Annotated in this window: 101 protein-coding genes and 1 pseudogene (2 of these 102 only partly in view); 47 read left to right on the top strand and 55 right to left on the bottom strand. The window is 58.6% G+C overall.

Annotation, left to right across the window (positions count from 1 at the left end; genetic code table 11):
• Positions 1 to 1,194 carry the 5' portion of a glutamate synthase subunit beta gene (locus DOU54_RS25300; protein ID WP_072493316.1) on the bottom strand. Its footprint begins 261 nt before the window's first position, so only the first 1,194 of its 1,455 coding nucleotides appear in the window; it begins with the start codon at positions 1,192 to 1,194; its stop codon lies off the left edge, out of view.
• 179 nt (positions 1,195 to 1,373) lie between these two features.
• Positions 1,374 to 6,119 carry a glutamate synthase large subunit gene (gene gltB, locus DOU54_RS25305; protein WP_006697197.1) on the bottom strand — a complete coding sequence of 1,582 codons (4,746 nt, stop codon included), beginning with the start codon at positions 6,117 to 6,119 and terminating at the stop codon, positions 1,374 to 1,376.
• 370 nt (positions 6,120 to 6,489) lie between these two features.
• Between gltB and DOU54_RS25310 the strand changes: the two genes are divergently transcribed.
• A complete protein-coding gene (locus tag DOU54_RS25310; protein WP_004445845.1) occupies positions 6,490 to 7,542 on the top strand; it encodes a threonine aldolase family protein in 1,053 nt (350 codons plus the stop codon).
• 30 nt (positions 7,543 to 7,572) lie between these two features.
• On the opposite strand, the gene DOU54_RS25315 is transcribed toward DOU54_RS25310, so the two are convergent.
• From DOU54_RS25315 to DOU54_RS25350, 9 genes are all read right to left on the bottom strand, one after another.
• Complete coding sequence (locus DOU54_RS25315; RefSeq protein ID WP_006697199.1) at positions 7,573 to 8,262, bottom strand: response regulator transcription factor; 690 nt, start codon at positions 8,260 to 8,262, stop codon at positions 7,573 to 7,575.
• Positions 8,263 to 8,311: 49 nt separating this feature from the next.
• Positions 8,312 to 11,026 carry a DUF4118 domain-containing protein gene (locus DOU54_RS25320; protein WP_113732033.1) on the bottom strand — a complete coding sequence of 905 codons (2,715 nt, stop codon included), beginning with the start codon at positions 11,024 to 11,026 and terminating at the stop codon, positions 8,312 to 8,314.
• 54 nt (positions 11,027 to 11,080) lie between these two features.
• A complete protein-coding gene (gene kdpC, locus DOU54_RS25325; RefSeq protein ID WP_113732034.1) occupies positions 11,081 to 11,647 on the bottom strand; it encodes a potassium-transporting ATPase subunit KdpC in 567 nt (188 codons plus the stop codon).
• Positions 11,648 to 11,659: 12 nt separating this feature from the next.
• Entirely contained in the window at positions 11,660 to 13,744 is a 2,085-nt protein-coding gene (gene kdpB / locus DOU54_RS25330) for a potassium-transporting ATPase subunit KdpB (protein WP_113732035.1), read from the bottom strand.
• A 43-nt stretch (positions 13,745 to 13,787) separates the two neighbouring features.
• Entirely contained in the window at positions 13,788 to 13,952 is a 165-nt protein-coding gene (locus tag DOU54_RS27615) for a hypothetical protein (RefSeq protein WP_167378233.1), read from the bottom strand.
• A 9-nt stretch (positions 13,953 to 13,961) separates the two neighbouring features.
• Complete coding sequence (kdpA, locus tag DOU54_RS25335) at positions 13,962 to 15,665, bottom strand: potassium-transporting ATPase subunit KdpA (RefSeq protein ID WP_072493321.1); 1,704 nt, start codon at positions 15,663 to 15,665, stop codon at positions 13,962 to 13,964.
• 33 nt (positions 15,666 to 15,698) lie between these two features.
• Positions 15,699 to 15,788: a K(+)-transporting ATPase subunit F gene (gene kdpF / locus DOU54_RS25340; protein WP_003506089.1), complete on the bottom strand. Its 90-nt coding sequence runs from the start codon at positions 15,786 to 15,788 to the stop codon at positions 15,699 to 15,701.
• A 319-nt stretch (positions 15,789 to 16,107) separates the two neighbouring features.
• Positions 16,108 to 17,055, bottom strand: coding sequence for an asparaginase (locus DOU54_RS25345; RefSeq protein ID WP_072493322.1), 948 nt, complete (start codon positions 17,053 to 17,055; stop codon positions 16,108 to 16,110).
• Entirely contained in the window at positions 17,052 to 18,503 is a 1,452-nt protein-coding gene (locus DOU54_RS25350) for an amino acid permease (RefSeq protein ID WP_004445858.1), read from the bottom strand. Before DOU54_RS25350 ends, DOU54_RS25345 begins: the two co-directional genes overlap by 4 nt.
• A gap of 270 nt (positions 18,504 to 18,773) precedes the next feature.
• Between DOU54_RS25350 and DOU54_RS25355 the strand changes: the two genes are divergently transcribed.
• The gene (locus tag DOU54_RS25355; RefSeq protein ID WP_286079958.1) at positions 18,774 to 20,201 is read left to right on the top strand and encodes an aspartate ammonia-lyase; all 1,428 of its coding nucleotides are present in this window, start codon (positions 18,774 to 18,776) and stop codon (positions 20,199 to 20,201) included.
• Here the strand turns inward: DOU54_RS25355 and DOU54_RS25360 are convergent.
• From DOU54_RS25360 to DOU54_RS25380, 4 genes are all read right to left on the bottom strand, one after another.
• Positions 20,170 to 20,886: a FadR/GntR family transcriptional regulator gene (locus tag DOU54_RS25360; protein ID WP_072493324.1), complete on the bottom strand. Its 717-nt coding sequence runs from the start codon at positions 20,884 to 20,886 to the stop codon at positions 20,170 to 20,172. The genes DOU54_RS25355 and DOU54_RS25360 overlap by 32 nt on opposite strands.
• A 188-nt stretch (positions 20,887 to 21,074) precedes the next feature.
• A complete protein-coding gene (locus DOU54_RS25370; protein ID WP_034497346.1) occupies positions 21,075 to 24,146 on the bottom strand; it encodes an efflux RND transporter permease subunit in 3,072 nt (1,023 codons plus the stop codon).
• Positions 24,143 to 25,228 carry an efflux RND transporter periplasmic adaptor subunit gene (locus tag DOU54_RS25375; RefSeq protein ID WP_037092034.1) on the bottom strand — a complete coding sequence of 362 codons (1,086 nt, stop codon included), beginning with the start codon at positions 25,226 to 25,228 and terminating at the stop codon, positions 24,143 to 24,145. Before DOU54_RS25375 ends, DOU54_RS25370 begins: the two co-directional genes overlap by 4 nt.
• The gene (locus tag DOU54_RS25380) at positions 25,228 to 26,304 is read right to left on the bottom strand and encodes an efflux RND transporter periplasmic adaptor subunit (RefSeq protein WP_113732105.1); all 1,077 of its coding nucleotides are present in this window, start codon (positions 26,302 to 26,304) and stop codon (positions 25,228 to 25,230) included. The genes DOU54_RS25375 and DOU54_RS25380 overlap by 1 nt, the downstream gene beginning before the upstream one ends.
• A 298-nt stretch (positions 26,305 to 26,602) precedes the next feature.
• Between DOU54_RS25380 and DOU54_RS25385 the strand changes: the two genes are divergently transcribed.
• Positions 26,603 to 27,217: a TetR/AcrR family transcriptional regulator gene (locus DOU54_RS25385; protein ID WP_100911236.1), complete on the top strand. Its 615-nt coding sequence runs from the start codon at positions 26,603 to 26,605 to the stop codon at positions 27,215 to 27,217.
• A gap of 53 nt (positions 27,218 to 27,270) precedes the next feature.
• Here DOU54_RS25385 and DOU54_RS25390 read toward each other — a convergent pair whose 3' ends face one another.
• A complete protein-coding gene (locus tag DOU54_RS25390) occupies positions 27,271 to 28,305 on the bottom strand; it encodes a LacI family DNA-binding transcriptional regulator (RefSeq protein ID WP_004445871.1) in 1,035 nt (344 codons plus the stop codon).
• A 139-nt stretch (positions 28,306 to 28,444) separates the two neighbouring features.
• Here DOU54_RS25390 and DOU54_RS25395 point away from each other — a divergent pair, with 139 nt between their 5' ends.
• The 6 genes from DOU54_RS25395 (at position 28,445) to DOU54_RS25420 (ending at position 34,605) form a co-directional block, all read left to right on the top strand.
• Entirely contained in the window at positions 28,445 to 29,479 is a 1,035-nt protein-coding gene (locus DOU54_RS25395; RefSeq protein ID WP_113732037.1) for a Gfo/Idh/MocA family protein, read from the top strand.
• A gap of 12 nt (positions 29,480 to 29,491) precedes the next feature.
• Entirely contained in the window at positions 29,492 to 30,394 is a 903-nt protein-coding gene (locus tag DOU54_RS25400; protein ID WP_037092039.1) for a sugar phosphate isomerase/epimerase family protein, read from the top strand.
• Between the two features lie 61 nt (positions 30,395 to 30,455).
• Positions 30,456 to 31,688, top strand: coding sequence for an ABC transporter substrate-binding protein (locus DOU54_RS25405; protein WP_006697214.1), 1,233 nt, complete (start codon positions 30,456 to 30,458; stop codon positions 31,686 to 31,688).
• A gap of 108 nt (positions 31,689 to 31,796) precedes the next feature.
• Positions 31,797 to 32,699: a carbohydrate ABC transporter permease gene (locus tag DOU54_RS25410; protein ID WP_006697215.1), complete on the top strand. Its 903-nt coding sequence runs from the start codon at positions 31,797 to 31,799 to the stop codon at positions 32,697 to 32,699.
• On the top strand, positions 32,696 to 33,523 hold the full coding sequence (locus DOU54_RS25415; RefSeq protein WP_004445880.1) for a carbohydrate ABC transporter permease: 828 nt from the start codon (positions 32,696 to 32,698) through the stop codon (positions 33,521 to 33,523). The genes DOU54_RS25410 and DOU54_RS25415 overlap by 4 nt, the downstream gene beginning before the upstream one ends.
• Positions 33,520 to 34,605, top strand: coding sequence for an ABC transporter ATP-binding protein (locus DOU54_RS25420; protein WP_004445881.1), 1,086 nt, complete (start codon positions 33,520 to 33,522; stop codon positions 34,603 to 34,605). Before DOU54_RS25415 ends, DOU54_RS25420 begins: the two co-directional genes overlap by 4 nt.
• Positions 34,606 to 34,780: 175 nt before the next feature.
• Here DOU54_RS25420 and DOU54_RS25425 read toward each other — a convergent pair whose 3' ends face one another.
• From DOU54_RS25425 to DOU54_RS25440, 4 genes are all read right to left on the bottom strand, one after another.
• Positions 34,781 to 35,557 carry an ABC transporter permease gene (locus DOU54_RS25425; protein WP_004445883.1) on the bottom strand — a complete coding sequence of 259 codons (777 nt, stop codon included), beginning with the start codon at positions 35,555 to 35,557 and terminating at the stop codon, positions 34,781 to 34,783.
• Complete coding sequence (locus tag DOU54_RS25430) at positions 35,544 to 36,311, bottom strand: ABC transporter ATP-binding protein (protein ID WP_034497358.1); 768 nt, start codon at positions 36,309 to 36,311, stop codon at positions 35,544 to 35,546. The genes DOU54_RS25425 and DOU54_RS25430 overlap by 14 nt, the downstream gene beginning before the upstream one ends.
• A 63-nt stretch (positions 36,312 to 36,374) precedes the next feature.
• Positions 36,375 to 37,376 (bottom strand): ABC transporter substrate-binding protein, encoded by a 1,002-nt coding sequence (locus tag DOU54_RS25435; RefSeq protein WP_022563095.1) that lies wholly within the window; start codon positions 37,374 to 37,376, stop codon positions 36,375 to 36,377.
• A 46-nt stretch (positions 37,377 to 37,422) separates the two neighbouring features.
• Positions 37,423 to 38,505: a 4-oxalomesaconate tautomerase gene (locus DOU54_RS25440; RefSeq protein ID WP_006697219.1), complete on the bottom strand. Its 1,083-nt coding sequence runs from the start codon at positions 38,503 to 38,505 to the stop codon at positions 37,423 to 37,425.
• A 105-nt stretch (positions 38,506 to 38,610) separates the two neighbouring features.
• Between DOU54_RS25440 and DOU54_RS25445 the strand changes: the two genes are divergently transcribed.
• A complete protein-coding gene (locus DOU54_RS25445) occupies positions 38,611 to 39,507 on the top strand; it encodes a LysR family transcriptional regulator (RefSeq protein ID WP_113732038.1) in 897 nt (298 codons plus the stop codon).
• Positions 39,508 to 39,590: 83 nt separating this feature from the next.
• On the opposite strand, the gene DOU54_RS25450 is transcribed toward DOU54_RS25445, so the two are convergent.
• Both DOU54_RS25450 and DOU54_RS25455 read right to left on the bottom strand, forming a co-directional pair.
• Positions 39,591 to 40,301, bottom strand: coding sequence for a DUF2161 domain-containing phosphodiesterase (locus DOU54_RS25450; RefSeq protein ID WP_072493329.1), 711 nt, complete (start codon positions 40,299 to 40,301; stop codon positions 39,591 to 39,593).
• Positions 40,302 to 40,386: 85 nt separating this feature from the next.
• Positions 40,387 to 41,670, bottom strand: coding sequence for a cystathionine gamma-synthase family protein (locus DOU54_RS25455; protein WP_004445895.1), 1,284 nt, complete (start codon positions 41,668 to 41,670; stop codon positions 40,387 to 40,389).
• 123 nt (positions 41,671 to 41,793) lie between these two features.
• On the opposite strand from DOU54_RS25455, the gene DOU54_RS25460 reads away from it, so the two are divergent.
• The 5 genes from DOU54_RS25460 to DOU54_RS25480 all read left to right on the top strand — a co-directional run bounded on the left by DOU54_RS25460 (position 41,794) and on the right by DOU54_RS25480 (position 46,785).
• Positions 41,794 to 42,261: an Lrp/AsnC family transcriptional regulator gene (locus DOU54_RS25460; protein ID WP_044459110.1), complete on the top strand. Its 468-nt coding sequence runs from the start codon at positions 41,794 to 41,796 to the stop codon at positions 42,259 to 42,261.
• 159 nt (positions 42,262 to 42,420) lie between these two features.
• Complete coding sequence (locus DOU54_RS25465) at positions 42,421 to 43,386, top strand: MYG1 family protein (protein ID WP_072493330.1); 966 nt, start codon at positions 42,421 to 42,423, stop codon at positions 43,384 to 43,386.
• A 152-nt stretch (positions 43,387 to 43,538) separates the two neighbouring features.
• The gene (locus tag DOU54_RS25470) at positions 43,539 to 44,807 is read left to right on the top strand and encodes a sugar ABC transporter substrate-binding protein (RefSeq protein ID WP_072493331.1); all 1,269 of its coding nucleotides are present in this window, start codon (positions 43,539 to 43,541) and stop codon (positions 44,805 to 44,807) included.
• Positions 44,808 to 44,818: 11 nt separating this feature from the next.
• Positions 44,819 to 45,907, top strand: a complete 1,089-nt coding sequence (locus DOU54_RS25475) for a carbohydrate ABC transporter permease (protein WP_072493332.1) — start codon at positions 44,819 to 44,821, stop codon at positions 45,905 to 45,907.
• On the top strand, positions 45,904 to 46,785 hold the full coding sequence (locus DOU54_RS25480; protein ID WP_080823321.1) for a carbohydrate ABC transporter permease: 882 nt from the start codon (positions 45,904 to 45,906) through the stop codon (positions 46,783 to 46,785). The genes DOU54_RS25475 and DOU54_RS25480 overlap by 4 nt, the downstream gene beginning before the upstream one ends.
• A gap of 84 nt (positions 46,786 to 46,869) precedes the next feature.
• Here the strand turns inward: DOU54_RS25480 and DOU54_RS25485 are convergent, their stop codons facing one another.
• From DOU54_RS25485 to DOU54_RS25510, 6 genes are all read right to left on the bottom strand, one after another.
• Positions 46,870 to 48,168, bottom strand: coding sequence for a hypothetical protein (locus DOU54_RS25485; RefSeq protein ID WP_072493446.1), 1,299 nt, complete (start codon positions 48,166 to 48,168; stop codon positions 46,870 to 46,872).
• Between the two features lie 95 nt (positions 48,169 to 48,263).
• Positions 48,264 to 50,228, bottom strand: coding sequence for a glycosyltransferase family 2 protein (locus tag DOU54_RS25490; protein WP_113732039.1), 1,965 nt, complete (start codon positions 50,226 to 50,228; stop codon positions 48,264 to 48,266).
• Between the two features lie 148 nt (positions 50,229 to 50,376).
• Positions 50,377 to 51,831, bottom strand: coding sequence for an HlyD family secretion protein (locus tag DOU54_RS25495; protein ID WP_072493447.1), 1,455 nt, complete (start codon positions 51,829 to 51,831; stop codon positions 50,377 to 50,379).
• A 499-nt stretch (positions 51,832 to 52,330) separates the two neighbouring features.
• Entirely contained in the window at positions 52,331 to 53,368 is a 1,038-nt protein-coding gene (locus DOU54_RS25500; RefSeq protein ID WP_072493334.1) for a sensor histidine kinase, read from the bottom strand.
• A gap of 4 nt (positions 53,369 to 53,372) precedes the next feature.
• Positions 53,373 to 53,810: a response regulator gene (locus DOU54_RS25505; protein WP_004445914.1), complete on the bottom strand. Its 438-nt coding sequence runs from the start codon at positions 53,808 to 53,810 to the stop codon at positions 53,373 to 53,375.
• Positions 53,807 to 55,261 (bottom strand): sensor histidine kinase, encoded by a 1,455-nt coding sequence (locus DOU54_RS25510; protein ID WP_072493335.1) that lies wholly within the window; start codon positions 55,259 to 55,261, stop codon positions 53,807 to 53,809. The genes DOU54_RS25505 and DOU54_RS25510 overlap by 4 nt, the downstream gene beginning before the upstream one ends.
• A gap of 210 nt (positions 55,262 to 55,471) precedes the next feature.
• Between DOU54_RS25510 and DOU54_RS25515 the strand changes: the two genes are divergently transcribed.
• Entirely contained in the window at positions 55,472 to 55,846 is a 375-nt protein-coding gene (locus tag DOU54_RS25515) for a response regulator (protein ID WP_006699868.1), read from the top strand.
• A gap of 43 nt (positions 55,847 to 55,889) precedes the next feature.
• On the opposite strand, the gene DOU54_RS25520 is transcribed toward DOU54_RS25515, so the two are convergent.
• The 5 genes from DOU54_RS25520 to DOU54_RS25540 all read right to left on the bottom strand — a co-directional run bounded on the left by DOU54_RS25520 (position 55,890) and on the right by DOU54_RS25540 (position 61,499).
• Complete coding sequence (locus DOU54_RS25520) at positions 55,890 to 56,882, bottom strand: sensor histidine kinase (protein ID WP_042936693.1); 993 nt, start codon at positions 56,880 to 56,882, stop codon at positions 55,890 to 55,892.
• Between the two features lie 13 nt (positions 56,883 to 56,895).
• Complete coding sequence (locus DOU54_RS25525) at positions 56,896 to 57,351, bottom strand: response regulator (RefSeq protein WP_037092067.1); 456 nt, start codon at positions 57,349 to 57,351, stop codon at positions 56,896 to 56,898.
• A complete protein-coding gene (locus tag DOU54_RS25530) occupies positions 57,344 to 59,554 on the bottom strand; it encodes an ATP-binding protein (RefSeq protein WP_072493336.1) in 2,211 nt (736 codons plus the stop codon). Before DOU54_RS25530 ends, DOU54_RS25525 begins: the two co-directional genes overlap by 8 nt.
• Positions 59,555 to 59,673: 119 nt before the next feature.
• On the bottom strand, positions 59,674 to 60,714 hold the full coding sequence (locus tag DOU54_RS25535; RefSeq protein ID WP_072493337.1) for an SAM-dependent methyltransferase: 1,041 nt from the start codon (positions 60,712 to 60,714) through the stop codon (positions 59,674 to 59,676).
• A complete protein-coding gene (locus tag DOU54_RS25540) occupies positions 60,711 to 61,499 on the bottom strand; it encodes a DUF1295 domain-containing protein (RefSeq protein WP_072493338.1) in 789 nt (262 codons plus the stop codon). Before DOU54_RS25540 ends, DOU54_RS25535 begins: the two co-directional genes overlap by 4 nt.
• Before the next feature lie 188 nt (positions 61,500 to 61,687).
• On the opposite strand from DOU54_RS25540, the gene DOU54_RS25545 reads away from it, so the two are divergent.
• The 7 genes from DOU54_RS25545 (at position 61,688) to DOU54_RS25575 (ending at position 67,380) form a co-directional block, all read left to right on the top strand.
• Positions 61,688 to 63,061, top strand: coding sequence for an NAD(P)/FAD-dependent oxidoreductase (locus tag DOU54_RS25545; protein ID WP_006699863.1), 1,374 nt, complete (start codon positions 61,688 to 61,690; stop codon positions 63,059 to 63,061).
• Positions 63,058 to 63,876, top strand: coding sequence for a DUF1365 domain-containing protein (locus DOU54_RS25550; RefSeq protein WP_006699862.1), 819 nt, complete (start codon positions 63,058 to 63,060; stop codon positions 63,874 to 63,876). The genes DOU54_RS25545 and DOU54_RS25550 overlap by 4 nt, the downstream gene beginning before the upstream one ends.
• Positions 63,863 to 65,095 carry an SAM-dependent methyltransferase gene (locus DOU54_RS25555; protein WP_072493339.1) on the top strand — a complete coding sequence of 411 codons (1,233 nt, stop codon included), beginning with the start codon at positions 63,863 to 63,865 and terminating at the stop codon, positions 65,093 to 65,095. Before DOU54_RS25550 ends, DOU54_RS25555 begins: the two co-directional genes overlap by 14 nt.
• Positions 65,096 to 65,122: 27 nt before the next feature.
• Complete coding sequence (locus DOU54_RS25560) at positions 65,123 to 65,500, top strand: DUF2147 domain-containing protein (protein WP_072493340.1); 378 nt, start codon at positions 65,123 to 65,125, stop codon at positions 65,498 to 65,500.
• A 73-nt stretch (positions 65,501 to 65,573) separates the two neighbouring features.
• The gene (locus DOU54_RS25565; protein WP_004445929.1) at positions 65,574 to 66,005 is read left to right on the top strand and encodes a DUF2177 family protein; all 432 of its coding nucleotides are present in this window, start codon (positions 65,574 to 65,576) and stop codon (positions 66,003 to 66,005) included.
• A 125-nt stretch (positions 66,006 to 66,130) separates the two neighbouring features.
• Positions 66,131 to 66,673 carry a sigma-70 family RNA polymerase sigma factor gene (locus tag DOU54_RS25570; RefSeq protein WP_072493448.1) on the top strand — a complete coding sequence of 181 codons (543 nt, stop codon included), beginning with the start codon at positions 66,131 to 66,133 and terminating at the stop codon, positions 66,671 to 66,673.
• A complete protein-coding gene (locus tag DOU54_RS25575; protein ID WP_072493341.1) occupies positions 66,670 to 67,380 on the top strand; it encodes an anti-sigma factor in 711 nt (236 codons plus the stop codon). The genes DOU54_RS25570 and DOU54_RS25575 overlap by 4 nt, the downstream gene beginning before the upstream one ends.
• 156 nt (positions 67,381 to 67,536) lie before the next feature.
• Here the strand turns inward: DOU54_RS25575 and DOU54_RS25580 are convergent, their stop codons facing one another.
• Entirely contained in the window at positions 67,537 to 67,953 is a 417-nt protein-coding gene (locus DOU54_RS25580) for a hypothetical protein (RefSeq protein WP_072493342.1), read from the bottom strand.
• Positions 67,954 to 68,387: 434 nt separating this feature from the next.
• Between DOU54_RS25580 and DOU54_RS25585 the strand changes: the two genes are divergently transcribed.
• Positions 68,388 to 69,470, top strand: a complete 1,083-nt coding sequence (locus DOU54_RS25585; RefSeq protein WP_113732040.1) for an ATP synthase subunit B family protein — start codon at positions 68,388 to 68,390, stop codon at positions 69,468 to 69,470.
• Between the two features lie 78 nt (positions 69,471 to 69,548).
• On the opposite strand, the gene DOU54_RS25590 is transcribed toward DOU54_RS25585, so the two are convergent.
• The 4 genes from DOU54_RS25590 to DOU54_RS25610 form a co-directional block, all read right to left on the bottom strand.
• On the bottom strand, positions 69,549 to 71,378 hold the full coding sequence (locus DOU54_RS25590; RefSeq protein ID WP_113732041.1) for a PAS domain-containing HWE histidine kinase family protein: 1,830 nt from the start codon (positions 71,376 to 71,378) through the stop codon (positions 69,549 to 69,551).
• Positions 71,379 to 71,768: 390 nt separating this feature from the next.
• Positions 71,769 to 72,170 carry a DoxX family protein gene (locus DOU54_RS25595; RefSeq protein WP_072493343.1) on the bottom strand — a complete coding sequence of 134 codons (402 nt, stop codon included), beginning with the start codon at positions 72,168 to 72,170 and terminating at the stop codon, positions 71,769 to 71,771.
• A 448-nt stretch (positions 72,171 to 72,618) separates the two neighbouring features.
• Positions 72,619 to 72,888 carry a hypothetical protein gene (locus tag DOU54_RS25605; protein WP_072493344.1) on the bottom strand — a complete coding sequence of 90 codons (270 nt, stop codon included), beginning with the start codon at positions 72,886 to 72,888 and terminating at the stop codon, positions 72,619 to 72,621.
• A 60-nt stretch (positions 72,889 to 72,948) separates the two neighbouring features.
• The gene (locus DOU54_RS25610) at positions 72,949 to 73,722 is read right to left on the bottom strand and encodes an SDR family oxidoreductase (protein WP_113732042.1); all 774 of its coding nucleotides are present in this window, start codon (positions 73,720 to 73,722) and stop codon (positions 72,949 to 72,951) included.
• 134 nt (positions 73,723 to 73,856) lie between these two features.
• On the opposite strand from DOU54_RS25610, the gene DOU54_RS25615 reads away from it, so the two are divergent.
• Together DOU54_RS25615 and ggt are read left to right on the top strand one after the other, a co-directional pair.
• Entirely contained in the window at positions 73,857 to 74,780 is a 924-nt protein-coding gene (locus DOU54_RS25615; RefSeq protein ID WP_113732043.1) for a LysR family transcriptional regulator, read from the top strand.
• Positions 74,781 to 75,142: 362 nt separating this feature from the next.
• Positions 75,143 to 76,900, top strand: a complete 1,758-nt coding sequence (ggt, locus tag DOU54_RS25620; RefSeq protein WP_113732044.1) for a gamma-glutamyltransferase — start codon at positions 75,143 to 75,145, stop codon at positions 76,898 to 76,900.
• Between the two features lie 98 nt (positions 76,901 to 76,998).
• Here the strand turns inward: ggt and DOU54_RS25625 are convergent, their stop codons facing one another.
• Positions 76,999 to 77,580, bottom strand: coding sequence for a TetR/AcrR family transcriptional regulator (locus DOU54_RS25625; RefSeq protein WP_193603460.1), 582 nt, complete (start codon positions 77,578 to 77,580; stop codon positions 76,999 to 77,001).
• A gap of 228 nt (positions 77,581 to 77,808) precedes the next feature.
• Here DOU54_RS25625 and DOU54_RS25630 point away from each other — a divergent pair, with 228 nt between their 5' ends.
• The 4 genes from DOU54_RS25630 to DOU54_RS25645 all read left to right on the top strand — a co-directional run bounded on the left by DOU54_RS25630 (position 77,809) and on the right by DOU54_RS25645 (position 82,736).
• The gene (locus DOU54_RS25630; RefSeq protein ID WP_113732107.1) at positions 77,809 to 78,798 is read left to right on the top strand and encodes an XdhC family protein; all 990 of its coding nucleotides are present in this window, start codon (positions 77,809 to 77,811) and stop codon (positions 78,796 to 78,798) included.
• Between the two features lie 118 nt (positions 78,799 to 78,916).
• Entirely contained in the window at positions 78,917 to 79,450 is a 534-nt protein-coding gene (locus DOU54_RS25635; protein WP_022563126.1) for a 2Fe-2S iron-sulfur cluster-binding protein, read from the top strand.
• Positions 79,447 to 80,436, top strand: a complete 990-nt coding sequence (locus DOU54_RS25640; RefSeq protein ID WP_022563127.1) for an FAD binding domain-containing protein — start codon at positions 79,447 to 79,449, stop codon at positions 80,434 to 80,436. Before DOU54_RS25635 ends, DOU54_RS25640 begins: the two co-directional genes overlap by 4 nt.
• The gene (locus DOU54_RS25645; protein ID WP_113732045.1) at positions 80,433 to 82,736 is read left to right on the top strand and encodes a xanthine dehydrogenase family protein molybdopterin-binding subunit; all 2,304 of its coding nucleotides are present in this window, start codon (positions 80,433 to 80,435) and stop codon (positions 82,734 to 82,736) included. The genes DOU54_RS25640 and DOU54_RS25645 overlap by 4 nt, the downstream gene beginning before the upstream one ends.
• A 341-nt stretch (positions 82,737 to 83,077) precedes the next feature.
• On the opposite strand, the gene leuA is transcribed toward DOU54_RS25645, so the two are convergent.
• Complete coding sequence (leuA, locus tag DOU54_RS25650) at positions 83,078 to 84,748, bottom strand: 2-isopropylmalate synthase (RefSeq protein WP_113732046.1); 1,671 nt, start codon at positions 84,746 to 84,748, stop codon at positions 83,078 to 83,080.
• A 308-nt stretch (positions 84,749 to 85,056) separates the two neighbouring features.
• Between leuA and DOU54_RS25655 the strand changes: the two genes are divergently transcribed.
• Together DOU54_RS25655 and DOU54_RS25660 are read left to right on the top strand one after the other, a co-directional pair.
• Positions 85,057 to 85,800 carry an AraC family transcriptional regulator gene (locus DOU54_RS25655; protein WP_113732047.1) on the top strand — a complete coding sequence of 248 codons (744 nt, stop codon included), beginning with the start codon at positions 85,057 to 85,059 and terminating at the stop codon, positions 85,798 to 85,800.
• Positions 85,801 to 86,166: 366 nt separating this feature from the next.
• Positions 86,167 to 86,823: a nucleotidyltransferase family protein gene (locus tag DOU54_RS25660; RefSeq protein WP_113732048.1), complete on the top strand. Its 657-nt coding sequence runs from the start codon at positions 86,167 to 86,169 to the stop codon at positions 86,821 to 86,823.
• A gap of 71 nt (positions 86,824 to 86,894) precedes the next feature.
• On the opposite strand, the gene DOU54_RS25665 is transcribed toward DOU54_RS25660, so the two are convergent.
• Positions 86,895 to 87,821, bottom strand: coding sequence for a LysR family transcriptional regulator (locus tag DOU54_RS25665; RefSeq protein ID WP_113732049.1), 927 nt, complete (start codon positions 87,819 to 87,821; stop codon positions 86,895 to 86,897).
• A 156-nt stretch (positions 87,822 to 87,977) separates the two neighbouring features.
• On the opposite strand from DOU54_RS25665, the gene DOU54_RS25670 reads away from it, so the two are divergent.
• The 6 genes and pseudogenes from DOU54_RS25670 to DOU54_RS25700 all read left to right on the top strand — a co-directional run bounded on the left by DOU54_RS25670 (position 87,978) and on the right by DOU54_RS25700 (position 94,885).
• A complete protein-coding gene (locus DOU54_RS25670) occupies positions 87,978 to 88,970 on the top strand; it encodes an MBL fold metallo-hydrolase (RefSeq protein ID WP_113732108.1) in 993 nt (330 codons plus the stop codon).
• Positions 88,971 to 89,000: 30 nt separating this feature from the next.
• Positions 89,001 to 89,789: pseudogene (locus DOU54_RS25675) on the top strand (aldo/keto reductase); the annotation flags it as partial.
• A 46-nt stretch (positions 89,790 to 89,835) separates the two neighbouring features.
• On the top strand, positions 89,836 to 90,690 hold the full coding sequence (locus DOU54_RS25680) for a bifunctional aspartate transaminase/aspartate 4-decarboxylase (RefSeq protein WP_286079965.1): 855 nt from the start codon (positions 89,836 to 89,838) through the stop codon (positions 90,688 to 90,690).
• A gap of 418 nt (positions 90,691 to 91,108) precedes the next feature.
• Positions 91,109 to 92,206 (top strand): DNA polymerase IV, encoded by a 1,098-nt coding sequence (gene dinB / locus DOU54_RS25685; RefSeq protein WP_072493353.1) that lies wholly within the window; start codon positions 91,109 to 91,111, stop codon positions 92,204 to 92,206.
• A 350-nt stretch (positions 92,207 to 92,556) separates the two neighbouring features.
• Complete coding sequence (locus DOU54_RS25695) at positions 92,557 to 93,546, top strand: phosphotransferase enzyme family protein (protein WP_004445964.1); 990 nt, start codon at positions 92,557 to 92,559, stop codon at positions 93,544 to 93,546.
• A gap of 10 nt (positions 93,547 to 93,556) precedes the next feature.
• Positions 93,557 to 94,885, top strand: a complete 1,329-nt coding sequence (locus DOU54_RS25700) for an aspartate aminotransferase family protein (protein WP_072493355.1) — start codon at positions 93,557 to 93,559, stop codon at positions 94,883 to 94,885.
• A gap of 58 nt (positions 94,886 to 94,943) precedes the next feature.
• Here the strand turns inward: DOU54_RS25700 and fabG are convergent, their stop codons facing one another.
• Positions 94,944 to 95,717 carry a 3-oxoacyl-ACP reductase FabG gene (gene fabG / locus DOU54_RS25705; protein ID WP_004445966.1) on the bottom strand — a complete coding sequence of 258 codons (774 nt, stop codon included), beginning with the start codon at positions 95,715 to 95,717 and terminating at the stop codon, positions 94,944 to 94,946.
• Positions 95,718 to 96,022: 305 nt separating this feature from the next.
• On the opposite strand from fabG, the gene DOU54_RS25710 reads away from it, so the two are divergent.
• The 7 genes from DOU54_RS25710 to DOU54_RS25740 all read left to right on the top strand — a co-directional run bounded on the left by DOU54_RS25710 (position 96,023) and on the right by DOU54_RS25740 (position 102,844).
• Positions 96,023 to 97,162 (top strand): ABC transporter substrate-binding protein, encoded by a 1,140-nt coding sequence (locus DOU54_RS25710; RefSeq protein WP_072493357.1) that lies wholly within the window; start codon positions 96,023 to 96,025, stop codon positions 97,160 to 97,162.
• A gap of 29 nt (positions 97,163 to 97,191) precedes the next feature.
• Positions 97,192 to 98,322, top strand: coding sequence for an ABC transporter ATP-binding protein (locus DOU54_RS25715; RefSeq protein ID WP_080823315.1), 1,131 nt, complete (start codon positions 97,192 to 97,194; stop codon positions 98,320 to 98,322).
• Between the two features lies 1 nt (position 98,323).
• A complete protein-coding gene (locus DOU54_RS25720; protein ID WP_113732050.1) occupies positions 98,324 to 99,220 on the top strand; it encodes an ABC transporter permease in 897 nt (298 codons plus the stop codon).
• Positions 99,221 to 99,223: 3 nt separating this feature from the next.
• Positions 99,224 to 100,030, top strand: a complete 807-nt coding sequence (locus tag DOU54_RS25725) for an ABC transporter permease (RefSeq protein ID WP_004445974.1) — start codon at positions 99,224 to 99,226, stop codon at positions 100,028 to 100,030.
• Between the two features lie 10 nt (positions 100,031 to 100,040).
• Complete coding sequence (locus tag DOU54_RS25730) at positions 100,041 to 100,793, top strand: cysteine hydrolase family protein (protein ID WP_113732051.1); 753 nt, start codon at positions 100,041 to 100,043, stop codon at positions 100,791 to 100,793.
• Between the two features lie 141 nt (positions 100,794 to 100,934).
• The gene (locus DOU54_RS25735) at positions 100,935 to 101,696 is read left to right on the top strand and encodes a DeoR/GlpR family DNA-binding transcription regulator (protein WP_004445980.1); all 762 of its coding nucleotides are present in this window, start codon (positions 100,935 to 100,937) and stop codon (positions 101,694 to 101,696) included.
• Positions 101,697 to 101,722: 26 nt separating this feature from the next.
• Positions 101,723 to 102,844: a DmpA family aminopeptidase gene (locus DOU54_RS25740; RefSeq protein ID WP_113732052.1), complete on the top strand. Its 1,122-nt coding sequence runs from the start codon at positions 101,723 to 101,725 to the stop codon at positions 102,842 to 102,844.
• A 77-nt stretch (positions 102,845 to 102,921) separates the two neighbouring features.
• On the opposite strand, the gene DOU54_RS27765 is transcribed toward DOU54_RS25740, so the two are convergent.
• From DOU54_RS27765 to coxB, 3 genes are read right to left on the bottom strand one after another with little or no spacing between them, the layout of a single operon-like run.
• Entirely contained in the window at positions 102,922 to 103,245 is a 324-nt protein-coding gene (locus DOU54_RS27765; protein WP_072493361.1) for a hypothetical protein, read from the bottom strand.
• 1 nt (position 103,246) lies between these two features.
• Complete coding sequence (gene ctaD / locus DOU54_RS25750; RefSeq protein WP_072493362.1) at positions 103,247 to 105,745, bottom strand: cytochrome c oxidase subunit I; 2,499 nt, start codon at positions 105,743 to 105,745, stop codon at positions 103,247 to 103,249.
• Positions 105,745 to 106,413, bottom strand: coding sequence for a cytochrome c oxidase subunit II (gene coxB, locus DOU54_RS25755; protein ID WP_072493363.1), 669 nt, complete (start codon positions 106,411 to 106,413; stop codon positions 105,745 to 105,747). The genes ctaD and coxB overlap by 1 nt, the downstream gene beginning before the upstream one ends.
• Before the next feature lie 51 nt (positions 106,414 to 106,464).
• On the opposite strand from coxB, the gene DOU54_RS25760 reads away from it, so the two are divergent.
• On the top strand, positions 106,465 to 106,962 hold the full coding sequence (locus DOU54_RS25760; RefSeq protein WP_072493364.1) for a DUF2231 domain-containing protein: 498 nt from the start codon (positions 106,465 to 106,467) through the stop codon (positions 106,960 to 106,962).
• Here the strand turns inward: DOU54_RS25760 and DOU54_RS25765 are convergent.
• A complete protein-coding gene (locus DOU54_RS25765; protein WP_072493455.1) occupies positions 106,940 to 107,440 on the bottom strand; it encodes a CopD family protein in 501 nt (166 codons plus the stop codon). The genes DOU54_RS25760 and DOU54_RS25765 overlap by 23 nt on opposite strands.
• A complete protein-coding gene (locus DOU54_RS25770; RefSeq protein ID WP_072493365.1) occupies positions 107,437 to 108,186 on the bottom strand; it encodes a cytochrome c oxidase assembly protein in 750 nt (249 codons plus the stop codon). The genes DOU54_RS25765 and DOU54_RS25770 overlap by 4 nt, the downstream gene beginning before the upstream one ends.
• A gap of 165 nt (positions 108,187 to 108,351) precedes the next feature.
• Here DOU54_RS25770 and DOU54_RS25775 point away from each other — a divergent pair, with 165 nt between their 5' ends.
• Positions 108,352 to 108,615, top strand: coding sequence for a hypothetical protein (locus DOU54_RS25775; protein WP_004445997.1), 264 nt, complete (start codon positions 108,352 to 108,354; stop codon positions 108,613 to 108,615).
• A 24-nt stretch (positions 108,616 to 108,639) separates the two neighbouring features.
• Here the strand turns inward: DOU54_RS25775 and DOU54_RS25780 are convergent, their stop codons facing one another.
• The 8 genes in view from DOU54_RS25780 to DOU54_RS25815 are tightly spaced (at most 53 nt apart) and all read right to left on the bottom strand, a layout consistent with a single transcriptional unit that may run on beyond the window.
• A complete protein-coding gene (locus DOU54_RS25780) occupies positions 108,640 to 109,977 on the bottom strand; it encodes an MATE family efflux transporter (RefSeq protein WP_072493366.1) in 1,338 nt (445 codons plus the stop codon).
• Entirely contained in the window at positions 109,978 to 110,556 is a 579-nt protein-coding gene (locus DOU54_RS25785; protein ID WP_004445999.1) for a peroxidase-related enzyme, read from the bottom strand. It lies immediately after the preceding gene.
• A 1-nt stretch (position 110,557) separates the two neighbouring features.
• Positions 110,558 to 111,064: a CMD domain-containing protein gene (locus DOU54_RS25790; RefSeq protein ID WP_072493367.1), complete on the bottom strand. Its 507-nt coding sequence runs from the start codon at positions 111,062 to 111,064 to the stop codon at positions 110,558 to 110,560.
• 7 nt (positions 111,065 to 111,071) lie between these two features.
• Positions 111,072 to 111,665 (bottom strand): 2-hydroxychromene-2-carboxylate isomerase, encoded by a 594-nt coding sequence (locus DOU54_RS25795; RefSeq protein ID WP_022563159.1) that lies wholly within the window; start codon positions 111,663 to 111,665, stop codon positions 111,072 to 111,074.
• Positions 111,666 to 111,675: 10 nt separating this feature from the next.
• Entirely contained in the window at positions 111,676 to 113,157 is a 1,482-nt protein-coding gene (locus DOU54_RS25800; protein WP_072493368.1) for an NAD(P)-binding domain-containing protein, read from the bottom strand.
• 53 nt (positions 113,158 to 113,210) lie between these two features.
• A complete protein-coding gene (locus tag DOU54_RS25805) occupies positions 113,211 to 114,281 on the bottom strand; it encodes an ABC transporter ATP-binding protein (RefSeq protein ID WP_072493369.1) in 1,071 nt (356 codons plus the stop codon).
• Between the two features lie 3 nt (positions 114,282 to 114,284).
• Positions 114,285 to 115,076 carry an ABC transporter permease gene (locus DOU54_RS25810; RefSeq protein ID WP_072493370.1) on the bottom strand — a complete coding sequence of 264 codons (792 nt, stop codon included), beginning with the start codon at positions 115,074 to 115,076 and terminating at the stop codon, positions 114,285 to 114,287.
• A 9-nt stretch (positions 115,077 to 115,085) separates the two neighbouring features.
• On the bottom strand, positions 115,086 to 115,343 hold the 3' end of the coding sequence (locus DOU54_RS25815) for an ABC transporter permease (RefSeq protein WP_080823312.1). The gene runs 726 nt beyond the window's last position; 258 of the gene's 984 nt are visible here — the last part of the coding sequence; the start codon falls outside the window, past its right edge — the gene reads right to left on this strand; the stop codon is at positions 115,086 to 115,088.

The raw sequence follows: 115,343 nt of genomic DNA on the forward strand, positions 1-115,343 counted from the left end.
GAAGGCGAGATCGGCCTTGATGATGAACTCCGTGCCGGCAATGGGCTTGCGTCGGTCATCCACCTGGCAGCACTTCACACCTGTCAGCACGCCGTCTTCGCCAACGAATTCGAGGGTCGCCACCTGGAACTCGCGGATGGCGCCTTCGGCCTGCGAAGACGAGGTGCGCATTTTGGTTGCCCAGAAAGGCCAAACCGCCAGCTTGTCTTCCTTTTCCGGCGGCATCGGGCGTATGTCGAGCTGGGTGACTTTAACAGCACCCTGGCGGAACGCCGTGCCAACGCAGTCGGATGCAGTATCGCCACCGCCCACAACGACGACATGCTTGCCGCCCGCGAGGATCGGATCGGCCGGCCAGCCAACGCTGTCAATGTTTTCACGACCGACGCGCCGGTTCTGCTGCACTAGATAGGGCATGGCATCATAAACGCCATGCAGATCCGCACCGCCGATGCCGGCCGGGCGTGGGGTTTCCGAGCCGCCGCAATAAAGCACGGCATCGTGGTCGGCGAGAAGCGCCTCCACCGTCACATCGACGCCGACATTGACGCCACAATGGAAGGTAACACCTTCGCCCTTGATCTGCTCGACACGGCGGTCGATGAAGTTCTTTTCCATCTTGAAATCGGGGATGCCGTAACGCAGCAGGCCGCCGGGCTTGGATTCACGCTCATAGACGTGAACCTCGTGGCCGGCGCGGCCAAGCTGTTGCGCCGCCGCCATACCCGAAGGACCGGAACCGATGATGGCGACCTTCTTGCCGGTGTGGACCGTCGCCGGCTTCGGCACGATGAAGCCCAGCTCATAGGCCTTGTCGGCAATAGCCTGTTCGACGGTCTTGATCGCGACCGGCGCATCCTCAAGATTCAGCGTGCAGGCCTCCTCGCAGGGGGCGGGACAGACGCGACCGGTGAATTCGGGGAAGTTGTTGGTGGAATGGAGGTTGCGGATCGCCTCCTCCCAGTTGTTATTGTAGACCAGATCGTTCCAGTCGGGGATCTGGTTGTGCACGGGACAGCCTGTCGGGCCGTGGCAATAGGGAATGCCGCAGTCCATGCAGCGCGCCGCCTGCTTCTGCACCTCGGCATCCGACATCGGAATGGTGAATTCGCGGAAGTGGCGGATACGATCCGATGCGGGCTGATACTTGCCCACCTGCCGGTCGATCTCCAGAAAACCTGTAACCTTGCCCACGTTTATGTCCTCACATCAAAGCGGAGCGCCTGTCGGGCCCCAGTACCAGGTGGCGAAACCCAAAGCCGCCCCAGCACGATGAACTCAAATCCGGTCTCGCCGCCCGTCCAAGTGGTCGCCACGAATGGCGACCGCTGTTATCAGCGAGATCAGGTGGTGTAGTGTCCTCACGCGGCGGATTACTCCGCCGCCACGCCCATGCGCATGCGCTCCATTTCCTCAAGCGCACGACGGTATTCAACCGGCATGACCTTGCGGAACTTCGGACGGAACTCGCTCCAGCGATCGAGTATATCCTTGGCACGCGACGAGTTCGTGTAATGGAAGTGGTTGGAGATCAGCTGGTAAAGACGCTCCTCGTCGTGGCGAGTCATGTCTTCGGAAACGTCGACACGTCCCTTGTGCATGAGGTCGCCGCCGTGATGGTGCAGCTTTTCCAGCATGTCGTCTTCTTCCGGAACCGGCTCCAGCTCAACCATGGCCATGTTGCAACGCGTGGCGAAATCGCCCTTCTCGTCGAGAACATAAGCCACGCCGCCGGACATGCCGGCCGCGAAGTTGCGGCCGGTCTCGCCAAGAACGACCACAATGCCGCCGGTCATATATTCGCAGCCGTGGTCGCCGACACCTTCGACAACCGCAACCGCGCCGGAGTTACGCACCGCGAAACGCTCGCCAGCCACGCCACGGAAATAGCACTCGCCGGTTATGGCGCCGTACAGCACGGTGTTGCCGACGATGATCGAGTTTTCCGCGACGATACGGGCGTTTTCCGGCGGGCGCACAATGATGCGGCCACCCGAAAGACCCTTGCCGACATAGTCGTTACCGTCACCCACCAGATCGAAGGTGATGCCTCGAGCGAGGAACGCGCCGAAGGACTGGCCCGCCGTGCCGCGCAGCGTCACATGGATCGTGTCATCCTTCAGACCCTTATGGCCCCAGCGCTTGGCGAGCGCGCCGGAGAGCATCGCACCGGCGGAGCGGTCTACGTTTCTGATCGGCACTTCGAAGACCACGGGTTCGCGGTTTTCCAGCGACGGCAGCGACTTTTCGATCAGCTTGCGGTCGAGAATGTCATCGATCGGATGCTTCTGGCGTTCGGTCCAGAACGTCGCCTCCTTGGGTGCCTCGACCTTATGGAAGATGCGGCTGAAATCCAGACCCTTCGCCTTCCAATGCGCCAGCATCTCATCCTTCTCGAGCAGTTCGGAAGCGCCGATGATCTCGTCCAGCCTGGTCACGCCAAGCGAGGCAAGGATTTCGCGCACTTCTTCGGCCACGAAGAAGAAGTAGTTGATGACATGTTCCGGCGTGCCCTTGAAGCGCTTGCGCAGAACCGGGTCCTGCGTGGCAACGCCGACAGGGCAGGTGTTGAGATGGCACTTGCGCATCATGATGCATCCCGCCGCAATCAGCGGCGCGGTGGCGAAGCCGAATTCATCCGCACCGAGCAGCGCGCCGATGATGACGTCGCGGCCGGTCTTCAGACCGCCATCCACCTGCAGGGCAACGCGCGAGCGGAGACCGTTCAGCACAAGCGTCTGCTGGGTTTCGGCAAGGCCGATTTCCCAGGGCGAACCCGCGTGCTTGAGCGACGTCAGTGGTGACGCGCCCGTGCCGCCATCAAAACCGGCGACGGTGATATGGTCTGCACGCGCCTTGGCGACACCGGCCGCAACCGTTCCGACGCCGACTTCCGACACCAGCTTCACCGACACATCGGCTTCCGGATTGACGTTTTTCAGGTCGTAGATCAGCTGCGCCAGATCTTCGATGGAATAGATATCATGATGCGGCGGCGGCGAAATGAGGCCGACGCCCGGGGTGGAGTGACGGGTCTTTGCAACCGTCGCATCCACCTTGTGGCCGGGCAGCTGGCCGCCTTCGCCGGGCTTTGCGCCCTGCGCTACCTTGATTTGCAGCATGTCGGCATTGACAAGGTATTCCGTCGTCACACCGAAGCGACCGGATGCGATCTGCTTGATGGCGGAGCGTTCCGGGTTCGGCTGGCCGTTCAACAGCGGCATGTAGCGGTCGGATTCTTCTCCGCCCTCACCCGTGTTGGACTTGCCGCCGATGCGGTTCATGGCAATCGCGAGCGTCGTATGCGCCTCGCGGCTGATTGAGCCGAAGGACATGGCCCCGGTCGAGAACCGCTTGACGATATCGGCTGCCGGTTCGACCTCATCGATGGAGACTGGCTTGCGACCGAGTGCTTCCGCCGACTTGACCTTGAACAGGCCGCGAATGGTGTTCATGCGCAGCGCCGTTTCGTTCACCATGCCGGCGAATTCGCGGTAGCGATCCTGGCTGTTGCCACGCACGGCGTGTTGCAGCGAGGCGACGGCGTCCGGCGTCCAGGCATGGCTTTCGCCTCGCATGCGATAGGCGTATTCGCCGCCGATATCGAGCGTGTTGGCAAGGATCGGGTCCTTGCCAAAGGCCGCTGTGTGGCGCGCCACGGTTTCTTCGGCGATTTCGGTCAGGCCGACACCTTCGATGGAGGTAGCGGTGCCGAAGAAATATTTCTCGACGAATTCCGAAGACAGGCCGATGGCGTCGAAAATCTGCGCGCCGCAATAGGACTGGTAGGTGGAGATGCCCATCTTGGACATGACCTTGAGGATGCCCTTACCCACCGCCTTGATATAGCGATAAACGACTTCATCATCAGACACTTCCTTCGGGAAGGCGCCGTGCTTGTGCATGTCGAGCAGGGTATCGAAAGCGAGATAGGGGTTGATCGCCTCCGCACCATAACCGGCCAGAAGGCAGAAATGGTGGATTTCGCGCGGCTCACCGGTTTCGACGACGAGACCGACCGAGGTACGCAGGCCCTTGCGGATCAGGTGGTGGTGCACGGCGGCTGTCGCCAGAAGTGCGGGGATCGCGATGCGATCCGGGCCAAGCTGGCGGTCGGACAGAACGATGATGTTGTAACCGCCGCGGACGGCGGATTCGGCCCGCTCGCAGAGGCGGTCGAGCATTTCGGGCATGCCTTCGGCACCGCGCTCCACATCATAGGTGAAGTCGAGCGTCTTGGTGTCGAAACGGTCTTCCGTGTGACCGATGGAACGAATCTTCTCCAGATCGCCATTGGTCAGGATCGGCTGGCGCACTTCCAGACGCTTGGCGCGGGCAGCACCTTCGTGGTCGAGAATATTCGGACGCGGGCCGATGAACGACACGAGGCTCATGACCAGCTCTTCGCGGATCGGATCGATCGGCGGGTTCGTGACCTGCGCGAAATTCTGCTTGAAATAGGTGTAGAGCAGCTTCGACTTGTCGGACATGGCCGAAATCGGCGTATCCGTGCCCATGGAGCCGATGGCTTCCTGGCCCGTCGTCGCCATCGGCGACATCAGGAGCTTGGTGTCTTCGCTGGTGTAACCGAAGGCCTGCTGGCGGTCGAGCAGCGACACGTCGCGGCGCAGCGCGCGTGGTTCGACAGGCTTCAGCTCTTCAAGGATGAGCTGCGTGCGATCAAGCCAGCTGCGATAGGGATGCTTGGCGGCAAGCTCGTGCTTCACTTCCTCGTCGGAAATGATCGCACCCTTTTCCATGTCGATCAGCAGCATCTTGCCAGGCTGCAGACGCCACTTCTTGACGATGCGCTCTTCCGGCACTGGCAGCGTGCCGGCCTCGGAGGCCATGATGATGCGGTCGTCATCAGTGACGAGGTAACGGGCCGGGCGCAGGCCGTTGCGGTCGAGCGTCGCGCCAATCTGCTTGCCGTCGGTGAAGGCAACGGCGGCGGGACCGTCCCACGGCTCCATCAGGGCTGCGTGATATTCGTAGAATGCCTTGCGTTCGGCAGACATGGACTGGTTACCGGCCCAGGCTTCCGGGATCAGCATCATCACGGCATGGGCCATGGAATAACCGCCGCGGACGAGGAACTCGAGCGCGTTGTCGAAACAGGCCGTGTCCGACTGGCCTTCATAAGAAATCGGCCAGAGCTTGGAGATGTCGTCACCGAACAGCGCGGACGAAACCGATGCCTGACGCGCCGCCATCCAGTTGACATTACCGCGCAGCGTGTTGATTTCGCCGTTATGGGCGACCATGCGATAGGGGTGCGCCAGCTTCCACGACGGGAAGGTGTTGGTGGAGAAACGCTGATGCACGAGCGCGACAGCCGATTCGAAACGCGGGTCCGAAAGGTCCTTGTAATATGCGCCCACCTGATAGGCGAGGAACATGCCCTTATAGACGATGGTCGAGGAAGAAAGGGAAACGGGATAGAAATCCTGCGTTTCCTTGCCGCCGCCTTCGTCATAGATGCGGTTGGAGAGAACCTTGCGGATGAGGAACAGCTTGCGCTCGAAATCGGCATTGCTCGCGGCATCGCGGCCGGCGCCGATGAAGACCTGCACGTGGTGCGGCTCTGTCGCTGCGATATCCGGCGCCTTGGAAAGCGAGGAGTTGTCGACCGGGACATCACGGAAGCCAAGGAACTGCTGGCCCTCTTCGCCGATGACGTCGACGATGACCTTCTTGTAGTGCTCGATGCGGGAGGGATCGCGCGGCATGAAGATATGACCGACGGCGTATTCGCCAGCCTTCGGCAATGTCACGCCCTGCGCGGCCATTTCCTCGCGGAAGAAGCGGTCGGGAATCTGCACGAGAATGCCCGCACCATCGCCCATCAGCGGATCTGCGCCGACGGCGCCGCGATGGGTCAGGTTTTCAAGGATGAACAGGCCGTCCTTGACGATCTGGTGCGACTTGACGCCTTTCATATGGGCGACAAAGCCGACGCCGCAGGCATCATGTTCATTGGCGGGATCGTAAAGACCCTGCCTTTCCGGCAAGCCGCCCGCGAAACGCGCTTTCGCAGAAACGGGTGCAGCCGCAGCCGCGGTGGGACAGTCAGTGGTCAGGGTTGCGGCGGCGATATCCGCCTGCGGCTTGTTCGTCATTTTTGTCCCTCCTGCAAATTACTTGCACGGTTTCATGCGAAGGTCCGGCGCGACGCAAATTTCGCTCTTTGGCAAAATCCGCATTCTCGCCGGCTGGATCAAATTTAGGACAGTAAGACTGTCTCAATTCCCGAGGATTTTGGCAGAAACCGGCGGAATTGGCAAGGGCGCGAATCCAATTAGTGAGACCGTCGTTTTATAGCGAAGTTTCGATACTGACCTATTGTGCGAAACTTTCTGTCGCAAATCCCGCCTCCCCATTGCTTTCATTGCCGGATTTGCCAATCGCGGAGTTAGGTCCTAGAACTTTGCCAGTCGTCGCTCCATGCATTTCCCAATCAGAACCCCAGCTATCGGAAAGCCTTCAGAGATGTTTTTTGCTTCAGACAATTGGGCTGGCGCCCACCCGGCCGTCAATGAACGGCTTTCGCGGGAATCCACCCGGTTTGCCTCCGCCTATGGCACCAGCGAACTCGATCTCTCCATCGAAAAGCGCTTCAACGAGATATTCGAGCGCGAGGTTGCGGTGTTTTTCGTCGCCACCGGCACGGCGGCCAATTCGCTTTCGCTGGCCAGCATCGCTCGCGCCGGCGGCCTCACCTTCTGCCATTCGGAAGCCCATGTGATCGAGGACGAATGCGGCGCGCCGGATTTCTTTTCCGGCATGCGCATGGTCGCAGTCGAAGGGCCGAACGGCAAGATGCTGCCGGAAAACCTGATCGAGCGCATTGCCCGCTATCCGCAGGATGCCGTTCACCACGGCCGTGCCGCCGCCATCACCATGACGCAGGCGACCGAAGCCGGCACCGTCTACACACTCGACGAAATTGAAGCCATCTCCAAAATCGCCAAGGAAAACGGCCTGCCGCTGCATATGGACGGCGCGCGTTTTGCCAATGCGCTGGCCGCGCTTGACACCACGCCGGCTGAAATGACCTGGAAACGCGGCGTTGACGTGCTGTCTTTCGGCGGCACGAAAAATGGCTGCTGGTGCGCGGAAGCGATCGTTTTCTTCGATCCTTCGCTCGCTCGGGATTTCTCGTTCCTGCGCAAACGCACAGCGCAACTGTTTTCGAAGTCACGTTTCATAGCAGCGCAGTTTGAAGCCTATCTGCAGGATGATCTTTGGCTCGGTCTCGCCAGCCATGCCAATGCCATGGCTAACCGGCTGCGCGCGGGCTTCGGCTCGCTGAACAGCGCGCGCCTCGCCTGGCCGACCCAGGCCAACGAAGTTTTCGCCATTTTGCCAAAGGCAGCCGCGCAAGCAGCGACGGAAAAAGGCGCAAGGTTCTATGACTGGCTGGAACCGCGCGACATGCCGGAAAAAGTCGGCAAGGACGAAGTACTGATCCGCATGGTCACCAGCTTTGCGACGACCGAGGCCGATGTAGATGAATTCCTGTCCATCTGCGCTGCCGTCTGAGATATCGGAGGGCGTCGCCTTGCGGCGCCCTCAAACCTCCTGCAACCGGTAACCCACCCCGGTTTCTGTCAGGATGTAACGGGGCTGGTCGGGGATTTTTTCGATCTTCTGGCGCAATTGGCGCACATAGACCCGCAAATATTGCACGTCGGTCAGTTCATCCCATACGTGCTCCAGCAGGAAGCGGTGCGTCAGCACCTTGCCTGCGTGCTGAACCAGCACCCGCAGAATATCGTATTCCTTCGGGGAGAGCTTCACCTCCCGGTCCTCCACCCTGACGATACGCCGGACAAGATCGACCGAAAGATCGCCGGTCTGAAAGACAGGCCGTTCACCCTGGCTCTGGAGCCGGTGGCGCAGCGCGACACGGATGCGGGCGACGAGTTCGTTCATGCCGAAGGGCTTTGTAATGTAGTCGTCGGCTCCCAGTTCGAGTGCCTTGACGATACCTGCTTCATCGGTTCGGCTGGACAGGATGATGACCGGCAACGCCACCCCCTCGCTGCGCCATTTCGCCAGAAGATCGTGTCCCGACATATCCGGCAGGCCGAGATCGAGAATGACGAGATCGGGCTTGTCCTGCTCGACCAGCTCCATCGCCACCTTCGCATTCATCGCCTCGCTTACCGTATAATCCTGCGTCGACAACCCCACCCGCAAAAGCTTGCGGATCGGCGGTTCATCGTCAACGATCAGAATGTTAACGGCGGAATTGGTCATTCCAGGGTCTCCTTTGGCGGCGTAGTGGGAGCGGGGTCGCCATTTCGGCTCAGGCGGCGCCCTTTTCATGATCTAGCACAGGCGCGTTGGCGGGAACGGGCAAAGTTACCGTGAATTGCGCACCTCCCCGACCCTGCCTGTTCTCCGCACGAATCGAACCACCCATGGCCTCGATGAAACCCTTGCAGATGGATAGCCCCAGTCCGGTTCCCGCCTGCACCTGATCGGTCTTGCGCACCCGGTAGAAGCTGTCGAACACCCGCTCCGCATCTTCGGGAGGAAAGCCCGGCCCCTCATCGGCCACGGACAGGAAGACGTGCCTTCCCTGCCGCCAGCCACGAAGTTCGATGACCGTGTGTCCGGGAGCATATTTGGCCGCGTTGTCTATGAGGTTGAACAGGACCTGTTCGAATAGCACGGGATCGACCCTAAGCATCGGCAGATCAGGCGGAATATCCAGGACAACCTCATGCCGCACAATGATTTTCGCGGCACGCGAAAGCGCTGTCCCGACCATGTCGCCAAGGAAATGCAGCCCGTAATTCGGCTCCATTGCACCCGATCCGATCCGCGTCATATCGAGAAGATTGGAGATGAAGCGGTTCAGCCGTTCGGATTCCTCAACGATCGTCGAAAGCAGATCGGCGCGCGCATCGGGCGGGATGTCCTCGGCAAAGTCCTTCAGCGTTCCGGCCGAACCCAGAATAGCCGCGAGCGGGGTTTTGAGGTCGTGGGAAATGCAGGTGAGGAGTGCTGTGCGCAGTCGGTCGGTTTCCGCGGCCAGCCTTGCCTTGTCGACATCCGAGGCAAGCTGGATACGTTCGATCGCGAGTGCAGCCTGGTCGGCCAGCGCATCAAACAGGCGCTGTTGTTCAGGTGTCAAAAGCGGCCCGCTTCGGTCATCATCCAACCCGACGACGCCGACGGCACCGCTGCCGGTGCGGAGCGGCAGATAAAGCCGCCGGGCGCCCGGCAATGTGTCTGCGCCGCGACCAGCCGCCTTGTCGTGTTCCCATGCCCATTGCGCGGCCGCGATATCGGCATCCACCAGCGTGTCATCGGGCGGATAACCGGCCTTGACGGCAATGGCGTTGTTCTCAGGCAGAAGCAGCACCACCCTCACCTTCAACATCGAAGCCATCTGGTAAGCGGTAGCCCACAACACATCATCCAGAGTGGCCGTTCCGGCAAGCTTTTTGGAAAACAGATAGAGATCTTCCGTCGTGCGCGCCCTTACCCGCGCCGAGGCCGCCTGCCGTTGCACCGCAACCGTGAGGTTGGAGGCAACAAGCGCCACTCCGAGATAAAAAAGCAACGCCAGAACGCTGTCCGGCGCGCTGACCGTCAGCGTGTATCGTGGTTCCAGAAAGAAAAAATTGAATGCGACGGCGCCAAGCAGCGAGGCATATAACGCAGGTCCAAGTCCTCCGCGAACAGCGGCCGCCAGCACGGCCATGAGAAAAACGAGCGCCAGATTCTGAACGTCGAGCGTCCGGTCAAGCACGATGCCGACAACGATGGCGAGCGCTACGAACAGCGTGCTGTTGAGATAGGAGCCTATCGACCAGCGCGAGCGGGACGGTGCGGCCTTCACGGATTGCGCCGGCTTCTCTTCATTCTTGTCGCCGGAAATGACGTGCACACTGATATCGCCGGCATGGTCGATCAGATCATGCGTCAGCGAGCGCTGAAAAATTCGCTGCCACCAGGATTTTCGCGGGCGACCGATGATGATGTGGGTGAAATTGTTTGTATTGGCGTAGGAGATGATCTCCCGCGTCAGGTCTAGCGCCGGCAGGGTTACCGTCTCGCCGCCAAGCTGCTGGGCAAGCCGCATGGTGCCGGCCAGCCGGTCCTTCTCCGCCTCCGACAATTGCTGCGACCGCGGCGTGTCGAGATGCAGTGCGGTCCATGTTGCGCGCAGCCGGTCCGCCTGCCTTCGGGCATAACGCACAAGACCGGGGCCGTTGCCGCCATGATCAAGACAGACCAGAACCCTGTCTCCGGCCGCCCAGGGGCCAGAGATGGCATGGGATTGCATGTGATTGAGCAATTGCTCATCCACCCGCTGCGCGGTGCGCCGGAGCGCCAGCTCGCGCAATGCCGTCAGGTTACCGCGCGAAAAATAATTCTCGATGGCGCGCCGTGCCGTACGGGGCAGGTAAACCTTGCCATCCTGCAGCCGCTTGATGAGGTCGTCAGGCGTAATATCGATGATTTCGACATCATCGGCCCGGTCGATGATGCTGTCGGGCACGGTTTCACGAACACGGATGCGGGTGATCTGCGCCACCACATCATTCAGGCTTTCAACATGCTGGATGTTCAGCGTTGTATAGACGTCGATGCCCTGCCCGAGGATTTCCTGAACATCCATATAACGCTTGGGGTGGCGGCTGCCTGCAGCATTGGTGTGAGCAAGTTCATCGACCAGAACCAGGGCGGGACGACGCGCGAGGATCGCGTCGATATCCATCTCCTCCAGCATCTGGCCGCGATAATCGATACGTTTGCGAGGGACGACCTCCAGCCCCTCGACCAATGCCTCGGTCTCCCTGCGGCCATGCGTTTCCACGACGCCGATAATGGTGTCGACGCCATCCGCAAGCTTCGCCCGGCCTGACATCAACATTTCATAGGTCTTGCCGACACCGGGTGCGGCGCCCAAAAAAATCTTCAACCGGCCCCGCGCCTCGCGCCTGGCGTTTTCCAGAAGCGCATCGGGCGACGGCCGGCCGGGCATGTTGCTGATATCGTCAGGCATTTAACCACCAGTGGTCGAGGCTATGGCTTGCGAACAAGCCATAGCCATTTCAATTCATGAGCCGGCCGCGTCAAGAGCCATGTTGAGCGCAAGAACGTTTACAACGGGCTCGCCCATGAAGCCGAGTTCCGGAGCTTCGACGTGACGCTCAACGATGGCACGCAATGCCGCTTCATCCATGCCCCTCGCTTTGGCGACACGCGGAACCTGGAAATAGGCGGCTTCCGGCGAAACATGCGGATCGAGGCCGCTGCCCGAGGCCGTCACCAGATCGGCCGGCACCGACGAGGCCGGATTTTCAGCTTTCGCGGCCTCGTAATCCTGTTTCACCCGGTCGATAAGCTTGGCGCTCGTCGGCCCGAGATTGGAGCCGGAGGACGAGGCCGCATTATAGCCATCGCCGGCGGCGGAAGGACGACCATGAAAATAAGTCTCGCCAGTGAAGGCCTGCCCGATCAATTGCGATCCGACCACCGTGCCATTTTTTTCGATCAGGCTGCCATTGGCCTGCGCGGGAAAAAGCGCCTGCGCCAGGCCCGTCATGCCGAGCGGATAGGCAAGGCCGGTGATGGCCGTGATAGCGAGGATCAGCACCAGTGCGGGACGAAGCTGTCTAAACATTGTCTTTACTCCTCAGGCGAGACCGAGCGCCGTGATGGCGAGGTCGATGGCCTTGATGCCGATAAAGGGAACGATGATGCCGCCGAAGCCATAGATGACCAGATTGCGCGATAGCAGCGCACCTGCACCGATCGGGCGATATTTGACGCCCTTCAGCGAGAGCGGGATCAGCGCGATGATGATAAGCGCGTTGAATATGATGGCCGAGAGGATGGCGCTCTGCGGCGTCGAAAGTCCCATGACATTCAGGACGCCAAGCTGCGGATAGAGCGCCAGGAACATTGCCGGAATGATGGCAAAATATTTGGCGATGTCGTTGGCAATCGAGAAGGTGGTCAGTGCACCGCGCGTCATCAGCAACTGCTTGCCGATTTCGACGATCTCGATGAGCTTGGTCGGATCGCTGTCGAGATCGACCATGTTGCCCGCCTCGCGGGCGGCCACGGTACCGGTGTTCATGGCAACGCCGACATCGGCCTGCGCCAGCGCGGGAGCATCATTGGTGCCGTCACCGCACATGGCGACGAGCTTGCCCTTCGCCTGCTCCTCGCGGATAAGCTCCAGCTTGTTTTCCGGTGTCGCCTGGGCGAGGAAATCATCGACACCCGCTTCCGCAGCAATTGCGGCGGCGGTCATCGGATTGTCGCCAGTGATCATGACAGTGCGGATGCCCATGCGGCGAAGCTCCGCAAAACGCTCGCGAATGCCGCCCTTGACGATATCCTTCAGCTGCACGACGCCGAGAAGCTTGCCATCCCGAACAACGGCGAGCGGCGTGCCCCCGGTCTTGGCAATTTCTTCGGCAATTGTCCTTATGCCGCGCATGGCATCCGTTTCGGTTTTGACGGCAAGCCCCACATTGCCCTGTTGCGAAGCGCCGCCGTCAACATAGGAAAGAACGGCGTCGACCGCCCCCTTGCGAATGGAGGAGCCGTCGAAATCGACACCGCTCATGCGGGTTTGGGCGGTGAAGGGGACGAAATTGGCATGCAGCTTCTGCATGTCACGGGCGCGAATGCCATATTTCTCCTTCGCCAGAACCACAATGGAGCGACCTTCAGGTGTTTCGTCAGCAAGGGACGCAAGCTGGGCCGCATCGGCCAGTTCCTGCTCGGAAACGCCGGGGACGGGGCGGAACTCGGTCGCCTGCCGGTTCCCGAGCGTGATCGTGCCGGTCTTGTCGAGCAACAGCGTGTCCACGTCGCCAGCAGCCTCGACGGCGCGGCCGGACATGGCAAGCACGTTGAAACGCACCAGCCTGTCCATGCCGGCGATGCCGATGGCCGACAGAAGCGCGCCGATGGTGGTGGGGATAAGCGTGACGAACAGCGCCACCAGCACGATGATCGGGATCGAACCGCCAGCATAGGCCGCGAAACTCGGTATGGTCGCGGTGGCCAGAACGAAGATCAGCGTCATGCCTGCGAGAAGAATGTTGAGCGCAATCTCGTTCGGCGTTTTCTGGCGTTCAGCACCTTCGACCAGGGAAATCATCCGGTCGAGGAAGGTGGAGCCGGCAGCAGCGGTGATGCGGACCCTTATCCAGTCCGACAGCACCTGCGTGCCGCCGGTGACGGCAGAGCGGTCGCCACCGGATTCGCGGATAACCGGGGCGGATTCGCCTGTTATCGCCGCCTCGTTTACCGAAGCAACACCTTCGATGACCTCACCATCGGAAGGGATGATATCGCCTGCCTCTACAAGAACGACATCGTTCACCTTCAGGCTGGTGCCCGCCACCATACTGTATTGGCTACGGTCATCGCCGGTGAGCAGTTTCGCCTGGGTTTCTGTGCGGGTCCGGCGCAGCGAATCCGCCTGCGCCTTGCCGCGCCCTTCGGCGACGGCTTCGGCGAAATTGGCGAACAGCACGGTGAACCAAAGCCAGAGATTGATCTGGAAGGAGAACCCCAGATTGGCGCCGCCCGTGATGAGATCACGGATGAACAGCACCGTGGTCAGCACTGACACCGTCGCGACAACGAACATGACCGGATTGCGCGCAAGAGTGCGCGGGTTGAGCTTTTTGAATGCGGCGGCGATGGCCGGCACGAGAATGCGAGAATCTAGGATGCTCACTTGTTTGGACTGGCTCATGAAGAGGCTCCAGCGTTTGAACAGGGCGACCGATGAGGGTCGATCAGCCCGTGATAACTTCGAGAGCGACAACGGCGGCGAACAGAGCCGCCATCATCGCGAGAATGAGATTGGAGGCGCACCAGCCGCCGGGCGTGGCGCCGCCTCTGACGGGAGCGCCGTTGCGGGCGGGAACGATGCGGCGATGTGCGGATTTGCCTTCGTTCATGACATCACCTCAAAAAAGCTGACCTGCCGCCATGACAAGATGTTCGGCAACCGGGCCGAGCGCCAGCGCAGGCAGGAAGGTAAGGCCGCCGACGATCAGGATCGTGCCGACCAGCAGGCCAACGAAAAGCGGGCCATCCGTCGGGAAGGTGCCCGCAGAGGCCGGAACGGTCTTCTTGGTGACCAGCGAACCCGCAATGGCGAGTGCGGGAATGATGACCAGAAAGCGGCCCATCAACATGCCGAGACCAAGCGTGATGTTGTACCAGGTCGTGTTCCCGGTCAGGCCGCCGAAGGCCGAACCGTTATTGGCGGCCGCCGAGGTGTAGGCATAGAGGATTTCGGAAAAGCCGTGCGGGCCCGCCGTCCCAATCGATGCCACAGCCGAGGGCAGGATGGTGGCCGTGGCGGTGAAGACCAGCATGGCGAGCGGGAGGCAGAGAATGGCCAGAACCGCCATCTTCATTTCCTTGGCCTCGATCTTCTTGCCGAGATATTCCGGCGTGCGCCCGACCATCAGCCCTGCCACGAAGATGGCGATGACGATGAAGAGCAGAATGCCGTAAAAGCCCGCGCCGACCCCGCCGACGATCACCTCGCCCAGCTGCATGTTGATGAGCGGGATGAGACCACCCAAGGCCGTGAAGCTGCCGTGCATGGCATTGACCGCGCCGCAGGACGCAGCCGTTGTGATGACCGCGAAGAGCGACGAGAGCGCCAATCCGAAACGGACTTCCTTGCCTTCCATATTACCGCCTGCAAGACCGAAGCTGTGCATCAGCGGGTTTCCGGCTGCTTCCGCCCAGTAGGTGACGGCAACGCCGGCGATGAACAGCACGCCCATGGCCGCAAGGATAGCCCAGCCCTGGCGCTGGTTGCCGACCATGCGACCGAAGACATTGGTGAAAGCTGCGCCGATGGCGAAGATCGATACCATCTGGATCATGTTGGAAATGGCATCGGGGTTTTCGAAGGGATGCGCCGAATTGGCGTTGAAGAAGCCGCCGCCATTGGTGCCCAGCATCTTGATCGCGAGCTGCGATGCGACGGGGCCGACGGCAATCGTCTGCTGCGCGCCTTCCAGCGTCTGCACGTTCACATAGGCGCCGAGCGTCTGCGGCACGCCGAGCCAGACGTAGACGAGCGTCAGCACGATGCAGAGGGGTAATAGCACGTAGAGCGTGGAGCGGACCATATCCACCCAGAAGTTGCCGATCGCCTTGCCGGAAGCGCGCGAGAATGCGCGGATCAGGCCGATGGCGATTGCCATGCCGGTTGCGGCGGAAACGAAGTTCTGCACGGTGAGACCGGCCATCTGGGTCAGATAGGAAAGCGTGCTTTCGCCGCCATAATTCTGCCAGTTGGTGTTGGTGACGAAGCTGACGGCCGTATTGAAGGACAATTCTGGTCCGACGGCCGCCATTCCCTGCGGATTATAGGGTAGCACGGCCTGAAAGCGCATCAGGGCATAGAGCAGGGCGAAACCGAGAAGATTGAAGAGAAGCATCGAGACCGCATAGGTCGTCCAGTGCTGCTCCTCCCGGTCACTTGTCCCGGCAAGGGCGTAAAGTCCGCGCTCGACCGGCACAAGAACCGGCGACAGCAGCGTGCGCTCGCCATTGAAGACACGCGCCATATAGAAGCCAAGCGGCTTCACCAGCGCAAAAATGATCCCGCAGAAAAGCAGGACCTGGAACCATCCATTGAGGGTCATGGTATCAAACTTTCAACAGCCGCCGCTTCCCGATCAGAAACGTTCGGGGCGAATGAGAGCATAGGTGAGATAGGCAGCGATAAAGACCGTGACGGCGCCGCTCAGGATATAATCAAACGTCATCGCAGCCTCCGTCTAAAGCCGGTCGCAGGCGCGCGTGTAGGCAAAGCAGAGGGCGAAGAACACCGTGGCTGCGCCGATCAGAACAATATCCATCATTGATGGGACTCCTTTTTAATCGAGGAGCCGGACAGGAAGAAAAGCGCCGTCATGTGGGACGTCGCTTTTCATTCTTTCTGGCTGGGAAGAAACACCATCCCTTCCCGCACAGAAGAATGCACCCGAACCGCATAAAGGTTCGAGACGGCCACAGGGGCAATAAAATAGGAATCCTATAGGAATTTCGATGCCCGCTGACCGGACATCGCTTCCGCCAATCAAGTCAGCTGTTGTCACCGAAAGCGGAAACGATGGTTTCCGCAGGACTTTTCTCCGCCAGCAGCGCGGCCAGCAAAATGCGCGCCTGACCCGGACGAAGTGTGGCTGAATGCACGGCGCCCGCTGCGACGAGATCATGTCCACCGCCGCCGCCGCCGTAACTCGCCACGAGCCGCCCTTCCGGCACGCGGCTGGAGACGACGACCGGAAGGCCGCGTTCGGCGCAGCGCTTCACGGCTTCGGCGATACGCGGATTGGCATTCCCGGAACCAAGTCCGGCAAGAACGATGCCTTTCGCGCCCGCCTGAAGGCTTGCATCGATATGGGTGGCATCACAGCCAGGATGAATGGCAACGATATCGACGCGCTGATCGGCCACCGGGGCGGCAAGCAACGGTGTTCGGGCGGCAGCCAGTGGCCGGGTCGAGCGGAATGCGTCTGCCTCGTCCGCGCTCAGCTTGTAGAGCCCCCAGGCCGAGAGACAGCGACCGCCGAAGGAGAGAAGCACACCCTTAGCAGCATTCGCCTGATCGAGCGCTGTTTCTATGGCTCGAGCCAGATTTGCCGGTCCGTCTGCGTCCTTATGGTCTGCCGTAAACTGTGCGCCGGTGAAGACCACCGGCTTCGTGATGGCGTGCTGCAAATGCACGAGTAGCGAGGATTCCTCCATTGCATCGGTTCCGTGCAGAACCACGATACCCGCCACTTCGGGATCGTCGAGTTCGATACGAACGGCATCGCTGATGGTCTGCATGTCGGCAAGCGTCAGGCTGGACGAATCCTTCGCCATGAGGTCCACCGGCTTCAGCCGGGCGCTGATTTCCGGTACCAGCGCAAGCAGATCTTCACCGGAAAGGCTGGGCGTGCTGGCACCATCGGCACCGCGCCGACTGGCGATGGTGCCGCCGGTGGCGATGACCGCCACCAGAGGTATCGCGCCCTGCCCGCTCAATGCGATGCTCCCGCGCGTTCAGCCGCGAGGCGATAGATGCGGTCACGCAGCAGATACCAGCCGATGACGAGCGCCGGGATGATAATCAGCAGCGAAGCGATGGTCCAGGAGCCGACGGGATAGTCGAAGGCCATCAGCACCAGCACGCCGAACAGAAAAACGAGCGTGAGGATGCCGGTATAGGGCGCGCCGAACATGCGGAAATCCGGACGCACCAGTTCACCGCGCTGCGAAAGCTGCCAGAGTTTGAGCTGGCAGAGCACGATGACGGCCCAGGCGCAGATGATGCCAAGCGCTGACAGGTTGAGGGCGATTTCGAACGCGGCGGCGGGGACAACGGCGTTGAGTGCGACGCCGAACACGGTAACGACGGCAGTGACCGCGATGCCACCATAAGGCACGCCATTCTTGTTCATCTTCGCCAGCGCTGCCGGGGCCGAGCCGGAGACAGCCATGGAGTGAAGGATGCGGCCGGTGGAATAGAGCCCGGCATTGAGCGAGGACAGGACGGCGGTCAGAACAACAAGGTTCATAATGACATCGGCACCCTGCACGCCGATGGAGCCGAAGAAGGTAACGAAAGGGCTCTCACCGGCCTTGTAGGCCGTGTAGGGTAAGAGCAGCGTGAACAACAGCACCGAGCCGACGTAAAACACGACGAGACGCAGGACGACGGCGCGGATGGCGCGCGGCATAACCTTGCGCGGGTCCTCGGTTTCGCCTGCTGCCGTACCGATCAACTCGATCGAGGCATAGGCGAATACCACGCCCTGGATGATGACGAAGGCTGGAAGAATGCCATTCGGGAAGAAGCCGCCATTGTCAGTAATGAGGCTGAAGCCGGTAACGTGGCCTTCGATGGGCGTACCGAAAATGACGAAATAAACGCCGACGACGAGGAAGATCGCGAGCGCCAGCACCTTGATCAGGCTGAACCAGAACTCCAGTTCGCCGAAGACCTTCACCGACAGCATGTTCATCGCCAGCACGACCACCAGCGCCGTCATCGCGAATACCCACTGATCGATGCCCGCAAGCCACGGTACGTATTGCTTGAAGAAATTCATATAAAGCGCAACGGCGGTGACATCGGCCACCGAGGTCATGGCCCAGTTGAGCCAATACATCCAGCCGGCCGCAAAGGCCATCTTCTCACCGTAGAACTCGCGGGCATAGGACACGAAAGAACCGGAGCTGGGGCGATGCATGATCAACTCGCCGAGCGCACGCAGCACGAGAAACGCGAAGAAGCCGCAGAGTGCATAAACGAAAACCAGAGCCGGACCGGCCTGTGCGAGACGCCCGCCGGCACCCAGAAAGAGACCCGTGCCGATGGCGCCGCCGATGGCAATCATCTGAATCTGGCGCGGCTTAAGGGCTTTATGGTAACCGAGATCCTCTTCGGCGAAGACCTCACGTTCGGCGGGTGCCGTTTTTCCAGAATGCATGGATTTATCCTCCCGATAAAACGCTTGTAGTCGGCAATTAGCCGGAAATCAAAGTGGAACTGGCGTCGTCCCCAAGGCTGGAAATATGGCCAGCGAATGCGCTCATGCTGTAAAGCTGCATGACAGATTTTTGCCGTCATAAGTCGAGACAATGGCTTTCGTCAAGAGCTGTTCGCCAATATTGACCTTCCTCCCCCGCAGGCATATGGTCATTAAATCTGTAAGACAGCTTTACAGATTTTGCAACGCTTGAAGCCAGTGGAGGAAGAAGTGAGCGTGACGCGCAGTGAGCATGATTTGCTCGGGTCGAAGGAAATTCCGGCGAATGTTTATTGGGGCGTGCACACCGCGCGCGCGGTGGAAAACTTCAAGATCACCGGGGTGACCATTGGCCATAACCCTTACCTGTTAAGGGGTTTGGCCTATGTGAAAGAGGCGGCCGCACGTGCAAATCACGAACTTGGCCTGCTCGACAGGGATCGGATGGAGGCGATTGCGGAAGCCTGCCGCGAAATCCGCGCCGGCGCTCTTCATGAGCAATTCGTTGTGGATGAAATCCAGGGCGGAGCCGGCACATCCACCAACATGAACGCCAATGAGGTCATCGCCAACCGCGCGCTGGAACTGCTTGGGCACGAAAAGGGCGATTATGCCCAGCTTCACCCGAACGATCACGTCAATCTCAGCCAGTCGACCAACGATGCTTATCCGACCGCGGTGAATGTGGGCCTGATCGAAGCGATTGACGACCTGGCCGCCTCGATGGGCGTTCTGAAGGACGCCTTCGACTGCAAGGCGCAGGAATTTGCCGGCTTCATCAAGATCGGGCGCACGCAATTGCAGGATGCGGTACCGATGACGCTCGGCCAGGAGTTCCGCACGTTCGTGGTGATGCTGGGCGAAGACCAGGCGCGTCTGATCGAATCCGCCGCTCTGCTGCATGAGATCAATCTGGGCGCCACCGCCATCGGCACCGGGCTCAACGCACCGCGCGGTTATGCCGAGCTTGCCTGCCGGCATCTGGCGGAACTGACCGGCCGGCCGCTGGTGACGGCCGCAGACCTTATCGAAGCCACACAGGACCCCGGCGCCTTCGTGCACCTCTCCGGCGTGCTGAAACGCGTCGCCGTAAAGCTGTCGAAGACTTGCAACGACCTTCGCCTGCTCTCGTCAGGCCCGCGCGCCGGGATTGGCGAAATTACCCTTCCCTCCGTTCAGGCGGGCTCCAGCATCATGCCGGGCAAGATCAATCCGGTCATTCCCGAAGTGGTCAACCAGGTGGCCTATGCGGTGATCGGCAACGACATCACCATCACCATGGCCGCCGAAGCCGGGCAGCTGCAGTTGAACGCCTTCGAGCCGATCATCGTGCGTGCGCTCTCCCAGAGCATCAGCCAGCTAAGCGCCGCCTGCCGCACACTGGCAGAGCGATGCGTGGACGGCATCGTCGCCAATCCAGCCATCATGGCGCAGCGCGTGGAAGAATCAATCGGTCTCGCCACGGCGCTTAACCCGCTGATCGGTTATTATGCGGCGACGGAAGTCGCCAAGGAAGCGCTTGCCAGCGGGCGTACCGTGCCGCAGGTGGTTCTTGAACGTGGTTACATGACAGAGGCCGAACTGCAGCAAGCGCTCAGTCCACGGCACCTTGCCAATCTGCCAGAGGTCACGGCTGGCGAAGCCGATCTTCGCCAATGATCGTCGTCACTACCTGCTTCACCTGCCCGAGGTGAAGCTCCATTGCCTCACGCGCCTCAGGCGCTGAACCGCGCCGGATCGCCTCGACGATCCGGCGATGCTCCAAATTGGAAGCGACACGGCGACCGGCCATAAGGTTCACCATCTCTGATTGCTGGGCGACGGCCTCGCGGGCGTCCGCCACCACCTTGGCAAAGAGGCGGTTGGCGGAGGCCTCCGCGATGGCGCAATGAAACTGGCCGTCCAGCAATACCCAGGGATGCGGCCTTTCCTCGGTTTCCATGCGATTACAGAGATCGAGCAAAACCTGCAGTTGGGCGTCCGTGCGACGCAAGGCGGCCCACCCTGCAGCCGGCACTTCGATGAAGGGGCGGGCCTCGATTAGGTCGCGTGCGGAATAGGCACCGTAATTCAGTTCCGATGGCGGCGTCGGGGTCATCACATACGTGCCGCTGCCTGTGCGCGTCTGCGTCAGGCCGAGCGTCTGGAGAGACCGCAGGGCCTCGCGAATAATCGGCCGGCTGACGCCGTAACGCGTTGCGAGATGTGCTTCCGAAGGGAGCCGGGTACCAACCGCAAGCTGGCCTGTCGTGATGGCGGAGCGGATATCATCGAACACCGCTTCCGCGGCATTCTTGCGATTGATCGGCTGTCCATCCGCGAGCCAATCCGACAAACCGCCCATTTTTAAATCCTCCGCACTCTCAATATGTCCGCGATATCGACGCAACCGCCCAAATACAAAAGGACGGCTGCCGCTCTCGCGGCTAAGCCGACCTTCCTAACATCATCCTGCACGCGGGAACAACGACGGTGGATATTTTTATTGGAGCGAGGAGGCAGTGCAGCCACCACCTCGCCCGGCATCCGATATCACGCCTGGATTTCTGCGCCCCCCGGCTTCTCATCCTCGCGCGGAATACGAAACCAGGCAACGTAGAGCGCCGGCAGAAAAAGCAGGGTAAGCGCCGTGCCGACCACAATGCCGCCCATCATCGCATAGGCCATCGGCCCCCAGAAGATTTCCCGGGATATGGGGATGAGGGCAAGCGTTGCCGCCGCCGCCGTCAGCATGATCGGCCGCATGCGGTGTTCGGTCGCCTCAATGACGGCACGCCAGGCCGAGACACCTTCGCTTCGCAGATGCTCGATCTGCACGACGAGGATGACCGAGTTGCGGATGAGGATGCCGATCAGCGCCAGCACGCCGAGAATGGCGACGAAGCCCATTGGCGCATTGGAGAAGAGCAGCGCCACCACCACGCCGATCAGGGCCGTGGGCGCCACGGCGAAGACCAGGAACAACCGGCTGAAGCTTTGCAGCTGAACCATCAGGATCGTCGCCATTGCAAACAACATCAGCGGCACCACGGCGACGATCGGCGCTTGCGAATCCGCGCTGGATTCCACCGAACCGCCCGTCTCCACCTTGTAACCCACAGGAAGCGTTTTCTCGAAAGCCTCTATTTTCGGCTTCAGCTGCGTCACGATCGTTGCGGGCTGCGTCGGGCCGATGATGGCAGCCTTGACGGTGACCGTCGGTATCCGGTCGCGACGCCAGATGGTCGGTTGCTCCAGCTCGTAGCGGAAATTGGCAATGGCCGAAAGCGGCACGGCCTTGCCGTTGGTCGCCGGCAATTGCAGATTCTGCAAGGTTTCGATGGACCCGCGCTCCGACAACTGCGCCCGCGCCACCACGTTCACGAGGTAGATGTCGTCCCTGACCTGGGTGACCGTAGATCCCTCGACAATGCTGTTCATGGCGTTGGCGATATCTTCCGAGGAGACGCCGAGCTGGCGGGCCTTGTCCTGCAGCACATCCACCTTCACTACACGTGTCGGTTCGTTCCAGTCCATGACCATGTTGGACAACAGCTGGTGTTCGCCGACAATGCCCGACAATTGCTGCCCGAGCTCACGGACCTTCTGGATATCCGGGCCGCTGAGGCGATATTGCACCGGCTTACCGACCGGCGGGCCGATATCGAGCAGTTTCACGAAGGCGTCAGTGCCGACGAATGTACGGTCCAGATATTCCTGCAATTCGGCGCGCACCTTGTCCCGCACGTCCAGCCCCTTGGTGACGATGACGGTCTGGCCGAAGGTGACATCAGGAGTCTGCACGTCGAAAGAGAGGATGAAGCGCGGCGCGCCTTCACCGACATAGGTCGTCCAGTGGTCAATATCCGGATTCTTGGCGAGCATTTCCTGCTCGAACTGCGCCATCTGCCGGTTGGTTTCGGCAATCGAGCTGTTCTGCGGCAGGTTCCAGTCAACGATGAGCTCCACACGGTCCGAGGACGGGAAGAACTGCTGCTGCACGAGGCTCATGCCACCCACGGACAGGCCGAACAGGGTTATGGTGAGGATGATCGTCACCCAGCGCCAGCGCAGCGCCCGGCCGAGAAGCCAGGAAAAGGCCGAGGCGAACCGGCCCTTCTTCTCGTGGTGAGATTTCATTGTCTTCGGCAGAATCGTCACGCCGAGCAGGGGCGTGAACAAAACCGCGACGATCCAAGACACGATCAGCGAAACTGCAATCACCACGAAGAGTGTGAACGTAAACTCACCCGCTGCGCTGTTGTTCAGGCCGACAGGAATAAAGCCGGCAACGGTGACCAGCGTACCGGTCAGCATCGGGAAGGCAGTGGAGGTGTAGACATAGGTCGCCGCTTTTCTGAGATCGTCTCCGACCTCAAGCCGCGCGACCATCATTTCGACGGCGATCATCGCATCATCCACGAGAAGCCCGAGTGCGATGATGAGAGCACCGAGCGAAATGCGTTGCAGCGAAATGCCTGTGTATTCCATGTAGACGAAGGTTATCGCCAGCACGAGCGGAATGGAAACCGCCACCACCATGCCGGCCCTGAGGCCAAGGCTGATGAAGCTGATGACAAGGACGATGGCGATGGCTTCGAACAGCGCCGAGGTGAAGCCCGACACCGCCTCATCGACGACGGCAGGCTGATCGGACACCCGGTGCACATCGACGCCAACTGGCAGATCCGCCACCACGCGCTTCATCTGCGCATCCAGCGCCTCGCCGAAATGCAGCAGGTTCGCGCCGGTTTTCATGCCGATTGCGAGGCCGATGGCCGGCTGGCCGTTGAAACGGAACAGCGAGGACGGCGGATCGACATAACCGCGCCGGATCGTCGCTACTTCCGTCAACGGGAAAAAGCGGTTGTTGACGCGCAGGTTGATCGCCCGCAGACTGTCTTCAGACGTAAACTGGCCGCTGACGCGCAGCGCCACGCGCTCAGGTCCTGCATTGACGAAGCCGGACTGGGTGACGGCATTCTGCGATTGCAATGTCTTGATGATGGACTGCTGATCAATGCCGAGCGCCGCGATCTGTCGCGTGGAAAATTCCAGATAGATCGTCTCGTCCTGTGCGCCGATGACATCGACCTTGCCGATATTGTCGACGGTCAAGACCTTGGCGCGGGCATCTTCCACCAGGTCACGCAATTGCCGCTGGCTGAGACCGTCGCTGGTGAAGGCGTAGATATTGCCATAAACGTCGCCGAAACGGTCATTGAAGAAGGGGCCGACCACGCCGGATGGAAACTCGCCCTTGATGTCGCCGATCATGTTGCGCACCCGCACCCAGGTCGGCTCGACATTGCGCGCCTTGGTTTCCGGCACCAGCTCCACAAAGATCGTCGTGCGGCCCGCCACCGTCTGGCTGCGCAGATGATCGAGATTATCGAGTTCCTCGAGCTTCTTCTCGATCCTGTCGGTCACCTGCCGCGCCACTTCCTCCGCCGAGGCGCCGGGCCACTGGGCACTGATCACCATGGTCTTGATGGTGAAGTTCGGGTCTTCCTCGCGACCGAGGTTGAGATAGGAAAAAACGCCGGCGAGAACGAAAACCAGCATGAAATACCAGACAAGCGAACGGTGTTCGAGCGCCCAGTCTGAAAGATTGAATTTCTTCACTGACGGACCTCCTGATCGATCCTGATGGCCTGTCCATCCTTAAGCTTGTGAACCCCGGCGCTGGCAACGCGCTCGCCGGGTTTGACGCCGCCGGTGATGCGCACGCTGCCGCCTTCGGCAGGTTCACCCTCTATCGTGACCGGGCGCGCCGTGACGGTCGCCGTGTCGGCATTAACGATCCAGACGGACCAGCCGCCCTCCGTTTTCAGCAGGGCCGATGCCGGCAGCATGATCCGCGGTTCGGAAGCAGCAAGCACGGAAGCCGTGACGACGGAACCGAGGCGGAATGCCGCCGGCGCATCCTGCAGACTGATCTTGGTCCGTCGTGTGCGCGTTGCCGTTTCGGCTGCGGGGGCGATTTCCCGCACCACGCCGGTGGTTCGGATTTTTGGATCGAGCTGCAGGGCGATCTCGAAGGTCGAGCCGATATCCAGACGCTGCGCCGCAAATTGCGGAACATCCACCACTACATCGCGCACTTCCGGGCGGGCGATGGTGACGACCGTCTGGCCGGCGGAAACAACCTGGCCGATTTCACCCGATGTGGCCGTGACAACACCGTCGAATTCCGCATGGAGCTGCGCGTAACCCAGCTGTTCTTCCGCCTTGTCCAGGTTTGCACGGGCCTTGGCGACGGAGGCGTTGGCGGTGCGCGTCGCCTGTTGGGCTTCCTCCAGCGCCGCCTCGGTGCCGCTACGCGCCTCCGCCAGCACACGCTGGCGCTGTTCGGTGGTCACGGCATTGGCGAGCTGCGCTTCGGCATTGGAAAGATCCGACTGCGCGCTCTTCACCGACAGTTCAAGCGCGAGCGGATCGATCGAGGCCACCACATCGCCCTTCTTGACCAGATCGGCGACATCGACGTTCCGCGCTATGATCCGCCCGAGGACGCGAAAACCGAGATCCGTCTGAATGCGCGATTCCACCGTTCCGGTGAGCTGCAGCGCATCCGCCGACTTTTCCTCGACCACCACCGAGAGCACCGGTCGCGGCGCCTCGGCGGCGGCCTCCTGCTTTTCCTGACAGGACGAGAGCGCCATCGCGGACAGCAGCAAAAACAAGCTTCTGTTTATCCTGAACATTATTGTGCCTGCCCCTTTTGATAGGCGACCTTTTCACCGGTCCGGAGGAATTTTGTCCCGCCCGTGACCACGAGATCGCCGGGGTTCAGCCCCGCCGAGACGACGAATTGACTGGTCTCATAATCCGCAACCTCGATCGGCCGCATGGAGACTTCGGAGGATTGCGGATCCACCACCCAGACGGCGGGTCGGCCTTTTTGCGACGTCATTGCCGACCATGGAAGCTCGATGGCATCCACCTGCCTGAAGCGGAAATGGCCGGATACCGGCGCACCAAGCGGCATGGTCAGATCGCCGTTAAGACCGACCTTCACCCTTATCGTACCATTGTCCGGATCGATCGTCGGAGAGATTTCCCGCACGGGGGCCGCCACGGCGCGGGCGGGATCCGAAAGGAGGCTGACATTGACGAGATTGTCGATGTCGCGCTCCAGGAAAAGAGATTCGTAGACATCAAACACGGCGTCGCGCGGCCCGTCATGCGCCAGCGTGAACACGAGCTGGGCAGCCTGCGCCACCTGGCCTACTTCGACATTTCGCGCCGTGATCACGCCATCCGCATCGGCCCTGAGTTCCGTATACGACAGCGCGTCGCGCGCCGTATCGAGCTGCGCCTGGGCCGATCTGACCGCGCCCTGCGTGGTAAGCAGCGTCTCCTGGGCCTTGTCGACGGCCGAGCGCGAGGTGACCTGCGTCCGGAAAAGACTTTGCTGGCGATCGAATGCCAATTGTGCCTGCGTCTGTTGTGCTTCGGCCGATTGCAGATTGGCAAGGGCAACATCGATGTCGGCCTTCTGCTCCTCCGGATCGATGCGGGCGAGCAGTTGCCCTGTCGTCACACGCGCGCCCACATCCACCAACCTTTCGGTGATTTTGCCACTGACGCGAAACGACAGGTCCGTCTGAACCCTCGCCCTCACTTCGCCGGTGATGATGCTGCCATGGTCGATCGGCTGCTTCTCAGCCTTGACCACATCGACAGTTCGCAGCGGCTTTTCGGCCGGCGGCTCTTCATTGCTGCAGGATGACAGGGCAAAAACGCCGCCCACCGCCCATGCGATAAGAATGGTTCTCATGCTGACCTCTTGATCTTCGCCCTCATCCATAATATTTGACTGACTGTATAGTCAATGAAATTCTTATGCCGTCGCTCTGGAAGCTGTTCGGGGTATCCCTCCCCTAGAGAAGGATCATTGCAGACTGCCCGACGCATTCGCTGGCAAGTAACGGCATATGTTGACATACGGAGCATCAAACCACCTGCAGAAATCGGTTCCGGTTTTTGCACTGGTGCGATAGGCAGACCACCTGTTATTTCCGCCGATCACGACGGGTAGAAGGGCACGCGCCGACAATATGTAAGGATCCGGGGTAATGGCGAAAACGAAACTCTCACGTGCAGAACAGAAGATACAACGTCCGCTGCAAATTCTCGACGCCGCATTTGAGGAATTTACCAAAAGGGGATTTACGGCAACGCGGGTCGAAGACATTGCCGACCGGGTGGGAGTGACGAAAGGCACGGTCTATGTCTATTTCGAAACCAAGGAAGCCCTTTTTGCCGCGATGATCGAGCACGTCGGCAGACCGTTCCAAGAGGCATTCGAAGCCTACGAACGCACCTCCGACGATCCGGTCGAGGAGCTTCGCCTGCTTCTCGAATTCCTGTTCGAAACGCTGGTGGATGACCGGCGTATGCGGGAACTCTTTCGTTTCGTCGTGGCCGAGGGAGCCAAGTTTCCGGATCTGATAGACCACCACCATGATATTCTGATGGCGCCGGTGCTCGCCCGCATCAATGCTATCCTGGACAAAGGTGTCGCGAAAAAGAGATTCAGGGCCAACGCGCCCGAACTTGCGCATGTCGTCATGTCACCAATGGTCGGAACATTGGTTTTCAGGCTGATTTTCGACGACCGGCGCAGTCTGGAAAAGGAGGCCGTCATCAAGGTTCACCTCGACGTGCTCATGAACGGCCTGCTCCCGTGAGCAGCCAAAACATCGTGCCCGCCGCGGGCTGGATGGAACCCCACCTGGCTGACCTACGATACCGGACCTGGATCGCTCTCCCCCGCCACGAGCACCATCGGCCATATGCAATGGCGGGCCTGGGCGGGATAAAATGGCGCATAGGCCGGCATTGTCGACAAAAGAGTCTGCGCCACCGTAACGCCGAGATCATGCAGCGACATGCGGAAGCTTGTCAGGCGCGGTTCGAGAAACTGTCCGCGCGGGCCGTCACGAAATCCGATGACGGCGAGATCCCGCCCCGGTTCGAGCCCCGCTTCCGCAAGACGACGATAAAGACCGACGGCCATCAACTCATAGATCAGCACAATCGCCGTCGGCCGAGGCCGCATCTGCAGCCATTCGCTGGCGGCGTGATAACCGCCCTGCTCGCTCGATTTCGCCCGGATGACCAAAGAGGAATCATAAGCGATGCCATTATCGTCCAGCGCACGCCTGTACCCATCAAGGAACACATGCCCGAGATTGATATCGCTGTCGGGCGCGGCTACCGCGATCGAACGATGCCCGGAGGCCACGAGGCGATCGATCGCGCTTTTCGCGACGCCCTCGAAATCGAGATCCACCCAGGCATGATCCGTACTGGAGGCGGTCCGCCCGAGCGCTACGAAAGGAAGCCGATTCTGCTTGAGAAAATCGACACGCCTGTCGATTCGCCGGGTGGCGGAAATGATCATCGCATCGACCATGCGGCGCGCCACCATACGCTTGAGATATTCGTCGGGGTCCTCTTCTCCCGGGCAAGGCAGAACGATGAGATCGAGGTTGTGACCGGAAAACACGCTTTGCAGGCCATCCGTCAAGCCGAGAAAGAAGTTATCGGCATTCTCCACCGTCTGCGCGTCGCTGCCCGTCATCAGGCCAATGACATTGGTCGTTCCCTGCCGCAGGCTGCGGCCTGACTGGTTGGCGACGTAACCCAGTTTTTCCGCAGCCTCGAGAACGCGGCGCCGTGTCTCTTCGTTCACGTCGGGCTTGCCGTTCAGCGCACGGGAAACAGTGCCGATCGATATCTCGAGGTAATCGGCAAGCTGGCGAATTCCTTTCATGCGCTCCCCTCCAAATCCCGGCCCGCAATCTGCGCGCCACTTGATGGTCTTGACATATCTAACATCATCGGCATAGTCTCGTAAACGTTTACGACACTCTGCGCAAAGAGGAGTTTGCGAAAGAGTCCGGGGAGATGAGATGACTTTTAATGCCGTTTTATGCGGGTGCGGAGCTATGGCCAAAGGCTGGCTGCGCGCCATCCAGTCCTCGCCGGAAATCGCCGGCGAAATCAGGATCGCAGGTCTGGTGGACCTGAACGAAGGCACGGCCCGCGCGCTTGCCGAGGAATTCGCCCTCGCTGGCGCGGTTATCGGCACCGATCTTCGCGCGGTTCTCGCCGAAACGAAAGCCGACATTCTTTTTGACATCGTCATCCCCCAGGCGCGTTTTGCCGTAGTCGAAGCCGGTCTCGCAGCTCGATGCCATGTGCTGAGCGAAAAGCCGCTTGCAGCCTCGATGGAGGACGCCGCGACGCTGGTGGAACTGGCGAAAAAAGCCGGCAAAATTCACGCCGTGGTGCAAAACCGTCGATTCGTGGCCGGCATCAGACGTCTACGCCGCGCGTTGGAGGACGGCGTCATCGGTGATCTGACCGCCATCCACTGCGATTTCTTCTTGGGGCCGCATTTCGGGGGGTTTCGCGAGGAGATGAAAAACGTCCTGCTTCTCGATATGGCAATTCACACCTTCGACGCGGCCCGTTTCGTCGCCAATGAAAAGCCGCTCTCCGTCTTCTGTGTGGAGAAGAACCCGGCGGGCTCATGGTACGCGCATGGGGCCAGCGCCAACGCGATTTTCGAGTTCTCCAACGATGTCGTCTTCACCTATCGCGGCTCGTGGTGCGCTGAAGGCGAGCGGACAAGTTGGGAAGCACGCTGGCGGCTGATCGGCTCCAAAGGCATGATTCTCTGGGATGGCGAAGACGGTTTTTCCGCCTCGGTGGCTGGCAACGAACAGGGTCTTCTGCGTGGCTTCAAGACCGTAAACGTTTCCGATGTCGTGTCAGACAAGGACAAGCGCGGCCATGCCAGCGTCATTCTATCATTTCTCGAATCCATACGTACCGGCGAGATGCCGGAAACAGCCTCCTTCGACAACATCAACAGCCTCGCAATGGTGATGGGCGCGATCGAAAGCGCGCGTCTCGGCCAGCGCGTTTCCATTGCAGCATAAGGACCGACAGACGTGAGCAATCCGGCAACATCCATCCGCATCGGCACCATGATCAGCGCCACCAAGGGTCAGGCGGCCGAACGTATCGGTCAGATCGCCGATCTCGGCTTTGAAAGCTTCGAACCCTTCTTCTGGCAGACGACCAACGGTCAGGACCTTGCCGAACTCGGCAAGCGCTGCCTTGACGCAATTGGCGACCGCGATATCACCATCAGTACGCTCGGCATGTTTGGCAATCCGCTGGAAGAAACCGATATCGACCTTCAGACATTGCAGGGCTGGAAGGATTGCATCGACAACGCCCATCATTTCGGTGCGAATTGCGTGGCAGGTTTCACCGGCCGCCTGCGCGGCAGGCCGCTGCCGGAGAGCCTGCCCAGATATAAGGAAATCTGGAGCGAGCTTGCTAGGCGTGCCGCCGACAAGGGCATAAAGATCGCTTTTGAAAACTGCGCCATGGACGGCAACTGGCAGACGGGCGACTGGAACATTGCGCATAATCCAGATGCTTGGGAACTGATCTTCAACGAAACGCCGGACGAGAATATCGGCATCGAGTGGGAACCCTGCCACCAGATGGTTTATCTGATCGATCCGCTACCGCAGATCCGCAAATGGGCGAAGAAGATTTTCCACGTGCATGGCAAGGACGCGACCATCCGCTGGGACGTCATCCGCGAGCACGGCATTTTCGGCAAGGAGAAGTTCGTCTTCATGCGCACGCCGGGTTTCGGCGACAGCAACTGGACCGACATTATTTCCGAGCTGCGCCTCGCCGGCTGGTCCGGCTCGATCGATATCGAAGGCTGGCATGATCCGGTCTACCGCGATGCGCTGGAAATGACCGGACAGGTGCATGGCCTGAACTATCTGAAAAAATGCCGAGGCGGCGATTTCGTCGTCGATCCGACATAACGGAAACCTTTTGGGAGAAGGTTCCCGAGATTGCAGAGACGATAACCAAGAGGAGGAGATTATGGGTATCGCAAAATGCATGATGGCCGGCGCGTTTCTGTTGGCGGGCGTGTCCGCCGGCGCGATTGCGGCACAGGCAGAGGACGTGACTTTGACCTTGTGGTCGCTGGACCGGGATATCCAGCCTGCTCCAAATCTCATCAAGGAGTTCAACGCGCTCAATAACGGCATCAAGATCGAATACCGGCAACTGCAGTTCGATGACGTGGTGAGCGAATCCATGCGCGCCTATTCGACCGGCAATGCGCCCGACATCATCGCCATCGACAACCCCAACCACGCCATGTTCGCCGCACGCGGAGCCTTCCTCGATGTGACCGACATGATAGCCAAGTCCGATGTCATCAAGACGGAGAATTATTTCCCCGGCCCGCTGAAATCGGTAATGTGGGATGGAAAATATTTCGGCGTCCCGAAGGCGACCAACACGATCGCTCTTTATTACAACAAGGATCTGTTCAAGGCCGCCGGGCTGGATGCGGCAAAGCCGCCGCAAACCTGGGATGAGCTGGTTGACGCGGCACGCAAACTGACCAACCCTTCCAAGAACGTCTATGGCATCAGCTTCAGCGCCAAGGCGAATGAGGAGGGCACATTCCAGTTCCTGCCCTGGGCGCAGATGGCTGGCGCCACCTACAAGAACATCAACACCGAGGGAGCCGTGAAAGCGCTCGAGACGTGGAAGCTGATGCTGGACGAAAAACTGGCTTCGCCCGATACGCTGACACGCAGCCAGTGGGATTCTACCGCGACCTTCAACGCCGGCAACGCCGCCATGGTCATTTCGGGCCCATGGGAAATCGACCGCATGCTGAAGGACGCGAAGTTCGACTGGGGCGTCACGCTGCTGCCGGTTCCGGCGCCCGATGCGCCGCGCTCATCGGCCATGGGGGACTATAACTGGGCGATCTTCTCGAAGACCAAACATCCTGAAGAGGCCTTCAAGGCGATCGAGTTCTTTGTCTCGCAGGACAAGGACATGTTCAAGAATTTTGGCCAATTGCCGGCGCGTTCGGACATTCCCGTACCGCCCACCGGCAATGCGCTGAAGGATGAAGCGCTCAAGACCTTCGTCGAGCAGCTCAAATATGCACAGCCGCGTGGCCCCTCGCCCGAATGGCCGAAAATCTCGAAGGCCATTCAGGATGCCATTCAGGCCGCGCTGACGGGACAGATGTCTCCGAAGGACGCACTCGACCAGGCTGCACAGAAAATCAAGCTCGTCGATGGTTGATCAGGGAGGCGGCCGGCATGTCCGGCCCCATCCGCAGGGTTCCTCCCGGTGGGGTCGCTTGCCGTGATAAGCGGCGGCGACCCCGAGCGGAGCTTGCGAGGATTTCTTATGAAAAAGCTGCTTTCCAGCATCAGCGATGGTCGCGGTTTCGATATCGCCCTTGTCGCCTTTCCTTTGGCTTTCCTCTTCGTGATGGCGGGGTTACCCCTGCTTTACAACATCGTCATGAGCTTTCAGGAAGTCGACATGTTCAGTCTGGGCACCTTCGTGCGCCCGTTCGTCGGTTTCAAGAACTATGTCGATCTGTTCCGACAGCCGGAAACCTGGCCCATTCTGATGAATACGGTAACCTTTGTCGTCGCTTCCATAGCGGGGCAATTTGTCATCGGCTTCGGTCTGGCTCTGTTTTTCTGGGTCAATTTCCCCGGCGCCACCTGGCTGCGGGGCCTGTTCCTCGTTTCATGGGTCATGCCCGGCCTCGTTGTCGGTGCCATCTGGAACTGGATTTTGTCCGGCGACTTCGGGGTTCTGAACTTCTTCCTGCGCGAAAGCGGACTGATATCAGGCAATATTTTCTGGCGTTCGGATGCGAATTTTTCGCTCTGGGCGGTTGTGATCGCCAATATCTGGCTCGGCACCTCCTTCAACATGATCCTCCTTTCCGTCGGCCTCGCCTCCATTCCCGGCGATCTTTACGAAGCCGCCGAGCTTGATGGCGCCAACGCCTGGCAGCGCTTCTACACCATCACGCTGCCCATGATGCGCTCCACCATCGGCGCGATCATCTCGCTCGGGCTGATCTTCACCTTACAGCAATTCGATCTATTTGCCGCCATTACCGATGGCGGACCCAATAACAGTTCCAACGTGGCGCAATATTGGGCCTGGGATCTGTCCTTCCGGCAATATGACTTCGGCAAGGGCGCGACGATTTCAGTCATCATGATCGTTTTCGTCATGCTGGCCTCCATCGTTTATGTGCGCTCCACACGGCATGAGGTACGCGGATGAGCATCAACAACCGTAACCGCCTGATGCTGGCAATCGCCATCATTCTTGCCATCATCTACCTTTTCCCGCTCTACTGGATGTATCTGACCTCGCTCAAAAGCGGCTCGGAGATGTTCGCCAATCCCCCCTCCTTCTGGCCTGGTGAACCACAATGGCAGACCTACGCCTATGTCTGGAACAGCCGCAACATGGGCCGTTACCTGTGGAATTCGGTGCTGATCGCTTCGAGTGCGGTGTTTTTGATCACCATCCTCGGCGTCGGCTGCGCCTATGTGCTGGCCCGTTATCGCAATGTCTGGGTGGATATCGGCCTGTTCCTCATCCTGATGCTGCAAGTCCTTCCAGCTTCATTGATGATCACGCCGATCTTCGTCGGTTTCTCGCAATTCGGGCTTCTGGATTATCCACGCCTGTCGGTCATCCTCGCCATTGCGGCGAAAAGCATGCCCTTCTTCGTTGTGCTGGTGCGCGCCACCTTCATGGCCGTGCCGCAGGAACTGGAGGAGGCAGCGCTCGTAGACGGCAATTCGAGGGTCGGCGCGTTTTTCAATATCGTGCTGCCGCTTGCCAGAAACGGCATCCTCGTCAGCGCCATTCTCATCTTCATGCAGGCCTTCGGTGAGTTCGTTTACTCCAAATCGATGATCCAGGCGGCGGAACTGCAGCCCGCCAGCGTCGGTCTCAATTCCTTCATGGGGCCCAACACCAGCGAATGGAACAACATCATGGCCTATGCGACCATGTATGTGACGCCCATTCTCGCCCTCTTCATTCTCTTGCAGCGCCGCATCGTATCCGGCCTGACATCAGGAGCGCTAAAATGACCCTTCAGATCGAACTATCAGGCGTCAACAAATATTACGGCGCTTTCCATGCCCTGAAGAACATCAACCTTTCCATCAAGAAGGGCACCTTTGTCGCCCTTGTGGGACCATCCGGCTGCGGCAAGTCCACGCTTCTGCGCTCGCTCGCCGGCCTGGAGAGCATCTCGGCCGGTGACATGCGCATTGCCGGCACGCTGATGAACGGTGTGCCGCCGCGCAAGCGCGATGTGGCGATGGTATTCCAGTCCTATGCGCTCTACCCGCATATGACGGTCGAGGAAAACCTCACCTATTCGCTGCGCATGCGTGGTGTCGCCAAGGCAGAAGCCCGCAAGGCCGCGGAAGAGGTTGCCGCCACGACGGGGCTTTCCAAGCTCATGAAGCGTTATCCCCGAGAACTCTCTGGCGGGCAGCGCCAGCGTGTCGCCATGAGCCGGGCGATCATCCGTAATCCGCAGGCGTTCCTGTTCGATGAGCCGCTCTCCAACCTCGATGCGGCCCTGCGGGTTCACATGCGCAAGGAAATCCGCGCCCTCCACGACCGCCTGCATGCCACCTCGGTCTATGTCACCCATGACCAGATCGAGGCGATGACCATGGCCGATCATGTCGTCGTGATGCGTGACGGGGTAATCGAGCAGCAGGGGACACCGCTGGAGCTCTATGACCATCCCGTCAACCGCTTCGTCGCAGGCTTTATCGGCTCCCCAGCCATGAACTTCATCCCGGCGACCGTGAGTCCGGATGGCGCATCGCTCCAGCTGCGGTTCGGCGACGGTGAACCCCTGCAGTCGATCAGAAGCCCCGCCCCCCTGCAGCCGGGCAAACATCTCATCGTCGGCATCAGGCCCGAACATATCAGCCCCGCTACTGCAACGGGAGCGGCGTTGACACTGCCCGTCTCCGCTGTGGAGACAACGGGCTCGGCAACTTTCCTGACACTCGGCACATCCACGGAACTGGTGATTGCGATACAGGGCCGCAGCCCGGTCAAGGCCGGCGAGGTCATCGGCCTCGACGTTGACCCGTCCGATATGCATCTCTTCGATGAAGAGACAGGCGCTGGGCTTGTAAACCGGTGAACCGCAGCGAAGCGGGACGCCGATCATCTTCGGTTTAACGATCCCCGATCGTCCAGCTCCAGAAATCGAAGCTCTGCCGTGTAATGTCGGAAAGGCCATGGCCCACATCGCCGGGACGGTTCAAAAAAACGGGGCAGCCAAATGGCTGCCCCGCTGGATTTCAGCTACCTCGGCCTCATGCAGGCCGCTCTTCGCCTGCGTTGGGCCTCCACGTGATCAGCCTTTTCTCTGCGACATCGAGAATGAGGTCGATGATGAGGACGAAGACCGCAAGGATGATGATGCCTGCGAAAACGCCGACCGCATCGAAATTGCCTTCCGACCGGGCAATGAGGTAGCCGAGGCCTGCAGAAGCCCCAAGATACTCTCCGATGATCGCGCCAACCACCGCAAAGCCGACGGAGGTGCGCAGCGACGACAAAATCCAGCTCGCCGCAGCGGGAAAATAGACATGACGCAGCAGATCCGTGCGCCGCGCCCCGAGGATGCGGGTATTTGACAGCACGACCGGATTTACTTCGCGCACACCCTGCATGGCGTTGAAAAAGGTGACGAAAAAGACGAGTGTAACCGCAAGGGCAACTTTCGACCACAGACCGAGGCCAAGCCAGAGAACGAATATCGGAGCCAGGACGACGCGGGGAATGGCGTTTACCGCCTTGATGAACGGATCGAGCACGCGGGCGACGAAGGGGCTGAGGCCCAGCCAGACGCCAGCGCCCACCCCGAGACCGGTGCCGATGAGATAACCGAGCACGGTTTCGCTGAGGGTAATGCCGACATGCTTGTAGAAGCCGGCATCCGCAACCCAGTCGATCACCTGCCTGACGATATCGTAGGGTGCGGGAAAGAAGAAGCGATCAATGGCGCCGGAGGACACACCGAGTTGCCATCCGCCAAGAAGCACGACCAGGAGAACGACCTGGATGATACGAACATTAACGGCTTGCATAGCTTTTCTCCACTTCGCCGCGCAGGGACGCCCAGATATCGCGATAGAGCGTCATGAACTTCGGATCGAGTTTGATTTCAGCGACGTTGCGGGGTCGTTCGAGATCGACGGGAAAGCTCTCGATGACACGGCTCTTCGGACCCGCAGCCAGAACGACGACCCGATCTCCGAGCGCAATAGCCTCCTCCAGATCATGGGTAATCATGACCACCGCCCGGCGATCCTCCTGCCACAGGCGCAGCAATTCGTTCTGCATGAGATGGCGGGTGTGGATATCGAGTGCCGAGAAGGGCTCGTCCATCAGGATGACCTTCGGCTCGGTAATCAGCGCCTGCGCCATCTGTACGCGTTTACGCTGCCCGCCGGAAAGCTGATGCGGAAAACGGTCGCCAAAACCCTTGAGGCCGACTTTTTCAAGCCATGCCATGACCTTGGCACGCCGCTCGTCCTCGGCAACGCCCCGGAACATCAGACCAAGCTCGACATTTTGAAATGCGGTCTTCCAGGGAAGGAGGGCGTCCTGCTGAAACAGATATCCGATATTGTTCTGCACGCCCTGGACCGCTGAACCGTCGATGGAAACCGTGCCCTGCGCGGGCTTCAGCAAGCCAGCAATGGCATTGAGGATGGTCGACTTTCCGCACCCGGTGGGCCCGACAATGGAAAGAAACTCGCCATCGCCGACCTTGAGGTTAACGTCCTGGACTGCAACAAACGCACCGAATGCCATGGTGACGTTCTCGATCGCGACCATGGGCTGTGGTTTGAAGTCCGCCACTGGCTCTAGCTTTCTGACTGGGGATGACATGGCGGCCTCTCAGTTTGCAGCCTTCGAAGCCGCGGCTTCGACGAACTTGTTGGTATAGGTGGTGTTGAGGTCGATCGACGCCTTTGCCACTGCCTCGTTGAAGGTCTTGAGAACGGCAAGCGGCGTTTCGAGATCGCCGGGCTCGAATTTGCCGTCTTCCGAGAAGATAGCCTTCGCGGCTTCGACGGCCTTGATGTAGGTTTTCTTGTCCCCGGACACGAAGTCGTCAGGAAGCTTCTCGACGATTTCTTCCGCCGAATGCTGCTTCATCCAGTGCAGCGCCCGTACCGTCGCATTGGTGACCTTCTGGATCACTTCGGGATTCGCGTCGATATACTCCTGGGTCGCGTAAAGCACGGAGGTCGGATAGATGCCGCCATAAACATCCTTTGCGCCCTGATCGCTGCGTGCATCGATGAGGATTTTGCCCAGCCCGCGTTCGACGACAATCGTGGCCGCCGGGTCATAATTGACGAGCAGATCGATCTTGCCCTGCTGCAGGGCCGCAACGGCGGCAGCACCCGAGCCGACGCCGATGATGGAGATATCGTTGTCGCTTAAATTGTGCTGCTTCATATAGTAGCGAATGAAGAAGTCCGAGGAAGAGCCTGGCGAGGTGATACCGACCTTCTTGCCCTTGATCGTCTCAGGCTTTGCGGGATCGAAGTCAGTATCGTTCTTTCCTGCAAGAACCAGACCCGAGTTGCGGGCGAGCTGAACGAAGCCCACGACGTGCTTGTTCTGGGACTGCATCTGAATGGTGTGGTCATAAAAACCGACGGCGACGTCCGTGGAGCCGGCGACGAGCGCCTGTAGCACCTTCGAGCCTCCCTGGGCAAAGTTCTCGGTCGTCACATCAAGCCCCTCTTCCTTATAAAAGCCGAGGCTGGCCGCAACGGGGAAAGGCAGGTTGTTGAGGTTGTATGAGCCGACGCTCATTCTGACAGATTCGGCATTGGCGGTTGCCGCCAGCGCACAGAGCGCAGCCGTTGCAAGCAGGTATTTACGCATGAGGGTCTCCTCCCGTTTCGCGATATTTTAGCCACTATGGCCTTGTCTATGCTGCGTCTTCAATCGCAGCCATCGGCTTGGCGAAGGCAAAGCCTTCGAACAGCCTGCGCGCCGTCCTTACAAGTCCGGCTGTTATGGCTCCGTTTCGCATTTCCAGCTGTACATCCAGACGGCCTGCGGGATGTTCGATTCGGATCTGGGTCGGCACGGAAAGCCCTCCTGCCGCACTATAGGCGACGGTGCCTTCCGTTACGGCCGCCGTCGCGATGCCGACAGCGCCGGTTGTCGCGAGGGCAGGATGGCACTCGTTCGGCATGAAATACCTGACCGAAAACGTTCCACCCCGCCGCGCCGGCGCAATGAGCACCGGCTTTGGAATGACCATATCCCGAACGTCTCCCATCCCCATCATCTTTCCAGCCTCGATGCGTATGCGGGTCATCCGTTCAATCAGGTCTCGATTGGCGGAGAGCGATTGCGGATCTTCGTAGCCGGTGACGCCGAGATCAGCTGCCCGCATGAGAACCATCGGAATGGCGCAATCTATCGCCGTTACATCCACCCCGTCTATCACATCGACGGGTTTTCCGGTCGGCAACAGCCTGCCGGTTTTCGCGCCGGCTGCATCCATGAATGTCAATGCGATAGGTGCCGCAAGACCCGGAACACCGTCTATCGATGCGTCACCAAGATAAATTACCTCGCGGCCCCGCGTCGGCACCTTCGCCTCGATCAGTTTGCCGGTATTCACGTTGTGAATCCTGACAAGCGTATCGTTACCCTGCGCCGGCACGAGCCCCGCCTCAATCGCGAAGGGACCGACGGCGGCCAGCATATTCCCGCAATTGGGGGAATAATCGACATGCTGCCTGTCGGTGCGCACCTGTGCGAACAGATAATCAATATCGGCGCCGGCGACCGTTGAAGGTCCGATGATCGCCACCTTCGACGTAACCGGATTGCCCCCGCCGATACCGTCGATCTGCAGCGGATGGCCTGAGCCCATGATGGACAGCAGAGCCGCATCCCTTGCCGCCGGATCTCGGGGCAAATCGGAAGCCAGAAAGAACGGTCCGCGAGACGTTCCGCCGCGCATCAGCACACAGGGTATCTTCATCAGATCGTTCATGATTAGCCTCAATCTTGCATTTTGCGGATCAATGCGCCGCGTTGTTGCAATATGGGCAAAAGAGTCTAATCTGTTAAATGCAATGTTTTGGAGGTTTATTGCGAAATGAGCATCAATTGCGAACTACTGGATTTGCGCGCATTTCAATCCGTAGTTGAGCTTGAGAGCTTTCACAGGGCAGCGGAGGCGCTGCATATCTCCCAGCCGGCGCTCACCCGCCGCATCCAGAAGCTGGAGCAGGCCATCGGCGCACCGCTTCTGGAGAGAACGACTCGACATGTCGCTCCCACCGCCATGGGCCAGGAGGTGATGCCGCTTGTCCGGCGTATGCTGGAAGAATTCGATGGGTCGCTGTTCGCCATGAAAGATGGCGCGCAACGGCGCGGCCTCATCACGATGGCCTGCGTTCCCACCGCCGCTTTCTACTTTCTTCCCACGGTTATCAAGACCTTCAGTCAGCAATATCCAAACATCAGGCTGCGCATCAGGGATCTCACGGCAAATGAGGGGCTGCAGGCGGTTGCGAGAGGCGAGGTGGAATTCGGCATCAACCTGATGGGCAATTCCGATCCCGAACTGTCATTCGAACCGCTCATCGATGACCCGTTCGTGCTGGCGATGAGGAAAGATCACCCGTTGGCAAATTTCGAAACGATTGAATGGAATCAGCTGGAAGCCTATCCGCTCGTCGTCGTGGACCGTTCGAGCGGAAACAGGACCCTTCTAGACGGCGCGCTTGCGAGACACAATCTAAAGCTGAACTGGTTTTATGAGGTGACTCATCTCAATACGTCGCTCGGGCTGGTCGAAGCCGGACTGGGCATTTCCGTTCTGCCGCGGCTGGCCACGCCGCAGGACGAACATCCATTTCTCATCACCAGGCCGATCGTCAATCCCGTCGTCTCCCGTACGATTGGCATTGTACAAAGGCGAAGCAGTGCCCTTTCGCCCGCCGCGGAAAAATTCGTCCGGCTGCTGCTGGAGACCTGGAAGACACAGTAGTCACCTGATGGGTCGGGGATGCCCGGGAGGGCCCCTGACCCCGCAATCCTGATCTCCTGAAGTCTTGGAAAGGTTTTTCGCCGTCAGGTTTCTTCGAAGCCGACCGTGCCTCGCACAATCCCGTCGACAGCCTTTGCCGGCACGTCCTGCTGTGGCCACCGCTGCAAAGCTTCGTGTCCGGCCTCTGTCAGACCGTAGACTCCCCGGTCGAGTCGTTCGAACCAGCCATAAACATTCGAAAGCAGTATCTTCCCGGCATCGGGTATATTGGACCTGACCTCACGCACGCGCATCGGACCCGACGCCAGCGCCACGGCGCAGCCAAGCGCCTGCTGGCGATACGCTGTCATTATTGGCATGCGCGTGCTCCCACCCGCCGTGGGATCGCCCCGCCGCCTCTGATGTTCCCGCATGAGCCGCGACCGCCGTTTCGGATTGGTTCGCGGCATCGGCGAAACGGCGCCGACGATGATGCTGACGTCACCGGCATCGGAGATTCCCAGCATACCGATCCCGAGCCTGCGGCAAAGATCGCGGTAACGCCTGTCAGCCTCGCGGCCCTTACCCCTGGCAGAGACCCGGGCGGCGATCCACACCTCATCTGCGATAGCTGCGCGATCGACAGCCTGCAAAATGAGCTCCAGATTGAAGCTCAGCTTTAGCTCGCAGATGACGACGACGGGGGGATCGTTATCGCTCAAGCCAACAAGATCACAGCCGCCGACTTCGCCCTTGACGGTATAACCCGCCTCTTCGAGGAAATCTTTGACGGGCAGATAAAGCGAAGTTTCCATATGCCTGAAGGTTCACGTGACTATACTACCCCCAGATATATCGATCCGCCTGCACAGGACAACCTCTTGGTTGGCACGTGAAGCGTCAGACCTGATCCAGTGAAAGGGTCAGGTCGGCGATAAGATCGTCGGGGTGTTCGATGCCGATTGACAGCCGGATCGTGGAATCAAGCACACCGATACGCTGACGGACATCGGCAGGAACGCCTGAATGCGTCATCGTTGCGGGATGAGAAGCAAGGGATTCCGTGCCGCCAAGGCTTACCGCAAGTTTGAATATGTTGAGCGCATTGAGAAATTTGAAAGATGCGGCCTGCCCGCCGACAATGTCGAATGAGAAGGTGGATCCTGCCCCCGAACATTGGGCGGCAAACACCTTGCCAACCGCGGATGCCGGATCGCTGAATGGCAGGTAGTGGATTTTTTCGACCTTGGGATGGGCATTCAGGAATTCAGCCACAAGCCTGGCGTTGCTGTCCGCCCGTTCCATCCTGATTTGCAGCGTCTCCAGGGAACGTCCGAGCATCCAGCACGAGTGCGGATCGAGCTGCGTGCCGATCGCCCCACGTAGGGCCTTCACCTGCTTCATCACATCCTTGCGCCCCAGTGCCGCCCCGGCGATAAGATCGGAATGCCCGCCAACATATTTTGTCAGCGAATAGAGCGAAATATCGGCGCCATGTTCTATGGGCCGCTGGAATACAGGACCAAGAAGCGTGTTATCGCAGGCGATGATCGGCCTGTGCCCCTGCCTTTTGCCAATCACCTCGGCGACTCGGCCTATCATGGCGATGTCGACAATGCTGTTCGTCGGATTGGCGGGGGTCTCGATCAGGATAACGGACACCCTGCCTTTCGCCATCGCCTCCTCTGCCGCCGCCATGACCGAGGTTTCGCTGACACCATCGGCGAAACCCACTGCGGACACGCCGAAATTATGAAAGGTCTTCGCGAGAAGCGTTTCCGTGCCGCCGTAAAGGGGCTGGGAATGGAGCACTGTATCGCCGGGCCGCACGAAGGCGAAAAGCGTCGTCGAAATCGCGGACATGCCCGAGGAGAAGAGCGCACAGCTCTCCGTCCGTTCATAAACTGCAAGACGATCCTCGACGATCTCGCTGTTTGGATGGTTGAAACGCGAATAAACGAGACCGGCGCCTCTACCCTCCGGCGGCTCCTTGCGCCCGGAGACATAATCGAAGAAGTCGCGACCATCTTCTGCCGACTTGAAAACGAAGGTGGATGTCAAGAACACCGGTGGCTTCACGGCGCCCTCCGACAACTCCGGATCATACCCGTAATTGAGCATCTGGGTTTCGGGATGAAGAGCATGGTTGCCGATATGGGTTTTGGACGGATGCGGCGCAGTCATTTCCGATGATCCCTCAGCTGGCGTTGAACTTCCTGCAGGTTACACGCAATGAAGTCGAAATGCCTTGCATTTTGGAGCGTTTATATGCCCCATAAAGCAATATATTGCGGAGAATTGTAATTTATGTCGCAGAAAATTGCAGACCCGATCGACCGGCGGATACTTCGGGAATTGTCCGCCGATGCACGGATCACGAATAACGAACTCGCCGAGCGCGTGGGGCTGTCGGCATCCGCATGTCTACGCCGGCTTCGACGCCTGGAAGAAATGGGTGCCATCAAGGGATATTCCGCCATCATCGACCCGGCGATCGAGGGATGGACCATGACAGCTCTCGCATCCATTCGCCTCAGCCGCCAGCACGATGATGAAATCCGGATGTTCGAGGCGGCGGTTCTTGAGTGGGACGAGGTTCTCGAATGTCATCTTGTCACGGGCACGAAGGATTACATGCTGAAGGTCATGTGCGGCGGACTGGAGGATTACGAGCGTTTCATCAAGGACAAGATCGCGAAGCTGAAATGCGTGGACACCATCGAGACCAGCTTCGTCATGAACACGATCAAGACGCGGCGCATCTGGTCGGCGTAACGCGCGGACAATGTCGCGCTGGCTGCATGCCGTCCGCACCTTCCGGGGGAAATTTTGATCCGAATTAGGGTCGTGGCGGGTTGAGATGATGTACGGCAAAGGGTATCAGGTGCCCCATTCTCGGGCGGCTCTTCCGCAAGCAACAAGGCACATCCTGACATGAACCCGGACTTCCTCGTCACCCATTCCGGCGGCTTCCATGCCGATGAACTTCTGTCGAGCGTTGTGCTGACACGGCTTTTCCCGCAGGCCCGCCTCATCCGCAGCAGGGCACCGGAATGGCTCGCTGCCGGTGCGGACCGCATCATCTACGACGTGGGCGGCGCCTACGACGCAGCAAGAGGAATGTTCGACCACCACCAGCGCGGCGCGCCGTTACGCGATGACGGACAGCCCTACAGTTCGTTCGGGCTGATCTGGAAGCATTTCGGCCGCGATTATCTTGCTGCCTTCGGCGTTCCAGAACACCACATCGAAACCATTCACGCTTCTTTCGATGCCGGTTTTGTGTTGCCTGTTGACCTTGTTGACAATGGGGCGCTCAGCCCCTCGACCGCCGGACCGCTCGCCGGGCTGACCCTGCCCGTCCTGCTTGAAACTCTGAAACCCGTTTTTGATGACACCGATCCCGAAGCGGACAATCGCAATTTCCACGCGGCGCTGGGCATTGCCCGCAGCTTCGTTGAGGCAAAAATAACCAACAGTGCCGCAAAGTTGCGCGCCGAAGCGCTTGTGAAGCAGGCTATCGTGGATGCTGGCGAAGGGCATATTCTCGAGTTGCCGATGGGAATGCCGTTCCGGCCCGCCATCGTGAAGGCAGGCGCCGATAATCTGCTCTTCGTCGTTCATCCGCGTAACAACGACTGGTGCCTGACCGGTATCCGGCGCGCCGACGAGGGCTTCGCGTTGCGGGCGGATCTGCCGGCGGCCTGGGCAGGCCTGACTGACAAGGATCTGGAAGCGGTTTGTGGCGTGGAAGGCGCGAGCTTCTGCCATAACGGCCGGTTTGTCGCAGCTGCAAAGACCCGCGACGCCGCGTTGGCCATGGCAGAACTGGCGGTGAAAGAGGCTCTCTCCTTCAGCAACAAAGCACCGGCGACAGAGCCGTCAAATGGCGGGACCTGAGCGCCTGGCTGCTGATGCGGTTCGGGCGGGGCAAATCCGCGATCCTGTCTGCATTTTTTAAAACGCGGTTCTCCGCATAGCGTCTGGACGCAAATTTCTGCGGAACAATCTGTAGATGTTGAAGTTACCCTTCGTGAGGAGGAGGACCATCTATGACCAGCAGAGCCATTTTTGCGGGGGCAGCAACTGCCCTGTCGATGCTTTTTTCCACCGCCGCACTGGCCCAGACCGACCTGACGATGTGGTATCACGGCGCAGGCAATGTTGAAGAACGCAAGATTCTGGCCGGTATCATCGAGGACTTCAACTCGTCCCAGTCGGACTGGCGGGTCTCGCTTCAGGAATTCCCCCAGAATGCATATAATGAATCCGTCACCGCTGCTGCGCTTTCCAACAAGCTGCCGGACATTTTGGATGTCGACGGTCCGAACATGCCCAACTGGGCGTGGTCCGGATATTTGCAACCACTGAAGATCGACGAGACAAAGCTTGCGAATTTCCTGCCCGGCGCCGTGGGCCGGTGGGGAGACATGCTCTATTCGGTCGGTCTGTGGGACGCTGCCGTGGCGGTTTTCGCCCGGAAATCGGTGCTCGATGAAAACGGTATCCGCATTCCAACTCTTGAACAGCCGTGGACCGGCGAGGAATTCAACGCAGCCCTTGAGAAGCTCGCTGCCAGCGGCAAGTTCGAATATGCCATCGATCTCGGCATGGCCGATAAAACCGAATGGTACAGCTATGCTTTCAGTCCCTTTCTGGAAAGTTTCGGCGGCAGCCTGATCGACAAGGCGAATTATCGAACCGCCGAGGACTTCCTCAATGGAGACAATGCCGTCAAGTTCGGGGAGTGGTGGCAATCCCTGTTCGCCAAGAAGCTTGCCCCCGGGACATCGCAATCACCCGCCGACCACGAAACCGGATTTGTGGAAGGTCGCCACGCCTTGCAATGGATGGGCAACTGGGTTGCGGTGAAGGCTCTGGAAAAATATGGAGACGATCTGCTTTTCCTGCCTGCGCCTGATTTCGGGCAGGGTCCGAAAATCGGCGCGGGGTCATGGCAGTTTGGCGTTTCGGCCACCAGCAAGCATCCCGAAGGCGCTTCCGCCTTCATCGAATTCGCCATCCAGGACAAATATCTCGCGCAGTTCTCGGATGCGATCGGTCTTATCCCGGCCACGCCCTCGGCAGCCCAGATGACGAAGAATTACAAGAAGGGCGGCCCGCTCGAAGTTTTCTTCGAACTATCCAGACGCCAGGGTACGTTGCGTCCTGTCACTCCGGCCTACGCCTTCATCTCGCCGGTCTTCTCCAAGGCTCTTTCCGACATTGCCAACGGTGCGGATGTGGCCGATACCCTCGATAATGCAACGGACGAGATAAACAACAATCTGGAACGCAATTCCGGTTACCAACCCAAATAGGGGCGTGATCGATGGCGCTCTTTTCTTCACAGAGAAAACCGGCCCGGGACGGCTTCACGGGCTGGTTCATGGCCGCACCGGCGGTGGTGCTGATCGGGCTCTTCCTGATCACACCATTTCTGCTGGGGCTGGGTTTTTCCTTCACCAACCAGCGGCTCACATCTCCCAACCCGACGGAGTTCGTCGGCTTTGAAAACTACAGCCGGCTGCTGGGCGTCGGTGTGCTGACGCTCAAGCCGGAAAGGCAGGCCAATGGAAGCATCAGCCGGGATGCGGATGGCTCCATCTCCTATCCGAGAATTCGTAATTTCACCCGCAACAACTCCGACTATCCTCATCTGGACGGAATGCGGGAATATAAGAACTTCAGCTGGGGCGAGAACCGGATCGTCATTCTCGCACGCGACGTCGTATTTCTGACCGCCGTCGTAAACACCCTTTCCTTCGTGGTCGTGGTCGCGCCGGTTCAGGCGGCGCTAGCGCTGTTTCTTGCCCTGTTGGTGAACCAGAAAATCCCCGGCGTCACGATTTTTCGTGCGATCTATTTCATGCCGGTGGTCTTGTCGGTGGTCGTGGTGGCGCTTCTCTGGCGGTTTATTTATGCCGCCGATAATGGGCTCTTGAACAGCCTTCTGAGCTATATGAGTTTTGGGCTCTTCCAGCCCGTCGACTGGCTGGGCAGAACCGATACCGCCTTATGGGCCATTCTGGTGATGTCAGTCTGGCAGGGCGTCGGTTTCCATATGGTCATCTGGCTTTCCGGCCTGCAGACTATCTCGCCCGATCTCTACGAGGCAGCGGACATTGAAGGCGCGAGCCGCTGGCAGAAGTTCCGCATGATAACCTGGCCGCTGCTGCGCAACACGGCCGTACTCGTTATCATCGTTATTACCATGCAGGCTTTTGCGCTTTTTGCGCAGATCGATGTGATGACCAAAGGCGGGCCTCGCGACTCTACGCAGAGCATCGTCTATCAGGCGGTTGAGCGAGGATACCGCCAGCAGGACATAGCCGCGGGCTCCGCAATTTCTGTCGTCCTTTTCCTGCTTGTCCTGTGCATTTCGCTCACCCAGCGCTACCTGACAAGGGAGAAGCAATGATGCAGGCCGGACGCCGCAAAAGTCCCGTTTTTCTCATCGGCAATTACGCGCTCATGCTCGCCTTCGCGGGGATCTTCATCCTACCCCTGTTGTTCATGGGGTTCTCATCGCTAAAACCGAACGACCAGCTGTTGAGCGATGCGACTTCGATACGAGCCTTCCTGCCGGTGGGAGATCTTTCGCTCGAAAACTATACTGCGGCTTTCGCCCGGGCGCCGATTGCAACCTTCATATTCAATTCCGTTGTGGTAACTGGCGTCACCGTATTTCTCGCCCTGCTGCTCGGCTCGCTTGCCGCCTTCGCTTTTACTTTTTTGAACTGGCGCGGCAAGGACGTTCTCTTCTCGATCATTCTCGCCACGCTCATTATTCCGTTTGAGACGATTGCAGTGCCGCTGCTGCTGGAGGTTAACAATCTGCCATGGATCGGCAGCGGCGGGTTTACCTGGGGTTGGCTCAATTCCTGGCATGTGCAGATCATTCCATGGATCGCGGACGGATTGACGATTTTTCTCTTCGTCCAATATTTCAAGGATCTGCCGAAGGAATTACTGGAGGCGGCACGTATCGACGGAGCCAGCTGGCTGCGTATCTACGCACAGGTGGTAATGCCGCTCAGCGGGCCGGTGATCGCAACAGCTGCGATCTTGAAGTTTCTCGTCATGTACAGCCAGCAGTATCTATGGCCGCTTCTCGTCACGCAGTCCGAGGCTTACCGGCCGGTTATGGTGGGGCTGCAGTATTTCTTCCAGCTCAATACGCCCTGGGGTGAAGTCATGGCCTATCTCACCATTATTACCCTGCCCGTGCTGATATTTTACCTGTGTCTGCAGAGACTTTTCATCTCCAGCATCGCAGCAAGCGGAATAAAGGGATAGCGTTTTGGAGGCTGCCCGACATCTTAAACCGCCAGGCCCGCCGCCATCCGGTCTTCTCGCGATCCCACGACAATAACATCCTCCTTACCCCCTGCCGGGACGGGTATAATTCCGACAGGGACGCGTGCAACTGCTCTCTCTCAAAAACGGGTTCCAGTCTTTCGCCGCCAGGATTGCCCAGGCAGTAGCGCCGACATGCGGCAGTCTGAAATATTTGAAATCGGCAGAGGTCGAGGCAGGCCCGATCATCAGCCCCGTCGTCAACTCCGGCCCGACAGTGGCATAGACCAGACCATCGGGCGATACCTCAACATCAATGGTGGCAAGCAGGGCTTCGGCGCGCCCGGCGTGGCCTGCATGCTGAAACGCAAGCGCTGCCTGCGCCGTGCCTTCCAGCCAGATGCCGTCCCGGTCATCGTTGAAATCAAAGCCTTCCCCGACCGCATAGTGCCGGTCGATCCATTCCAGCACGCGCTCGGCGCGGCCGCGGAATTCCGGAACGGCGAGGATGGGCCAGAGTTCGGAATCTATTCCCGACTGGGTTAAATTGGGCCGATCGCTGCCGGGCAGGCTACCAACATAAAAACGACCCTGCTGCTCATTCCACATGGCGTCGAGGAACTTGCCTGCCCTGTCCTGCATCGTCCGCCAAGTTTTATCGTCCCCACTCTCGGTGAGCCAGCTGGCAACGGCGTAAACGTCAAGATTGTGCTCCGTCGATTTCCAGTCGAGTTTCACCGGAGACGGTTCGTGGCCAAATGTGCCGCCTGTGTAACCGATGTCGCTGTCACCCTTGGTATATGCATCGATCCAGCGCATGATTTTTGCCGCGGCCTGCAAATAGGCTGGATTGTCGGAGCGCTCAGAGGCGGTAAGCAGAGCAAGGGCCGCCCAGGCGAGATTGCCTGTCGCACTGCCGACCTGATAGCCGTCTTCGACCCAGGCATTGCTGGCGGCATTCCAGAAACCGGGCAGGAGCATAACCTCCGTTTTGCTGACGACCGGGCCGGAGCGATAGGCGTTGCGCAGGCGGCCATCACTGTAACGGCGGTCACGGTTCACGGCCAGCAGCAGCGCATCGGCAACCCTTGTTGCTTCTGCGTCTTTCCCACATGCAAAAAGAGCGATGGATGCCAGCGCATTGTCATAGGTGAAACCCGTATTTGAAAGCGCCGGATCGAGCGCCTTGCCACCTGGCGCAGGCTCGAAGCTGCGGAACACGAAGGGCGCGGGAGAACCATCCATCTTCCCGGCAAGACCCGCGCATAAGCGCGAAGCGAGCATATCACGGACGGATCCGGATGCAGCGCGCCCGTCACCTCCAGCCAACACTGTCATGACACAGGACATCAGGATCGCAGGGATGATCGATCTGAGAGGCATGAGCGCAATTCCCGTTTGATCGAAACCTTTCAAGGCGGCAGCCGGCCATCGGGACCGTGTTGTGTCCGGCAAAGTCCTGTTCAATCGCCCCCTGATTAGCTGAAGGCCCTTGCGAGCAACATCTGCATGGATTTTATCAGGTCGCCCTGTTCCGCCACATTTTCCGGTGCAGTGCGGAAAAGCAGCCGCAGGATAGCCCGATGCTGCTCGGCGGTTGCAGCAAGGCAGAATTTTCCGGGTATTAGCTGGTCTTTTGTTGCATCGATCTGCAACCAGCCCACCTCCGGCACGAATATGGCCTGCGCTTCTGTAGAAGAAGTGAAACCCGCAAGCGTCACGGTTTCAGTCGACAGTGCCACGATCTTCACCCCTGTCACCGCATTGCCCTGCCGTAATTGTCCGCCAAGGTTTACGCTGATCGGCTCCTCCCTGTCGAAACGCGGCAATTCGATGCAGCAGATAAGGCTGATGAAGGCAATCACCATGGCGACGGCCGACCAGATAAGGTTGAGACAATCGCGCGCCGAAAATTCCACGGGTGCGTCCCATCCATAAACGGCAATCAGCACGGAGATGGCCGAAGTGAGGGTTACAAGGGCAAAGAATAGCGCCGTCGGGCCGTGAACGCGCACCTGTGACCTGTCTCCGCCCTTTTCCGTGACCTTGAAAGGGCGTCCGAAAGGTTTTCGCATGGCCTGAAAAAGCGTGATCGTGATCGGAACGGCGGTCAGTGCGTGTGTCACCTCGGTGAAAAGCGGCAGTGTGCGCTTTCCCGATATCCAGGTGGAATAGGCCCAGAACAGCGCAAGCGATGACAGACCGAGTTGCATGAACATCAACTCATCGGCCTGGAGCGCGGAAACGCCGGTCAGCCAATAGATGGAAGGCGCGAGCAGCAGGCAAAGGATGAAGGGTTTCGAAAGCCAGCAGAACAGGCCGTGCAGATAATGCAGCCGCTGCGTCAGGGTGAAATTGCCGCGCCACAGCGGCCCGGTGCGCAAAAGTCCAATCTGGATGGTGCCGAGACACCAGCGCGTGCGCTGCGTGATATACTCCGGCAGGCCTTCTGCCGATAATCCGACGCTGAGCTTTTCATTGAGCCAGCGTGTCACATACCCCCGTTCCATCAACCGGTAGGTCAGCAGCATGTCTTCCGAAAGTGCATCATGCGGGAAACCTCCGAGTTCGTTCACCGCTGCCCGCCGCAGAACGAAGCTCGTTCCGACGCAGAACGCACAACCGACCGCGTCCTTTGCAGGCTGGAATACGTCGAAGAATACCCGTTGATCATCCACGAAGGAATTGCGGACACCGAGATTATGCTGGATGGGGTCGCTGTTGAAATAAAATTGCGGTGTCTGCACCACGGCCACTTTGGGATCGGCAAAAAGTCCGGTCACGCGTGACAGGAAATTGGCCTGCGGCGCAAAATCAGCGTCGAGAACCATGATGAAATCTGAAACTTCCGACAACGCATTGGTGTGGACAAGCGCTTTGTTCAGGTTCCCCGCCTTTGCGTGCTTATTGTCCGGCCGCGTCACGTAATTGACGCCGACTGTTTCGCAATAGTCCCGAACCTCGGACCTGCGCGTATCGTCGCAGACGAAAACGCGCAACCGCGGATATTGCATTGCCTGCGCCGCGACAATCGATTTTTCAAGCACGTTCAAAGGTTCATTGTAGGTGCAGATGAACACATCGACCAGCGGCGCATTGGGATCGCCCGTAATCCCGGCTTCGGCTTCGTCTGCAATGGAAGACCAGTCCGTTCGTCTTGTCAGGATCAGGATCGATCCCATCGCATAAAGCACGGAGATCAGTTCGAAAGTGAAATAGATGTAATTCCAGGCGGTTTCCAGCGAAAGCTCTAAGGGAGGCAGCGTATCGGTGGCGCGCCACAAAATATAGACGCTGAGCGAAAGCAGCATGATGGTGCTGAACGCCAGCCGGTCCAGCGTTCGCCGCGGGTCGGCAAGCATGGTGAACAGGATCGCGCAGAGGGCGATGATGAGATTGACATAAAGGACGGACTGAACATCGCCCTCTGAAGTGAAATACATCGCTTGTCCTCATGGTTGACCGGATACGTCCCAAAAGCCGCGCCCGATAGCGTGCGCGAATGAGGCTGCTTCGACTGTGTGAAACAGGTGGGTCGCCCTGCGGGCGTCGTGGACGCGCCCGCAGGGGCTTGCCCAATCCATGCGGGTGTCAGGATTGGGTGCGCGGTGCTTTCGCGGTGGCATCTGCACCGCTGATCGCATGCTGCGTGATGATATCCGGCTTTGTAGTGTGCGCCGCTATTCCCGGCGGCTGTTGCGGCTGCCCGCCCATGCCCATCTGCTCGAATATTTTCTCTCGTGATGTCTCGATGAGCGTCCAGGCGGCCTGCCTCACGTCGGGCATTTCGCTGGCGGATGCCTGCGCAAACTGGAAGAGGCTTGCCGATGCCTCATGAACATATTCCCGGGTCTTGCCGAGCCATTCGCGCGGTAGACTTACACTCACCCAGGTACCGACCGAACAGACACCGTTTTTCATAAACTGGCTCTCGGATGTCCCGGCCATGCGGATATAAGCGTAAAGCTCCCGCCGCTCCGTGGGGGGAAACGGTACGGCATAATCGAGGTCGACGCGTTCGGTGGTTCGGGGCACCAGCCGCTCTACCACCCCGTCAGCCTCCTGCGCCCAGGCATCGGCATTTACCTTTACCCTTGAACCCACGGAAAGGGCCTGCGCCTGACGTTCGGAAAAAATTGCCACGACGAAAGCGTTGCGACAGTCGAGCGCCTCCGCCAAGGTGTCGCCGGCCACCACTTCACGTCCCGTCACGGCAACCGGCTTATAAAGCGTCGTGCCCGGCGGAATGGCGAGATCGGCGCGGGTCAGTCTGTCGATACGCGCGGCCTCCGCGGAGGCAAGCGCTTCGAGTTCGCTTTTTCGCGTCTGCATGGTCGTCATCTGCATCTGGATTTGCAGCAGATCAGCGGACCTTGTGCGGATTTCCTGCTGAAGATTTTGCAGGGATTGCAGATCGGAACCGATATAGATGCCCTGGCGCGCGAAGCTCATTTCCTTGTTCAGCTTGTCGACGGCAACTTTCGCGGCCTGCAGTTTTGTATCTTCAAGTTGTATCGTATCGGCGATGTCGTCGCCAATTCCGAAATAAACACCCTTGGCAACCAGCTTCTGTTTGCGCACCGCTTCTGCTTTCGCGATGCGGGTCGAATAGGTCACCATCTGCAAAGCAGCCTTTGCCGCTTCAAGGTCGGATTCTGTTCTCTGCAGTAAAGCCGCTTGCTGGCTGAGAAGATCATTGTTCAGATTGTCGACCCGGCTAGCATAATCGCCGATAATCGCGTTTTTCTGGCGAAGTTCATTGTCGAGCGCCGCCAGTTGCACTTTCAGGCCGATCAGAGTGGTGTTGTCGACCTTGTCGTTTTCAACAGCCGCCCTGCCGTTACCGGATATTTTCACCACGCCACTGATGGGGGTCGTCAGCGGAATGACGGGAGCATTGATCAAGGCGCGGTTTGTCTGCGAAGTGAAGACAGGTGGAAACACGGAGGAGGAAAACACTGTGGCGACAACACCGAGAACAGTATATGAGGCCAGCCTGACCGAGGCGCCTTGAGGTTTTTCTTTATCTCTATTGCGGAACAGCATGGCACGAACTCCTGTTTTGTTGAACAGCATTTCCTCCCGCAGTATTAAAATAGTCCATCAAGTTTTTTTGCAGCGCAACATCGTTAAGATTGCATTAAGACATTTTCCGAAATTGCCGAAATACTATGCATCTGCCGGCTTTATGGACGCAAAATTTCACCCATGAAAACTTCCTGGGTCAAATTTCAGTGGTTCCATATTAGCTGTGCCTTTATAGCGGCAGCCGGCACCCGCCTTGTGCACTTTGCTCGACCGGGGTGCACAACCTGAGAATGTACCGCGTTTCCACTATGGCAGAGAGAAAATTTTAAAGAATCGCTTTGGCGGCAGGTCGCTCTGCTCTGAGCGCCGAAAGCGGCTTCACTCTTCCGTGCTTCGGGCAAAATATTTTGACCATTCGTTCGCGCTGAAGGCTATGGGGACGGCCAGGAGGTCCAATCGCTCTCCGCTAGACAGCCGTTATATCGAGATATAATCGCGAGGCACGGCGGCCATGCCGTCACCGTTCATTCCATATCATCGAGAAACGGGTGCCTTTTTTGAGTTCCGGGTGCGTGTGCGTCTGCTCGACCCGGGCGCCAATATTCTGCGCCATCGCCATGATCAGCTTGGTGCCGAGACCGGTGCCGCGAGGGGCTGAATCCGGTTTCACACCGACGCCGTCATCCTCCACAACAAGAATGAACCGGCCGTCCTGGGCGGACAGGTTAATGCGCACTGTGCCTTCTTGATCCGGATAGGCATATTTGAGCGCGTTTGTCAGAAGTTCAGTGACGATGACACCGAGCGCAACGGCATGGTCGGCGTTCAGATCAACCTCACAGAGCGACGTTTCGACCGTGATGGAGGAAGAGCCCGGAACAGCTTGGAACAGGTCGCTTATGATCGAGGTGAGATAAGAATTCAGGGATACGAGACCCACATTCGCTGTATTGTAGAGACTGCGATGAACGCCGGCGATCGCAGAAATCCGGCTCTGCGTCTCCAGCAACGCCGTTTCTGCTTCCTGGGACTTCAGCGTATTGATCTGCAGCCGGATCATGGCGGAAACCAGTGAGAGACTATTCGCGATGCGATGGTTCATCTCTTTCACCATCATTTCCGCATGCTCTTTGGCCTTTATCAGCAGACGGTCAGCTTCCTCTTTTGTCTGGCGCAGGCGATGGTTTTCAAGCGCCTGGTTGATGGCTGCCAGCAACAGCGGAAAAAAGTCGTCTCCAACATTCTTGATGACGTAATCGGCGGCACCTGCCTTGAGCGCGTCTATGGCGATCTGGGCCTCGTTGGACCCCGTTACGTAAAGAACGGGAACCCGGGCCGGCACCGTCTCGATCGCCGCCAGAAACTCCATTCCCGTCGCCGTCTGAAAATAGTGATCGAGAACGACGACATCGAACTGCCCGTTTTGGAAAAGCTCAAGCCCGGAAGCAACGGACGCGGCATGGACCACCTCCATTCCGTGGCGACCAAGGACGCGGCTCGCAAGCCGCGCCAGAGCCGGGTCGTCATCGACATACAAAACGTGCAGAGCCATCATGCCTTCAAGGTATCTGTATTACGGAAAAGAAAAGGCCGAGATTTTTGATGGCATTCGCGAAGCCCTCATAGTCGACCGGCTTTGTTATATAAACATTCGCACCGAGATCATAGCATTTCTGAATTTCGGTTTCGTCATCAGTGGTCGTCAAAACCACGACAGGCAGACGGCGGGTGTATTCATTGCTTTTGATCTGCTCGAGAATGCTGATGCCGGACATGTCGGGGAGATTGAGGTCGAGCAAAACGAGCAGATAGCGATCCTTGCTGACGAGCCCGTCCCGGCTTTGGCCCAGGATATAATCCAGCGCCTTTGCACCGAGTGTGAACGGCACGATCTCGTTGTTGACACCTGCTCTGCGCACATTCTTCTCGATCAGACGGGCATGTCCCTCGTCGTCTTCGATCATCACGATCGTTACTTCCTGACCGGTCGCTTTCATTTGTCGCCTTCCTTCGTTACTCTTCTGAGGTCACTCGGAAGCAGCAAGATAAATGTGCTGCCTTCCCCGAGTCGCGACTCCACCCTAATGTCACCTCCTAAATTTCTGATTAGCGAACGGACATGTGCGAGACCTATTCCTTCACCGGGCTGGTCCTGTTCGCCCGCCCGACGAAACAGTTCGAAGACACGCTCAAGATCCTGCTCACCGATACCGCGCCCGTTGTCGCCAATTTCAATGGCGATCGCGCCGCGCCCGGCCGGATAGGCGCGTGCCGTTAACCTCAGAGGGCGCCCAGGCATCTGATATTTCACCGCGTTATCGAGAAGATTACCTAGAATCTGGTCGAGAGATATGCGGTCCGTCACGACTGTCAGCTTGGGCGTGTCGACATGAATCTCGCCTCCATTGGCCGTGATCTGGTGGCGCACGGTCTCTGAAAGCGAGGAGAGCAAAGTTTCGATATCGACTTTCTCCGGCTGAAGCTTGCGCTGGCCGTCACGGGATATCTTCAGAATGGCGTTGATCAGCTGGTCCATCTTGCGGGTCGATGAACGGATAAACCCGATGGCTTCGGGTATGTCTTCCTCAACCGCCAGCCGCGCCTCTCGGATCACGTCCTGCGTCAGCGTTTTTCCATCTGCCAGGACATAGTTGGTGACCGGCTTCAGCGACGTATCGAATTCAGAAAGGAAGCCCATGATGTTGACAAGCGGCGCCCTCAGATCATGAGTAACGATATAAGCGAAGCGCTGAATTTCCTGGTTGGCCCGGCGAAGATCGCGTGTTCTTTCCTCGACACGCTCCTCAAGATGGCGATTGAGTTCGTCCACATCCTCCCGCGACCTGTTTAGCGCGCGAATATAAGTAAAGACGAGCAGTATCGACCCGCCGACCACGATGAGAATTGCAACGGCACCGCCAATCGTTACCCAACGAAGTGTATTGGCGGCGCCCAGTTGATCCGCAACGATGACGCGCAGGCGATCGTCGGTATCCGACTGAAGGTCCGACAGAACACTCCTGATCTCATTCATGAAGCGTTTGCCGTCGTTATTTCGAACGACCTCGGCTGCCTCGGTAATGCGACCCGCGCGCTGCAAATCGATGGTTTCGCGTGTCTCGGAGAGCTTTGCGTCGATCGCCTGCTTCAAGCCAGCGAGAGGTTGCTTATATCGCTCTTCCCCTTTCAGAAGATCGAGAAGTCGCGCCTGGCGTTCGGGCAAGCCCTGAAGGGCCTCTTCGTAAGGCCCCAGATATTCGCGATTGTTGGTAAGCAGATATCCCCGCTGGCCGGTTTCGACGTCCTGCATCGTCGTCAGCACATCCAGAATTGCGGCACGGACACGGCGCAGTTCCGCCGTTTCCTGGGAATAGCGATTATTCACCTGCACCAGCCACAAAGAAGTGGAGACCATGCCAATCAAAATTGCAACGCCAACAGCAAGCATCAAAAGGCTTCGCTGGGCAAACGGTGAAAAACCAGTCACAGCAGTAACATTCCCGGTAGGCAGTTAGTTCGCGGCACAAACTAGAGTACGCAAGCGACGGATGCGAATGATTTCTTTTTACACAAGAGTGGAACCACCTCGATCTTCAGGCGTTCAGCGCTGTTGGTAAAATGTCCGGGCGCGCCTGCGACCATGTGAATGCGGTAAGCTATGCAATATGATTTTCAGGGAAAGCATATCCTCGTTCTGGAAGACGACGCCCTTCTGGCAATGGATATGGAGGACTTTCTGTCCGACCTCGGTGTCGACGTCATCGGGCCGGTTTCCGATATAGCCGCAGCGCTGGAGAAAATAAGCGCAACCGATCTGGATGGAGCGGTCATCGACCTCAATCTCAAGGGCGAGTTATCCTTTCCCGTGATCGAACGACTGAGGGCCGAGAGCATACCTTTCGTCATCTGCAGCGGATATGCCGAGATACCCGGTATTCGCACGCAATTGACAGGGCTGACGATCATTTCCAAGCCGTGCGATTTTGATAATCTCCCGAATGTTCTGGCGACCGAATTCGCGCATACCGGCTAGCGGGAAAATACCGCAACGTCCGGTAACGCTGATAGGCGAAACTTCAGTCCAGAGGGAAAATCACCCGATATTTCAGGCCGTCGCGATCATAGCGGATTTCACTGTCGCCCTGCAGCTCGTACTGGGCTCCCCTTGTAACAAGGGTCGTTCCGAAACCGGTCTCCAGCGGAGCGGAAATGGGCGGGCCACCGCTTTCATGCCAGCGCAGCTCGATAAGGTCCCGGCCTTCATCGTTACGAAGCCTTTTCCAGAAGACCTGCACCTTCCCGGTTGCTTCTGAAAGCGAACCGTATTTCTGCGCATTCGTCACCAGTTCATGTAAAATCATGCCAAGCGCCAATGCGGATTTAGGCGATACGCTAACCCCGTCAGGACCGTCGAGCTCGACGCGGCTGGCAAAAGTGTTATGGGGTTCAATTGCCCGCTTCACGACATCCTTGAGATCGGTTTGTCCCCAGTTGCTCTGGAAAAGCAGGGCATGACTTTCGGCGAGCGCACTCACGCGGGCCACGAGCCTCTCTTGATAATCCTCTACGGATGAACTGCCTTTTGCAGTGCGCCGAATGATGGAAATGACCATCGCCATCGTGTTCTTGACACGATGGCTGAGTTCGCGGACGAGCAGCTCCTTGTGCATTTCCGCCCGTCTCCGCTCCTCCTTTTCCCGTGCTTCCGCGAGAGCGCGACCGACTGCGGAGGGCAGCCTCGCCAGTCGCTGCTTCAGGACATAATCAGTGGCGCCGCGCCTGAAGGCATCGATCGCCGCGTCTTCGCCGAGAACACCGGAAACGAAAATGAAGGGCGTGTCGGGTCTCGTTTGCATGACGACATCAAGCGCAGCCATGCCGTCAAAGTCCGGCAGGGAAAAATCTGCGAGAATGATATCGAACTGCTGATTTTCCAGAGCCTCGATGAAGGAAGTTTTACCCACCGCCCTGGTCACGACAGGGGGCGGAGAGATCCGTGAAAGCTGATCCTCGATCAGTTCGGCATCAACCGAGCTGTCTTCGAGAAGAAGAAGCTTGCTTTGCTCCATCTGCGGCATCGCCTCAAGCACCATTGCGGCGCGCGCCCGGCGGCGGTTCGTTCAGCAGGGCCCAGAACACGCCAAGATCCTGTATCGCCTTAAAAAACTGATTGAACTCCACCGGCTTCACCACAAAGGCGTTCACGCCGAGTTCGTAGCTCTTTACGAGATCCTGTTCTTCACGGGAGGAGGTCAGCATGACGACCGGAATATGCTTGAGGTGATCGCTGCCCTTAACGGTCTGGAGGACCTCGAGCCCGTCAACTTTCGGCAGCTTGAGATCAAGAAGAACCACGGTCGGATCACCGGCAGGCCGGTTGTGGAAGCTACCCGAGGCGTTGAGATAATCAAGCGCTTCGGCACCATCACGCGCAATGACGACCTCGTTCGCCAGTTGACATTTTTCCAGCGCAGTTAGCGTCAATTCCAGATCGCGTGGATTATCCTCCACGAGAAGAATAGGTCTGAGTTCAGGCAATTTTTTCCTCTTCAACTTTCGTAACCGGCAATGTGAAGGAGAACGTGGCTCCCTCTCCCACAGTTCCCTTAGCGCTGACCGAACCGTGGTGGCGTTCAACAATTCGTCTTACCAGCGCAAGTCCAATTCCCGTTCCCTCAAAATCCTCTACCCGCTGCAATCTCTGGAACACACCAAAAAGCTTGCTGTAATAGGCCATGTCAAAGCCGACACCGTTATCCTCGACCGAGTAGGTCACGCCACCTTCGGTTTCTGCCGCGGAAATGGTGATAATCGAAACGGGTTTCTGGCGGGAATATTTGATCGCGTTGTCAACGAGGTTGTACCACACCTGCCGAAGCAGGGTCGGATCTCCGAGCGATACGGGCAGATTGCCGATATGCCATTCGATCTGCCGATCAGCGATGGAATGAGCGAGGGAGCGGCGAACCTCGTTCACGACTTTCTCCATGTCTACCGGCACCATTGTGATTTGGGTGCGGCCGAGCTGCGAGAAATTCAGAAGATCATCCACGAGCCTGCCTGCGCCGAGTGCCGCTTCGGAGATCATCTGCAGATAGTGGAGCGATTTTTCATCCAGGGCGTTGCTGCGTTCGCGCAAGAGCTGAGCGAAACCGACAATATGACGGAAGGGCGCGCGGAGATCATGCGAAACCGAGTAGGAAAATGCCTCCAGCTCCTTGTTGGTCCTCTGCAATTCTTTCGTCAAATCCGCCATTTCCTCCGCCTTGCGCAGGACGATGCCGATGATCGCGCCACGCAACTCCCGCGCCGCTGCAAGCTCGGGCGCTGACCACGGTGAAGCTGTGTTGCGCACCTGCTCTTTCCAGGTTTCGAACGATTTGCGCGGATGAATGCGCCCGCTCTCATGCACTGTCTTGTGCGGATCCCCGCCCCAGCGCACCGTCTTTACGACTTCCGGCCGAAACCAGATCAGCCAGCTTCCGTGCAATTCCGAAACCCGCATCGCGATGATCCCGCTCGCCACGGACGCAAATGCCGCAGCAGCGGGATAATCGCCGGCAAGATTGTCTGTGGCAAATAGGTCTGCAACCTCGCGCTCGCCAAGCCAGCGGATCAATCCTTCGACCTGCTCCTGCGAGGGGGTCTTGCCCACGAGATGATATTCATCGCCAAAAAGGAGTGCCGCTCCCTCAGCCCCCACCTGCTCCAGCAGATCGTCCTTTTCGCTCTCCCCGCCCAGGAGGCCGTCAACCCATCTTTGTGCCGCCGCCATCCGCTTGAGCAGGCGAGCCTGGACATGACCAAGTTCCAGCCGGCGCGAAGCATCCTGAGAACTTTGCTCCATTGCGATCCGCATCGAAAGGAGTTGGGCGGCGAAATCGCAGGCTTCGCGCACGGCGAGCGAGACGGAGTGCGGGGCGGCGTGATGGCATGCGATCAGCCCCCACAATTTGCCATTGACGATGATTGACACCGACATCGAGGCCGCCGTCGCCATGTTACGCATGTATTCCAGATGAACGGGCGAAACGCTGCGGAGCTGTGAAAGGCTCATATCGAGCACTGCGCCCGTTTCCGAGTTGACCTGCGGCATGACAGGCACGGGCCTGTAATCGACGTCCGGGATCATACGCAGACGGTTGACCGTATAAAGCTTGCGCGCCTGTGGCGGGATGTCGCCGGCCGGGAAGCGAAGCCCGATATATGAAGGTAACGCCCCGCTGCCGGCTTCCGCCACGACATGACCGCTCCAGTCGGGACCGAAGTCATAAATAAGGGTCCGGTCATAACCGCTGATCGAGGAAACAAGCTGTGCAACTCGAGACAGTGCGTCGCCCAGCGACGGCGTGTTGTTGAGATATTGGGCGAGGCCTGTCAATTCGCTCATCAGCGCTTCGGCGGATGCGCCCGGGCCTGTTCTCTCAAGCTCGACGATGATCACGCTTCCCGACCGATGCGCCGAGACATCGAGTTTTTTTTCGGTCCAGACATATCTGAAGCTGCTGTCGTCACCGGAATACCAAGCCGGTAACGCCTCGATAAAAGGCAATGTTCCCCGGTCTGGAATCACCCCGATCGATAGAGGTGCATCTAGAAAATCCTGCAGGTTATCGCTCGCCTGCACGACGGCCAACTGACGCGCGGACAGCACGAAGAGTGCGCCATGTTGCTGGATAGCGCCGGGAATGTGGATGGGCTCGGCGCCGCAACTATCCAGCTTCGGCGTGACTGAACTCATGACTTTCTCCAGCCGCTCTGTGATCGACGGCCTGCTCAAAACGCGGCCAGCCTAGCCATTATTCTACGGATGTAAACGTTTGCTTACGCGAAATTGTTTCGCCGTCGGCCACGTCCCTCTCAGGTTTCGGCAACAATTGCGGGCTTCATGAGATAATGACCCACACCCCAGACGTTACCGTCCTCGTGACCAAACAGCCCGGCCGTTGCGAGAAAAAACAGACGCCAGCGGCGTTCCCATAACCGCGCGTCAGCGCCATAAACCCGCTGCAGGATCGGCCTTATGTGGCCGATTTCCCGATCGAAATTCTCAAGCCAGGCGAGAGCGGTGCGCCGATAATGCGATCCCGGCCAGTTCCATTCCCTTTCGACGGTAAGAACCTCGCTGAAACGATGGGGAAGATCAAAAGCGGGCATGATGCCGCCGGTGAAAAAATGCCGGGCAATCCAGTCGGCGGGGTTGTTGTGGTCGAAACGATAGGATCGGCTGCGGTGGTTGAAGACATGGAGGAAAAACTTGCCATCTGGTTTCAGCCAGGCACGAACGCGTTCGAAGAGCACCTGCCAATTCGACATATGTTCGAACATTTCGACCGATACGACGCGATCAAAGTGATCGCCGGTCGCAAAATCGTTCATGTCTGCGGTCACCACGGAAAGATTGGACAGCCCGCGCTCACGCGCGCGGCCGAGGATGGATTCCCGTTGCGATGCGGAATTGGAGACCGACGTGATCCGCGCATTGGGAAAACGCGCTGCCATATAAAGCGACAGCGAACCCCAACCGCAGCCGAGTTCGAGAATGTCCATGCCGTCCTCCAACTCGGCATGGTCTACCGTCTCGGCGAGAGCAGCTGTCTCCGCTTCATCGAGACTTGTCTGGTTATGGGGATAATAGCAGCAGGAATATTTCCGCTGGGCTCCGAGAACCAGTGCGAAAAATTCAGCGGGGACTTCATAGTGTTGCCTGTTCGCCTCGTGGGTATGGCTGGCGACGGGGAATTTCGCCATATCCGCCGCAAAAGCCGCCTCGGCATCCGGCGGTATTTTTGCGAGCCGCCGTTTCGTTCTTGCGCAGAGCATATCTATTCCGGCGAGTGTAACGCTGTCGTTGAGCGCCGCGCGTTCTGCGGCATTGATGGCAAAGGCGAGCATATTCATGGCGTTTCCTCGTTTTTGCGCGGCCCCGGAAAGAAGGCGTTGACGCGGCGTTGCAGGGCACGGAATTTTTCTCCGCGCGATTTCAGCATGTGCTCTTCAAGCGGCGGAATGCCGGAGACATGGACGAGCAGCCAGTACATCATGACGGGCGCGGCAAGCGACGCCCAGGACAAGCCGTGCGCCTGAAGGGCCAGCAGCGGCAAGCTGCACCAGAAAAGCCATTCGAAGAAATAATTGGGATGGCGTGAATAACGCCAGAGACCGGTTTCACATATACCGGTTTTCGCTTCGGGGGTTTTCCTGAATTTCGACAGCTGGGCGTCCGAGAGCGCTTCACCTGCCAGTGCAACAAGCGCAACCATGGTGGCGAGAAGATCTATCGTGCGCGGGAAAATCCGGTCGTTGCTGGCGGCTAGATAAACAGCCAAAACAAGCACGAAGGCGGCAACCGCCTGTATTTGCAGGAAGAAGAAAAGCCGCCGGGGACCGGTTTCGCCCCATTGCTCCATGAGTTTTCCATAACGCGGATCTTCCCCGCCACCCCGCGTGCGCAGGCCTATGTGTCCAGCAAGCCGCAGGGACCATACGACAACGAGACAGAATACGATACTGCGCCGCCCGCCATCGCCCTCCGCCAGCAACACAGCCAAGATGCCGCCGAGCCCGACGCTTGCCGACCAGACGGTGTCGATCCAGCCGCTCGAGCCGGTCGCTCTTTGTAATGCCCAGGCTCCTGCCATCAGCAGCGACATCAGAATGGCAAGCGTCAGAATCACGGAAAACATCACTACTTCGCTCACCACTTTCAATCGATCGAGGCCTGGTTTCGTGATGGCAAATACGGCCTAACCAGCAAAAGAGTTTCAGGGTTCGAAAAAAATTCGAAAAACCACCTACCGCTGAAACTTATCAGACGGCTGCCTCGTATCTGCGCTGTCCAAAGACAATTTCTACAATGCGATAGCGAGGATCGATGACCGACACCGAAACAATGCGACGAGACAACCGGCGCCGCATCGCGATAGTGGGAACGGGAATTTCCGGTCTGTCAGCAGCCTGGCTCTTGTCGCAAAGGCACGATGTCACGGTCTTCGAGGCGGCAGACCGCGTCGGAGGCCACAGCAACACGGTGACATTCGATACGAAGAATGGCCCGATGCATGTCGATACGGGTTTCATTGTCTATAACGACTGGACATACCCCAATCTGACCGCGCTTTTTCGAAAGCTGAACGTGCCGACCGCAGCCTCGAACATGTCGTTCGCTGTTTCCCTTGATAATGGCGGCTTTGAATATTCCGGCGGAAACGGGTTTGGCCTGCTCGCACAGAAGAGAAATGCTCTAAAACCCCGCTTCTGGTCGATGCTTGCGGACCTCCTGCGATTTTATCGCAACGCCCCGCGTGACCTGCACTCGATGGCTGACATGTCCCTCGACGATTATCTGACGCGTAATCGCTATGGCGCAGCGTTCCGCGACGATCATCTCTACCCGATGGCTGCGGCCATATGGTCCACACCGGCCATGGAAGTAGGCCGTTATCCGGCAGCGCATTTCATCAAGTTCTGCCGCAATCACGGTTTGCTGTTGCTGCGCAACCGGCCGGTCTGGCGCACCGTCGTTGGGGGCTCGCGCGAATATGTAAAACGCCTCACGGCACCGTTTGCAGACAGAATTCGCCTGTCAACGCCAGTGACGCGTATTCGCCGCCTGCCGCACGGCGTCGAAATTACAACTGCGCAGGGTGAGATTGCCGGCTTCGATGACGTGGTCATCGCGACGCATGCGGATCAGGCGCTGGACTTGCTGGCGGATGCGACACGTGTCGAAAAGCGCATTCTCGGTGCCTTTGGTTATACGCGAAACCGGGCCGTGCTTCACACTGACAACACCTTCATGCCGCGCCGCCGCGCGGCTTGGTCAAGCTGGAATTATGTGGCCGACACGCGCACCGAAGCGGGCCAGCCCAGCATCACATACTGGATGAACCGGCTCCAGCCGCTCGGCGAAGCCGAGGATATTTTCGTGACCTTGAACCCGGTGCGGGAACCGCATCAAGGAAAGATCATCGCCGAAGAGACCTATCACCACCCCGTCTTTGACGCCGGAACCGAACAGATGCGCCAGGAACTATGGGCCTTGCAGGGCTTGCGAAACACCTGGTTCTGCGGCGCCTATTTCGGTTCCGGTTTTCATGAAGACGGCCTCCAGGCTGGGCTTGCCGTCGCTGAAGATCTCGGTGGCCTGTCCCGCCCATGGAAGGTGGCGGACGACAGCGGCCGGATCATCCGCCTCGATTTAGAGACGATTGCCACGGACACGCGATCCATGGAGGCGACGGCATGAAGCCTCCCCTCGTCTCTGCGCTTTTCCCTGGCCATGTCACCCACGCCCGGTTCAAGCCGAAAACCCACAAACTGGACTATCGAATCTATTCGCTATTTCTCGATCTCGATGAGTTGGAGACGCTGGACCGGAAATTGCGGTTTTTCTCGGTGGACCGGTTCAACCTGTTTTCATTTCATCGCAGGGACCGAGGCAACGGCAGCGGGCTTGGGCTGCGCCAGCAAATAGATGCCGCAATGACGGCGGCAGGCATGACAGCGGATGGAGGGCCGGTGCGCCTGCTTACCATGCCGCGTTTGCTTGGCTGGGCCTTTAATCCGCTCAGCGTGTTCTTCTGCCATGGCCGCGACATGGAACTCAAAGCCATCCTCTGGGAAGTGGACAACACTTTCGGCCAACGGCATTCCTATCTGATCCCCGTAGAGGCCGGCATGGGCGCGGAGATCGTACAGCGCTGTGACAAGGCTTTTTATGTCTCGCCCTTCATGGACATGAACCTTCACTATGTTTTCCGCGTCATCCCGCCTGGGGAGAGACTGAAGATCGTCATTGAAACATTCGACGAAGATGGCGCCGTCCTGACCGCCAGGCATCTTGCCCGAAGGGTCGAACTGACCGATCGAGCCTTGCTGAGAGCCTTTGTCACCATTCCTTTCCTGACCCTGAAAGTCGTTCTCGGCATTCACTGGGAAGCGCTGAAAATCTGGCTGAAGGGGGTGGGACTGAGAAAGCGCCCGCCGCCACCCGCACAGCCAATATCCTTCGTTCACCCTTCATCGTCGCAAATCGAGGCCAGAATTCATGACCCCGTTTGACAATCTTTCGGAATTACCGGTGCAGAACACCCGCGTCAGCGGCCGTATGGGCCTCGGCACTTGGCTCATCACCCGGCTGCTGAACAATATTCACCGCGGCCGGCTTCGCATCACCCTCCCCGGCGGCGGAACCATCGAAAAATCGGGGACATCGGAAGGCATCGACGCCATTCTCGTTCTGCATAACTGGCGGGCAATCCGCCGTCTGTTCGTCAATGGTGATATTGGCTTTGCGGAAGGCTTCATTGAGAACGACTGGTCCACACCGGACCTGACCGCGCTTATCCGTTTCGCCGCGCAAAATCGTGATGCTTTCACGAAATCAATGCGCGGCAGCCTGCCCATGCGCCTCATCAACCGGCTTGCGCACGGGCTGAACGCCAATACCAGACGTGGCAGCCGACGCAACATCGAGGCGCATTACGATCTCGGCAACGAGTTTTACCGGCAATGGCTCGATCCCTCGATGCTTTACTCATCGGCGATTTTCGACCTGATGACACCAACCCTCGAGGCAGCGCAGCAGAAGAAACTCGAGCGTATTGCCGAAAAGTTGCAGTTGACCGGCGACAAGGATGTGCTGGAAATCGGCTGCGGCTGGGGCGCGCTCGCCATTCACCTCGCCACGCAGCACAATGCCAACGTGACCGGCATCACCCTGTCGCCCTCTCAGTTGCGCTGGGCGGAAAATGCTGCGGAAAAAGCAGACAAGACTGACCGGATCAAACTGAAGCTGCAGGACTACCGCGACGTCAAAGGTCAATTCGACAACATCGTCTCTGTGGAAATGTTTGAAGCTGTCGGCGAAGCCTATTGGCCAAGCTATTTCGGGACGCTGAAGCGCTGCCTGAAACCCGGCGGTCGGGCGGTGCTGCAAATCATATCTATTGAAGAAAACCGCTTCGATAGGTATCGGCGCAAGGCCGATTTCATTCAGAAATACGTGTTTCCTGGCGGCTTCCTGCCCTCCGATTCAGCTCTGGAAAAAGCCGTGGGGCAAGCCGGCCTCAAACTCACGGAAAAGGAGCTTTTCGGCCAGTCCTATGCGCTCACACTGGCGGAATGGCGCCAGCGTTTCCATGCCCGGTGGCAGACTATTTCCCTGCTCGGCTTCGACGAGCGCTTTCGGCGGATGTGGGAGTATTACCTCTGCTATTGCGAAGCAGGTTTTGCCGAGGGAACCATTAATGTCGGGCTGTACACAATAGAACACGGATGAGGCGGGACAAAAAAACGGAGAACCACGATGAAGATTCTTGGATTGGCTATTGCATCCGCCCTGTCTCCGTTGCTGGTAGGGACAAGTGCGACCGCAGCCGATATCAACGGCAACTGGGCGCGGGGCGACGGCAAGGCGAAAGTGCTGATCGCTCCCTGCGGCGAGAAAATATGTGCGACAAACACATGGATCAAACCCGGCACCCAGAAAGAAAAGACCGGCGACCGCCTGATCATGGACATAAGGCCGGGCGAGACGGGCAATTACACCGGCACGGCCTTCGACCCGCAGCGGGATAAATCCTACAAGATAACGGTGACGGTGGCAGGCAACAACATGACTACGAAAGGCTGCATCATCGCCGGTCTGCTGTGCAAGGGCATAAGCTGGACCAGGATCGACTAGCCACGTCCCAGATCCTCCCTCTCTTGTCAACCAGACTAAAAAGTCGCCTGATCAATGGCAAAGGAAAAAATCGATGAAGACATATCTTGCCGCCTATTTCTTCACCCTGGTTGCCTTTCTGGTGATCGATTTCATCTGGTTGAGCACCATGGCGTCACGACTTTATCGACCGGCCATCGGCGATCTTCTGGCGGAAAATTTCCGTCTCGCTCCGGCGATCATCTTTTATCTCATCTACGCCGCCGGCCTTACTTTTCTCGCCGTGCGTCCGGCACTTATTTCGGGACAATGGAGCACGGCGCTGCTTTACGGCGCTGCCGTGGGCTTCATGGCTTATGCCACATATGATCTGACCAATCAGGCGACGCTGAAAAGCTGGTCGACGACCCTGACAGTTGCCGATCTGCTGTGGGGCACCTTCGTCTCCGCGGCAGCGGCCGTCATCGGCTTTCTTGTCACGGTACGCATCATTGGCCCGTTGGAAAACTCGGCAGGCTGGCCATGATGACCGTCGCCTCCTGCAGCCTGCGCCCGATGATCACAGGGCGTGTCCGGAACGAACTTCCCAAGCATCTCTTGTCTTCCTTCGAAAGACGATCCTATAAAGGAAGAATAGCAAGGAAGGTTCGAATGCAGGGCACAGAGATCGCAAGCCTTATCCACCGCGTCGGCATGGGTGATCGTTCAGCATTCGTCTCGCTTTACCGGGCAACAAGCCCGAAGCTTTTTGCGATCTGCCTGAAAATCCTGCGGGACAGAACGGACGCCGAGGAGGCGCTGCAGGAAATTTATATCAAGGTGTGGCAGCGCGCCCGCACATTTGCCGCCAGTGCCGGCAAACCGGCGACATGGCTCGCCACCATCGCGCGCAACCACGCCATAGACACGATTCGCGCCCGCAGACCTGCTGGCGATGACATTGACGAGGTATATGACCTCGTCGACGAAAGCGTTCGCGATCCTGAACAGCATGTTGTTCTGGCGGATGAAGGCCGCAGGATCGACGACTGCATGCGGGAACTTGAAACTGTGCACGCACAGGCAATACGCCGGGCCTATGTCGAGGGTCTGAGCTATCTCGAACTCGCCGACGAATTACGGGTGCCACTGAATACGGTTAGAACCTGGCTGCGGCGCAGTCTTATCAAACTCAGAGAGTGCATGCAGCGATGACGACGGGCGACCACAGCGGCGGAATGCACTCGCGCGATGAAATACTCGCAGGCGAATATGTGCTTGGTGTCCTGCCGCTTGAAAAGCGCCGCGAAGTGGAACAGCGTATCCAGGAGGACAGGGTCTTCGCGCAACTGGTGCAGCGCTGGGAGACCGAGTTTTCAGACTTTAACGCCGATTACCAGGAAGAGACGCCCAGCGCCGCTATTCTTGCCCGTATTCAAGAGCGTCTGTTCGGCAGCAGAGCGGTCAACACGAATGGCACCTTGTGGAACTCCGCATCTTTCTGGCGCTGGATATCTGTGGCCACCAGCGCAACCGCCGTGGCTGCCGTCGTTTATGCCGCGTTCCCGGAACAACGGGACGGCACAAGCCCGCTTGTGGCCGAGCTTGCGACAACCGACAGCCAGGTCAATCTCCTCGCGTCCTACGACGCGGAATCGGGCCGAATGCGTATCGTTCCCGTGGCGACCGGAAAGACGGACGAAAAGTCACTGGAACTGTGGCTCGTCATGGACAGCGGCAAGACCCGCTCGCTCGGCGTTTTCCAGCCCGGCACGAATGGCGACCTCGTCATTCCCGCCGACATGCGTGGCAATATAAAGGAAGGTACGACTTTCGCGATCAGTGTCGAACCATTCGGTGGTTCACCGACCGGTCAGGCAACCGGTCCGGTCATTGCTGTCGGCACCGCCCGGTGGGGTTGATGCCCCGCTGGGCCGTCTCCAGCCATGGTATTGTCATGCTGCCGCTGGAAAAGAAAGACGCAATTCCGTGTCCAGCATGGTGCAGAACCCAGGACTGGCAAGGGTGATCCGCCGTATCTGAAGCGGAACGCCGCGCTGCTGCGGCCGATCTCAATTTTACCGCCACCGCCATCCGTCTTTTCGCAACGTGCTGCAGCCCAACACGTAACCCACACCCGCGGCCAGGCAAAGTGAAGCCCAAGGACTTCTGCCGATCGCGCTACGTGCGGCACGGCGATTGATCCGGGCAACCGCATTTACAGACACCAAAGCCCGTGAAGCGGTTTCGCCAGCACGGACTTTCAAACTGTCGATCTCGGCGCGCAGTGCGTTTATCTCATCGCTCAATTGCGCTGCAAGGCTGTCATCGCGCTCCGCTACCTCTGCAAGCGCCGCGTCAACGAGGGGAGCGTCGGAGATTTGCGGCTGGACACCCGCGGGGTTCGGCTGTCCGTTGCCCTCTGATGCCGCGGGAACAGAACTGCCATGTTGTTGAAAGGTATTTTGGTTCATCGAAGCCTCCTTGATCAGCATCTAACCCGCGCCTCTCTCGGATGTTCCAGGACGAATGATTGCTTTGCGTCGCGTAAAGCCCTGGCCGGTGGGTCTTGCGAACACTTGCTTCAGCTATCGCACAACACCGGGACCGCGCCTCCTCAGACGCCGCCAACAAATGGGTCTAACTGTCGAAGGTTCTTTAGAGGCCGGCGACGCGAGACAAGACACATCGCAGACAGGGAATCGGTCTTGAATCCGGATTTGCCAGCGACGGCGATCGGGGGTGAAACTTTTTTGAGCGCGACGAGTTTGGTTCACGAGCAATGAAGCTCGCATTTCCCACAGCATGCAGTCATCCGCCATGCGGAGAATCTGCCCCCTTTCGGAGGAGATACCGTGAACTCTATCATTTACCTAGTCGGGCTGGTCGTGGTCGTCCTGTTCATTCTCTCACTGTTGGGGTTACGCTAATGGTTGATCCAATCGTTACTGACGCCAATCGGAGCTACGTCGACTGGCCTGCCATTTTTGCCGGTGCGTTTATTGCCTCCGGGGCAATGGCGGTTCTCACCGCGTTTGCCAGCGGATTGGGACTGAGTTCAATCTCGGCGGACAATGGCGGTGAGATCAGTTCAGTCTGGCTGATCATAACCGGCCTCTTCGTCGTCGTTTCTATGGTCGGCTCTTACATGCTGGGCGGTTACATCACCGGCCGGATGCGCAGACCCGCAGGGCAGGCGGACCGAAACGAATTGACCGTTCGTGACGGCCTGAATGGGCTGGTGGTTTGGGGGATTGGAACGGTCGTCTCGGCATTCCTGGCCCTGGGCGTTCTTTCAGGTGGTGCAAGAGCTGTTGGAAGCGCCGCCCAGACAGCAATTGAGGCAACCGGAACGGCGGTTGGTGGAGCGGCGCAAGGCGTCGGACAGGTCGCCGGGGGAATCGTTTCAGGAGCCGGCAGTGCCGCTGGCGGTATCGCGCAAGGGGCCGGGCAGGCAGCAGCGCCCAGCATCGAGCAGATGCTTCCGCAGGGCCTCAGGGCCAATCCGCTCGATTATTTTACCGATACGCTGTTGCGAACGGATGGACAGGCAGCGTCGCCGCAGGCCGATCAAACCGTCGGTGACTACCAGCGGCAAATAAGCGGCATCCTGGGAAATCTGCTGTCGACAGGCGAAATTTCCGACGCTGACAGAAACTGGCTCACGACACAGATTGCTACGCGTACCGGCATCAGCCAGACCGATGCCCAGAACAGGGTCAATCAGACGGTGGAGCGGGTGCAGGCCGTACGGACGGAAGCGCAGCAAAAAGTCGATGAGGCCCAAAAGCGCGTCGACGAAATGAAGGCGCAGGCAGAGAATGCGCTGGAGGATGCCAAGAGGCAGGCGGCTGACGTTGCGGAGAAAGCACGAATCACCGGCATTCTGACCGCATTTTTATTGGCGGCTTCAGCAATCGTGTCCTCTGCAGCAGCTTACATCGGCGCTGTTCACGGTGGTCGACATAGGGATGAAGGAAGAATCTGGGGCGGACTCGCCTACAGGAGATAGCCCTTCATATCTGCAGAGGAGTCCCGCCCGTCTCGGGCGGGGCCCCGATCATAAGCCAATACGCGCTCTTCGGCCTCATTACGCCGCGCCATCATCATCCTTCGACATTTCCGCCTCAATGACGCAGATCACACCGCTCTTCTCATAGACGAATTTCGTCTCGCCTTTCAATTCGGCGGACAGAAGCCGCTCGATGAGGGTCGAACCGAAACCCCTGCGCCGGGGCGGAGCAACCTCCGGCCCCCCTCGCTCCTCCCACACAATCCGCAGGCGGTTGTCTGCAAGAGGCTCGAATTGCCACGAGATGGATACCTGGCCGCCAGGCGCGGACAGTGCACCGTATTTTGCCGCGTTGGTCGCCAGTTCGTGGAGAGCAAGGGAAAGTGACACGACCGCTCTCGGGGGCAAGGGAACGCTAGGCCCGCCAATCTGAAAGGCGTCGACGGGATAAGGTGACAAGGCCTGCTGCATGACGGCCTTGAGATCTGCGTGCTGCCAGTCGGCGTGCACCAGCAGGTCCTGCGCTCTGCTCAGCGACGCCAATCTGCTGGTGAAGGCTTCCACCTCCTCGTGGTTTGCCTTGTCGCGACCAAGCGTTTGTCTCGCAATTGCCGTCACAGTCGCAAGGACGTTCTTGACGCGATGATGGAGTTCATTGACGAGAATGGATTTCAGCCGCTCTGCATCCTTGCGGGCGGTGATGTCGTGCGCCGTCTTGGAGGCGCCTATAACACGTCCGTTGGCGTCGCGGATCGGCGACACGCTGAGAAGCACCTCGACAAGCCGCCCGTCCTTTCGACGACGCTGCGTCTCGTAGGGTTCAACGAAACGGCCTGCCCTGACCTCCGTGAGGATCCTCGGCTCCTCTTCCTGCCTCACATCCGGCACCAACATCAGCACCGACCGGCCGACGACTTCATCCTGCGAATAACCATAGAGCTTTTCCGCAGCTGCGTTCCAGCTGGTGATCTTCATATCGAGATCGATGCCCATAATCGCGTCATTGGAAGAGGCGATCATCGACGCGAGGTGTTTCTCGATCTCCTGCGCGTGTCGTCTCTCGCCGATATCGACCGAAATGGCGACAGCTTGCAACATGTTTCCCCCGTCATCGCGGATTGCGGAGACCGAGTTCGCGACCCACACCAGACTTCCGTCACCACGGACGTAGCGCTTTTCTATCTCGAAGCTTTCACCGGTCTGAACCATGTGCTGGAACAGGCGCTGGTTTTCGGGAAGATCGTCGGCAAACGTAATCTCCTGCATGCGGATGCCGATCAGCTCGTCCCTCGGCCGACCGACGATCCGACAGAAATGATCGTTCACGCTGAGGAGTTTTCCGGTCAGATCGCCGAGGGCTATGCCAGCGGCCGACTGCGCGAAGATGGCCCTTAGACGCTCCTCGCTCTCTCGCAAAGCCGCATCCGCCTTCACCCGCTCGGTCGTTTCGTTGACGATGCAGGACACACCACGCACGGTGCCATCCTCATCCGCGACCGGAGAATACGAAATGTCGAAGTACACCGTTTCGGGGTAACCGTGTCTTTCGATATAAAATGGCCTGTCTTTTGCGGCGACCGTTTCTCCCTTCGCGAGGACGCGCTGCAGCAGCGGCTCAAGGTCGTCCCAGAGTTCGTTCCAGTATTCTCGGGCGGGTCTGCCGAATGCGTGTGGGTGCTTATTGCCTATGGTTGGCGCGTAGGCGTCGTTGTAGAATGCGACAAACTCCGGTCCCCAGAACATCACGATCTGCGCCTGTGAGGGAAGCATGATGCCGATGGCGGCATGCAGACAGGCAGGCCATTCCGATTTCGGGCCAAGTGGCCCTGATGCCCAGTCCACTGTGTCGAGGAGGCTGGATACGGGAACTGCGAGCGTGTTAACCTTGTCCAGGACGACGATCTCCACCTGAGGATTTATAGAAGCAGCCTATAGAACTTTCGGGTGCGAGCAAAGTGTCTGTCACGGTTGCGGCATGTTTCCTGTGTCCGACCGTCGATATCAGCCGAAAGTCATCATGGCCGATCGTATCTCAATCAAAGCCCCATATATCTCAATCCGAGCGGCCCACCCCCGATCACCTCCGCCTGGCTCTTGCAGTCCAGAGTCCTTTTTGGTGTGTCACTGGACCGTCTCGCTGCACTGCATGAACACACGCATGAAGGAGCGAGATGAAACTGCTTGCAAGCTATTTGGCCCGGCTTAAGAACGATACGCGTCACGTCAGCGATAACCGCGCTGCCTTTTAAATAAACCTCCGTGCGGCACCGGAGTGCTGCCAAACCGTATTATGATTGGCTACTTCGCCCCGAACCGCGGACGATACCTGCCGGGCCCCGTCACGAAATACAAAAACAGGGCCCCAACGATAGCCAGATTCTTGAAGAATTGCCCCTGCTGGGCAGAGCGCGCCTCTTCCGGGAAAGACGAGAACGCATGGCTGAGCAAGGTGGCGACATAGGTAAAAGCCAGCAGTATCGCACCTGTTTCCCGGGCCCTTACCCCGAATATCAAGGCAGCGGCACCGAGGATTTCTACCAAAATCACAAGATATACGACGAGGCCGGAAAAAGGCACGCCCTTTGCGGCCAAAGAACCCGCAAAGCCGAAAATTTCGAAGAGCTTGCCGACACCGGCCTGCAGCGCGCTGATCGAAAGGCGCCCAAGAAGAATTATCGCATCATTTATCTTTGCAGTCATTGGAAGTTGCTGTTGAATCTTGCTTCGGCACTCTCGGCAGATTTATCATCGCGCCGCGCCTGTGGGCGCTACGAAGCGGCATGATCCATGCCGCCTTCCCTTCACGGCGCGGGCTGCTGCCATCCGTACGCGCGCTTCTGGACTTTCTGGCGGATGAATATACAAGACTTTCGGCTTTCGAGAGAAAGCAAATTTTACCGTGAACCCCGCACAGGTGACCGTTGAACGCGCACGCTGGTTTCTGCGCACGTTGCGTAGTCAACGGTCGAACGGCCCCAATCCAGTATCAGTTTCTCCCGATCCTCACCTTTAGGCTGCTGCCTGGACGCCGCTTGCAGCTATCGATCAAGTTCCGCCGACCGAATGGAATGGCGTTGTTGTCGCCCGCGCCAACCATACGCAAGATAAGGAATCGTGCACCGAACCGGCAGCCACGTGCCGCTACGTATCAGGCCCTTGCGATTTGCCATACAGCGATCGCAGCTATTGCAGCCGGTATTGTGACGACAATCACGAAGATGGGCAGTTCCAGCATCACCGTGTAACCCGCTTTGGTCACGCCCACCCACAGGTTGACCAGCGCCATCGCAAGCCAGAGGGGAATGAAAGCTTTCGCGGCGACAGCCCCACTTGCCGAATCCTCGCCCCACAGCCAACCGAACAGGCAGAATACACCGAACAGGGCAATGCCGCCCAGAATCACCAACATCATATGCATGATGCCAACCTTTCATGCCTCGCAGGCGAGAAAGGGCGCTGAAGCCCGTTCCCCCGGTCGTTACTTGGTCGTATAGCCGCCGTTGACGAGAATGGTTTGGCCCGTCATCCACCAACCATCCGAGACCATAAAACGGATGTAGGGGACGATGTCCTCGATGTCGGTAAGTCCCGTCTTGGAGAAACCGGAGAGCGCCGCCGCGGTCTTGTGGTAGGCGACGGCATCCGCTCCCTCGGCGGGATAGAAAAACGGGGTGTCCATCGGGCCGGGCCCGATCGCCGTGACCGAGATGCCGCGCTGACCGAACTCCTTCGAGGCTGCGCGGGTGAAATGCTCGACCGGCGCCTTGGTGCCGGCATAGCTCGCATAGAAAGGTGTGAACGCGCCGAGCAATGAGGTCACCAGCGTTACCAGCTTGCCATTGTCATTAAGGTGCCTACCGGCTTCCTTGATGAAGAAGAATGCGGTTTTCGCGTTGACGGCACTCATTTCATCATATTCGGCTTCAGATATCTCCAGGATTGGCTTTTTGAGGACCTTACCCACCGTGTTGATTGCAATGTCAGGCCGGCCGATGGCAGCCACAGCCTCGGCGAACAGCTTTTCGACGGCGCCCGCCGTTGTCAGGTCGGCTTGCAATGCCACTGCCTCGGCACCGGCCGCCTTGACTGCGGCCACTGTTGCATCCGCCTCCCGTTTGGTGGCAGCGCTGTTATAATGGATCGCGATTGCTTTTGCGCCGTGTGAGGCGAGATCGCGTGCTATCAGCCCGCCCAAATTCTTGGCGCCCCCGGCGATGATGACGGTTTTACCCTTGATGCTGTGATCGGTCATGGATGGCCTCCTTTTGCAGATGGGCAGCCGCATCTGCGCCCGCCGTCGCCAGCCAGAGTATCGTCTGGATTTTCGTGATAAAGTCATCCATTCTGGTTTCACTTGTTTGAAACCCCGCACAATCTGAGGCTCTTGTGGATCGCATCGACCTCTTTCGTGTGTTCGCCCGCGTTGTGGAGTGCTCAAGCTTTACACGTGCAGCAGACACACTCGGCCTGCCACGGTCTACGGTTTCGGCTGCCGTTCTGGAACTGGAGGCGCGGGTCGGCGCCCGCCTGCTTCACCGGACCACCCGCAAGGTTTCAGCGACGCAGGATGGGTTGGCTTTTTACGAGAGGTGCCAGCGCATTGTCTCGGATGTCGAGGACACCGAGAACATCTTCCGACAAACCATCTCACGGCCATCGGGCAGGCTGAGGATCGACGTTCCGGGCCGGATCGGCCGGTTGATAATCGCGCCGGCCTTGCCGGATTTCCTTCATCGATTCCCTTTGATCGATATCGAGCTGAGGGTTACCGACCGCGCAGTCAATCTCATTGAAGAGAGTGTGGATTGTGTTTTGCGGGTCGGTGCCTTGACCGACTCCGGTTTGATCGCGCGACAGATAGGCAGGCTGCCACTCATCAACGTCGGCAGCCCAGCCTATTTTGCCGCGCATGGCACACCTTTCGCCCCGGACGATCTGTCGCAACATTGGGCAATTAACTACGCATCTCCTTCCACGGGGAGAATTGAAAGCTGGGAATGGCTGGAAAACGACACCGTTCGCTCGATGTCTATGCGTGCCCGCGTGACGGTCAACAGTGCAGAGGCCTATATTGCATGTTGTCTGGCAGGAATGGGTCTTATTCAGATACCTGCCTACGACGTCCGAGATCACTTGCAAAACGGCGCCCTGATCGAGGTGATGCCGGATTACAGGGCCCAATCCCTGCCCATGGCGCTGCTCTATCCACACAGGCAGCACCTCTCCCATCGTTTGCAGGTCTTCATAGACTGGTTGGAGGCACTGCTTAAGCGGGAGCTCCTGAGCGACGCCATTCTTCTTGAGGATTGACCTGGGGCCGAGACCAGAATGAGATTGTCCGGCAGCGGACCGATCACGCAAGACAACTGGCACTCAGGCAAATCACCACCGCGATAATGCTGGCGGCGAAGGCTCCATGACGCGCCCTCAACGCATGTGTCACCTTCCGGCATGATGGACACAGGCCGAAACAGTCATCATAGTGCAGCAATAGAGCGACGCTACGGTCCGTCACTGAATGGCGTCACGGGCAGAGGCCGGCTCTTCCGAGAGCGAAGAGAAAGTTCGGGCAACCATCCCTGCCTCGGCCATTATGGGATTCACTGGCCTGCCGGCTCAGCTGGATGCTCTTCTCATGTTAACGCGGTGCGCCGCGCTGGAGGACAAGGCGAATGAAAACGAGATTTCTCGGTGGGACTGTCCTCGCTTTGGTGCTCTCCACCGCAATTGCCTCCGCTCAGCAGGCCTCTGACACTGTCGCGCCCGAAAAAGCGACGGGAGCTGCAACTGCCAGACGTGTCGAGTCAAAGAGCTTCATGGTCGCCGCGGCCAATCCGCTCGCGGCTGAGGCGGGACGCGAGGTGATCGCAGCGGGCGGAAACGCCATAGATGCGATGGTGGCGGTGCAGACCGTGCTGGGCCTTGTCGAACCGCAGAGTTCCGGTCTCGGCGGCGGTGCCTTCCTGGTTTATTACCATGCAAAAAGCGGCAAGTTGACGACGTTGGACGGCCGCGAGACGGCGCCACGGGAAGCTACGCCTAAGCTCTTCCTGGATGATAAAGGTCAGCCGCTTAAATTCCTGGACGCAGTCATTGGCGGCCGTTCCGTTGGCACGCCGGGAACGGTGCGACTTCTGGAGGAAGCCCATAAACGGTATGGAGAAGCGGAATGGGCGAGCCTTCTGAAGCCCGCCGAAAAGCTGGCGACCGAGGGGTTCAAAGTGTCACCGCGTCTTGCCTCCCTCATCGCTTCGGAGGGCGACCGGCTGAAGAAATATGCAGAAGCCCGGTCATATTTCTTCGACGCCTCAGGGGCCGCCCTGCAAACCGGTGCCGTGTTGAAGAACCCGGCCTATGCCGAAACGCTTGCCGTGCTTGCCAAAGGCGGCGCCGACGCTTTTTACAAGGGGACAATCGCCGAGGCGATCGTCAAGACCGTGCGCGAAGCCGCCGACAATCCGGGCGTCTTGTCGCTGACCGACCTGTCCAACTATCGTGTGATCGAGCGCGCACCGGTCTGCTTCAATTATCGCGCTCTTGATGTGTGCGGGATGGGACCGCCGTCTTCGGGTGCCGTCGCCATCGGTCAAATACTCGGCCTGTCGGAGAATTTCGACCTGAAGAGCCTGGGGCCGAAGAATGTCGAAAGCTGGCGCATTATCGGCGATGCGCAACGCCTCGCCTTTGCCGACCGCGAGCGTTATGTCGCTGACGCCGATTTCGTCCCCCTGCCGATCAAGGGCCTGCTGGACAAGAGCTACCTAAGCGAAAGGGCAAAGCTGCTCGATGGCGACAAGGCGTTGGCCAAGGATGCCGTCAAGGCCGGCGAGCCTGAATGGGACCACGCGCTCCTTTTGGGCCGGGATGCGGCGCTCGAGTTGCCCTCCACGAGCCATTTTGTCATTGCCGACAAGGACGGCAATGTGGTCTCTATGACGACGACAATCGAAAACGGCTTCGGCTCGCGTCTGATGACGAATGGTTTCCTGCTCAACAACGAGTTGACAGACTTCTCGTTCAAGACTCACGACGGCGGCCTGCCGGTCGCCAACCGCGTTGAGCCCGGTAAACGGCCGCGCTCGTCGATGGCCCCGACTATCGTGATGAAGGATGGAAGACCCCTGCTCGCCATTGGTTCACCCGGCGGCAGCCAGATCATCGGCTATGTGGCACAGGCGCTGATCGCCTACATTGACTGGGGCATGCCCGTTGAGGCGATCGTCGCCCAGCCACATCTCATCAACCGGTTTGGCACATACGATATCGAGGCCGGCACCAGCGCAGAAGATCTGGTGGGATCGCTCAAGGCGCTGGGTTACGAGGTAAAACCGGGTGAAATGAATTCCGGTTTGCATGCCATTGAGATGACCCCCAAGGGGTTGGCCGGCAGCGCCGATCCCCGGCGCGAGGGAGCCGTTGTCGGAGAGTGAATGCGTCACGGCCACGAGCACCAGAACAGCGTGGAGGGTGTCTATCCGCCAAGATTGCAGGCACGAGGCGACAGTTCCCATATGATCTGGATACCTGACTAACGCCGCAGCCCATCCATGACCAGCCGGACGATCCTGTGCGCGCGGTCACGCCAATCCGGCCCTTCCGGTATGGAATAGATGCCGAAGAGCGCGTTCAGGACATCCGCACCTGCGATGTCTCCCTTTACGGCGTCAGCCTTGACGGCATTGTCGAGTAGCTCCTCGAACGCCGTATGCAACAGCTTCGAGCCCTCCGCAAAAAGGGCGGAGTTGGAGGTGAACAGGAGTTTCAGACTGTTGGCCATGCCCCTTTTTGCCGCCATGTAGCTAACAAACCGGTTCATCCATTCTTCAACGGCTTTCGCGGGCTCTTCTCCCCGGATCAGGTCGCGCGCGGCCGTCGCAAGAATTTCCAGCTCGCGCCGATAGACGCCCTCCACCAGATGTTCGCGCGTCGGGAAGTGCCGGTACAGCGTCCCTATGCCAACGCCTGCACGCCTGGCAATATCTTCCAGCGAAGCCGCCGCGCCCTGCTCTGAAAATGCCAGCGCCGCGACTTCAATCAGCTTTTCCCGATTTCGCCGGGCGTCTGCACGCAAAGGGGCCGGTTCAACCGGAGGCGTCTGCTCCTTGGGCACGTGAAAGGCCGCTCCATTAAAAAATAGCTTGACGGACGACTGCAAGCCACTAAGTTAAACGGAGGCGCCTCCGTTTATGGGTGCGCCATTCGCTTCTTTAAATCAGATATGAGGCGGATGTCATGCCGAAATCAACGATTGGCGCTGATGAGCTCCCGACAACTCCAGAGTTCCTGAGGAACTTAACCTTCTGTCGCTCATTCTGATGTCACAATGCAGGAGGCACTTATGACACGATCGGCCGATAGCATCAGACATAACGATAATCCCGCAGATTGGTTGCGTCGCAGTGCAGATGCCTCAATCTTGGCAACACCGCAGCAAGCTTTTTCCACTGACAGGGCCTACGACGTCCTGAACTTTGCCATCGAGACCATGAAGGCAGGGCTTGAGGTGGCGCTGTGCACCTTGGTGGAAATACGCGGAGGCTCGTCCCGGCCGCTTGGCGCGCATATGGCGGTCGCGGAGGATGGCAGGTACTGCGGATATGTTTCTGGCGGATGCACGGAAGCGGCTATCGCCGCCGAAGCCTTGCAAGCGATGAAGAGCGGCCATGATCGCTTCGTCATGCTGGGCGAAGGCTCGCCGTTCTTCGATATCGTGCTGCCCTGCGGAGGCGGCATTACGGTTGCGATTCATCTTGTCAGGAACGTTGAACCGCTCTGTTCCACCAACATGCAGGTCGATCACCGGCAATGCGCATCTCTTTGTTATGCACCGGGTCTCGAGCAACTTTCGCCCGGCCTCCAGAGCAAGCCGACCGGCTGGGATGGCGATGTCTTCGTCACCCACTATCGGCCAAAAGTACGGACGGTTTTTTCCGGGCGCTCGCTCGAAGTGGAAAACGCCGTCAGCGTCGCGAGAGCTGCAGGATACGACGTTGTTCTCCTTGAGGATTCGCCGGGAACCAACATCGATGTATCGTTGATTGATCCCGACACGGCCGTTGCAGTTCTCCAGCATGACCTGGATCGGGAAATCCCGTTACTTGAGGCCGCTCTGCGCGCATCGCCTTTTTACATTGGCGCACTCGGCAGTTCCCGCACCCATGAGAAACGCGTCGAGCGATTGCGCCAGAGGGGTCATTCGGATGAGTCAATCGCCCGGATCAAGGCTCCAATCGGCGTTTTCGGGCGGGCAAGAGACGCTCAGTCACTGGCGCTGTCGGTCATCGCCGACATCGCAGCGTCGCGACAGCTCAACGTAACAAACAGCTAGAGCAGAAGGTCGTCGAATCAACAAGCCGACGGCTGGTCACAGGCAAACCATTACCGTGAGTTCCATGGGTGCCGCGACAGATCCTCCAGCGCGGGCCTTCAGACGAGGGAGATGTCCAATGCGATTTAACATCAACGGAACGGCAGTGGAGGTCGAGGCAGACATCCGCACTTCGCTGCTTGATCTCATGCGCAACTATCTGGGATTTACCGGCACCAAGAAAGGGTGTGATCAAGGCGCATGCGGCGCGTGCACCGTTCTGGTGGATGGCGAGCGCATCAATTCCTGTCTCGCGCTCGCGGTCCAGTATCAGGGGCGTAACATCACGACTGTCGAGGGCCTCGCCGCAAACGGCAACCTTCATCCCCTGCAAAAAGCCTTCATAGAGCATGACGGCTTTCAATGCGGCTATTGCACACCCGGCCAACTCTGTTCCGCCGTCGGCATGGCGGGAGAAATTGAACGAAACATTCCGAGCGTCGTCACCGCCGATCTTTCGAGCGACAGCATCGCCGTCGACGACACCGAGATTCGCGAACGCATGAGCGGCAATCTCTGTCGCTGCGGAGCCTATAACGGCATCGTTGAAGCCATATCTGAAGCGCTGGTGCAGCAGACGGCGGTCCAAACCGATGAGAGGGCACGGGCATGAATATCTTCTCCTATCACCAGGCATCTGATGCTGGGTCGGCGATCGCGCTCAAACAGGCCGGGCCGGCGGCGAAATATCTGGGCGGCGGCACCAATCTTGTCGATCTCATGCGCGAGACGGTCGAAAGACCGGAAACGCTGATCGATGTCACGCGGCTATCGAGCAACATCGAACAGCGCACCGATGGCAGCCTGCTGATCGGAGCGGGGGTGAAGAACACGGCGCTCGCGGCCCATGGCGCGGTGCGGACCCAATTCCCGGTTCTCTCCCGGGCCATCCTGGCAGGAGCAAGCGCGCAGATTCGAAACGTCGCGACGGTCGGAGGCAATATCCTCCAACGCACCCGGTGTCGGTATTTCTATGACAATGCCGCCCATTGCAACAAGCGTGAACCGAGTTCGGGCTGCGACGCGCTGGAAGGTTTCAACCGCTACCACGCAATCCTTGGGGCATCTCAAAGCTGCATCGCGACCCATCCTTCAGACATGTGCGTTGCGCTCGTCGCACTGGATGCAATGGTGCACCTTGAGGGGCCATCCGGCACGCGCAGCCTGCCGCTGCGCGATCTTCACCGTCTGCCGGGCGACACACCCCAGATAGAAACGGCACTTCATCCGGACGAGCTCATCACGGCCGTCGAAATCCCAGCGCTGCCTTTTGCAAAAAGATCCGCTTACCGAAAGGTCAGGGACCGTGCGAGTTACGCCTTCGCTCTCGTTTCCGTCGCCGCGGCGCTTGATGTCGATAGCGCAGGTAACGTGAACGACGTGAGGCTGGCGCTCGGCGGCGTCGCGCACAAGCCGTGGCGCGCTCTCACGGCTGAATCGCATCTTAAAGGCCAGCCGGCAAACGCGAAGAGTTTCCGCGCTGCGGCGGAGGCCGAACTCGCGGACGCTGTCGGTTTACGAGACAATGCTTTCAAGATCGAACTGGCAAAACGCACTATTGTCGCCGTTCTGGAAGAACTGAAGGGAGAAAACGCATGAGCGCTGATACCCACACGCTGCCGGAAGCGGGCAGACAAGGTCGCTGGCAACCTGCCGTTACGAAAGATCCGCTGCTGCGCAAACATGGCGCCCTCGGGCAATCCATATCGCGCATCGAAGGTCCCATGAAGGTTCAGGGCAAGACGCGATTTGCGGCGGAATTTCCCTATGACAACATCAGCTATGCGGCGCTCGCTTTCAGCACCATTGCCCGCGGTCGCATCTCCGAGCTGAATGTGAGCGCAGCGGAGGCCGCACCCGGCGTCATTCTCGTCATGACCTACAGAAACGCACCGAGAATGAAGGCGCCGTCGCTGATGATGTCGTCTCCGACAGCTGCCGGGGCGAGCAATCTTCCCGTCATGCAAAACGACGAAATCCACTGGAACGGTCAGCCGATCGCTCTGGTTCTGGCCGAAACGCAGGAACAGGCGGATTACGCTGCATCGTTGGTCACGGCAAAGTATGAACTGCTGCCGGCGGTCACGTCCTTCGATGAAGCCAAGAAATCGCCCAGGCAGCTCGAAAACCTGCTTGGTCAGCCTCCATTTGTTGAAATCGGCGACGCGGAAGCCGCGCTTGCAAATTCGGAGGTGAAGGTCGATCTCATCTACAGAACACCACGACACAATCACAATGCCATAGAACTGCATGCAGCAACGATCGTCTGGAACGATGATGAGCTGCGCGTTCATGACGCGAGCCAGCTGCTAGACCTCACCACAGGCCAGCTCGCGGATATATTCGGGCTCGATATCAGCAAGGTCCATGTAACCTCGCCCTATGTCGGCGGTGGCTTCGGTGGGAAATGTTTCTGGGATCATCATATCCTGGCTTGCGCGGCAGCCAAACTTGCGGGGCGCCCCGTGCGCATCATGCTGTCGCGGGAAGGTGTCTTCAGGATCATCGGCGGTCGCACCGTAACCGAACAGCGCGTGGCCTTGGGTGCCAGGACCGATGGAACACTTAATGCGTTGATCCACACCGGAACCGCGGCGATGACGACGCACAATTCCTGTCCGGAACAATTCACCTTTCCGGCCCGCCATCTCTATGGCGCCAGAACGTTCCGCATCGGTCAGGATGTCGCCGATCTGGACATGCTGGCAAATACTTTCATGCGTGCGCCGGGCGAGTCCGTCGGGACTTTCGCACTTGAATGTGCACTGGATGAACTCGCGGAGAAATTGGAACTGGATCCCATCGAGCTGCGCCGGCGGATCGAGCCGGAAAAGGACCCGACGACCGGCAAGCCGTTCTCGTCGCGCTATCTCATCGAGGCTTACGACAAGGGCGCAGAGCAATTCGGCTGGGATAAAAGGAGCCGGACACCACGTCAAAGACGTGAAGGCGAATGGCTTATCGGCATGGGATGCGCCACCGCGACCTATCCTTACCATCGCTTTCCCGGCGGCGCGGCCCGGATCAAGCTGACAGCAGACGGCCATGTTACCGTGTCGACGGCCGTCCATGACATGGGTATGGGCACCGCCACGGCTCAGGTGCAGCACCTGGCGGCACGACTGGGCCTGCCGCTCGAGCATGTCACGTTCGAGTATGGCGACAGCAGACTGCCGAGAGGCGTGATCGCCGGAGGCTCCACTCAGACCGCCTCCATAGGCGGGGCGATCATTGCCGCAACCGAGGTCTTCATGGAAGAGTTGATCAAGCTTGCCGGGAATGACTCGCCCCTTGCGGGGCTGTCGCTTCCTGAAGTCGAGGCAAGAGATGGTGGGCTATCGCATGTGAACGATAGCAGCCGGTTTGAGAGCTACCAATCGATCCTCCAGAGGGCGGGTCGAGAAGAGTTCGTCTGCGAGGCAGAGGCACCAGCCCCAGCCGAAATGGAAGCTTTTTCAATGCATTCCTATGGTGCGCAGTTCTGCGAGGTGCGCGTCAGCGCACTCACCGGCGAGACGCGCGTCTCCCGCTTCCTGGGTTCCTTCGACGCCGGGCAGATCCTCAATCCCAAAATGGCGACCAGCCAATTCAAAGGCGGCATCATAATGGGCATCGGGCTTGCCCTGACCGAAGAAACCTATTTCGATGAGCGGACTGGACGCATCGTGAACGCCTCCCTGGCGGATTATCATGTGCCGGTGCAGATGGACGTACCGCCTATTGAAATCCTCTACACCAACAAGCCCGACCCGCAGGCGCCTATGGGCGCACGCGGCATCGGTGAAATCGGTATAACAGGGGTCGGCGCAGCCGTTGCAAATGCAGTCTATAACGCAACGGGTATTCGTGTTCGCGATCTGCCCGTCACCCTGGACAAGCTGATGGCCGGTCTCGACTGACGCGTTCGACAACATCAACGCCCTCAGCATTTCCGCCCCGGTCCAAACCGCTCGCCGCCGACACGGAGCGCCAAAATTCGAGGTCCAGCTTGGACCTCGACCCCGCCTGCAAGCGACAGCAATGTCGGTAAACGGTTCACAAAATCTGTCTGCCTGGATGGGCAGTAAGCCCTGCCCATCGGCAAAGAGCGCAGAGACCACCGGCATTACCCTTCGCCTATGGTTTTTTGCGGTTTGCATACCGTCGAGTTGGCCGCTCTGGCGGCCTCCTTAGCGCTCCGGGCATGACCTACGGCATTCGTTTGTTCCTGGGCGGATCACGCGGCAGTCATAGCGAGAGGTTAGCCGTTGTTGGCTGCGCTGAGGACGGCCTTGACCGAAGCCGTGGCGATGTCATCGTCGATGCCGATCCCGAAAACCGTGACGCCATCACGAGTGCGGCATTCCAGGTAGGCGACCGCTTGGGAATTCGCGCCGCGTTTCAGAGAATGTTCGTGATAGTCGAGGACTTCCAACGTCACCCCACAGCCCTCCTCCAGCGCCGAGACCGCACTGGAGATCAGGCCATTCCCACGACCTGTGATCGCAATCACACGACCTCTGTGACGGATGCGCCCGACAAAAACGCGTTCCTTCCCGGCGCTCCGACGGCTTTCATCCTGATAATCAACCAGTTCAAACGGCTGCGGCCCGGTTAGATGGTAAGCATCTTCGAAGATCGACCAGATCATAGCGGCCGTGATTTCCCTGCCGGTGCTCTCAGCGAACTCCTGCACACGGCGGCTGAGATCGATCTGAAGGGAGCGCGGCAGTTTCAAACCCTTGTCCTGTTCAATCACCCAGGCAATACCTCCTTTGCCGGACTGGCTGTTGACGCGGATGACTGCCTCGTATGTCTCGCCTATGTCCGCCGGATCAACTGGCAGATAGGGCATTTCCCAGATACCGTCATTGCGCTTTCTGTGGGCCGTGAACCCTTTCCGGATCGCGTCCTGGTGCGAGCCCGAGAAGGCTGTGTGCACCAGTTCGCCGGCATAGGGGTGGCGCGGGTGCACCGGCAGTCCGTTGCAATGCTCGACGGTATTCACGACATCGCGGATCGCGGGAAAATAGAGTTTCGGATCGATCCCTTGGGTGTAGAAATTCATTGCCAGCGTCACCAGGTCCACATTGCCGGTCCGCTCGCCATTCCCGAACAGGCATCCCTCAACACGGTCGGCCCCGGCAAGTAACGCCTGCTCGGCCGCCGCCACGGCCGTTCCCCTATCATTGTGAGGATGCACGCTGATAACCACCGCATCACGGCGCGAGATGTTGCGGCCGAACCACTCGATCTGGTCGGCATAAACGTTGGGTGTCGCGACTTCGACCGTTGCCGGCAGGTTGAGGATCGCTGGACGTTCGGAGGTCGGCTGCCAAACGTCCAACACCCGTTCACAAATCTCAAGCGCAAAATCAGGTTCGGTGAAGCAGAAGGTTTCGGGCGAATACTGAAAGGTCCAGTGGGTGTCGGGTCGCTTCAGGCTTTCCTCCAGCATCGCCGTGACGCCGGTGACGGCCAGATCGATGATCTGATGCCGCTCCATCCCGAAGACCACGCGGCGGAACAGCGGAGCCGTTGCGTTATAGAGGTGAACGATCGCCCGGCGCGTGCCCTCGAGCGCTTCGAAGGTGCGGACAATAAGATCTTTACGGGATTGGGTAAGCACCTGAATCGTTACGTCGTCGGGAATCCGATCTTCTTCGATCAGCGCACGGACAAAGTCGAATTCGGTCTGTGACGCCGATGGAAAGGCGATCTCAATTTCCTTGAAGCCTACGGCGAGCAGCATGTCGTAAAAGCGTAGCTTGCGTTCCACATCCATCGGATCGGCAAGCGCTTGATTGCCGTCGCGCAGATCGGTGGACAACCAGCGGGGCGCTTTCGTGAGCCGGTTGGACGGCCACCTGCGGTCCTGCAGCTCGATGGGAGAGACGAAAGGGCGGTATTTGATTTCAGGATTGGTCAACATGGCGTGATCCGTTGCGATGCGTTTTGTGAAGGATTCGACACGGCCATTACGATCGCCGAGAAGCCGTCAGGCCCGACGATCGCCGGTAAGTCGCAACACGTCGCAAACCGTTAAACAGGCAAACGCATGGGCCGCGCGTCCAACGGCCACGCCGAGCGCCGCAGGACACGGCTCTTCGATGCAGTCAATAAGGCGGTTGCGGTCGGTCACCTGGCGAAAACTCTCTGCTGTTAGATGGCCTACCGTAGTGAGCGCGAAGCTGATATTCTAACGCCGGATGATCATCGATCGTCGCAAAAGGATCAGTTTTGAAAAGCGGCATAAACATTACCAACGAGATCGCCGTCATCACCCACGACGAAAACCGCTTTTCGGGGCCAAGGCACAGTCACGAAGAGGCTCAGCTTCTATATGCCGTCAGCGGGGTTGTATCGATCAGGACGGATCGCGGCACCTGGGTCGTTCCGCCAAGCCGGGCGGTCTGGCTACCGCCCAAGCTGGCGCACGAAACGTCGAGCCATGCAGGCGTGCAGTTCCGGTCACTTCTGATTGACACAAGCGGAATAGGGGGGCTTCCCGACGAATGCCTTGTGGTGACGATCACCCCTCTTTTGCGGGAATTGATTCTGAAACTTGCCGAGCTTGCCGAGAAGCCACAAAGTCGGGAGCAAGCGGACGCCGTCGTCAGGCTGCTCCTGATGGAACTTTCCTTTCAGCCAGCGCAGCCGCTCAACCTGCCGATACCGAAGCATTCCGGCTTGGCGCAAATGTGCGAGCAGGTCCGTACCAATTTGGCGGAAAATCTCTCCATCGAAGATGCAGCGACCAGGCTTCACATGAGCAGAGCCACCTTTATGCGGACATTCAGGCGTGAAACCGGCATGAGTTTCGGGCAATGGCGTCAACAGGCCCGGATGCTTGATGCCTTGACGATGCTGGCAGAAGGCAGAAGCGTCCTCGATGTCGCCCTTGAGTGTGGCTACAATAGCCCAAGCGCTTTTTCTGCCGTGTTTCGCCGATCACTCGGGTGCCCGCCCAGCACTTATTTTTAAGCCAGACCGGATTCTGGTCATCACCTCGTTTAGCGCATCGACTGCGCGTTTGCATGCCAGACGATCAAGCCTCCGCAATTCAGTTGCAGTCAATCCCGCATGAGGCTGAATTCGGCTTGTCGCGCTGATCCGTCCACCCCTGTGCAACCCGCATCGCCACCGCCAGTCAACAACTTGAACGCCGTAACGGGTCCGCCAAACCCGCGAGGTTAAACCGACAGACCGAACGGTTGCTGAGCGACGAGATGCACGACTTTCGCTCCCCGCGGAATCCAGCCATTGATCACGTCCATACGATATTGCAGGTTCCAGCAGCGCCTCGTCACAGAGGCTCATGGAAAGCCCGCAAACCATGGGAGGAAAACTGTGTCTAACAGAGACGACAATGAGCCGCCGCCCAAAGAACGCCCTGTCGGACCCCGTGTTTTCGTTATCCTGCTCGCCGCAGGGCGTTCCAGTCGCATGGGAGAGACAGGTGCATCCAAGTTGCTTGCGGAATTTGACGGCGTTGCTCTCATACGACGTTCTACGCAGGTTGCGCTCGGTTCGACTGCCGACAGTGTGGTCGTGGTAACGGGGCACCGCCGGCTTGAAATCGAAGCTTCGCTTGATGGCCTGGAAGTCGAGTGTCTCGAAAACCCGCTATACGGCCGCGGCATGGCGACCTCGATTGCGGCGGGGGTCTCACACTGCCATGCTCGGGGAGCGGATGCAGTTCTGGTCCAGCTTGCCGACATGCCGGGCTTGGCAAGCGGCGATCTCGATCGGCTTATTGCGGCTTTTCGAACGACCGATGGTGAAGCGGTTGTACGTGCGACGGGAAACGGGAAGCCGGGGAATCCCGTAATACTTCCTAAATCGCTGTTTGAGGCCGTCACCCACCTCGAAGGCGATGTTGGGGCTCGTCGGATCATAGAAACATCCGGCCTACCCATCATTTATGTGGAGATCGGAGAAGGTGCGTTGCTCGACGTAGACACGCCCTATGCGATACACGCCGCGGGCGGAACGCTGAAAGGTTAGTCCCAGCGCCATCGTCGGTCACCGTAGCAAGACCCGTCGCTCGTTGTTCATCAGTGCAATGTCAGGGACCCTTACGAAGCCCTGTAGATTGACGATCTCGCCCTCTCCCATTTATAGTTCTTCATATAGTCGAGGAACGCACGCATGGCCGCGCTCGGAAGGCGGCGGCTGGGATAATACAGGAACCAGTGCGGCAGGGTCGGGCTCCAGTCGGGGAGTAACTCCACCAGTCGACCATCCTGAAGGTACGGCTTGGCGTAGTCATCAAAGACATGGGCGATACCTCTTCCCGCAAGTGCTGCCTGTAGTTCATTGTGCGCCGAACTGACCTTCAGGCGGCCGGTTGGGGTGACTTCAATTTCCTCGTCGCCCTCGGCAAATCGCCAGGTGACCAGCGTGCCGCCGGGAAAGCGGCGTTTGACACAGTCATGACTGACAAGTTCGTGCGGCGTCTGTGGTTGCCCGCACCTCTCGATGTAATCAGGAGAAGCAACGATTGCATAACGAAGTGCAGGACCAAGCGGCAGAGCGATCATATCCTGCGCCAGTTGCTTGCCGAACCTGACACCGGCATCGAAACCCTGTTCCACGATGTCTATGACGGCCGCGCCGCTGATAATTTCGATCTTCACCTCGCGGTATACCTCCATAAAATCGAAGACCAGTGGGCAGAGGAAGTGATCGACTGCAGGCGGAGGCGCGTTGATCCTGAGGGTCCCCGACGGGCTATCGCGTAATTCATCGACCTCTGCGATGGCGAGCCTGATGTCGCTCAACGCAGGCGCAAGACGCTCGAGAAGACGCTGCCCTGCCTCGGTCGGAGACACGCTCCTCGTTGTTCGATTAAGAAGCCGGATGCCCAGAGCTTCCTCCAGAGCATTCATCGTTTGGCTCAAGGCCGATGAAGAAACCCCCCGTTCAAATGCCGCGGCGCGGAAGCCGCCGCAGCGCACGATGGCGACAAACTCGTCGAAGCTGTCTAGCCGAACAGGGTCCATTGCTAAGTTTTTCTAATCAAGTTGATAAAGTTAATGCAGGTTATCAGATCAATGGCGCCATGTCATGGTTCCCTGAGTTAAGGCCTGCGCTCTGGTGCACCTCTGCCCATTGAGGGGCAAACCGAGGCAGTGCGCTCAATGAAAGAGGAAAGAAAGATGAACGCCTTCACTCTGAACAGACGTGCCATCATGCTGTCCGCGGTTGCAGGCGCGTCAAGCATGATCCTCCCAAGCCTGGGCGGCCCGGGCAAGGCCCGCGCCCAGCCAGCTTCAGCGGCGGCCGGCAATGCCGGTTATTATCGCTTTCGGGTGGGAGAGATCAGCGCAACCGTCTTGAGCGATGGAGTGATTGGTGGTCCGCCACGCATTTACGCCAGTGATGCCCCGGAGGCCGAGCTTCAGGATGTGCTGCGAAAGGCATTTCAGCCGACCGACCACATGACACTCAATCTCAACACGCTGCTGATCGAAACCGGTGGCCGGCGGATTCTGATCGAAGCCGGCGCTGGCAAGACCATGGGTCCGAACGGTGGCCGCATCTTCGATAACCTCGCGGCAATCGGTCTCGATGCCGCTGACATTGATGTGATCGTTATCTCGCATACCCACCCGGATCATGTCGGCAACTTAAGAACTGCAGACGGTGGCAAGGCCTTCCCTCGTGCCACAGTCTTTGTCCCGAGGGCGGATTGGGACTTCTTTGTCCGCACCGATCCGGACCTATCCTACATGCCTGTCCCGGAGGATTTCCGGACACGATTTGCGGCAAACATCAAGAACAGCCTCGAACCCTTCAGGAACGATGTTGAACTATATGAGGCCGGCGCCGAGATTGCGCCGGGTCTGGCGACGATCGTCGCGTCTGGCCACACACCCGGCATGGCGACCTTCCTCGTTCATTCCGGAAATGACCAGCTGCTGCTGACGGCAGACCTTGCCTATCACCCTGTCGTCAACGTCGACAGGCCTTGGTTGCCAGGCCCCGACCGCGATAAGGAAACAGCCCTTTCCTCCCGTCGTCGCATATTTGACAGGGCGGCCGCCGAGCGTATGCCGGTTCTTGGCTTTCATTATCCTTTCCCCGGTCTTGGCCGGATGCTGAAGACCGATGGCGGCTATGCCTGGGTCCCCGCCAACTGGCAGTCTTGACGTCAACAACAATCGAGCAGGAAATCTCCCATGGATCAGTCAAAGATCAATCGTCGCGGCTTTCTCGGCACGGTGAGTGCGGCGGCAACCGGACTTGCACTCGCCAGCAGCACTACCGCGCAGGCTCAAGGCACGAACGTGTCGTCGGCCGCATCTGCCTCGAACCCGGAGGTGCTGACCCGGACCTTGCCTCGCACCGGGGAACGGGTCACAGCCCTCGGTCTCGGCACCTTTCTGACATTTGATCTAAAGCCCGGGGATCGCCGCGATGCCCTGCGACAGGTCTTTGAGCGATACGTCGCTGCAGGCGGTCGCGTGGTCGACACATCGCCTCTCTACGGCTCGGCGGAGGTCAGCGTCGGTCAGTTCATGGGCGAATTTGAGGGATCGGATGAGATGTTCCTCGCCAACAAGGTCTGGTCGACAGGAGAATATCTCGGAGACGAAAGCCATGCCGTTGAAAGCTTCCGGCAGTCACGCATGCGGACATGGCGTGACACGATCAACCTGATGCAATGCCACAGCATCACCAATGCGCCGGTCGTTATTCCGCTGATGAAGGCATGGAAGAAGGAAGGTCTTATACGGCATGTCGGCGTGACCCATCACGAGTCGGCGGCACAGGACCAGCTGCTGGCGATTGTTCAACGCGACGATGTCGATTTCATTCAGACGAACTACTCGATCTTCAATCGCGATGCGGAGCGACGCCTCCTTCCAGCCGCCGCCGACAAGGGCGTTGGCGTCCTCATTAATCTACCGCTGGAAAAGGCACGTTTGATGAAGGTCGTCGAGGGGCAACCGCTTCCCTGGCTGGCAGTATCCGGACTCCGAACTCGAAAAGCTTAAAGACCCCTCGATCAAGATCTTTTTCTGCATCAACCCAAGCAACCCTCCATCGGTAAAGCTCGATCAACGGAGCCTGGAAAAGATCGCCGACATCGTCGACAATCATCGGCCAGACTTGATGATATTAACCGACGACGTCTACGGGACTTTCGCGGACGACTTCAAATCGCTGTTCTCCGTCTGCCCAAAAAACACGATCCTGGTCTACTCTTACTCGAAATACTTCGGAGCTACGGGTTGGCGGCTGGGAACCATCGCATTAAGACGGGACAACGTGATCGATCAAGCGATCAGGAACTTGCCGGAGGAAGACAAAGCGTCGCTCGACAGGCGGTATTCATCGATTGTCACAGACGTTTCCACATTGAGGTTTATCGACCGCTTGGTTGCTGACAGCCGTACCGTGGCGCTCAATCACACCGCAGGGCTCTCAACGCCTCAGCAGGTCCAAACGGTGCTGTTTTCGTTATTCGCGCTTATGGACGAAAACGACAACTACAAGAAAACACTGAAGCGACTTATCCGGCGTAGACAGGCAGCCCTGTATGCTGAGCTCGGCCTGGATACTCCTGACGACGAAAATTCGGTCGATTATTATACCTTGCTGGATCTTGAGAAGATTTCCCGCCGGCTTTTTGGCGACGAGTTCGCAGCATGGGTCAGACACGAATTTTCGCCGAACGAGTTGCTGTTCAGAATTGCCGATGAGACCGGAATCGTTTTGCTGCCGGGACGCGGCTTTGGAACCCAGCACCCTTCTGGTCGGGCGTCGCTTGCCAATCTCAACGAGTACGAGTACGCGGCGATTGGCCGATCGCTCCGTAAGATGGCTGACGAGTACTACGCGAAATTCCAGCAAACGCATCGATAACGCGCTTCCTGCCATCGTCCAGATGGCGGGACGCCTCTGTCGCCGACCACCCTGATGATCAAGAGAGTGTAAGAGTGCTCTCGCGGATCCTCATCGTGGACAACGGCTATGTCGTGCCAATCGTGATCATGAACAGGTTCATCGGCACGCCGCCAAACTAAATCTTAACCTCACAGCATGGACACGCCATAAGGAGAGTGAATTGCACGGTATACGATCCTCGCAAATTTGTCCGCGCCTCCTGGGATGCCACCCTGACCGATTTCGGCAATGTATGGGTTCTGAAACCCGTCGTAACCAGACGACGTCGCTTCCGTTCCGGCAACACCATTATGAGCCGAACTGCGAATGGTGACTTGGATGTCACATCGCAAGCTGTTATGTTCTTGTTTCGTTTCTATCCGCGAACTTGGTTGCAATGGACCTCACCACCGCCTCAGCCGTCAGGAAAATCATCCATGTCGACATGGATGCCTTCTACGCTTCGGTTGAGCAGCGCGACAATCCTGAACTGCGCGGCAAACCCCTCGCTGTTGGCGGAGCGGCTGCCCGTGGCGTCGTTGCAGCAGCAAGTTACGAGGCACGGGAATTTGGGGTGCGCTCGGCAATGCCGTCGGTCACGGCGGCTCGAAAATGCCCTGATTTGATCTTCGTGAAACCACGATTTGAAGTCTACCGCGCCGTCTCCCAGCAGATACGCGAGATTTTTGCGGAATATACGCCGCTCATCGAACCTCTGTCGCTCGACGAGGCCTATCTCGACGTCACCGAAAATCTCAAGGATATGCCAATTGCCACTGAAATCGCTCTGGAAATCCGCGCCCGGATCAAGGCGGTGACCGGGCTGAACGCTTCGGCCGGCATCTCCTATAACAAGTTCCTGGCCAAAATGGCGTCCGATCTGAACAAGCCGAACGGTCAGGCGGTGATTACGCCGAAGAACGGTCCGGCCTTTGTCGAACAGCTCGCAGTCAAGAAATTCCATGGCGTCGGCCCGGCTACGGCGGAAAAGATGCACCGGCTTGGTATCGAGACCGGAGCGGATCTGAAAGCAAAATCCTTGCCTTTTCTGGTTGAGCATTTCGGGAAGTCCGGTCCGTATTTCTATGGCATTGCCCGGGGCATCGATGAGCGGCAGGTCAGACCGGACCGCGTGCGTAAGTCGGTCGGCGCGGAAGATACATTTACCGCGGACATCGATGACCTCGAGCTCGCAACCAGGGAACTCCGGCCACTTGCGGAAAAGGTTTGGTCCTATTGCGAGGCCAAGGGTTTCAGCGGCAAGACGGTGACCGTGAAAATCAAATATTCCGACTTCACCCAGGCGACGCGGAGCAGGACAAATGCCATCCCCTATTCGAACGCCGAAGACATTCTAGACGCGGCCAATACCCTGCTGGCCGGTGTCTATCCATTCAGACGGCCGGTCCGGCTCCTTGGGGTAACGCTGTCGTCGCTCACCAATGACAAAGAGGCTGAATACGAGGACCAATCGCAGCTGGGCCTGGGTTTTTGATCAGAAGAATGTGCTTCGGGGCCTGAGTTGATTTAGGCGACGTGCGCGTCAGCTGGGTCGGCTTGATCGCGTCGCTGCCTCCGCAGGCAAAGCGAGGAAAGAGCAGTATCCGAGAAGCGGCGACCTTGATCGATCGCCCCCGGAGCGCCGAGGCGGCCGCTGATGGCGACCGGACGCCGGGCGGTCGTCACCACGCCACTGATGTTCATCAGCCTTCCGATGATGTCGCGAACGTCGCGACGAGCAGCCGCTTTGAACATCCAAAAACATCAATGGGTTTGGATTAAATGTTGCAATTCCAACATTAATATTGTTGGATTTGCCAATCATGATCAAAACGGGCGCGATAAATGTTGTATCATACAGATTTTCTTTCCAGGTTGGGACAAGGCCTCAAGGACCTCTCACCAGTATGGGGCGTCTCGCCGGATGCAACCCTGACGCTCCTGACGATTTCCGAGAACGCGACCTTCCGTATCGCTGATGAGACCACTGGAAGCGATCTGATCGTGCGTGTGCATCGCCCTGACTACCATACCCAAGCAGAGATACTGTCCGAGCTCGCATGGATTGATGCGCTACGGCAAGATGGGGTGGTTGTTACGCCGCGGCCAGTCACGGCAAACGACGGCAGCCTCCTTCAAGTCTTCTCGGACGGCGAAACAATGCGCCATGCCGTCGCCTTCGAATATATGGCGGGCAAGGAGCCAGATGCTGAGTCCGACCTTGTCCACTGGTACAGGACACTCGGTGAAATCAATGCGAAACTGCACGCCCACAGCCGCAGATGGACGCGACCGGAGAACTTCGTCCGCAAGACATGGAGCTTCAACCGAATTCTGGGGGACGGTGCCTATTGGGGTGACTGGCGTGACGCCCTCGGACTGACGCTCGGCGGCAAGTCCGTTTTAGAGAGAACGCACAAGCTGCTCGAAGCCCAGACCTCCGCCTACGGCTATGGTGAGGACCGCTTCGGCCTCGTTCATTGCGACATGCGCGCCGCCAACCTTCTGGTCGATAATGGCAGACTGGGAGTGATCGATTTCGATGATTGCGGTCTGTCCTGGTACGCCTACGATTTTGCAGCCTCGATCAGCTTCATGGAACATGAGCCTTTCATCCCCGACCTCAAAGCCGCCTGGCTCGAAGGCTATCGGCGCGTCACCGCTCTCGATGAGCAACATGAGGCGGCCCTGCCGATGTTCATCATGCTTCGCCGCATGCAACTCACCGCGTGGATCGCTTCCCATGCTGAAACGCCGACGGCCCAATCCATGGGCACAGGCTATACCGATGGTACCGTGGCGCTCGCGGAGCGCTATCTGGCCGAACACCGTTGAGGAGAGCCCGATGAGCGTCGCCACCAAGGAAATTTTAGATCTCAACCGTTTTGATGCGAGCCGTGCCGAGGGCTTCCCGGCTGAACTTACGCAGCGCGTCGCCAAGCGCCAGGCAACTTTTGGAGCGTCATCCGTGCTCTTTTACGAGCAGCCGATCGAGATGGTCCGTGCACAGGGCGCCTACCTGTATGACGCCGGCGGACGCAGATATCTCGACGTCTACAACAATGTACCGTCGGTCGGCCACTGCCATCCACGGGTGGTCGAGGCCGTTGCGCGCCAGATTGGCGAACTCAACATCCACACGCGCTACCTCAGCCGCGTCGTCGAGTCCTACAGCGAAGAGCTTCTGTCAAAATTCCCGGCGGCGCTCAGCAATGTGGTTCTGACCTGCACCGGCAGCGAAAGCAATGACCTCGCCATGCGCATCGCCCGCATCGGAACAGGCGCCGAAGGTTTCGTCGTCACCGAAGCAGCTTATCACGGAAATACTGCGCTGGTGACCGAGATTTCCCCCTCGTCCCTGCGCAAGCGCAAGCCCGCACCCTTTGTGGCGGTCATTCCGGCGCCGTCGCCCCGTGACGGCATGAGCGTTGCTGCAAGCTTTGCCGCATCTGTGGAACAGGCGATTAACGAACTCAAATCGCGCGGCATCAAGTTCGCCGCCTTGATCGTTGATACAATCTTCTCAAGCGACGGTATCTACGCCGATCCTGCCGGCTTTCTCAGGGAGGCGACAGATGTGGTGCACCGTGCCGGCGGCCTGTTGATCGCCGATGAGGTCCAGCCGGGTTTTGGCCGGACGGGAGGCAGTCTTTGGGGCTTCGAGCGCCACGGCGTGACGCCCGATATCGTCACGATGGGCAAGCCAATGGGGAACGGTTTCCCGATGGGTGGCGTCGTAACGCGACCTGACTTACTCCAGAGATTTTGCGAGGAAACCGGATACTTCAATACTTTCGGCGGCAATCCCGTGGCGGCCGCCGCTGGCCATGCCGTACTCAGGGTGATCGAGGAAGAAAATCTGATCGAACGTTCGGCCGCTGTCGGTGGTCATTTCCAGCAATCGCTCCAGGCTTTACAAACCCGACATCCGGTCATCGGCGGCGTGCGGGGGGCCGGCCTCTTTATCGGCCTCGATTTTGTCGACCCCGCCACGGGGGAGCCGGACACGGCGTTCGCAACGACAGTGATCAATAAATTAAAACAAAACGGTATCCTGATCGGGGCAGCAGGCAAGTATGGCGCAACGCTGAAGATCCGCCCGCCACTGTGTTTTTCGAATGAGGATGCCGATCTTTTTTCGGCTGCGCTGGACAGCATCCTGAACGCGCGTTGAGCCGCCTGAAATCTTTCAGGTACACCGGGCGACGATGTCGCCCGGACTTCTTCCGGTTTCAGCCCATCGCGTCGAGCGCTCCGAGCGATTCCGGAAGGGTTTGGCCGCCATCGACAACAATTGACTGACCGGTGATGTAGGCAGCCTCTTCAGATGCGAAGAACAGAGCGGCGTTCGCAATATCCGCCGGCGCGCCAAGACGACGCAACGGAACAGAGGCCGCCATCGCGGCGATATAGTCTGGGCCGTTGTCCTCAAGCCCCTCGGTCATGATATTGCCCGGCATGACCGCATTGATCGTGATGTTCTTCGGCGCCAGTTCGATCGCAGCCGTGCGCATGAAACCGAGCTGGCCCGCCTTGCTCGCCCCATAATGCGACCAGCCGGGATATCCAGTGATCGGGCCGGTAATTGATGAGGTTATGATGATACGGCCTGAGCCAGCCTTCGTCATTGCTGGCAAAACGGCGGAAACACTGAAAAAGGTGCTTTTAAGATTGGTCGAAATCACCTGGTCGAAGTCGGCTGCCGTCATTTCGCCCAGCTTAGCCGCCGGAAAGATGCCGGCATTGGCGCAGAGGATCGCGACGCCGCCATAGCGGGTTATGGCTGCATCGACCATCGCCCTGCAGCCCTCCTCTGTACTCACATCCGCGGCAAATCCCGAGCCATTGGCTCCGATTTCGGACGCCACCCTGTCGGCATCGACCTGGCTGCGCGAGACAACGAGGACGTTCAGGCCGGCCTCCCCGAAACGCAATGCTATGCCCTTGCCAATCCCCCGGCTTGCGCCGGTGACAATGACCGTTTTCCCTTGCAGTGACTTCAACATGTTCCACTCACTTTTTTGTTGCAATTTCCACAAATTCACGTGCCGCTACTGCTTTAATTTGAGGCGTCAGATTAAAACATCGGCACACTACCGGCGCTGCCTGCACAAAACAAATGCACAGTAATATTAGGCGTTTAGCACTCCGTTTTTGCAGAAGTCACGTTCGCCTCCGGGTGCTACCGCTCCAATCACGCTCCGCACCATGAAGCAGAAAATAGATGTTGTAAATCACACATTTTTACGACAAGATTCCAACATAAGCGATCCACGAGCCACGGAAGCGGCCAAGAAAAAGGGGAACAATTATGATGAAAATCTCCAGACGCAACATGATGCAGATGATGGGTGCGGCCGCTTTTACCGGCCCAATGGCAAGCGCGACCCGCGCTTTTGCGGGTCGCGAAAAAGAGCTCAATATCCTGTGCTGGGAAGGCTACAATTCCGCACAGGTCCTGGATCCCTTCCGATCCAGCCAGTCAGCGACCGTTAAGGCTGAAAGCCTGACCAACGACCCGACCATGATCAACCGCCTGCGCGCGGGCGAGACCAAAATCTGGGACCTGATCAACGTCAACAATCCCTGGGCCCGAAAGGTGATGGGGCCGGCCGGGCTGATAAAGCCGCTGCCGCGCGCCGAGTTCGAGCCCTATTTCGAGACCATGCTCCCCAACTTCAAGGCGCCTTATCGCTGGGCAATGAGCGACGACAGCAAGGACCTGCTCGGCATGGCGCAGCGCTTCGGGCCCTACAGCTTTGTTGTCAACACCGACAAAGTCAGCAAAGCAACGGCGGAGGAACAGGGCTGGGACCTGTTCAACGACGCCTCGATCACCGGCAAGTACGGCATACAGGAATCCGACGACTGGAACGTCTTCAACATCTTCCTCATCGCCGGAATTGACCCCTTCAGGGAGCACACGGAGGAGGAGTTCAAGGCCTTTGCCGAAACCGCAGAAAAAGTTTTCAAGGGCGCCAAGATGGTCGGGGACATGGCGTCACTCAATCAGGCTCTCGTCTCGGGCGAGATCGACCTTTATATGACCGGTGGCACTTATTCCGTCTCTCCGGCGCGTGCAGACGGCTATGCGAACTTGCGCGCCATTACGCCACTCAAGGGCCCGATGGATGGCAAGGGCGGTATTTCCTGGATCGAGATCACCTCGACGGTCAACAATCCCGAACTTTCGCCACTCGCCCTGGAATTTCTGAAATACGTCCAGGATCCGCACGTCGCCCACACCGTCGCCTTTGCTGAAGGCACATTCAACCCGGTCAGCCAGATGGGCAACCCGAAGTGCTACGAACTCTTCACCAAGGACGAGATGGAAGCCATCCAATGGGACAGCCTCGAGGAGGATATGGCGCGCTCGGCGCAATACGACATCGTGCCTGACTATGACAAGGCACTGGAACTGATGACCGCCGCCAGGCGCCTGCGCGGCTGAGCAAAGCCTGTCCCGACGGAGAACAGAACATGAGCCTTGCGATGATCTCGCCCACCCTATCCGACGTCTTGCCGAAAATCGAGGATCCGATCCATCCAACGCCGAAACCGGTGCTGCAACTTGTCGACGTTCGAAAGATTTTCGGCGATTTTGCCGCGGTAGATGGCATAAGTGTCGATATCAGAGAAGGCGAATTCGTCACCATTGTCGGACCCTCCGGGTCCGGCAAGACCACACTTCTGCGCATGCTGGCCGGCATGGAGTCACCATCAGAAGGCTATATCACGCTGCGCGGCGAAACGATCAATAACGTGCCGTCCGACAGGCGTCCGACATGTCTCGTCTTCCAGTCGCTTGCGCTTTTCCCGCACAAGAGCGTCGGCGAGAACATCGAGTTCCCGCTGAAGGTCCGCAAAATGCCGGCCGCAGAACGCAAAGCGCGCGCTCTCGAACTCATGCGCATGGTGCGCCTGCCGGAGAGTTACTACTCCAAGAACGTGATGCGCTGCTCGGGTGGTGAAAAACAGCGCGTGGCGCTCGCCCGCGCGTTTGCTTATGACCCCGACGTCTTGTTTTTCGACGAACCGCTATCGGCGCTCGACTACAAACTGAAGAAAGTTCTGGAAAAGGAGCTCAAGGACCTGCACCGCGAAAGCGGGAAGACCTTTGTCTACATTACCCATTCGCTCGAGGAAGCCATGGTCATGTCTGATCGCGTCGGGGTAATGAGTCGTGGCCGCCTCGTTCAGATTGGCACACCTGAGGAAATCTACACTAAGCCGGCAACGCGCTTCGTCGCGGAATTTTTTGGTGAGGTGAACAGTTTTGAAGTCAGGCGCGGCCACCAAGGCGTCTGGACGCTCGCCGACGCCAGGCCGATAACCATTGCCCCGGTTGCAGCATCCATTGGTGACACGGCAACCGTAATCGTCCGGCCCGAAACAATGCGCTTCGTCATCGGCTCGTCGAGCGCCGACAACCTGATCTCCGGCACGATCTACAACGAATACTCTCTCGGCTCGCGCATGCAGTATCAGATTCATTCCGGCGACCGGATCTATCTGGTCGAGGCCGCACGCGCCGCCGCGACCGGCATCACGTCGGGCGACACGGTCACTATCGGCTGGGATGCCCGCGACGCGATCGTGGTGGGAGACTGATATGGTAACCATGACCCATGCTGAAGCGGCCGGTGAAAAAAGGCATTTTCCGTCTATCCCTGCAGGATTGCGCGCGGCCGCTCCTGTCACGATCCTGCTGCTGCTTGGCTTTCTGGCACCGCTTCTTACGGTAGCTGCCTATGCCTTCGCCACGCCCAAGAGCTTCGACGTGTTTCGCTCTTTTACCCTCGCCAACTTCACGGTGATCCTTAATCCTTCCAATACCGTTTGGATGTCGTTTGCCTGGTCGATCGCCTATGCCTTTGCGACAGTCATATTGCTTGCGATGATCGCCTATCCCATCGCCTACGGTCTCAATCGCATGTTCGGCAAATGGTCTGGCCTGGTCGGCGTGCTGTTCGTCTTTCCGCTGTTCGTCTCGGAAAACGTACGCCTCTACGGTTGGGTGCTGTTCTTTATCAAGAACGGGGTGCTCGACGGCGGCCTGAAGTGGCTCGGCTTCTCGGGCGGACCCGAGATACTTTACACACCCGGCGCCATCCTCTTCGGCATGACATATGTCTATCTGCCTTTCATGCTGTTCCCGATGTCGCTTGGCATTGCCATGATCCCCCGGGACCTTGTCGATGCGGCCCGCGACCTTGGGGCTAACAGGCTGACGATCTGGCGCGAGATCGAGCTCCCACTCGCCATGCCCGGTATCCTGATCGGCATGTTGCTCACCTTCGTGCTCGGCGCCGGCGCGATCGCCGAATCCAAGATTCTCGGCGGCCAGTCGGTCATTACCATCGCGCAGGATATCGAGGTTGCTTTCACGTATGCACAGAACTGGCCGCTTGGCTCGGCGCTCGCCCTCCTGCTCGTCGCGATCATCAGCGGGCTTGCCCTCTACGTTCTGTCCAAGCTCGATCTCGACCGCATTCTGGGAAAGAAGTGAGACATGGAAACCCGCTCGCAAATCCGCGCCCGAGCCTTCGTCAAGGTCTGGACATCCTTTGTCGTCCTTGCCGTTTACCTTCCTATCCTCTGCGGAGCGATGGCCGGCCTGTCCAGGGGACGCTATTTCGGCTTCCCGATTAACGCCTTTTCGACCGAATGGTGGGGCAAGACCCTTGGCTCGCTCGAGATTCAGGCTCTCGTGCAGAACTCCCTCCTGATCGCTTTCATCGTCACGCTTGTCTCCGTGATATTCGCCTTCTTCGGCGCGCTCGCCTTCGCCCGCTACGACTGGAAGGGGCGCAAGCTTTTCCAGAAGGCGATCCTTCTGCCAGTCTTCTTTCCGCAGCCGGTGCTGGGGCTCGCTCTCCTCCTGTGGTTCAACGCGCTTGGCATCAACCCGAGCTGGCAGACGGCCGTTATTGCGCATCTCGTCTGGATCGTTCCGGTGGTGACGCTCGTCATTGCCATCCAGGTCTATTCCTTTGATCCAACACTGGAAGAGGCTGCGCGTGACCTCGGAGCCGGCCGCTGGTTCATTCTGCGCGAGGTGACCCTGCCGATCCTGTGGCCGGGTATCTGGTCCGGCGCGCTCTTCGCGTTCCTGCTTTCCTGGGGCAATTTTCCGTTGTCGCTTTATACAGCCGGCGTCGACTCTACGATCCCGAAATGGCTCTATTCGAAGATGGTCGCCGGGTATTCGCCAATGGTGCCGGCGCTCGGCACGATGAGCACTGTATCGGCTGCCATATTGTTGCTGGCTGGCGGTCTCGCCATCATGCTGGTCCGCCGTCGTCAGGCGGATACATGAGGACGCCTCGATGAACTGGAAAACCGACCGCCGTTCCTTCTACTATCAGGGCGCTCCGGAACCCGACGATCCGACGCTTGAAAAGGGCAAGGTGGCGCTTCTCGTCATCGACATGCAGAACACGTATCTCGATCGCCCAGCTCCCGACACGCTCTCTGGTGATCATCTTGTCCGCTATCACGCTTGGACGCCGTTTCACGAGCGCATGCATGACACCGTCATCCCCAATACCCGGCGTCTCTTGGAACGGTTTCGCGCACTCGGCCTCGACGTGTTTTTCGCGCGAATTGCTTGCCTGCGCACCGATGGCCGGGATCGTTCGCTCAGCCAGAAGAAGCCGGGATGGAACAATCTTTTGCTTCCGAAGGATGAGCAAGCTTCGCAGATACTTTCGCAGGTTGCCCCCCAGGACGGCGAGATCGTTGTCACCAAGACCACAGACAGTGCGCTGACGGGCACGAATCTCAGGCTTTTGCTGACCAATATGGGCATCACCCACGTTGTTTGCTCCGGCATTTTTACCGACCAGTGTGTATCTTCCACCGTCCGCAGCCTCGCTGACGAGAGCTTCGACGTCATCGTCGTCGATGACGCGTGCGCAGCAGGCTCCATGGAACTCCACGTCAGTGAACTGACCAGACTGCACATGATCTATGCCAACGTGATGACCACGGAAGAGTTGATCGGCTATCTGCCGCAGCCAAAGCATGAAACAATCGGGGACGAAAGTCGCCCCGGGCTTGTTCGCCCAGAGTGTTCCTGACACAACTTGGTCGATGAAAGCACTCGAAGCCCTTTATGCCGACAAGAATTCCTCCGTCTCTGCTGCAGTTGAACACGGCGCACTGAGCTGTTCCTCACGCGGCCGAGTTTTGCGCTGGAAAGCCATTGGGAGTGAGGCGCGATGAAAAAACCAAAAAGCGTGCGCCAGTCGCGCATCCTGACTGAACTTAACCAGGCACCGAGCCTGCGCGTTGCTGAACTTGCCCGGCGCCTAGACGTCTCGACAGAGACAATCCGGCGCGATCTGGACGAGATGACCGAACAAGGTCTGCTCAATCGCACTTATGGTGGCGCCGTGCGCTCGCTTTCCACCGAGCCTTCGGTGACCGAGCGCCATGCGCTCTTTGTCGGCGAGCGCGAAAGGATCGCCAAGGCGGCCGTCCAGATACTTAAAGGGGCTCAGGTGCTTATGATCGGCTCGGGCTCGACGACAGTGCACACCGCGCGGCGCGTAGCAGTCGAGATGAAGAACATCACTGTACTCACTCATTCCTTTGGTGTGGCGACCGTGCTTGCCATCAACCCGACAATCAAGGTGGTCATGCTGCCCGGCGACTATCACGCCACCGAGGGCGCGACGGTCGGTGCTTATGCGGTGTCATTCCTCAATTCCTTCTATGCCGATTTCGCCATTCTTGGCGCAAGCGGTCTGGGTCCAGACGGCCCCTCGGACGCCCTCTTGGAGTGTGGCGCGGTTTACAGCGCGATGGTCTCGCGCGCAGCGCGCACCGTCGTGGTCGCCGATCATTCCAAGCACGACCGCCTCTTCCCCGCGCGCTATGCCGCTTGGCGGGACATCACGCACGTCGTTACCGATAAGGCGCTGGGCGAAGATTTGACAGAAAGCCTGGACAACAACGACGTGAAACTGACCATTTGTTGAAAGCTGCCTGAAAATCGGAGGGACCAATGATCAGCGAGACGACCTCAGCAGGCAAAAAACGCGCGCGTGACTTCGGTATTGCCTTCGACGGCACGCCCGGCCCACTCAACGCCATCACCGACATCGCCGGTATCCATGTCGGCTTTTCGACGATCCGTGAAGAGATACCCCGCCCCGGTCGCAAGTTGCCGGTGCGTACCGGCGTGACGGCGATACTGCCGCACGCCGCAGCGGGCGAACCAGTACCGGTATTCGCTGGCATTCATCGTTTCAATGGCAATGGTGAGATGACGGGATCTCACTGGATCGAGGACGGGGGCTACTTTGTCGGGCCTGTCCTGATTACCAACACGCACAGCGTAGGTATCGCCCATCAAAGCGCCGTGCGATGGATGATTGACCGATTTGCATCGACCTACGAGGGAGACACCCACCTGTGGATCATGCCCGTGGTGGCAGAAACCTATGACGGCATGCTCAATGACATCAACGGCCAACACGTCGCGGTCGAGCACGTCCTGGAGGCATTGAACGCTGCCAGAAGCGGTCCGGTCGCTGAGGGCAATGTCGGCGGCGGCACGGGCATGATTGCTTACGGTTTCAAGGGCGGCACCGGTACGGCGTCGCGACTGATCGCCATTGACGACAAGGAGTTCACCGTCGCGGCGCTGGTGCAGGCCAATCACGGCCAGCGGGACTGGCTGACAATTGGCGGTCTACCCGTTGGCAAACTGCTGCAACAAGAAAACCCGGGGCTGTCCGAACGAGGCTCGATCATCGTTGTGATTGCCACGGACCTGCCACTTGCGCCGCACCAGCTGCGGAAGCTGGCGCGGCGCGGCGCGATAGGCATCGGCCGCAACGGCACAGTCGGCGGCAATAGTTCCGGCGACATTTTTCTCGCTTTTTCGACGGCCAATCCACACCCGATGCGCCATAAGGCCGGACCGTTGTTGAGCATCGACATGGTCAATGACGATGTGCTTGATCCGGTCTATCAGGCAGTGGTGCAGAGCGTGGAAGAGGCGGTGATCAATGCGATGGTCGCCGCGGAAACAACTGGTGGCACACCCCACGATCGATACCGCATCGAGGCAATAGACGCCAACGCGGTTGCCAGACTTCTGGCTCAGCGTTCACCCCGCTGATCCCATCGCGCCGCTTCCGTCCCGCCCGCTGGAAGCGCAGATGCAGCTCTGAACATGCGGCGACGGATGTTATCGCCTTAACACAGGCTAAGCCAAAACACGCCGGGAAAAACCAAAGCGGTGGAAGCAAACGCCGCGAGCGCTGCCGCATGAGAGATTACCGAAAGGATATCGCTCCCCGACTTTTGATTGCTCCGCAATTTCCTCATCCACAGCACAAGCAGGAAAAGCGATAAGCCGAACAGAGCAAGCAGTACGGATCGAAGGATCGAAACACCGGCCCAGGAGCGCGTATCCCACCCCCAGGCACAGCCGACGAATTGCACGGCATATAATGTGAGAAAGCACAGGGCCCAGGTGATGAAGGGCCCAGCAAGACTGAAGCCTGTTCGGTAGCGCATCTCAGCCTCCCTCCGTTAATGACCGTAGTGTCTGCAGGAAAAGAAACGATATGCCTGTCGCGAAAAGCAAGTGAACATGCCAGAGGGTGCCTATGCGAAGGTCGTTTCGGCGACGGTCCGAGACGTAGCCATTCGACAGACGCCAACACCCGAATGCCACAAGGATCAGGCCGACAAATCCGTGCAAAAGGAGATAAACGTTGACCGCAGTCGAAACGCCGTGGATTGCATGGCTTACCGCCGTGTATTCCGCCCGCAGCACCATTGCACCACAGACGATCGCCGCCACGTAGGCAATCGTGCTGATGATCGACATCGTCACAGCCGCTCTCAGATGTCTCGCCAGTGCGCCAAAGATGGCGGCTACAGCGGCGCTCAACGGGAAAACCGTCTGCAGTGATATCGACTGCGGCCAGACGATCTTTTCGCCACCAGCGGAAATCCAGAGGAAAAGCCCGCCGAAAAGCAATGAGGAAAAAAGCGTCGTGTCCGCAATCAGGGCAAGTTTCACCGCCATGACGGACGGAGCATCGGCGCATTCGTAATGAAGCGGAAAACGTTCTTCTCCACGCGCGACGACGGGTCCGCGTTCCTGTCTGGCATCATCGTTCGGCGTCCACGCCAGGAAGAGCAAAGCAATAATGACGAGAGCGAAAACCGCCACCGGATACGCCTTGAGAAGCAATGCGATGAAAAAGGCGGCCGTGGACATGGCAGTCAGCAAAGGAAGAAAGCTTGGCCCTGGCAACACGACGATCTGCAGCGGCGCACCGGTTACGGCATCCGTCCCCATGGTCTCCATTTTCCTGGATCTCACAAAGCCGAGGTACCCTTTACCCGCGGCGAGCGTCGCCGCGATCCGGTTGATCGGAAGGCTGTCCGCTCTAGCAGTCACTTCCGGCTGTGACGCAAAGGCATAGGCCGCTGGCGGGGTCGGCATGGCCCATTCAAGGGTACCGGCATCCCACGGATTGCGCCTGAAAGCGCGCCCGTAGCGAAACAGCAGCGCGAAGTCCAGCACCACCAGCATGAAGCCCGCGGCCATTATGAAGCTGCCAATTGAGGAGAGAAGATTGAGCCACTCCCAGGGGGAAGCCTCTGGATAGGAAAAAACACGCCTCGGCATGCCGAGCAGCCCGGTCAGGTGCATCATGAAGAATGTGAGATTGAAGCCGATGAAGATCATCCAGAACGCGGCCCTGGAAAGGTGCTGGACGGGCTGGCGCCCGCTGATATGCGGCACCCAGTAATAAAGCCCGGCGAGCATGGGAAAGAGAAATCCCCCGACCAGGACATAATGAAGATGCGCCACCACAAAATGTGTATCATGCGCCTGCTGATCGAAGGGTACCATGGCCAGCATGACGCCGGTCAGGCCGCCGATGACGAACACGCAGAAAAACCCGAGGATGTGGAGCATGGGAACGCTCATCGTCGGCTTGCCGCTTGCGATGGTTCCAAGCCAGGCGAATATCTGGATCGCTGTCGGGATGGTGACAAGCGCGCTCGCGGCAGAAAAAAACGACAGCGCCACATGGGGGATGCCCACCGTGTACATGTGGTGCACCCACAGTCCGAAGGACAGGAAAGCCATGGCGATCAACGCCGCAACGATGATGTTGTAACCAATCAGGCGCGTTCGTGCCAGAACGGGAATAATTGTCGACAGGGCTCCGGCCGCCGGCAGAAAGATGATGTAGACCTCGGGGTGGCCGAACAGCCAAAAGAGGTGTTGCCACAGAAGCGGGCTACCGCCGCGTTGCGGGTCGAAAAACGGGATATCGAAGGCCCGTTCAGCCTCCAGCAATATCGAACCGAGGATCAGCGGCGGAAAACCGATCAGCATCATCGCGGCGACAACGAGCATGTACCAGGCGAAGACCGGCATCCTGTCGAGGGACATGCCGGGTGCACGCAACCTCAGGATCGTCACGATGATTTCGATCGCCGCGCTGATAGCGGAAATCTCCACGAAGGTAATGCCAAGAAGCCAGATGTCGGCATTGATCCCGGGACTGTATTGCGATGACGACAGCGGCGTGTACATGAACCAGCCCCCCGCAGGCGCAGCCCCGCCAATAAGGGCGAAAATCAGCATTCCGCCGCCGAAGAGGTAACACCAGTAGCCATAGGCGGACAGGCGGGGAAAAGCGAGGTCCCTGGCGCCGATGAGCTTCGGCAGGACGTAGATCGAAAGTCCTTCAAAAAAAGGAATTGCGAACAGAAACATCATGATCGTGCCGTGCATCGTGAAGACCTGCGCATATTGCTCGGCATCCATGAAGGCGTTTGATGACGTGGCCAGTTGTGTCCGGATGAGCATGCCCAGGAACCCGCCGATGGCGAAGAAAGCAAGCGCGGTCACCATGAAGCGTTTGCCTATGACGGTGTGGTTGACCGCTGCGAGACGCCGAAATCCGGTGCCCGAACTCCAGACCTCATTGAGTTCCCGGTGAAGCCTTAATGACGAGTGTTTCTTCGGTGTGCGCACATCATTCATCAGCGTTGTCCCAAACCCCCGATCACCTTTGAAAACTCGCTCTCCGTGTGAGCAACAACGCGGAAACTCATGCCGGCATGGCCGGTACCGCAATATTCCGCGCAGATGCCGCCGAAAGTGCCGGCCTGATCCGCCCTGAGGGCAATCTTGTTGGAAAGTCCGGGAATGGCGTCGATCTTTCCGCCAAGCCTTGGAACCCAGAAGCTGTGAATGACATCGTCACTTGTGACCTCTACAATGACATCACGGCCCACCGGCATATGCATCACGTCGGAAATGCGGACTTCTCCGGTCGGTGTTTCGTAAGCAAACTCCCATTTCCACATGCGTGAAACCGCATATATGCGAAGCGGATCGCTCCCGGACTGTGGCAGGAGGGATTCTCCTTGCATGAATGAAAAAGCCACCAGGGCCGTCAGGATCGGTATGGGGAACCCGATGCCGCCGCCGATCAGCCAATGGTGCGTTTTCACCCGAGCAAGGGAGGCCGGGCTGAAAAAGACCACCGCCAGCAGAACGGCAATCAGCATGAAGATTGCGCAGGCGCCGCCCAACATTACCCACCACAGCAGCGCGACCTTGCGACTGGCCGGGCCTGCCGGCGCCAGTGTCGAGAGGTCACCGGAGCAAGCGGAAACCAGCAAAAGCAGAGGAATGAGCGCTATCAAACGGAACCCCGCGCTTCTCCCGCAGGTTAGCGCTCGAAAAGGAAACGTCAGATGGAAAAAAGCGACACACCCAACCCGGTCATCTCCAAGGTGGAGGAGAAGACGACGGACTCCGCAATCGCCGTTGCCGGCCATCCACTGCACGCAATGACCGTTCATTTCCCTATTGCCCTTGTCATCACGACATTGGCTTGCGACCTCCTTTATTGGTGGTCCGCAGACGAGTTCTGGGTTCGCGCCGGAGTCTGGGCATCGGGAGGCGCTTTTTTCAGCGGCGTCGCAGCCGGCATCATCGGCACGGCGGAACTGCTTCTTGTCGCGGGAATTCGCGCCCGGGTTGCCAGCTGGGCGCATGGTGTGGCCGCAATAGCGCTGATCTCCGTGGCAGGCGCCAATTGGGGAGGGAGGACATTCGGCATGATCGAGATTTTGCCGCATGGGCTCGGCCTGTCCCTCCTTGCTTCGGTCCTTACTGCGCTCGCGGGCTGGCACGGCGGAAAGCTGATATTCGATCACGGCATCGGCCTCATGGTGTCTCCCAAGGAATGAGGGGGGCGATGTTACGCTTTAGTGCCCCAGGCTCATGGAACCAGTCAGGCAGCAGTGCGGGTATCTCCGGTTTTGCGAGCGCCAGATAGACGATGCCAACGGCTATGATGCTGGTGAACGCCGTGACGACAATGAAACGCCACACAGGATAGATCTCGCCGTCGTTAAAGAGACGGAGAATGACCAAGCCCGTAAGCACGTGTAGAAACACGAGAATAGCCACAAGGGCGAGCTTTGCGCTGAACCATGATAAATACGTGGATTGCAGGAAAATAAGCGTGGTTCCGGACGCGACTGCGAAAAAAGCGGCTGGCGACAATACCTTTACATAGGAAAACCGCACGATCTTTTGCAGGCGGAAACGATCGTCATCCTTTTGGACATGCGCACGTTGCACGTAGAGACCGGGAAGACTGATAAGGCCTGCGATCCAGACAGAGATCGCTAAAAAATGGACAAACTTGAAGAGCGCGATCATTGCACCCCCCGCCATGCAGTCATCTGCAGCATGGTCCGGATGGAGGAAAGCGCAACGACGAGATAGGGGACAAGACCGAATGTCCACATGATCAGGCCCGAAAGCTGCTGATCTTCGAGCGCTGTCATCCCATAAGACTCGGTCGTGAGCAGATGCTCTGCAAAAAGCGGATAAGGAGCAAATGTAAGGATGGCTGCGAGGAAGCCCATCTGCGCCATCGTTGCAAGTGCGAGCGCAATTCTCCTTCCCGGTCCGGCAGAGACGAGCATCGTCCTCCATAGCCAGACAGCGGTTACAATCAAGGCGAGCTGCATGCCCCAGTAAGCAAGGGAGTTTGAAAGCGCGAATGAATAACCCGGCGGCAGATGCCAGGCCCAATAGACGATGGTATGCGCGAGAAACGGAATTTCCGGCAGGACTGGGAGCCGCCAGGGTAAGCGCGGCAGGCGTCCTTCAAGGTTTAGCGCAAGCAATGGCGCAAGGACGGCAATCAATATGAAATGATGGAAAACCCGTGCGGAGAAAAGGGCCGTCGTCAGCGCACAAAGCGGCGATACGAACGCAACGACAAGAATGCAGATTATGGCGGAACGCTGCAAGAAGGGCCCCTGTCGGGTCGCTGTCCCAAACAGCAGAACGGTTGCGAGCGCTATCATCGCGATGAGAACCGGATCGAGGTTCCATGCATATGCAAGGTCGGTGAAATCAGGTGCTGGTCCGCAGTACGGAACAGTTGTTTCGCTCAAAGTCTCGAGCCCCCATGTCAATTCTACCCCTCACCCAACTCCGCTTGCGGAGATGCGTTCCCCTCTTTGCTCACGATCGGGACAACAACCCGTGATCAATGTGAAGGAACGATGAGGCACGCCCGTGGTTCACCATCAGGCCGGGACGCGAGGAAGGAGGAAACAATGCCAATCGTTACGGGACTTTTTGAAGACGAAGAAGGCGCCAAGCGCGCCGTCCAATATCTCGAGAACATCGGCGTGGATCGCCGCATCATTAAGGTCAAAACCTACGATCAGGGATCGGAGGAAAACGCCGGCCATACCCCTGAAAATATTGACAAAGGCGGAATTGAGCAGGGCTTGATTGTCCGCGCCGACGTCTCACATAAGCATCTGGTGAGGGCGTCGGAAGCCTTCCTCAATCTGGCAAGGAAGAAACAGCCGTGATGGGGAACTCATTTTGTCCCATCTTTACCGGAACGTCGCCGCCGCAAGTTTCGGAAGCATGAACCGGAAGGCGATGCTGCGGGCGCCCTGAAACAAGAGAAGCGAAATCCACAGGCCGTCATTGCCGTAAAGGGGCTGCAGGACCGCCCAGGCGGCGAAATAGATGATCAGGGATGCCACCATGAGGTTGCGCATTTGCCGAGACCAGGTGGACCCGATATAGACGCCGTCCATCTGAAACGCGATGATGCCGACAACAGGCAAGACCACCACGTAAATCAGGTAGGTATCGGCCAGTCTCGCAACAGCGTCGGAGGGCGCCGTCAGCGCAATCACCCAATCCCCGGCAGCCAGGAAGGCCAGGGAAACCAGCGCTGCGAAAATCAGGCCCCAGAATGTCGTCAGCTTGATCGTGCGGTCAAAGGCCGGCCGATAACGTGCACCGACAGCGCGGCCGGCAAGCTGTTCCGCCGCCGTAGCGACACCGTCAAGGAAGGCGACCCCGAAGAAATAAAAACGCAGCAGAATGGTGTTGGCGGCAAGCACGTCGATCCCGAGGAAGCCGCTCTGGCGTGTGAAGAAGGACAGGCCGATCAGCAATGCGAACGAGCGGATCATCATGTCGCCGTTGACCGCAAAGGATCGTCTGATCGCCGGTATATCAGGAAGCCGCCAGGAGGAGCGATCGGTCTTGGCCAGGATCAAAGCTGCGCCTGCCACAGCGGTCACGGCTTCTGCAACCAAAGTGGCGATAGCAACACCTTCCACTCCCCAGCCGAGCCCTATGACCCAATGAACGCTGAGGGCGGCATTCAGGCCATTCAGCAGCGTCTGGAGGATCATGCTCCACATGGCCTCACCGCGACCAATGAGCCAGCCGAAGGCGACAAAATTGAAGAGAACGAAGGGGGCCGACCAGATTCGCCAGTGGAAATAGGTAGAGGCGGCTTCAGCGACAATCCCTTCTGCGCCCATGACGCTCATGCCAAGCGCACCGATCGGGCCCTGGAGCAGCAGCAACAACAGACCGGCCACCAGTGCGATGATAAGGCCGCTCAGCAACATCCGCTGTTCACCTACCCGGTCGCCGGCACCCATTGCCTGTGCCGTAAAGCCGGTGGTGGCGCCGCGCAGGAAATTGAAGGTCACGAAGATAACGTCGAAGATCACGGAGGCCAGCGCCACCCCGCCCACCAGCGCCTCGTTTCGCATATGCGCGATGACGCCCGTCGCCACAAGACCCACAAGCGGGGTCGACAGATAGGCGATCATCATTGGTATCGCGATTTTGAGGACATCGCGATGCGCGACGCCGAACGGGCGGACAGCTGCCTCGGTCCCCGTGATTGCCGTTGCCTTCACTTATTCTTTCCGATGTGGTTCACCCAACGTATGCATCAGCCGGTTCGCCCAGCCGAAGATGGCGATGGAATGGATGAGGTCGAGAATTTCAAGATCATCCAGACCGATTTCCCGCAAGTGATAAAATTGGTAGACCCCCACATTGTCTGGATGGGCGGTCAGATCGACACCGAAATTGAACAGCGCCTGCTCGAAATCAGGAAGGTCCGCATCCAGCCCGTTCTTGTATATTTCGTCCACGACCTCGGGCCGTTTCTCCAGCTGGATATAGCGGTTGGCGTGAACAGCGGCGCAGTAAATGCAGTGATTGACGAAGGATGCCGCCAGCGCACCGATCTCGCGCCCACCGCGTGACAATCCGCCTTCACTATACATGATATCGTTGAAGAGCGGGGTGCGCTCGTTCAGCGCCTCCGCCTCGTTAGCGAGTACGAGGACATAGGCCGATACCTTGGTATTGGAAGGGGTGACCTTCAGGGCCGACAATTGCTCGGGGGTCGCGTTTGCAAGGTCCACAGGCTGGACGTAAGGATGCCAGTCAAGCGCATCGAGGGTGAATTCATGGACGGGCTGTGACATATTAATTGTCCCTCATCATCTTGAGGCCGGCAACGACCAGCACCTGATAATTCACATAGGCAATCAGGCCGGCGAGCGTGACGATATCGCGGTCGTCGAGACCAACGGCATAGAGTTTCTCAATGTTTTCCCGGGTCGCGTTCTTCGGCGTAAGGGTCACGAGATCGACGTGGTTCAGGATGGCTTGCAGGCGGGAATCCGCGTGCTGAAGGACCGATGACGGATCGGCGACTGATGCGTGGTCGGAGCCTCCCTCCTCCTCGGCAAGCCGCTCGATGTAGTGCGCATGGAGTTCTTTCGCCTTCCACAATGCGGACATACGCGCGGCAAGTGCCGCCCGCAGGGCGTAGGAAAAGTTGCGTGGCTCTGCCGGCCGCAAAGCCGCAAGATAGCTGGTCTGCGTCAGGTGTTTGAGCTTAGAGCGCCGCTCGCGGAGTTTCAACAGATCGGAGCTGGCATCAAGGCCGAGGACGCGGTCGATCACGTCTTCTGGAGGTGTAGCTGTCATTGTTTTTTCAATCCTCGGAAAGAGCGTCATCCAGAAAGGTCAGGCGGTCCTGCCCCCAATAGAGCGTGTCGCGGTAAATCCAGGTGGGGGTTCCAAAGACACCACGCGCCTGCGCTTCGGCGTGGCTGTCATGCCAGGCCGCCATGATCTCGGGCGTGTCTTCGAGCGCACGCAGCGCACGACCATCAAGACCCAGGCCGTTTGCCACGGCGATGCGAACGTCCGGATCGGTCACGTCCTGCTCCTCCGCCCACAGTGCCCGCAGAAGCGCATGACTGAGTTCCAGTGCAGGCAAACCCTGTCTGTCGGCCGCAATCACCATGCGCGCGGAAAACTCGTTGTTGGTGGGATAATATCTGGGCTTCAGCACCAACGGCATACCCAGACGTTTGCGCCAGCGCTCCAGTTCGACGGCGTGGTAGTCCTGCCGCGGCTGCGGTCTGGAACGAAGTGGAACACCACCGTTTTCGGTGACGATGCGGGTAGGGCGGACGACGACATCGAGATCGTGCTTTTCAATCAGCGCCTTGAACTGTGGCCAGCCCAGATAGGCCCAGGGCGAACTGAGCGCATGGTAATAATAAACGGTTTTTCTGCTCATCGCCTTAACCTCAGGCTGTCTTCTGCATGGTGGGGTCGGCATCCGCATCGGTCCATTCGGATCCATCGAGTTCAGGCTTTTCGTAAGCCTTCAGCGCCTCCCAGTGATGATCGATGTCGGCGATGAACAGCGAAGCGGCGATACCTCGCGCAAGCCAGAGCGCACCTTCGCTGATGGCCGGAATATCGCCGCTGACTTTGCCCAGACTGACCGATGAACCGTAATTGAAACAATGGATCTGCTGCAGCCAAGGGGCGGTACCCGGCTCTTTCTCGGTGAAAGAGAAGTCGTCTTGCAGCCAGGGGAATCGCCCGAGCCCAGGGTTTTCCTCACCTGGTGGCGGCGTGTAGCGGTCGTCCCAGCAGGCGATCTGCCCGTTGAACATTTCGAGTTCGGGACGACTGACGGGGTCGATTGAGAATCCCGTTCCCAAAATCACGAAATCGGTCCGAAAAACGCGGCCGTTGATTGTGGTGATCACAACCTCGCCGCCCTCTTCCTTCATCGATTGGATACCGCAGCCGAAATGGAAATAGGCGTTGGGATGTCGGCTCACCCTCAGCGTTGAATTGTGTGGCGCGGGGGTCTGCTGCTTGACGGAATAATCCATGAGACGCCAGCGCCACACAGGGTCAATTTTCGCGAAGCCGGCGGTGACACCGTATGATCCGATGCCCATCAACTTGTTGATCGTCGGCATTGTCTTGCGTCTGGCAAGGAGACGCACTTCACCGGCCCCCTGCTCGAGCGCTTCCGCTGCATTGTCCACAGCGGACGCCCCTACCCCGATGACAACGACTCGTTTTCCCTTCAGACGCTGAAAATCAATCATGTCGGCGGAATGCGCCCAGCTGACGTTACGTTGCATGCCCTTCACAAAATCCGGGATCGTCGGTTCTCCCAGGCCATCACGGCCTGTTGCCATCACCAGTTTCCGCGTGATGATCGGGTCAGCCTTCCCGCCGTCGATCTCAAGCTCCAGAAGCCCATCGGACCGTGGTATGACGCGGGTGACGTGGATGTTGTTTTCAACCGGGATTTCCATCACCTGCCGGTACCAGCTCAGATATTCCATCCACATCGGTCGCGGAATGCGGAAGAGTTCTTCCCAGGCCTCTTCGCCAAAGCGGGCGGTGTACCAAGCCCTGAAGGTGAGCGATGCCATACCGAGCGCTGGCCCGAGCAGGTTCTTGGGCGAGCGCAGGGTTTCCATGCGCGCGTAAGTCACCCAAGGCCCCTCTTCACCTTTTGCGGCGCGGTCCACAATCCGGATATTGGCGATCCCTGCCCTTGTCAGGGCATGCCAGGCGACGAGGCCGCACATGCCACCGCCGATGATCACGACATCGCTGGCAAGCTGACCGTCTGAGGTCGAGACCGGTTTCGACCAGTTTGCTGCGGGATAATTGAGGTAGGACAAATCCTGCCTCACCCGGGCGTTGAGCGCAGCTAGTCTCTGCTGCTCGGTCCGGTCTTGCTGTTCTAAAGTCATCAGGTGATCTCCTGAAATTCACTATTGCCCATCGGCACCGACGGGCATGAGGATTAATCGGCGAGCACTACGGCGTCGCGATCGCGCCAACCCACCCAGACCGTCTCGCCATCAAGATGCGAGAGCGCCACCGGATCGAGCTGGGCCGACAGGAGTGCGCCGTTGTCGAGGCGGATCGTCAACGTCGTATGAGCGCCCTTGAACACGCGCCGCTCGATCTGGCCCTTGAGGGCAAAACGATCACTCGGCTGCTCGGGAAGACAGAACAGGGCTTCCGGACGCAGCGCGATCGTGACGTGGCTGCCAACCGCGTGATGGTGGCCGTTAAGATCGGCCCGGATCGGACTGCCCTGCCATTCAGTTGTTGCAACATCGCCCTCGGCAGACACCAACCGGCCTTCGAGAAAGTTGCTCTGACCGATGAAGTCGGCGACGAAGCGGCTACGGGGGCGGGCATAGAGATCATCAGGCGCTCCCATCTGCTCGATCCGCCCCTTGTTCATCACCACCACGACGTCAGACATGGTCAGGGCCTCTTCCTGATCATGGGTGACGAAGATGAAGGTCTTGCCGGTCGTCTGCTGGATTGACTTCAACTCGATCTGCATCTCATGGCGCAGCTTGGCGTCGAGCGCCGATAGCGGCTCGTCGAGCAGCAAGACGTTCGGGTCCGGCGCCAGCGCCCGCATGAGGGCCACGCGCTGGCGCTGACCGCCCGACAGTTGCTCAGGCATTCGCCCGGCAAAATCCTGCAGCTTGACGAGACCGAGGAGTTCCATGACCCGGCGGTGGATGGACGCCGAATCCAGCCCCTTCAGTTCAAGTCCGAAGGCAATGTTGCGCTGAACTGACAGGTGCGGAAACAGGGCATAGTCTTGAAAGACGATATTGACGTTTCGCCTGTTGGGCGGCAGATGCGAGATCGGCTGCCCGTCGAGGTAGATTTCGCCGGAAGATGGCGTTTCGAACCCTCCGAGCATTCTCAGCGTCGTGGATTTGCCGCAACCGGAGGGGCCAAGCAGGGTAACGAATTGGCCCGGCGCGACCGCCAGGTCCAGATCATCGACAGCAAGAGAAGCGCCGTAAGACTTGTTGACGTTTTTAAAATGAACAACCGGCTGCATAACTCAGTTCCTCGAACGGCGGGTGAAGTGCTCGGCATAAAGGCCGACGGCGGCGGTGACGATGAGGACGATGGTCGCCATCGCATTGATCTCTGGCGACATGCCGCCCTGGACTTTGGCGAAGATGAGCATCGGTAGCGTCGGCTTGTATCCACCCAGGAAGAAGGTGCGCACGAAATCGTCGATGCTGGTCAAAACACAGAAAATCATGCCGCCGATCAGGGCCGGCAGGATGTAGGGGACCGTAACGCGCATGAAGGCGATAAATGCGTCAGCCCCGAGGTCTCTTGCCGCATCCACGAGATTGGCGGGCATGGAACGTAGGCGCGTCAGCACCATGATCACGACAAACGGCACCGCATGGACGGTATGGGAGAGGATAATCGCGAAGGTGCCCGTGGGGATATCGACCGTCCGGATGAATATCCGCATTGAGATGGCGTTGATGAGACCGGGAACGACGGCAGGCAGGCAGGCGAGCGCAAAGAGAATGGCCTTGCCGCGGATGCCCTCGGTCGAAATCAGCAGGGCAATCCACACACCGATAACGGTCGCTCCGATCGTGGTGGCAAACGCTATCCCGACCGAATAAAGCGAGGCTTCGATGAACTGCTTGTCCTGAAGTACCTTGCCATACCAATCCAGGGTCCAGTTACTGATCGGAAAGGCGATGAAGTTTGCATCCTTGAAGCTCATCGCCATCATCAGGGCCAGCGGCAAAAGCAGATAGATAACGAAAATGGCATAACAGGCGCCAAGTGCCGTCTTCGGAAGGTCGTTTAAGGGGGACCGCATCATCATCTCCTACATCAGCCGGACAGAGCGACCGCCAACGACGCGCATGAAGAGACCAACCGTTGTCAGCGACACGGCGAGCATCAGCATGGCGAAGGCAGCGCCTTCAGGCCATTTGTCGTTGGAGGAGTGGAAGAGCGTTGCGATCACCTCCGGAAAGATGACGGCGTTCGGCCCGCCGAGCAGCAGCGGAGCGGCGAAGACGCCGACGGCGGTGAGGTAAACCAGGCTGCATCCGGACACGATACCGTCTTTCGACAGCGGCAG

The organism is Agrobacterium sp. MS2, assembly GCF_003261015.1.
Taxonomy (GTDB): Bacteria; Pseudomonadota; Alphaproteobacteria; order Rhizobiales; family Rhizobiaceae; genus Agrobacterium; species Agrobacterium pusense.

What these genes read in the sequence shown, in the direction of transcription:
- gltB (WP_006697197.1), bottom strand. Translation starts at nt 6,119, where the DNA reads ATGACGAACAAGCCGCAGGCGGATATCGCCGCCGCAACCCTGACCACT.
- DOU54_RS25310 (WP_004445845.1), top strand. Translation starts at nt 6,490, where the DNA reads ATGTTTTTTGCTTCAGACAATTGGGCTGGCGCCCACCCGGCCGTCAAT.
- DOU54_RS25315 (WP_006697199.1), bottom strand. Translation starts at nt 8,262, where the DNA reads ATGACCAATTCCGCCGTTAACATTCTGATCGTTGACGATGAACCGCCG.
- DOU54_RS25320 (WP_113732033.1), bottom strand. Translation starts at nt 11,026, where the DNA reads ATGCCTGACGATATCAGCAACATGCCCGGCCGGCCGTCGCCCGATGCG.
- kdpC (WP_113732034.1), bottom strand. Translation starts at nt 11,647, where the DNA reads ATGTTTAGACAGCTTCGTCCCGCACTGGTGCTGATCCTCGCTATCACG.
- kdpB (WP_113732035.1), bottom strand. Translation starts at nt 13,744, where the DNA reads ATGAGCCAGTCCAAACAAGTGAGCATCCTAGATTCTCGCATTCTCGTG.
- DOU54_RS27615 (WP_167378233.1), bottom strand. Translation starts at nt 13,952, where the DNA reads ATGAACGAAGGCAAATCCGCACATCGCCGCATCGTTCCCGCCCGCAAC.
- kdpA (WP_072493321.1), bottom strand. Translation starts at nt 15,665, where the DNA reads ATGACCCTCAATGGATGGTTCCAGGTCCTGCTTTTCTGCGGGATCATT.
- kdpF (WP_003506089.1), bottom strand. Translation starts at nt 15,788, where the DNA reads ATGACGTTTGATTATATCCTGAGCGGCGCCGTCACGGTCTTTATCGCT.
- DOU54_RS25350 (WP_004445858.1), bottom strand. Translation starts at nt 18,503, where the DNA reads ATGCATTCTGGAAAAACGGCACCCGCCGAACGTGAGGTCTTCGCCGAA.
- DOU54_RS25360 (WP_072493324.1), bottom strand. Translation starts at nt 20,886, where the DNA reads ATGGGCGGTTTGTCGGATTGGCTCGCGGATGGACAGCCGATCAATCGC.
- DOU54_RS25375 (WP_037092034.1), bottom strand. Translation starts at nt 25,228, where the DNA reads ATGTTCAGGATAAACAGAAGCTTGTTTTTGCTGCTGTCCGCGATGGCG.
- DOU54_RS25380 (WP_113732105.1), bottom strand. Translation starts at nt 26,304, where the DNA reads ATGAGAACCATTCTTATCGCATGGGCGGTGGGCGGCGTTTTTGCCCTG.
- DOU54_RS25385 (WP_100911236.1), top strand. Translation starts at nt 26,603, where the DNA reads ATGGCGAAAACGAAACTCTCACGTGCAGAACAGAAGATACAACGTCCG.
- DOU54_RS25390 (WP_004445871.1), bottom strand. Translation starts at nt 28,305, where the DNA reads ATGAAAGGAATTCGCCAGCTTGCCGATTACCTCGAGATATCGATCGGC.
- DOU54_RS25395 (WP_113732037.1), top strand. Translation starts at nt 28,445, where the DNA reads ATGACTTTTAATGCCGTTTTATGCGGGTGCGGAGCTATGGCCAAAGGC.
- DOU54_RS25405 (WP_006697214.1), top strand. Translation starts at nt 30,456, where the DNA reads ATGGGTATCGCAAAATGCATGATGGCCGGCGCGTTTCTGTTGGCGGGC.
- DOU54_RS25410 (WP_006697215.1), top strand. Translation starts at nt 31,797, where the DNA reads ATGAAAAAGCTGCTTTCCAGCATCAGCGATGGTCGCGGTTTCGATATC.
- DOU54_RS25415 (WP_004445880.1), top strand. Translation starts at nt 32,696, where the DNA reads ATGAGCATCAACAACCGTAACCGCCTGATGCTGGCAATCGCCATCATT.
- DOU54_RS25420 (WP_004445881.1), top strand. Translation starts at nt 33,520, where the DNA reads ATGACCCTTCAGATCGAACTATCAGGCGTCAACAAATATTACGGCGCT.
- DOU54_RS25425 (WP_004445883.1), bottom strand. Translation starts at nt 35,557, where the DNA reads ATGCAAGCCGTTAATGTTCGTATCATCCAGGTCGTTCTCCTGGTCGTG.
- DOU54_RS25430 (WP_034497358.1), bottom strand. Translation starts at nt 36,311, where the DNA reads ATGGTCGCGATCGAGAACGTCACCATGGCATTCGGTGCGTTTGTTGCA.
- DOU54_RS25435 (WP_022563095.1), bottom strand. Translation starts at nt 37,376, where the DNA reads ATGCGTAAATACCTGCTTGCAACGGCTGCGCTCTGTGCGCTGGCGGCA.
- DOU54_RS25440 (WP_006697219.1), bottom strand. Translation starts at nt 38,505, where the DNA reads ATGAACGATCTGATGAAGATACCCTGTGTGCTGATGCGCGGCGGAACG.
- DOU54_RS25445 (WP_113732038.1), top strand. Translation starts at nt 38,611, where the DNA reads ATGAGCATCAATTGCGAACTACTGGATTTGCGCGCATTTCAATCCGTA.
- DOU54_RS25450 (WP_072493329.1), bottom strand. Translation starts at nt 40,301, where the DNA reads ATGGAAACTTCGCTTTATCTGCCCGTCAAAGATTTCCTCGAAGAGGCG.
- DOU54_RS25455 (WP_004445895.1), bottom strand. Translation starts at nt 41,670, where the DNA reads ATGACTGCGCCGCATCCGTCCAAAACCCATATCGGCAACCATGCTCTT.
- DOU54_RS25460 (WP_044459110.1), top strand. Translation starts at nt 41,794, where the DNA reads ATGTCGCAGAAAATTGCAGACCCGATCGACCGGCGGATACTTCGGGAA.
- DOU54_RS25465 (WP_072493330.1), top strand. Translation starts at nt 42,421, where the DNA reads ATGAACCCGGACTTCCTCGTCACCCATTCCGGCGGCTTCCATGCCGAT.
- DOU54_RS25470 (WP_072493331.1), top strand. Translation starts at nt 43,539, where the DNA reads ATGACCAGCAGAGCCATTTTTGCGGGGGCAGCAACTGCCCTGTCGATG.
- DOU54_RS25475 (WP_072493332.1), top strand. Translation starts at nt 44,819, where the DNA reads ATGGCGCTCTTTTCTTCACAGAGAAAACCGGCCCGGGACGGCTTCACG.
- DOU54_RS25480 (WP_080823321.1), top strand. Translation starts at nt 45,904, where the DNA reads ATGATGCAGGCCGGACGCCGCAAAAGTCCCGTTTTTCTCATCGGCAAT.
- DOU54_RS25485 (WP_072493446.1), bottom strand. Translation starts at nt 48,168, where the DNA reads ATGCCTCTCAGATCGATCATCCCTGCGATCCTGATGTCCTGTGTCATG.
- DOU54_RS25490 (WP_113732039.1), bottom strand. Translation starts at nt 50,228, where the DNA reads ATGTATTTCACTTCAGAGGGCGATGTTCAGTCCGTCCTTTATGTCAAT.
- DOU54_RS25495 (WP_072493447.1), bottom strand. Translation starts at nt 51,831, where the DNA reads ATGCTGTTCCGCAATAGAGATAAAGAAAAACCTCAAGGCGCCTCGGTC.
- DOU54_RS25500 (WP_072493334.1), bottom strand. Translation starts at nt 53,368, where the DNA reads ATGATGGCTCTGCACGTTTTGTATGTCGATGACGACCCGGCTCTGGCG.
- DOU54_RS25505 (WP_004445914.1), bottom strand. Translation starts at nt 53,810, where the DNA reads ATGAAAGCGACCGGTCAGGAAGTAACGATCGTGATGATCGAAGACGAC.
- DOU54_RS25510 (WP_072493335.1), bottom strand. Translation starts at nt 55,261, where the DNA reads ATGCTTGCTGTTGGCGTTGCAATTTTGATTGGCATGGTCTCCACTTCT.
- DOU54_RS25515 (WP_006699868.1), top strand. Translation starts at nt 55,472, where the DNA reads ATGCAATATGATTTTCAGGGAAAGCATATCCTCGTTCTGGAAGACGAC.
- DOU54_RS25520 (WP_042936693.1), bottom strand. Translation starts at nt 56,882, where the DNA reads ATGGAGCAAAGCAAGCTTCTTCTTCTCGAAGACAGCTCGGTTGATGCC.
- DOU54_RS25530 (WP_072493336.1), bottom strand. Translation starts at nt 59,554, where the DNA reads ATGAGTTCAGTCACGCCGAAGCTGGATAGTTGCGGCGCCGAGCCCATC.
- DOU54_RS25535 (WP_072493337.1), bottom strand. Translation starts at nt 60,714, where the DNA reads ATGAATATGCTCGCCTTTGCCATCAATGCCGCAGAACGCGCGGCGCTC.
- DOU54_RS25540 (WP_072493338.1), bottom strand. Translation starts at nt 61,499, where the DNA reads ATGTTTTCCGTGATTCTGACGCTTGCCATTCTGATGTCGCTGCTGATG.
- DOU54_RS25545 (WP_006699863.1), top strand. Translation starts at nt 61,688, where the DNA reads ATGACCGACACCGAAACAATGCGACGAGACAACCGGCGCCGCATCGCG.
- DOU54_RS25550 (WP_006699862.1), top strand. Translation starts at nt 63,058, where the DNA reads ATGAAGCCTCCCCTCGTCTCTGCGCTTTTCCCTGGCCATGTCACCCAC.
- DOU54_RS25555 (WP_072493339.1), top strand. Translation starts at nt 63,863, where the DNA reads ATGACCCCGTTTGACAATCTTTCGGAATTACCGGTGCAGAACACCCGC.
- DOU54_RS25560 (WP_072493340.1), top strand. Translation starts at nt 65,123, where the DNA reads ATGAAGATTCTTGGATTGGCTATTGCATCCGCCCTGTCTCCGTTGCTG.
- DOU54_RS25565 (WP_004445929.1), top strand. Translation starts at nt 65,574, where the DNA reads ATGAAGACATATCTTGCCGCCTATTTCTTCACCCTGGTTGCCTTTCTG.
- DOU54_RS25570 (WP_072493448.1), top strand. Translation starts at nt 66,131, where the DNA reads ATGCAGGGCACAGAGATCGCAAGCCTTATCCACCGCGTCGGCATGGGT.
- DOU54_RS25575 (WP_072493341.1), top strand. Translation starts at nt 66,670, where the DNA reads ATGACGACGGGCGACCACAGCGGCGGAATGCACTCGCGCGATGAAATA.
- DOU54_RS25580 (WP_072493342.1), bottom strand. Translation starts at nt 67,953, where the DNA reads ATGCTGATCAAGGAGGCTTCGATGAACCAAAATACCTTTCAACAACAT.
- DOU54_RS25585 (WP_113732040.1), top strand. Translation starts at nt 68,388, where the DNA reads ATGGTTGATCCAATCGTTACTGACGCCAATCGGAGCTACGTCGACTGG.
- DOU54_RS25595 (WP_072493343.1), bottom strand. Translation starts at nt 72,170, where the DNA reads ATGACTGCAAAGATAAATGATGCGATAATTCTTCTTGGGCGCCTTTCG.
- DOU54_RS25605 (WP_072493344.1), bottom strand. Translation starts at nt 72,888, where the DNA reads ATGCATATGATGTTGGTGATTCTGGGCGGCATTGCCCTGTTCGGTGTA.
- DOU54_RS25610 (WP_113732042.1), bottom strand. Translation starts at nt 73,722, where the DNA reads ATGACCGATCACAGCATCAAGGGTAAAACCGTCATCATCGCCGGGGGC.
- ggt (WP_113732044.1), top strand. Translation starts at nt 75,143, where the DNA reads ATGAAAACGAGATTTCTCGGTGGGACTGTCCTCGCTTTGGTGCTCTCC.
- DOU54_RS25630 (WP_113732107.1), top strand. Translation starts at nt 77,809, where the DNA reads ATGACACGATCGGCCGATAGCATCAGACATAACGATAATCCCGCAGAT.
- DOU54_RS25635 (WP_022563126.1), top strand. Translation starts at nt 78,917, where the DNA reads ATGCGATTTAACATCAACGGAACGGCAGTGGAGGTCGAGGCAGACATC.
- DOU54_RS25640 (WP_022563127.1), top strand. Translation starts at nt 79,447, where the DNA reads ATGAATATCTTCTCCTATCACCAGGCATCTGATGCTGGGTCGGCGATC.
- DOU54_RS25645 (WP_113732045.1), top strand. Translation starts at nt 80,433, where the DNA reads ATGAGCGCTGATACCCACACGCTGCCGGAAGCGGGCAGACAAGGTCGC.
- leuA (WP_113732046.1), bottom strand. Translation starts at nt 84,748, where the DNA reads ATGTTGACCAATCCTGAAATCAAATACCGCCCTTTCGTCTCTCCCATC.
- DOU54_RS25665 (WP_113732049.1), bottom strand. Translation starts at nt 87,821, where the DNA reads ATGGACCCTGTTCGGCTAGACAGCTTCGACGAGTTTGTCGCCATCGTG.
- DOU54_RS25670 (WP_113732108.1), top strand. Translation starts at nt 87,978, where the DNA reads ATGAACGCCTTCACTCTGAACAGACGTGCCATCATGCTGTCCGCGGTT.
- dinB (WP_072493353.1), top strand. Translation starts at nt 91,109, where the DNA reads ATGGACCTCACCACCGCCTCAGCCGTCAGGAAAATCATCCATGTCGAC.
- DOU54_RS25695 (WP_004445964.1), top strand. Translation starts at nt 92,557, where the DNA reads ATGTTGTATCATACAGATTTTCTTTCCAGGTTGGGACAAGGCCTCAAG.
- DOU54_RS25700 (WP_072493355.1), top strand. Translation starts at nt 93,557, where the DNA reads ATGAGCGTCGCCACCAAGGAAATTTTAGATCTCAACCGTTTTGATGCG.
- fabG (WP_004445966.1), bottom strand. Translation starts at nt 95,717, where the DNA reads ATGTTGAAGTCACTGCAAGGGAAAACGGTCATTGTCACCGGCGCAAGC.
- DOU54_RS25710 (WP_072493357.1), top strand. Translation starts at nt 96,023, where the DNA reads ATGATGAAAATCTCCAGACGCAACATGATGCAGATGATGGGTGCGGCC.
- DOU54_RS25715 (WP_080823315.1), top strand. Translation starts at nt 97,192, where the DNA reads ATGAGCCTTGCGATGATCTCGCCCACCCTATCCGACGTCTTGCCGAAA.
- DOU54_RS25720 (WP_113732050.1), top strand. Translation starts at nt 98,324, where the DNA reads ATGGTAACCATGACCCATGCTGAAGCGGCCGGTGAAAAAAGGCATTTT.
- DOU54_RS25725 (WP_004445974.1), top strand. Translation starts at nt 99,224, where the DNA reads ATGGAAACCCGCTCGCAAATCCGCGCCCGAGCCTTCGTCAAGGTCTGG.
- DOU54_RS25730 (WP_113732051.1), top strand. Translation starts at nt 100,041, where the DNA reads ATGAACTGGAAAACCGACCGCCGTTCCTTCTACTATCAGGGCGCTCCG.
- DOU54_RS25735 (WP_004445980.1), top strand. Translation starts at nt 100,935, where the DNA reads ATGAAAAAACCAAAAAGCGTGCGCCAGTCGCGCATCCTGACTGAACTT.
- DOU54_RS25740 (WP_113732052.1), top strand. Translation starts at nt 101,723, where the DNA reads ATGATCAGCGAGACGACCTCAGCAGGCAAAAAACGCGCGCGTGACTTC.
- DOU54_RS27765 (WP_072493361.1), bottom strand. Translation starts at nt 103,245, where the DNA reads ATGCGCTACCGAACAGGCTTCAGTCTTGCTGGGCCCTTCATCACCTGG.
- ctaD (WP_072493362.1), bottom strand. Translation starts at nt 105,745, where the DNA reads ATGAATGATGTGCGCACACCGAAGAAACACTCGTCATTAAGGCTTCAC.
- DOU54_RS25760 (WP_072493364.1), top strand. Translation starts at nt 106,465, where the DNA reads ATGGAAAAAAGCGACACACCCAACCCGGTCATCTCCAAGGTGGAGGAG.
- DOU54_RS25765 (WP_072493455.1), bottom strand. Translation starts at nt 107,440, where the DNA reads ATGATCGCGCTCTTCAAGTTTGTCCATTTTTTAGCGATCTCTGTCTGG.
- DOU54_RS25775 (WP_004445997.1), top strand. Translation starts at nt 108,352, where the DNA reads ATGCCAATCGTTACGGGACTTTTTGAAGACGAAGAAGGCGCCAAGCGC.
- DOU54_RS25785 (WP_004445999.1), bottom strand. Translation starts at nt 110,556, where the DNA reads ATGTCACAGCCCGTCCATGAATTCACCCTCGATGCGCTTGACTGGCAT.
- DOU54_RS25790 (WP_072493367.1), bottom strand. Translation starts at nt 111,064, where the DNA reads ATGACAGCTACACCTCCAGAAGACGTGATCGACCGCGTCCTCGGCCTT.
- DOU54_RS25795 (WP_022563159.1), bottom strand. Translation starts at nt 111,665, where the DNA reads ATGAGCAGAAAAACCGTTTATTATTACCATGCGCTCAGTTCGCCCTGG.
- DOU54_RS25800 (WP_072493368.1), bottom strand. Translation starts at nt 113,157, where the DNA reads ATGACTTTAGAACAGCAAGACCGGACCGAGCAGCAGAGACTAGCTGCG.
- DOU54_RS25805 (WP_072493369.1), bottom strand. Translation starts at nt 114,281, where the DNA reads ATGCAGCCGGTTGTTCATTTTAAAAACGTCAACAAGTCTTACGGCGCT.
- DOU54_RS25810 (WP_072493370.1), bottom strand. Translation starts at nt 115,076, where the DNA reads ATGCGGTCCCCCTTAAACGACCTTCCGAAGACGGCACTTGGCGCCTGT.